The sequence below is a fragment of the Bradyrhizobium sp. LMTR 3 genome (genome assembly GCF_001693485.1).
Classification (GTDB): domain Bacteria; phylum Pseudomonadota; class Alphaproteobacteria; order Rhizobiales; family Xanthobacteraceae; genus Bradyrhizobium.
This window is the reverse complement of record NZ_MAXC01000043.1, coordinates 341,993-455,960: the sequence shown is the minus strand read 5'-3', so window position 1 is coordinate 455,960 and position 113,968 is coordinate 341,993. Positions and strand designations below refer to the sequence as shown.

Below are 113,968 nucleotides of genomic sequence, written 5' to 3'. Positions count from 1 at the left end.
CCTTGGCCATCTGCTCGACGATCGCCGGCGGCGTGTTCTTCGGTGCGAACAGGCCGTACCAGGTCGACACTTCATAGCCGGGAAGGCCTGCTTCCGCGGCGGTCGGAAGGTCGGGGAACGCGGGCACGCGTTTCGGTGCAGCGACGGCCAGTGCCCGCAACTGTCCGGCCCTGATGGGGGCGGCCGACGAGCCGAGCCCGTCGAAGACAACGGGCACGTGGCCGGCGATGAGATCCTGCATCGCGGGGCCCGCCCCGCGATAGGGGACGTGCTGAAGGTTGGTCTTGGTCAGAATCTTGAACAGTTCGCCCGCGAGATGATGCGTGGTGCCGGCGCCTGCGGAGCCATAGTTCAATTTGCCCGGATTGGCTTTGGCGTAGGCGATGAACTCGGCCAGCGTTTTGGCGGCGACCTTGTCCGGATTGACGACCACCACCTGCGGCGGCCGCGCGACCAGGGCCACGGCGATGAAGTCCTTCTCGAAATTGTAGTCGAGGTTGGGATAGAGCGACGGTGCAATGGCGTGATGCGCCGCGCCCATGAAAAAGGTGTAGCCATCCGGAGCGGCCTTTGACGCCAGCGATGCGCCAACGGTGCCGCCCGCGCCGGCGCGGTTTTCGATCAGCACGCGCTTGCCCAACTGGGCGTCGAGCTGCGCAGCCAGCGGGCGGGCAAAGGCGTCGGTGCCGCCGCCAGCCGCGAACGGCACGATGAAGGTGATCGGCTTCTCGGGCCACGACTGGGCTTGGGCCTGACCGGCCACGGCGGATACCGCCGCCAGAACTGTAAACAGGGCGTACCGGACAACTCTTGACTTCACGGCATTCTCCTCCGGGTATTGCAAATTGGCATCCGCCCTCGGCGGCGCATCGTCTTTTTACTTCCCTGATTCCGGCTTTATTCCGGAAACGGCCAGGGCAACGAGCCCGCACCGTATGCAAGATGCCAGGCGCGATCCATCAAAATGAGCGGCCGGCCGGGGGAAAATGGTCGTAGCCCCTTGGGACCTACAGTCGTTCCCACGGGCGTCGGCACCGCTCGTTTCCCGTGCGGCGGCGCCGAACGATACTAAAAAGCCTGGGCCTGCCGCTATCCCGCCGGCACCGGGGCGGTCGAAACTCCTGGGACGAAGCAGAAGCACCATCAGCAGCACGGGAAAGAGCGGGGCAATCCGCTCCCTGAGAGGAAATTTTGGTCCCCTGCGCCAGTCCAAATGGACACTGGTTGCAAAGCAAAATATGCTCGCCCTGGGAATGTGGGGAAATGCGCCTATGGCTGCCGTACTGCTGCGGTTGCCGCTTTGTTGTGGTCGATTCTTGCCAATTCGAACGCGGAGGCGCGCGGGCCCTACGGCTCGATCAGCGTCGGCAACTGGAAGGGCGGGGCCTACACCCACGATCAGACCGGATCGTTCTCGCATTGTGCAGCAGGCGCCCAATACGCCAGCGGCGTCTATTTTGTCGTGATGATCGACGGCAATGGCGGATGGAGCCTCGGCTTCATGCACGAACAATGGAGACTGAGGACCGGGGAAGCCTTTCCGCTGACCCTGACATTCGATGGTCAGCAACCGTTCAACGTTCATGGCGTCCCGGTTGCCGACAAGCTGGTTCGCGTGCCGATGCCGAACAACTCCGCGCTGATCAGTCAGTTTCGGCGGGCCAAGACCATGACTGCCTATACGCAGGGACAGCTCTTCCAGTTCAACCTCGACCAGACCGGCCAGCTATTGCCGGTATTGGCGAATTGCGTCGCCAGGATCAGGCAATCGGGATTGGCCAGTGCCGGCGATTTCTCGCTCCTGCCAGCCGCCAGGCCGGTCGCCGCAGCGGCGGCGCTGGATGCTGGCCCCGCCAAGCCCGACAGGCTGTTTGACCAGACCGGCACCGGCTTTCTGGTGAGCACGAACGGACATCTCGTGACCAATGCGCATGTCGTGCACGGATGCGTCGGCGACATTTTGGGCAATCTGTCCGGGGAGGCGCCCGCCAAATTGCGCCTGGTGTCGAGCGACGAAACCAATGATCTGGCGCTGCTGCAGGTGACGGGCTCGTTCAAGGACGTCGCCAAAATCAGGGACAAGGCGATCCAGTCCGGCGATAGCGTGGTCGCGATCGGCTATCCCTTTCATGGATTGCTGACGTCGGATTTCACGGTGACGACCGGGATCGTGAGCTCGCTCAGCGGCATCCTGAACGATACGCGCTTCCTGCAGATCAGTGCGGCCGTTCAACCCGGCAATAGCGGCGGGCCGCTATTGGCCGCAAGCGGAGACGTGGTCGGCGTCGTCGCGGCAAAATTGAATGCCATCAAGTTCGCGAGGGCCACGGGCAACATTCCCGAGAACATCAATTTCGCCATCAAGACGGGAGCCTTGCGGGATTTTCTCGATAACAGCGTGGTGCCGTATCAGATCTCGGACGCCAAGATCGAGTTGAAGACGGCCGAAATCGCCCGCAATGCGCGAGGGTTTACGTTTCTGATTTCCTGCAAGGCCAAGTCGAAGGCGAAAGAGGCGGCGAAGAATTAGATGCCGCGCCGCTTTTGTCCGCCAGTCGTTGGAGTATTGCGGTTGGACGCCTGACGGCGTTCGGCCCCGAACCGAACGTAGATCTTGGCTACGCCGATATGACGATCCGGGAAATCGGACTAGGCGCAGGATCCGCGGCCGCCCCCACTCCCTTTCAGCGCCTACCGCGAATTGCTGCCGCAGTCTGGGCGTTCCAGGCGCTCCAGCTCACGCTGGCGAGGCTTCGCTGGTCGGTCGCCAGCGGCCGCCGGGTCTGCCGCTCATAGGCGGCGATGATGTGCTGCGACTGCCGGATTTTCTGCTCGAGTTCGGCAATGGTCTTCTGGGTCTTGCCAGTCCTGCTCGATTGTGCGGACTCGCCCACCGTGAATCTGGCGGTCTCGATGCCCCTCAAGGTCTCGCGAAGCTTCTTGAGCTGGGCGCGGTGCCACGCAATGGCGCTGTCACTATCTACCGGCATGCAAACCCTCCTGATTCGTGGCCGAATCTAGCACGCATGGGGCAAGTTGGGCCAAGGGGGCCCCGGGCGGGGCATCAGCCCCCCGTTTTCGCATGGCGGGAGGCGGCCGCTTCCCGATTTCGACCCCTTTTTGCCATCGAAGCGACCGCGGGCGAGCCTTCTAACAACAAACTTGCATGGCGATCTGTGGTCAGCGCGGTCCCTCTTATCGTCCTGGCGGCTGAATGCCGGCCCGGCGCAATGGAGCGTGCGATGAGCGAAGTTGAGTTCGATCGAATTGTCGATGCCGTGCGGAAGGAAATCGCGCTGGCTCCGGCGGCGAATTCGTTGACGGGCTTGCGGGCCTTCGAGGAGCGAGCGAAGGCTATCGGCGACAAGCCGGCGTCCCGGCGTCACGCTTCCTTCGCCAGGATTCGTCGCGTCGGCGAGGGGCGGAAGCGATACAGGTGACGCGTATAGGAGACCTCATGGAGCGATCAGTGTTCGAAGTCGTGAAGGCGCCGCTGGGCTGGTCGGTGTTTGCCGACAACGTCAAGATCGGCGGCGTCTACGATTCGCGGGGTGCCGCCCTCGAGGCCGCCGTGCTGGCCGCCTCCTATACCGTCAGCGACGGCGGCGGCGTTCAGATCAACGTGCCCGGCGCGGAGGAAGAAAAGCCGAGATGGGCGGTCGCGTTTGATATCGCAGCCGCCATTCTGCCGACACGGAGCGGGCGCGAGCGAAGCGGGTCACGGTAAAGTCCGCGTAGTCGCGAGCCATGCGTGGATCGACACTAGCCGCCATCGGCTTTCCGCCGGCGGCCCTTCATTTTACATCGTCGAACGGCGACACCGCGGGCCGGCCAATACGCGTCCGCTTGATGCGGCGCACTGCCATCGGCGCGCCGTCGGACTGATACTGCAGCTCGTATGTCTTGCCGTTCTTGTCGCTCGCGGTGCAGGAAATGCTGGAGACTTCGAGCGTCACGAAGTTTCCGACCTGCTTGCAGAGGCCGGCCGTCAATTCGACCGATGGTATCGGCAGTCCGTCGGCCTTTGGCCTGTCCTTGGATTTCAGCAGCATCCGGTCAATCGGCAGTTCGTACAGGTTGGCCTCCGGCCTTCGGCCGTTGTCACCGGAAAACGTGATGGTGTGACTGCCGTCGCTGGGATCGTCGAGAGCCACGGTAAAATTGGCGCGGCCTTCCTCGGTCTGGAAGAACGCCACGGCCCGGCAGGCAAAGTCCCGCCCGGCAACCTTCAGCGTGCTGCACTTGCCGGACATCAACGCGAAAATGATGGTGTCGGGCTCTTGCGAGGCGAGCGCCGGCGCTGTCGTGAGAAGGATGGCAAGGGCGAAAGCCCGACGGCCAAGGCGCGTGGTCATGTTCGGTTGATACGACATCGAGCGCCGTGTTGGCCAGACCGGCGGAGGTTGCGGACATCGGAAGAGGATAGCGCCGGTTTTGTGATACCTCAGGCCGTCAGAAGTCGAGCGGCGCGTTGTCGACTACCTCCTTCATGACGAAGAAGGTCCGGGTTTGGCGAACGCCCGGGAGCGCGATCAACTGTTCGCCGTGGATGCGGTTGAAATCCTCCATGTCGCCGACGCGGATCTTGAGGAAATAGTCGAAATCGCCCGCCACCAGATGGCAATCGAGCACGAATTTCAATTGCGCGACCGCCCGCTCGAAGGCGGCAAAGCTTTCCGGCGTGGAGCGGTCGAGCACGACGCCGACCATGACGAGCGCGCCCTTGCCGACCTTGCGCGGCGCCACCATCGCCCTGACCCCTGCTATGAACCCCTCGTCGAACAGGCGCTGGGTGCGGCGGTGACAGGTTGCGGCGCTGACACCGGCCGTTTCGGCCAGCTCGGCATTGGTCAGCCGGCCGCTATTTTGCAGCAATCGCAATATCTTAAGATTGATACGGTCGAGCCGGCCCGGCATGGAAGAATGGTTCCGCATTTGTGTCACATGATGGTCGATAATGCATCACATCCCAGAAATGGTGCAATAATAGAGCGGACCGTTCGTCGATTTTGAAAGCACCTATCTGGATCATGATGATAGGCACTCCCCGACATCAGACCATCAACGGGGATGACCATGTTGGAGAAATTCGAACGCTATCCGCTCACCTTCGGGCCTACCCACATCGAAAAGCTGGAGCGGCTGTCGCAGCATCTCGGCGGCCGGGTCGAGCTCTATGCCAAGCGCGAGGATTGCAATTCGGGGCTGGCCTTCGGCGGCAACAAGCTGCGCAAGCTCGAATACATCGTGCCCGACGCGATCGCTTCCAACGCGGACACGCTGGTCTCGATCGGCGGCGTGCAGTCCAACCACACCCGCATGGTTGCGGCAGTGGCGGCCAAGATCGGCATGAAGTGCCGCCTGGTGCAGGAAAGCTGGGTGCCGCATGAGGACGCGGTCTACGACCGCGTCGGCAACATCCTGCTCAGCCGCGTGATGGGCGCGGACGTGCGGCTGGTTGATGAAGGCTTCGACATCGGCATCCGCCAGAGCTGGGAAGAGGCGATCGCGGACGTGAAGGCCAAGGGCGGCAAACCCTATGCGATTCCGGCCGGCGCCTCCGTGCACAAATATGGCGGACTCGGCTATGTCGGCTTTGCCGAAGAGGTGCGAGCGCAGGAGAAAGAGCTTGGCTTTGCCTTCGATTACATCGTGGTCTGCACGGTCACCGGCTCGACCCATGCCGGCATGCTGGTGGGATTTGCCAAGGACGGCCGCGCGCGCAAGGTGATCGGCATCGATGCGTCCTTCACCCCGGCCCAGACCAAGGCCCAGGTGCTCGACATCGCCCGCAACACCGCAAGTCTTGTCGAGCTGGGTAAGGAGCTCGTCGAGGACGATGTCGTCCTGATCGAGGACTACGCCTATCCGGCTTACGGCGTTCCGTCGGAAGAGACCAAGGAGGCCATCCGGCTCTGCGCGCGCCTCGAAGGCATGATCACCGATCCCGTCTACGAGGGAAAATCCATGCAGGGCATGATCGACCTCGTGAACAAGGGCTATTTCCCGAAGGGATCGAAGGTGCTCTACGCCCATCTTGGCGGCGCGCCCGCGATCAACGGATACGCTTACACCTTCCGTAACGGATGAGGCCGAGACTTACGCGTCGGCCCTCCGCACCACCGCGAGCAGTTCGTCGCCGTAATGTTCGAGCTTTTTGTCACCGATGCCGGGAATATCGCGAAGCGCGTTCAGCGTCATCGGCCGCGCGGCGGCGATGCCGTCGAGCGTGGAATCATGCAGCACGACATAGGCCGGCACGCCTCGCTGGCGCGCGATCTCCGAGCGCCACGCGCGAAGCGCGGCCTGAAGAGGGGCGTCGGCGGGCCTCGCCTCGGTACGTGGCGCGAGATCGCCACGCCTTGATTTGGCGCGGCTGGCGCGTATGCGCGTGCCCGGCGCCGCCTCGCGCAGCATGATTTCGGTCTCGCCCCTCAGGACGCCGCGCGCGCTCTCGGTCAGCTTCAGCGCGTTGAAGGCCTCGCTGTCGGCTCGCAGATGGCCCATGGCGACCAACTGGCGGATCACGGCGCGCCATTGCTTCTCGTTGAGCTCACGGCCAATGCCGAACACGGACAGCTTGTCATGCCCGAATTGCGTGACGCGCTCGGTGAGCCGACCCACCAGCACGTCGATCAGGTGCATGGCGCCGAAACGTTGTCCGGTGCGGTAGGCGCAGGACAGCAGTTTTTGCGCGGCGACCTTGCCGTCGCGAAGCTGCGGCGGCGACAGGCAGTTGTCGCAATTGCCGCAATTGCTGCCGGTGACCTCCTCGCCGAAATAGCCGAGCAGGCGGCTGCGCCGGCAGCCCGCGGTTTCCGCCAGTGCAACCAGCGCGTCGAGCTTGCCGATCGACACGCGCTTGAACGTATCGGAGCCGGTGGATTCGTCGATCATGCGGCGCTGCTGCACGATGTCGGTCAGGCCATAGGCCATCCACGCGCTGGACGGCTTGCCGTCGCGCCCGGCGCGGCCGGTTTCCTGATAGTACGCCTCGATGCTTTTCGGCAGGTCGAGATGCGCCACGAACCGCACGTCCGGTTTGTCGATCCCCATGCCGAACGCGATGGTGGCGACGATCACGACGCCGTCCTCGTTGATGAAACGATCCTGGTTGCGGGCACGAACGCTGGCGTCGAGACCGGCGTGATAGGGCAGGGCCGGAATGCCGGCGTTGCTCAGCGCTTCTGCGGTATCCTCGACCTTGGCACGCGACAGGCAGTACACGATGCCGGCGTCACCCGCGTGCCGCTCGCTGATGAAGGCCTTGAGCTGAGCCGGGGCGTTCTGCTTCTCGACGATCTCGTAGCGAATATTCGGGCGATCGAAACTCGAGATGAAGCTCGGTGCGCCTGATAGCCCCAGACGGGTCACGATCTCCTTGCGTGTCATCTCGTCGGCGGTTGCCGTCAGCGCAATGCGCGGAACGTCGGGAAAGCGCTCCGCGATCGCGGACAGGCCGATATATTCGGGACGGAAATCGTGGCCCCATTGCGACACGCAATGCGCCTCGTCGATCGCAAACAGCGCGATATTGGCTTGACCGAGCAGGGAAAGACAGCGCGGCGTCAAGAGCCGTTCCGGCGCGACATAGAGCAGGTCAAGGTCGCCTGCCAATAGCCGCCGCTCGACTTCCGAAGCCTCGTCGAATGACAGCGTCGAGTTCAGCACGGCCGCGTTGACGCCGGCCTCCAGAAGTCCTGCAACCTGGTCGCGCATCAGCGCGATCAGCGGCGACACCACGATGCCGCAGCCCTCGCGCAGCAGCGACGGCAACTGATAGCACAGCGACTTGCCGCCACCGGTCGGCATCAGCACCAGGCAATTGCCGCCCTCGGTCACGTGCCGGACGATTTCTTCCTGCGCGCCGCGGAAGGCGGGCAGGCCGAACACGGAATTCAGGACGGACAGCGCGTCGGGGGCATTGCCAGGTTCAACGTACCGGGCTGCAGGTGCAGGCATGGGAGTGAGGTCGTCCGGTTGAAGGCGTATGGCGCCAGCTTTGGGGGGCAGGCACCGCGGAATTGAGGGATCAATAGGCCAAAAACATCGTGGCAAGTCTATGCCTGATTTTTTTGGCCTGATTTTGATGTTCCCGCGGCGTGCTTCGGCAACGGTACCGAGGGGTCAACTGCCGGTGATCGGCGCGGTCTGGGACGAACGACGCAGGGAGATTTGCGTTAGAAGGCGACCCAAGCAACAAAACCCGAGGCGAGAGCATGCGGGCATCGACGCGGATCTTCGCGAGCATCGTTGCCGCCGTGCTGATCGCTGCCGTGGTCGCAGCCTTTGCCATTGCGTGGCGCCCGACAATCGCGGCAATCGATCCTCCCGACCCGCAATCCTTCGATGCCGCCCTCGTCAAGCGAGGCCGCGACCTGGCGGCGATCGGCAATTGCAGCGATTGCCATACGCCGCGTGGGGCCAGGAACTTTGCCGGCGGTCTGCCGGTGCCGACCCCGTTCGGCACAATTTTTTCCACCAACATCACGCCGGATCCGGAGACAGGAATCGGCCGATGGTCGGAAGCAGCATTCCGCCGCGCGATGCGGTCTGGCGTCAACCGTGAAGCCCAGCACCTTTATCCGACGTTCCCATACGACCACTTCACCAACGTCAGCGATGAGGACGACCGGGCGCTCTATGCGTTCCTGATGACGCGGCAGCCGGTTCGCGCGGCGCCACGCGAAAACCAGCTTTCTTTCCCGTTCGACCAGCGGCTCGCCATCGCGGGATGGAAATTGCTTTTCCTTCGCCACGACACCTATCGGCCTGATCCCAGGCAGAGCGCCGAGTGGAACCGCGGCGCCTATCTGGTCGAAGGGCTCGCCCATTGCGGCGCCTGCCATACGCCGCGAAATGCGCTGGGCGCGGAGCGGGTCAGCGCACGGTTTGCCGGCGGCGATGTCGACGATTGGCACGCCTATGCGATCAACGACCAGTCCCGCTCACCCGTGCCCTGGACCGCCGATGCATTGTTCAACTATTTGCGCGAAGGCTGGCATCCCGATCACGGCACCGCGCGCGGGCCGATGGCGAAGGTGGTCAGCAACCTGTCCTCGGTGCCGGCAAGCGACGTCCGCGCTATCGCAGTCTATATGGCCAGCGTTTCCGGTACGCCAGCGCCTGGCCGCGCGGCACCACGCGAGGATGCCTTGGCGCGCGCCAAGGCGGCTTCGCAGGCAAACCCCGTTGGCGCGTCGATCTACACTGCTGCTTGCTCATCATGCCACGAGGGCAGCAGGCCGCTTCCTTATGGCGGGGTCGATCTCGGCCTCAGCACCGCGATCTCAAGCCCCGATCCGCGCAATCTCGCCAACATCGTCCTTTCAGGCATTGACGCGGTGGAAGGCGAGCGCAGCCCGATCATGCCGGGCTTTGCCGCCAGCATGAACGACGAACAGGCTTCGGCCTTGCTGAACTATTTGCGGGCACGGTTCAGCGACCAGCCGGCATGGACCGATCTCAAGAAGACCATCGTAGAAGCGCGGCGCACACAAACCGTATTTCTCCAGACCTCGCCCGCGCCGCGCAACGCGCCTGCCGACCCTCAGCAGCGAGAAAAGCCATGATGACATTGAAGGTCAACGGCCGCGAGCATCAGGTCGACGTGGAGGCGGATACGCCGCTGCTCTACGTGCTGCGCGACGACCTCAAGCTCAATGCCGCCAAGTACGGCTGCGGACTAGGACAATGCGGCTCGTGCACGGTAATCGTGGACGGCAAGGCGGTGCTGTCCTGCGTCGTGCCGATGGTGCTGCTCGAAGGCAAGCATATAACGACGCTGGAGGGACTCGGCACGATCGCCGAGCCCGCGCCGATCCAGCGGGCGTTCATGGAAGAGCAGGCGGCGCAATGCGGCTATTGCATTCCGGGAATGATGATGCGGGCGCAGGCCTTGCTGCAGAAGAATTCGAAACCGACCGACGAGCAAATTCGCGCCGAGCTCGAACCGCATCTGTGCCGCTGTGGCACCCATATGCGGATTCTGCGTGCGATACATCGGGCGGCGCGGCTGATGGACACGGCGGATGCGTCACCGGCAGCCAGCGGGAGCGCCCGATGAACGCCGCCGTCATTATCGATCGCCGTCGTGTGCTGGCAGGCGGCGGCGCGCTGATCGTCAGCTTCTCGCTCGGCAGTGCCTTGGCGCAGCAACAAGAGGCGCCCGCGGCTGCCGCGCCGAGCCCGCCCGGCAGCTTGAAAACATCGCCCTATCTCGACGCGTGGATTCGCATCGACGCCGATGGCGTCGAGGTGTTCACCGGCAAGGCCGAACTCGGTCAGGGCTTCAAGACGGCGTTTCAGCAGATCGCGGCCGAGGAGCTCGATATTGCCTTTGAATCTCTGAAGGTGACGACGGCGGACACGCGCCTGACCGCGAACGAAGGCTATACGGCCGGCAGCAATTCGATGAAAGACAGCGGCACCGCGATCCAGAACGCGGCAGCGCAGGTCCGTGCGCTGCTGATCGCGGAAGCGGCGCGGCGGCTTGGTCTGTCGGCCGAGAGCCTGCGCACGGCAGACGGCGCGGTGATCGCGCCGGATGGTAACCGCCTGTCGTATGGTGAGCTCGTCGCAGGCGACATGTTGCATGTTCAGGCGCAGCCGACATCCAAACTGAGGGCTCCCGCGACGTTCAAGGTGATCGGCCGGTCTGTGCCGCGCGTCGACATCCCCACAAAAGTGACCGGCGGGGCGGCCTATGTTCAGGACATGCGGCTGCCCGGGATGCTGCATGCCCGCGTCGTGCGGCCGCCGAGCTACGGCGCGCAACTGACCGAATGCGATACCGCTGCCGTCGAGAAGCTGCCCGGCGTCGTCAAGGTCGTGCGTGACGGCAATTTCCTGGCCGTGGTCGCGGAAAAGGAATTCCAGTCGATCAAGGCGATGAACGCGCTTGCCGCTGCCGCGAAGTGGAAGGAATCCGCGAGCCTGCCTAAGCAGGATAATCTGCTTAACGTGTTGACCAGCCTGCCTTCGCAGGACACGACGATCTTCGAGCGCAGCAATCCCGCCGTCGCGGCCCACAAGACCATCGAGGCGACTTACACGAGGCCCTATCAGGCGCACGGATCGATCGGGCCTTCCTGCGCGGTGGCACAATTCATCGACGGCGCGATGATGGTTTGGACGCATACGCAAGGCGTCTTTCCCGATCGCCAGGGCATCGCCGAAATGCTGCGTATGCCGCCGGCCAGCGTTCGCCTGATCCATGTCGAAGGCTCCGGCTGCTATGGCCATAACGGCGCCGACGATGCCGCGGCCGACGCCGCGCTGATCGCCCGTGCGTTACCCGACCGACCCGTTCGCGTGCACTGGACGCGCGAACAGGAACATGCCTGGGAGCCGTTCGGCCCGGCGATGGTGACGAAGCTCAAGGCCTCACTCGACGGCAATGGCAGGATTGCCGACTGGAATTTCGATGTCTGGAGCAATACGCATTCGATGCGGCCGGGCGGTGCCGGATCGATGCTGGCGGCGCAGCACATGGCGCAACCCTTTGCCGTGCCGGCTCCCAGGCCGTTGCCGCTGCCCGAAGGCGGCGGCGACCGCAACGCGATCCCATTCTACAATTTCCCCAATGCGCGTGTGGTGCATCACTTCATTTCCGCGATGCCGCTGCGGATTTCAGCGATGCGGGCGCTCGGCGCCTACCACAACGTGTTCTCGATCGAGAGCTTTATCGATGAGCTCGCCACTCTTGCCGGCGCCGATCCGGTCGAGTTCAGATTGAAACATCTCGACGATCAGCGCGGCCGCGACGTGATCGAGAAGGCCGCGCAAGCCTTCGGATGGGAACCTGATCAGAAGCCGCCGCCAGATCGCGGTTACGGCTTTGCCTTTGCGCGCTACAAGAATCTGGCTGCCTACTGCGCCGTCGCTTCCGAAGTGGAGGTGAACCGCGAGACCGGTCGCCCGCGCTTGGTCCGCGCGGCGGCGGCGGTCGATAGCGGTCAGGTGGTCAATCCGGACGGGTTGATCAACCAGATCGAAGGCGCAATCGTGCAGTCCATGAGCTGGACGCTGTATGAAAGCGTAACGTTTGACGACACCAGGATCACCAGCATCGACTGGCAGACCTATCCGATCCTGCGTTTCAATTCAGTGCCCGAAAGCATCGTGGTTCACATCATCGACCGGCCGGGGCAGCCGTTCCTCGGCAGCGGCGAGACCGGGCAGGGCCCGGCGGCGGCCTCGATTGCAAATGCCATCGCCAACGCCACGGGAAAGCGGCTGCGGAATTTGCCGCTGACGCGCAAGCGCATCAAGGAAGCGATCGATGCGTGAAGGTGGCTAGGCGGCTACTGATAGCTCGCCACGATGTCGGACACCGCGCGTTCAAGCTGCTTGGCGGTAGCGCATTGGCGGACGACCGTGCAAAAGGTCGAATAGCGTGGCATTTCGGAATCGCCCCAACCCCAGGCCATGCGTCCCTCGGGATTGAGCCAGACCAGCCGCTTCGACCGTTCGGCAATTCGACGAACGATATCCGCGCGGGGATCGAGGTTGTTGCTGCGGGCATCGCCGAGCACGATCACGGTGGTCTGTGGCGTGATCGCGCTCATCCATTCGTCTTCAAAGTCGGCGAGGGAGCTGCCGTAGTCCGACGAACCAAAACCCACTTTGGACATGATCTCGGCCATCGCCTCTTCCGGCGATTTGGATTCCAGGATGTCGCTGACTTCGATGAGATGTCCTGAAAATGCGAACGAACGGACGTCATCCACGACCTCGTGCAGGCTATGGATCAGCAGCAGGAAGAAATCCGAAACCCGCGCCACCGAGCCCGAGACGTCGCACAACGCCACGATCTTCGGCTTGTCGCGATGCCGCCGCTTCCACGCGGTGAGAAACGGCACGCCGCCCCAGGCGGCGTTGCGGCGGATGGTGCGGCGGACGTCGAGATGGCCGCGGCGCTGGCGCTTGCGCGGCTTGGAATAGCGCTCGCGCAGGCGGCGCGCGATCTGGCGGATCAGATGCCGCATCTGCTCGACCTGCCGCGGTTCGATCCGCGATAGCGGCGCATTGCGCAGGATCTCGTTGCGCAGGTTTTCCGCTTCCTCGCGCCCGTACAGCATCAGCGCCTGCGAGACGGTGTCGCGCACCGTGCCGCGCAGGCCGTCGAGCGCAGTGGTCAGCCGCTCCGCCAGCGCCGGGTTGGTGGCGGCGAGATTGTCGAGGTCGTCGCGCAGACGCTGAATGCCCATCTGGTCCAGGATGCGACCGGAGAAGATGCCGCGCTGCGTGAAGTAGCGGATGTCGGACAGCGAGGCCGCGCTCGCCGCGTTGGCGATCGCTGCCGAAAGCTGGTTGCGATCCTGGGCCAGCAGCATCTGGGCGAGCTGGCCGAGCCCTTCCGCCTGCTCGTCGCCGCCGCTTGTCTCGCCCGGCGAATCGGATGCTGCGTTGGAGCCCTGCGCATCCTGCTCGTTCGGCTTGCCATCTTCGGGCGGCGATTGCGGCTCGGGCTGATCGAAGAACAGGTCGAAGCAATCGCCGAGCGCCTTCTTCTCATCCTGCGTCTTCGCGAGCGTCAGCAGAAAAGTGTCACGCAAGATTGTGCGGTCGGTGAAGCCGACCTTGGAGACGGCCCGCATCGCGTCGATGCTTTCCGCCGGCGAGAGCCTGACGCCTGCGCCCCGCGCCGCACGAAAGAAGCGATGCAGGTTCTCGCGCATTCGCGCCTCACCCGAAGACGTTTTGACGCGAGGCCTTGGCGATGAAGGTAGAGACCTGCGGCATGGTGGCCTCGATGTCCGCCTCGTATTTCAGGAGAACGTTGAGCGTATCCTTGACCATCTCGTGGCCGAGCTCGGGCGCCTGCAGCAGCACCAGCACGCGCGCCCAGTCGATGGTTTCGCTCACCGACGGCAGCTTCTTCAGGTCCAGCGTGCGGACCTCGTGGATGAAGCTCACCATCTGCCGGCGCAGCGTCTGCGAAATGCCGGGCACCCGGCTCTCGACAATACGCTCCTCCAGCTTCTGCTCGGGAAAGCCGATGTGCAGGTGCAGACAGCGCCGCTTCAGCGCGTCGCCGAGATCGCGCTCGCTGTTCGAGGTCAGGATCACGGTCGGCGGCGCGACCGCGACCACCGTCCCGAGTTCCGGAATCGTGACCTGGAAATCGCTGAGGATTTCCAAGAGCAGCGATTCGAATTCGGCGTCGGATTTATCGATTTCGTCGATCAACAATACGCAGCCCGCGGGCTGCTCCAGCGCCTGCAACAACGGCCGCGGTTCGACGAACTCCTTGGAGAAGAACACGTCGCCGAAATCGTGAAGCTGGTTCAGCGCCGCTTCCAGCGTCGGCGCGCCGCCGAGCACTTCGCCGAGCTTGTCCTTCAGGATCTGCGTGTACAGGAGCTGCTTGGCGTATTTCCACTCGTAGAGCGCCTTGGCCTCGTCGAGCCCCTCATAGCATTGCAGGCGGATCATCTTCATGCCGCGCCAGGCGGCGATCGCTTTTGCGAGCTCGGTCTTGCCGACGCCGGCCGGACCTTCGACCAGAATCGGTTTCTCGATCTGCTGTGCCAGATAGACCGCGGTCGCGATCTGGCGGCTCGCAATATAGCCTTGCGCCGCAAGGCCGCTTTCCACTGCCTCGATCGAGGCCGAAGGCCTGATATCAGCCACCGGGTTTCAACTCCGAATTCGATGATTTCGGAGTGTTCTGCCTGCGTTCACGGCAAAGGACAAGCGCCGTTTCGTCATAACGAGCGCGTAGTTCCGGTATTTTCCGCCTAGCGCAATGCCAGCCCGGTCGCGGCCTCAAGCTCGGTGATCGCCTGCGCCGCACTGACCACCTTGATTGTGGTCATGCCCATCTCGCGCGCCGGCTTCAGATTGACGCCGAGGTCGTCGAGATAGACGCAGTTTTTTGGATCGACCTCCAGCGTCTCGACCATTATCCGGTAGATGCGCGGGTCGGGCTTTCGCAGGCCGATTTTTGCCGACTCGATGACATGGTCGAATAGCGCCATCACTTCGGCGACATAGAGCGTGCGGCCGCTGTGGCTGCCGATGGCGTTGGCGGGCAGGTTGTTGGTGATGCAGCCGGTCTTGAGCTTTGCTTTCACGCGCTTCAGCGCCTCGACCATCTCGGGCCGTAGATCGCCGGACAATAGCGGCAGCACGTCCTTGCCGCGAACCGCCGCGCCCAACGCCAGGGATTCGGCCGCAAACAATTCGTCGAAGGCTTCAATATCGACCTCGGCGCGCTCGAATTTTGCCCAGGCATTTTCCAAATGATTGGCGGCATTGGTGCGCCGGATGATGTCGGCCGGCAGCCCGCGCTCGGTCTCGAACCGCGTGAATGCCTCGAATGGCGAGGTGGTGAGCACCCCGCCGAAATCCCAGATCACTGCCTCGATCATCATGTCCTGCCTGAAGTAACGCTCGGGGGAGCGGCTAACACGGATTGACTGCGCGAACCAGCCCGATCGCCGCGCTTGGCGATGCGCGCCGCACAAGCTATTGCTGCGCCGATGAAGATCCTGCCTCGAATGATTGCCGGCCTGGTGCTGCTGCTCTCCGTTCCCGCCCATGCCATCGTCGGCGGTGGTGCGCCATCTACCGAAGGTGTGGCCCGCTCTATCATCACCATCGTCGGATCGCGCGGTAATTTCTGCACCGGGGCCTTGATTGCGCCAAGACTGGTGTTGACGGCGGCGCACTGCGTGCAGCCCGGCGCGGAATACAAGATCGTCGAGTATGGTGCAGACAGGCAACCTTCGTTGCAGGACGTCAAGAGCATTGCCGTTCATCCTGGCTTCAATATGCAGGCGATATCAGGACATCGCGCGACGGCGGATGTCGCGTTGCTGCACTTGGCGGCGCCGCCCAAGGGAAAAGTGCCGGCGGCGCTCGGATTGCCTGATATCCCGATCAACGTCGGCAGTCGTTTTACGATCGCGGGCATCGGCGTAACCGTCCGCGGCGACGGCAAGAGCGGCGGCACCATTCGCGCCGCCAGCCTGGTCGCGACCGGCAGGCCGGGGACGCTGCAGATCAGGCTGGTCGATCCGGTGGGGCAGGGCACGCGTGACGGGCTCGGCGCCTGCACGGGCGATTCCGGCGCGCCTGTGTTTGAGGACAAGCCAAGCGGTCCTGTCATTGTCGGCGTGGTGAGCTGGTCGACCGGGCCGAACGGCAGCGCAGGTTGCGGCGGCATGACCGGCGTCACGCCGCTGACGCTGTATCGGGACTGGATAGTGCAGACGGCGCAAAAGTGGGGCGTGGGGTTGTAACTTGCTCGGTGCCGTAGGGTGGGCAAAGGCGCGTTAGCGCCGTGCCCACCATTAAGCACTCCGCTCGTTATGGTGGGCACGCGGAGCCTGTCATCGGGCGCGCATTCGCGCGACCCGTTGGCTTTGCCCACCCTACGGATTCCGTGACTCAATGCCGCGCCGCCTTGTCAGCGGCGGCGTTGTTCAGCACGATCAGCCCATCCACAGCCACGCCGACCTTGCTGTTGATCAAAAACGGATTGACGTCGATCGACGCGATGCGGTTGCCGGCATCCGCCATCAGGTTCGACAGGCCGACCAGCGCCTTCACGGCGGAAGGCTCATGCAGCGCCGGCTTGCCGCGATAGCCTTTCATCTTGATGCCGGCCTTGGTCTTGGCGATCAACTGTTTTGCTTCGGCTTCATCCAAGGGTGCGCCGGCCAACGCGACATCCTTCATCAGCTCGATATCAACGCCGCCGGTGCCGAACAGCACTACGGGACCCATCTCTGCGTCGAGCGAGGCGCCGACCACGAGTTCGAGATCGGCCTTGACCTGCTGCGCGATCAGAATGCCCTCGAGCTTCGGCTTGCTCTTGATCTTCTTCACCCGCGCGGTGATGTCGTTGAACGCCTTCTTCACTTCCGCGGCGCTGTTGAGGTTCAACACCACGCCGCCGATGTCGGACTTATGCAGGATGTCGGCGCTGACCACCTTGGCCACCACGGGGAAGCCGATCTTCTTGGCGATCTTGACGGCTTCCGCCGCGGTCTGCACAATCTCTTCCTTCGAAACCGGGATGCCGTAGGCTTTCAGCAGCTTCTTCGACGCGACCTCGTCCAGTGCGGCGGCGCCATTGGCGGCCTTGAGCGTCTTCTCCAGCATTGCGCGCGCGGAAGCTTTCGAGCTCGAGACGATATCCGGCACCTCCTTGCGCAAGGACGCATATTCGATCAGCGACTTGATTGCCCTGACGGCGCGGTCGAGGCCCTGCATCACCGCGACGTTCGGCAGCGACTTGCGCAAGGCCTTGGTGAACTCGGTGAACCCGATCGACATCGCGCTGATGTAGACCACGGGCTTGTTGGCGGCACCCGCCATCTCGTTGACGAGGCGCAGATTGCGCTCGCGCAATTCGTGCGGCGCCTTCGGCAGTTCGGCGTCGATGATGACAATGTCGGTGTCGGGATCGTCGATCATGATCTTGATCGACTTGATGTAGACGGAGGGATCGACCACGGCGGCAAAGCCGGCATCGAGCGGATTGCCGACGATGCTGCCGGGCCCGAGCATCTGCGCCAATTGTGCCGTCGCATTCGGGCTCAGCGGCGCGAAGTTCAGGCCGGCCGAATAGAACGCGTCGATCAACAATCCGCGCTTGCCGCCGGAGAGCGATACCGCGGCGAGCCGGTTGCCCTTCGGCGGATCGGCATGGACGAAACATTCGGTGGTCTCGATCAGTTCGTCCAATCCGCGGACGCGGATCACGCCTTCGCGCGTCGAGATCGCGTCGAAAGTTTCGATCGAGCCGGCGAGCGCGCCGGTATGCGCCATCGCGGCGGCGCGGCCGCCCTCGGAGGCGCCAAGCTTGAGCGCGATGACCGGCTTGCCGGCAGCCCGCGCGGCCTTGCAGGCTTCGCGGAACACTTTCGTGTTCCGGACACCTTCGAGATAGACGACGATGACGCGGATCGAAGGATCGGCGGCGAAATAGGTCATCAGGTCCGGCGTCTCGAGCCCGGTCTCGTTGCCGGTCGTCACCATATAGCCGACGCCGACGCCGCGATCCTCCAGCGTCTGCCGGATCGCCATCACGATCGCGCCGGATTGGCCGACAATTGCCACCGGTCCAGCCTCCATCGTGACGATACGGTCGTCGATGTTGGTGAACAGTTTTTCGCCCGCGCTCAAATTGCCGAGGCAGTTCGGCCCGGTGACCGCAAGGCCGGTCTCCTTCACGGCTTGCTTCAGTTCGACCGCCAGCCGCTGGCTCTCCTCATCCTGCAGCTCGCTGAAGCCTGAGGTGACGATGGTGGCGGAGCGCGCGCCGGCTGCCGCGGCATCGCGGATCACCTGCACCGCAAAACGCGCCGGCACCAGCACCAGCACGTGATCGGGCTTTTCGGGCAGGCTTGCAAAATCCTTGTAGCAGGACACGCCCCAGATTGTTTCGCGCTTGGCATTGACTGGAAACAGTCCGCCTTCGTAACCGTACTTGATCAGATTGTTCCAGATGCGCTCGGCATAGTTGCCGGGCTTGTCGGTAGCGCCGACCAGCACGATATTGCGTGGGTGCAGCATCGCATGGATGCTCTTGACGATGTCGCTGGCGTCAGGCGATGGCGACCATTTTTCGACCGTGTGCGATGCGGTGCTTGCCTGAGCGTCCATGAATATCCCTAACTCTGTTGTTCCTGGCCGCGGCGATCGAGAACGATCGTCTCGCCATGATCTTCTTTTGATTAAGACCTTTTTATTGAGCCTTTTTATTAAGCCTTGGCGAGGGTGGCAACACGCGTTGCGCGATGAGCGCCATTCGCGCCGCGCAAGATTTCCCGGCTTACAGAATTCAGTGCGTATCTGATACGGGTCCGAGCATCGTGGCGTGCACAAGATAGCGCTCCGGCCCCTGAGTCAGCGCGTCGAACGGCCAGCAGGTCGACAGCACCAGCTCATGCCCGCCCGCGAGCGGATCGATGCCGGAGGCATCGAAGCGCACGACCGAGGTCGTATCCACCCGATAGCGGAACGTCCGGCCGTCACGTCTTGTGACCTCGATTTCGTCACCGACAATGACGTTCTTCAGGAAGGCAAAATGCCTATCGCGATGCGCCGAATAAACGGCTACGCCGCGTTCGCCGGCGTCGGGTGTCTGTTCGACGTGACCCGGGCCGAAGGCGAGCGCCTGACCGCTGCTGCCTGCGAGCACGATGGCGCGGGCACCGAGCCGCTTCACCTCGATACGAGCAACCGGCCAGGTGTCGGCCCACGACCACGGCTTTGTCTCGCGCCCGGTTGCGACGGTTTCCTCGAAGGCGCGTTCGAGCAGGACCTGTGCGAGCAGCGCCTTGGCGTGGATGTACGCCCCTTGGCCGAACAGGATCAGGCCGATGAGTGCGAGGCGGAGAGGGAGGATGAAGCGCATCGGTTGTTGTGCCGTCATTGCGAGCGATCTCACGTCGTCATTCCGGGGCGATGCGAAGCATCGAACCCGGAATCTCGAGATTCCGGGTCTGGTCCTGCGGACCATCCCGGAATGACGTTCGTGGTGGAAAAGCGGCGCGCGCGGCTCTGGGGGGACGGGTGGAAGCCGCGCGCGCTCTGGAAAGAGGAGGTCGGGGGTCCCTCCTCCTTTCAGCCGACGTCAACGCAGTGACATCTGACGTCGATTGAACACCAAGACGATCAGGCTGAACGTGAGCAGGATCACGCCCGCAATCATCTTCAGTTCGGCGTCGGTCGCCGTCCTCGGCAGCGTGACCGTGCTGGGCGCTGCGGTGGCGACAGGCTGGGCCCGCTTCAGCGCCGCGATCTGAACCCGTGTCTCCTCCGTATCCGCGCGCCGTTCCATCGGCGTTGCGGGGGCGCGTGGGCGCTCGCCGAACACCTTCTCAAAATCCCAACCCGCCGGCAGGTTGATCGGCAGTTCCGAGACCTTGAGCGGCTCCCCTTGCGGACGGCTCGGCGTCTTGTCGACCGCGACCAGGCTGGTCAGCCGCGTGACGAGCTGGTGCTCGAGCGCCAGCGCGAGGATGGCCTTATCCGCATCTTCCGGGGTCGCCTGCCGCGTGGTGCGCGCAACTTCGGCATCCGCGATCTTGCGGCGTGCCCAGAGTTTCGAGAGCCCCTTGCCTTCAGCGGCATCTGCCAGCGGCAGGGTGACCATCCAGGGGCGGTCGCCGATACGCCCCTTGATCTCGACCGAGCCGGCGAGCTTGTCGAGTCTTGCTGCGAGCACCAGCGGCTCGTCGCGGTAGACGTCGGGAATCGCAGCCGGCGTCATGTCGGCGCTGGCGTCGGAGAATTTTGCGACCAGATTGGTCACCATGGGATTCTCCAGTTTGGCGAACAGCCCGCGCATGCGCTCCTCGACCTGCTCGACCGAGCCGATATGGGTGAAGGTGCCACGGCCGAGTTCGGCGGCGCGTGTCATCAGATAGGTATTCGGCGCCGAGCCGATGCCGACCATGAAGACACGCGAGCGGCCGCGTAACGCGTCGATGGTTTCGAACAATTGCTGCTCGTTGCCGATGGCGCCGTCGGTCAGAAACACGACCTGACGGACGTAGTTGGTAGGACCAGCCTTGTCGGACAGCGCCGCGCGCATTGCCGGCACCAATTCGGTGCCGCCATTGGCCTGCAGCGCGCCGACGAAAGAGGTGGCCCGGCCGATATGCTCGCTGTCGGCCGGCACGGCCGACGGAAACAACATATCCATGGTGTGGTCGAAGCGGATCACGTTGAAGCGGTCGTTCGGCTGCAGGCGGCCGAGCGCGTAGATGAGGCTCGCCTTGGCCTGGACGATCGAGACGCCGCCCATCGAACCGGAATTGTCGATCACGAAAATCACCTCGCGCGGCAGCGGCTTCTGCTGCGCCTGCTCGACCGACGGTGGCGTGACGAAGGCGAGCAGATAGTCGCTGTCGCCGACGCGCTCGCGGAACAATCCGACCGAGGGCGCCGTCTCGGCCAGGGGCTTCCAGGTCAGTTCGAAATCGCGATCCGCCGGCACCGGGCCTTCGGCCAATCGAAGAATGCTCGTATTCGCGTCCGGCTTCTCGGTCTTGATCGCATGATGGTGGCTCTTGATTTCGCCGAGCGGGAAGCCGGCCTGCAGCCGCACGGTGATGCGGGTCGGGTTGACCGGCGCGTTGGTTGCGGGGTCGAGCACTTCGGGCGAGATGCGGTCGCGATCCGGAACGGGATCGGATTTGATCGCCCCCCAGCCGCCGCCGTCCGGCTTGAAATCGACGCTCTGCACGACGGGCGCGGGATTGTAGCGCGGGGCCACCACCATCGGCACCCGCAGCGAGAACGTGTCGCCGGATTGTTGCACCGGCTCCTGATACTCGATCTGTACCAGCACGGTTTCGCCGGGGCCGATATTGGCGACCGAGTTGGTGAAGATGTTCGGCCGCTCCTGTTCGGTCAGCGCGGCCTTCTGCCCGCTCTGCTTCGCCTGTTCGTAGATGGCCTTCGCCTGCTGCCGCTCCTTGATGTCGCCGACCACCACGCGATCACCGATCACCATCTTGAGCGAATCGACCGCGCCGCCGGCCGGCAGCGGGTAGACATAGACCGCCTCGACCCAGTCTTTCGAAGGGTTGCGGAAAATCTGGGTGATGCGGGCGCGGACGGTGGGACCCGACACGGTGAGATCGACGTCGACGCCGAGCCGTGATGCATCGGCGTAACCTTCCTCATTCTTTATGAGCAGCGAACCAGAGCGCGCGTCGCCCGGCTTGAGATAGTTGGCCGACAGGCGCTCCGCCGACCAGACCGACTCAAAACTCAAAAATAATGCCGCAAATCCGACCAGGATTACGGCAACGCCTTGCATCACAAAGAACAGCACCAGCCTGGCCAGGCTGGGCCGTTCGTTGCGTTTGTCGGCCTCGATGTCGTCGCATGTCGTCATGTCGCTCACTCCCGCACGGCGATTTTGCCGGGTGAGAGGGTGCGGAATTCAGTGATTTGGCACGAGCGGAATGATTGGCAATGTTCGGCCGCCGGCCAGCGCGGCACGCCGCGGTCGAGGCGGCTTTGTGCGGGTTTGTGATGGATTGTGCGTCTGGTACACTGAGCATGATCCCGACCCGAAGGGCCGCGTTGGCGCAAAGTGGGTACCGGTTTTCCCTCGCGACAAACGCGGAACGCGTTTGCGCGGAGATCATGCCCAAAGGAGGCGAGCAGAGGTGACGATGCCAGCGCCGGACAAGCAGCTTTCCGCCGAACAAAGCCGGCAGATTGCCGACACGATTCGTGAGGAGATCGCCCGCCGCCGCATTTCCCGGCAGTCTCTGGCAGAACTTGCAAAACTCAGCCTGTCGACGCTGGAGAAAGTGCTGGGTGGCCGCCGCCCGTTCACCCTCGCCACCACCGTGCGGCTCGAGCAGGCGCTCGGCGTTTCCTTGCGCAAGATGCCGGAGGCGCCCGCGCCCGTGGCTGCCATCAACGGCGAGGTCGCACCCGATGGCTTGGGTGCCTATTCGCGCCGCGCGGTGGCCTGGATCGAGGGAACCTATGTCACGGTGCGTCCCTCGTTCGGCGACAAGGACGCGATCTTTGCCTATCGCACCGAAATTTCATGGGACGATGCGGCATCTTCTCTGGTGTTTCACGAGAGCGAACGGCAGGACGCGGCGTTCACCCAGTTCGGCGAAGTGGCGGTGCCGAACCAGTCCGGCCACATCTACCTGGTCACCAACCGGCACGGCCAGCATCGCCTGATCACGGTGGCGCGGCTCGCGATTTCGGGCGAGATGTACGGCATCATCACGACGCTGCTCGCCGGCCGCGGCTCACTGTTGACGCCGATCGCGGCCCCGATCGCCTATTTGCCGATCAAGATGGTCGCGAACCCGACCTTTGGCCGCGTGTCTGCCGATGACCCCAACTACGCGCAATACCGCCAGCATCTGAGGCGAACGACGGAAGAACCGTTCGCGATGTTCCTGCCGGGGTAGCCCCTCTCCTTTTTTTCCGCTGTCATCGTCCGCGAATGCGGATGATCCAGTACGCCGCGGCGCCTAAGATTGATACCGCGGCCAGTGAATACTGGATGCCCCGCCGGAGCCTGTCATCCGGCCGGCCGAAGGCCGGACCGGGTGGCGGGGCATGACAAGTTACGACGCCAGCTTGTCGGTCGCTTTCGGCGCGTTGAACTGCTGTCGCAGCGTCGGCTTGTGAATCTTGCCCGTCGCGTTGCGTGGCAGCGCATCGACGAACTCGATCAACCTGGGACATTTGAACCGCGCCAGATTGGCCGCGCAGTGGGCGTGAATTTCGGCAGGCGTCAGCGTATGGCCCGGCTTGACCGCCACGATCGCCATGCCGACCTCGCCCCACTGCTCATTGGGAATGCCGATGACGGCAGCTTCGGCGATTGCGGTGAGCTGATGCAGCACGCTCTCGACCTCGGCCGGATAGACGTTCTCGCCGCCGGAAATGTACATGTCCTTCCAGCGGTCTACGATGTAATAAAAGCCTTCCTCGTCGACGCGCGTGGCGTCACCGGTGTGCAGCCAGCCGTCGGTGAAGGACGACTGGTTGGCGTCCGGCCGGTTCCAGTAGCCGGGCGTGACGTTCGGTCCCCTGACCCAGAGTTCACCGAGCTCGCCCACATCGGCGTCCGTCCCGTCGGGACGGACGATCTGCACTTCCGTATGCAGCACCGGCTTGCCGGACGAGCCGGCCTTGCGCGCGGCGTCCTCGCGGTCGAGTGCCAGCACGGCCGGCGACGTCTCGGTCATGCCGTAGCCCTGCTGCAGGGCGACGCCGCGTTCTTCCCACACCTTCAGCAGCGGCACCGGCATCGGCGCGCCACCGACGCCGCCGATCACCAGGCGGCTGAAATCCGATGTCGCGAACGAAGGATGCTGCGCCATGAACTGGTAGATCGCCGGCACACCGAAGAATTGCGTAATGCCGTATGATGGGTCGCTGATCAGTTGCAGCGCCTGGCCTGGATCGAACGCGCGCATGATCAGCACGGTGCCGCCGGCATGGAGCACCGGGTTGGTGTAGCAATTGAGCCCGCCGGTATGGAACAGCGGCAGCACCGTGAGCAGAACCGTCGACGGCGAGACATAGGCAGGGCCGCCGAGATTGACGCAGTTCCAGAACGTCATGCCGTGGGTGATGATCGCGCCCTTGGGCTGGCCTGTCGTGCCCGAGGTGTACATGATAGTCGAAATGTCGTCGTGCGTGACGCTTTCGAACCGGTCGAGCGGTTTGGATGCCGCGATCGCCGACTCATAGGAGCCGCCGGGGCCAAGCAGCAGCGCCGATGAAACGTTGCAGAGCTTCGCGACCGTCAGCGCGACTTCCGCGAGATCCGTGTCATGGACCATCACCTTCGGCGAAGAATCGCCGACAATGAACTGCAATTCGGGAACCGTAAGCCGCGTATTCAAGGGCAGGAAGACCGCCCCTAACCGGCCGCAGGCGAACTGCACTTCGAGCGTATCGGTCGTGTTCAGTGCCAGCACGGCAACGCGGTCGCCGCGCTTGACGCCGAGCGCATCGCGCAGATGCGTGGCAAGACGCGAAATGCGGTCGTCGAACTCTGCGTAGGAGAGGCGGCGGTCACTCGCGAGGTCGATGGCCGCGATCTTGCCCGGCGTGCGGCGGCCGAAATGGGCAATCCAGTCGTAATAACGAACCGAGGGCATACTTCCTCCAGGGTAGAAACGGTCTTGCGCCGCTCGATACCGGCAATCTTATCTCGTTTTATCTGATGAGGCCGGCATAACGGTGTAATGTCTTGCGTTGTGTGGCTGGCCGCATCGCCAAATAGGCCGCAGCCGCTCAACGCAAGTTTGCGCGGGCCAAATCGGGGCATCGTAATCCTTGCGGAGGAAAGCATGCTGGAGCGCACAGGGGCGCAGAGCCCGTTCTACACGGCGGATCACGAAGCGTTCCGCGACGTGATGCGCCGCTTCGTGGGGCGCGAGGTTGAGCCCTATGCCCATGAATGGGACGAAGCCGGCGAATTTCCGCGCGAGCTCTATCGCAAGGCGTCCGAGATCGGGCTGCTTGGGCTTGGTTTTCCCGAAGAGTATGGCGGTGTGGCCGCCGACCAGTTCATGAAGATCGTGGCGTCGCAGGAACTGGCGCGTGCCGGTGCGGGCGGGGTCAGCTCCAGCCTGATGAGCCACACCATCGGCTCGCCGCCGATTGCGCGCGCCGCGCGGCCCGAGGTCAAAGCGCGGGTGTTGCCGCAGGTGCTGTCGGGCGAGAAGATTTCGGCGCTAGCGATCACCGAGCCGAGCGGCGGCTCCGACGTCGCCAATCTGCGCACCAAGGCGCGGCGCGATGGTGACTATTACGTCGTCAGCGGGGAGAAGACCTTTATCACGTCGGGCATGCGGGCCGACTATCTGACGGTCGCGGTGCGCACCGGCGGCGAGGGACCGGGCGGCGTCAGCCTGCTGTTGATCGAAGGCGATACGCTGGGCCTGTCGCGGACGAAACTGAAGAAGATGGGCTGGTGGGCCTCGGATACCGCCACGCTGCATTTCGACGAGTGTCGCGTCCCTATCGAGAACCTGATCGGCGAGGAAGGCCAAGGCTTCAAGATCATCATGCACAATTTCAACAGCGAGCGCATGGGCATGGCGGCGAGCTGCACGGCCTATGCCCGTGTCTGCGTCGAGGAGGCGATTGCCTATGCGAAAGAGCGCAAGACCTTCGGCAAGCCGATCGCGCAGCATCAGGTGATCCGTCACAAGATCGTCGACATGGCGCAGAAGGTCGCGGCGTCGCAGGCGATGCTGGAAATGTTGGCGTGGCGGCTCGGACAGGGCGAGAGCCCGGTCGCCGAAATCTGCATGATGAAGAACCAGGCGACCCAGACCATGGCGTTCTGCGCCTCCGAGGCTGTCCAGATTTTCGGCGGCGCCGGCTTCATGCGCGGCGTCAAGGTCGAGCGCATCTACCGCGAGGTCAAGGTCAACGCCATCGGCGGCGGCACCGAGGAGATCATGAAGGATCTCGCCTCGCGGCAGATGGGCCTCTAACCGTCGTTCCGGGGCGCGCGCCAGCGCGAACCCGGAACCTCGATCCATTAGCTCCAGATTCCGGGTTCGCGCTACGCGCGCCCCGGAATGACAGGAAGGAACACATGCTCTTCACCGCCGATCACGACGAACCCCGCCGCATCCTGCAAAAGTTCATCGCCGCCGAGATCAACCCGTTCGTCGACGAATGGGAGAAGAACGATATCTTTCCGGCGCACGAGCTGTTCAAGAAGCTTGGCGATCTCGGCTTTCTCGGCCTCAACAAGCCTACCGAGTTCGGCGGCCAGGGGCTCGATTATTCCTACGCACTGATGATGGCCGAAGAGCTCGGTGCCATCACCTGCGGCGGCGTGCCGATGGCGATCGGGGTGCAGACCGATATGGCGACGCCGGCGCTGGCGCGGTTCGGTTCTGATGAGGTGCGCCGTGAGTTTCTCGCGCCCGCGATTGCCGGTGATGCGGTGGCCTGCGTCGGCGTCTCGGAGCCGGGCGCCGGTTCCGACGTCGCCTCGATCAAGACGCAGGCGCGCTCCGACGGCGACGATTACGTCATCAACGGCGGCAAGATGTGGATCACCAACGGCGTGCAGGCGGACTGGATCTGCCTGCTCGCCAACACCAGCGACGGCCAGGTCCATCGCAACAAGTCGCTGATCTGCGTGCCCATGAAGACCAAGGGCGTGCAGGTCGCGCGCAAGCTCGACAAGATGGGCATGCGCTCGTCCGACACCGCGCAGATCTTCTTCGACAACGTCCGGGTGCCCAAGCGCAACCGGATCGGCGAGGAAGGCAAGGGCTTTACCTATCAGATGGTGCAGTTTCAGGAGGAGCGGCTGTGGGGCGCGGCGGCCTGCCTTAAGGCGCACGAGTTCATCATATCAGAGACGATCGAATACACCCGCAACCGCAAGGCGTTCGGAAAATCGATCCTCGATAACCAGACCGTTCATTTCAAGCTGGCGGAGATGCAGACGGAGGTCGAGCTGTTGCGCGCGCTGGTCTACCGCGCCGCCGAGGCGTTGATCGCGGGCGAGGACGTGACGCGGCTTGCCACCATGGCCAAGCTCAAGGCGGGACGGCTGGGGCGCGAACTCACCGATGCCTGCCTGCAATTCTGGGGTGGCATGGGGTTCATGAACGAGACGCCGGTCAGCCGGGCCTATCGCGACAGCCGCCTGACCTCGATCGGCGGCGGCGCCGACGAGGTGATGCTGATGGTGTTATGCAAGATGATGGGCACGCTGCCGAAAAGCCAATAAGAACAAGTCAGAAAAGTAACGATGAGGAACGGTTGATGATCACGCTCTATCACTGCGACGGCGCCCGCTCGTTCCGCCCGCTCTGGATGCTGGAAGAGATGGGCTTGCCCTACGAGTTGAAGATGCTGCCGTTCCCGCCGCGCGTGCTCGCCAAGGAGTATCTCGCGATCAATCCGCTCGGCACCATTCCGTTCATGATCGACGGCGATACCAAAATGACGGAGTCCTCCGGCATTTGTTATTACCTCGGCACCAAATACGGACCGACCCCGCTGGTGGTAGGGCAGGATGATCCGGCCTATGGCGCCTTCCTGAACTGGATGTACTTCAGCGACGCCACACTGACTTTTCCGCAAACGCTGGTGCTACGATACAGCCAGCTCGAGCCGGAAGAACGGCGGAACCCGCAAGTTGCCGGCGATTACGCGAAATGGTTCCTGGGCCGGCTGCGCGCGGTCGAGGCAGCGACCGCCAATGCCGAAAACCTGTGCGCCGGCCGCTTCACCGCGGCCGATATCGTTAACGGCTACGCGCTGCGGCTGGCCGGCAATATCGGCCTGGACAAGGATTTCGGGCCGAATGTCAGGGCATATTGGGCCCGGTTGCAGGAACGCGAGGGTTACCAGCGCGCGGTTGCGGCGGAGCGCAAGGCCGGCATCGAGCAAAACGTCGCGCCGCGCGTTCGGGCTTGAGGGGTTGCGTCTGGTCAGTCCTCAAATTTCCGCTATGGTTGACCCATCGCAGCGGCCAGAGAGCCGCGCGAGGAGGACGAGCCATGGACGATACTGGCCACAAATCCGGCCATCTGATGCTGATCACCCCGGAACGCGTGTTCTACGCCGGTCTGCTCGGTCGGCCCCGGCAACGCTGCTCGGGCGGGTTCAACATCTATGTTGCGATCGAGGGCGGTCTCTGGCTCACCACTGCCGATGGCCGCGAAACCCATGGCGACATGGTCGCTCTGTTGCCGAACGTCAGGCATACCATCGCCAGCGATCATCGCTCGGTGCTCAGTGTCGTGATCGAACCGGAGAGCGTTCGTCCCGGTGCGCTGGAAGATTTTGCGACGCGCCTCGCGGGGCCCGAGGGCGCGGCTTTCGCCGGCCGCATTCGGGTCGCCTATCGTGAACTGCGCGAGCATCACGCCCGCAATGAGTTTTCCAGCGCCGAATTCGATCGCCTGTGCCTTGGTGAAGTCTTGCCGCAACGTGAGCTCGATCCACGCGTGGCACATGCGATCGTGCAGATCGGAAAATTCTCCGGCGAGCCGGTGACGGCGGCAAGCTGCGGCGCCGAGGCCGGATTATCGCCGTCGCGGTTCCTACATCTCTTCAAAGAGCAGACCGGGATATCCTTCCGCTCGTTCCGCGCCTGGAAGCGCGCGCGGCATTTGCTGCATTTCGCCAACCAGGACATCAACCTTGCGCATCTCGCGCAGGATATCGGCTATCCCGATTCCACGCATTTTAGCCATTCGATCCGCCGCTTCTACGGGCTGAAGCCGCGCGCAATCTTTTCCGGCTCGCGCGATCTCGCGATCTACAGCCACCGCCGTGCCAGCGCCGACAATAGCGGGTGGACGCAAGAAGCCGGCTGATGCGGCACGCATGATCGCGCTGGATGTTCGCGATCTCTCGCGTCCCGTTTTCGAAGGTTGATCGATGGGCGACAAGGCCGTTATTACCTGCGCGCTGAACGGCGTGTTGACCGACCCGAAGCAGCACAACGTGCCGGTGACGCCGGAGCAGATGGCGCGTGAGGCCAGGGCCGCCTTCAACGCCGGCGCCAGCATCATGCACATCCATCTGCGCCAGCAGGAGCCGAACAAGGGGCATCTGCCGTCCTGGGACGTCAACGTCTCCAGGGAGATCCAGCAGGCGATCCGTGAAGCATGCCCCGGCGTCATCATCAATCACACGACAGGCACGTCGGGCCCGAAATATCAGGGTGCGCTCGATTGCGTGCGCGAGACGCGGCCCGAGATCGCGGCCTGCAACGCCGGCTCGCTGAACTATCTCAAGGTCAAATCCGACAACACCTGGGCCTGGCCGCCGATGATGTTCGATAACGCGGTCGAGAAGGTGCAGGACTATCTCGACGCCATGAAGGACACCGGCACGAATCCGGAGTTCGAATGTTTCGACGTCGGCATCGTGCGCTGCGTCGGCATGTACGTGCAGACCGGCATGTATTCCGGACCGCTCGAATATAATTTCGTGATGGGCGTGGCGTCAGGCATGCCGGCGGATCCGGAGTTGCTGCCGATCCTGTTGAAGCTGAAGTTGCCGGAAGCGCATTGGCAGGTCACCGCGATCGGCCGCGCCGAAATCTGGCCGCTGCACCAGCGCTGCGCCGATCTCGGCGGTCATTTGCGCACCGGGCTGGAGGATACATTTTATCTCGCCGACGGCACCAAGGTGACGTCGAATGGACAGTTGATCGAAGCCATCGCCGCCTGCGCACGGCGTGCGGGCCGCGAGATCGCGAGCCCCGCTGAAGCGCGGCAGATATTCGGGACCAGGCATTGAGGTCGTCATTCCGGGGCACGCGAAGCGTGAACTATGGTGCGCAATTGCGCACCTGAGAATCTCGAGATTCCGGGTTCGATGCTTCGCATCGCCCCGGAATGACGGAGCAAATTAGTTTATGGCCATAATCGAATCCACCATCTCCCCCTCCAGCGCCGCCTACAAGGCCAACCGCGACGGCATGCTGGCGCTGATCGCGCGCATGCGCTCGCTGGAAGATCGCACGCGCGCCGCATCGGCCGCAGCCAAGGATCGCTTCCACAAGCGCGGGCAATTGCTGCCGCGGGAGCGTGTGGCGCTGGTGCTCGATCCCGGCTCGCCCTTCATCGAACTGTCGACACTCGCCGGCTACATGTTCGATGTGCCGGACGCCGACAAGAGCGTGCCCGGCGGCGGCGTGATCGCAGGTATCGGCTTCGTCTCCGGCATCCGCTGCATGGTTAGCGCCAATGATGCCGGCATCGACGCCGGCGCGTTGCAGCCGTTCGGCCTCGACAAGACGCTGCGGGTGCAGGAACTGGCGCTGGAAAACAAGCTGCCTTACGTGCAATTGGTCGAAAGCGCCGGCGCCAATCTGCTGCGCTACCGCGTCGAGGACTTTATCCGCGGCGGCAACATCTTTCGCAATCTGGCGCGGCTGTCGGCCGCCGGCCTGCCCGTCGTCACCGTGACGCATGGATCGTCAACGGCGGGCGGCGCCTACCAGACCGGGCTTTCCGATTACATTGTAATGGTCCGCGGCCGCACCCGCGCATTCCTGGCCGGACCGCCACTGCTAAAGGCCGCGACGGGCGAGGTCGCGACCGAGGAGGAACTCGGCGGCGCCGAGATGCACACCTCCATCTCAGGGCTCGGCGACTATCTTGCCGAAGACGACCGCGACGCGCTGCGCATCGCGCGCGACATCATGGCCAACCTGGAATGGGATCGGCCGAAGCCTGCGACATTGTCCTTCAAGCCGCCACGCTATGACGCCGAGGAACTGCTCGGCATCATGCCGATGGACCACAAGCGTCCCGTCGACATGCGCCAGGCCATCGCGCGCTTCGTCGACGGTTCCGATTTCACCGAGTTCGGCGCGAATTACGGCCCCGCCACCGTGTGTGGCCACGCCCGCATCGAAGGACAGGCGATCGGGATCATCACCAACAACGGCCCGCTCGATGTGCCCGGCGCCAACAAGGCGACGCACTTCATCCAGGCCTGCTGCCAGTCGCGCACGCCGCTGCTCTACATGAACAACACCACCGGCTATATGGTCGGCCGTGCCTACGAAGAGGCCGGCATGATCAAGCACGGCTCCAAGATGATCCAGGCAGTGACGTCGGCGACCGTTCCGCAGATCACGATCTACTGCGGCGCGTCCTTCGGCGCCGGCAATTACGGCATGTGCGGGCGCGGTTTCCACCCGCGCTTCTGCTTCTCCTGGCCCAATGCCAAGACCGCCGTGATGGGCGGCGAGCAGGCCGCCGAAACCATGGCGATCGTGACCGAGGCTGCGGCGGCGCGGCGGGGCAAGCCGATCGAGAAGGAAAAGCTGGAGGCGATGAAGGCGCAAATCACGGGCGTGTTCGACGGCCAGATGGATGTGTTCTCAACCAGCGCGCGGGTGCTCGACGACGGCGTGATCGATCCCCGCGATACCCGCAGTGTGCTTGCCGAAGTGCTGGCGATCTGCCGTGAGGCCGAAGCGCGCTCGCCGCAGCGCATGCAATTCTCGGTCGCCCGGCCATGAGCGGGATCGAGATGAAGCGAACGCCATTTTTCAAGATTCTCGTCGCCAATCGCGGCGAGATCGCACTGCGGATCATGCGCACCGCGCGGCGGCTCGGCTATGGCGTGGTTGCCGTCTATTCCGATGCCGATCGTGATGCGCTGCACGTGCGTGAGGCGGACCAGGCCGTGCGGATCGGGGAGGCGCTGCCGGCGCAGTCTTATCTGCGGATCGACGCGATCATCGCAGCGGCCAAAGCCAGCGGGGCCGGCGCGGTGCATCCGGGCTACGGCTTCCTCGCCGAGAACGAGGATTTTGCGCAGGCCTGCCGCGATGCCGGGCTGGTCTTCATCGGGCCTTCGCCAGAGGCGATCCGGGCGATGGGCAACAAGGCCGGCGCCAAGGACATCATGCGAGAGGCTGGCGTGCCCATCGTGCCCGGCTATCAGGGCGCGGACCAGAGCGACGCAGTGATGCTAGCGGAGGCCAGGAAGATCGGCTTCCCCGTGATGATCAAGGCGGTTGCCGGCGGTGGCGGGCGCGGCATGCGGCTGGTCGAAGACGCCGCGGCATTTCCGGATGCGCTGCGCAGCGCAAGGTCGGAGGCGCAGGGCGCGTTCGGTGACGCAAGCGTGATCTTGGAGCGCGCCATCGTCGATCCCCGCCACATCGAGATTCAGGTGTTCGGCGACCGCTACGGCAATGCCATTCATCTCGGCGAGCGCGATTGCTCGGTGCAACGCCGACACCAGAAGCTGATCGAGGAAGCGCCGTCGCCAAAAGTGACGCCGGAACTGCGAGCGCGCATGGGCGCCGTCGCGGTCGCTGCCGTCAAATCGATCGGCTATGAGGGCGCGGGGACGCTGGAGTTCCTGCTCGATCCGTCCGGCGAGTTCTATTTCATGGAAATGAACACGCGCCTGCAGGTCGAGCATCCCGTCACCGAAGCGATTACCGGGCTCGATCTGGTCGAACTGCAGTTGCGCATTGCCGCCGGCCAGCCGCTGGGGCCCAAGCAGGAAGACGTCAAATTCTCCGGCCACGCCATCGAGGTGCGGTTGTGCTCGGAGGACGCGGACCATGACTTCATGCCGCAGTCGGGGCGAATGGAGCTGTGGCAGATGCCCGACGGCATCCGCGTCGAGCACGCGCTGCGATCGGGTTCGGAGATTCCGCCGTTCTACGATTCGATGGTCGCCAAGATCATCAGCCACGGCGTCGACCGCAACGAGGCCCGCGGGCGGCTGATTTGCGGACTGGAGCAGACCGCGGCGTTCGGCGTCACCACCAATCAAGGATTCCTGATTTCCTGCTTGCGCCATCCTGCCTTTGCGAAGGGCGAAGCGACTACGGCCTTCATCGGCAATCACCGCGACGAATTGCTGGCGTCGCGTGCGAACGACAGTACGGAGGCTGCGCTGGCGGCATTGCTGCTTTACGTCACCAACCCGCATGCGCCTCCCTGGCGCAGTGGACGCAGCCTGGCGGCGACGTTCCCGCTGACGATGCGGATCGACCTTGGCCACGGTGCGTTCGAGGTTGATATCGTTCGGAACCGCGACGGGAGTTATGTAGCCGGCCTCGATGACGACGAGCGTCGTTTCGAGATCGACGAGCTCGGCCCAGACACGATCCGCTTCCGCACCGATGGCCTGATGGAGTCAGCGAGATTCCTGCGCGATGACGGTCGTCTGTACATCCTTCATCGCGGAGCCTCGATTGCCGCCCGCGATCTGACGCTGGCCGCACCGGCCTCCGCTGCGGCGGCGGACGGCGACGGCAAGGTGCGCGCGACGATGAACGGCCGCGTGGTGGCGGTGCTGGTCAAGCCTGGCGAGCAGGTTGCCGTCGGCCAGCCGGTGATGACGCTGGAAGCGATGAAGATGGAGCACGTGCACATGGCAGGTGTTGCCGGCACGGTTTCGTCGATCGATGTCACCGAGGGCGAGCAGGTGACGACGGGACGGATCGTCGTGGAGATCGCGGCGGCGTGACATAAATCTCTGTCGTCCCGGGCTTGACCCGGGACCCATAACCACGAATGTTCGATTTGTGCGAAGTTGGGGCGATAACTTTCGTTCATAAGTAACAGCGGTGGTTATGGGTCCGTGCGTTCGCAGGGACGACGATAGACTTACTCCGGTCGCCCCGTGCCGTCGTTCAGCCAGCACGCTACCTGATGTCTTTCGCCGGCTTCCACCAGCGCCGGCCGCTCCACCTTGCAGCGGTCCATGACATAGCGGCAGCGGGTGTGGAAGGCGCAGCCTGAGGGTGGATTGATCGGGCTCGGGACGTCGCCGTCGACCATCGGCGCAAGGCGCTTTGCCTTGGGATCAGCGACCGGGACTGACGCCAGCAGCGCCTGCGTATATGGATGCCGCGGGTTCGCGAACAATTCCGACTTGTCCGCAATCTCGACAATGCGCCCGAGATACATCACGGCGACGCGATGGCTGATATGGGCGACGACGGCGAGATCGTGCGCGATGAACAGGTAGGAAAAATCGTTCTTGCGCTGCAGGTCGATCAACAGGTTGATCACCTGCGCCTGGATCGAGACATCGAGCGCCGAGACCGGCTCGTCGCACACGATCAGGCTCGGCCCAAGCGACAACGCCCGCGCGATGCAGATGCGCTGCCGCTGGCCGCCGGAGAATTGGTGCGGGTAGTTCTTCATCTGATCGGGGCGCAATCCCACCTGCGCGAACAGTTCCGCGACGCGTTCCTGCTGCGCGCGGCCGGTTGCCAGCCCATGCACGGCGAGCGGCTCGCCGACGATATCGCCCGCGGTCATGCGCGGATTGAGCGAGGCGAACGGGTCCTGGAATACGATCTGCATCGAGCGACGGTGCGGCCGCATCTCGGCCTTGCTCAGGCCGGTGATGTCGGTGCCGTTCAGCTTGATGGCGCCGCTGGACGGCTCCACCAGCCGCAGCACGGCGCGTGCGACCGTCGATTTGCCGCAGCCGGATTCGCCGACCAGCCCGAGCGTCTCGCCTTTGGCAACCGAGAAGCTGACGCCGTCGACCGCATGCACGGTGCCGACGCGCCGGCGCAGGACGCCGCCGCGCACCGCGTAATGCTTGACGAGGTCGGTGACTTCAAGGAGGGGGCGTTGGTCGCTCATGGCGCGCCTACCAATTCGGTTGCGCGCCAGCACGCCGCGAGATGATTGGCATCGACTTCCTGCAGCGGTGGATATTCGGCGCGGCATTGGTCCACGGCGAGGCGACAGCGCGGCGCAAAGGCGCAGCCCGGCGGAAGGTTCGTCAGCGACGGCACCATGCCGGGAATCTCGTTCAGTCGCGCATCGGTCTTGGCACCAAACGAGATCACCGCGGGCATCGAGGCCATCAGCCCGCGCGTGTAGGGATGCTTTGGATTTTCGAACAGATCCTCTACGGTCGCTTCCTCGACCTTCTTGCCGGCATACATCACGATAACGCGCTGCGCGGTTTGCGCGACGACGCCGAGATCGTGGGTGATCAGGATCAAGCCGGTGCCGAGCCGCTTTTGCAGGTCGACGATCAGCGCCAGGATCTGCGCCTGGATCGTCACGTCGAGCGCGGTGGTCGGCTCGTCCGCGATCAACAGCGCCGGCCGGCACGCTAGCGCCATCGCGATCATCGCGCGCTGCCGCATGCCGCCGGAGAGCTGGTGCGGATATTCCTGCGCACGGCGTTCCGGTTCGGGAATGCGGACCAGGCGGAGCATCTCGACCGCCTTGGCCCAGGCCTCCTTCGCGGTCATCTCCTGGTGCAGGCGGAGCACTTCGGTGATCTGGTCGCCGATCCGCATCACCGGATTGAGCGAGGTCATCGGCTCCTGAAAGATCATCGAGATCCGGTTGCCGCGGATGTCGCGCATCTCGGCCTCATCAAGGCTGAGCAGATCGGTTCCTTCCAGCGTCACCGAGCCGCCGACCACGCGGCCCGGCGGGTCCGGCACCAGCCGCATTACCGAAAGCGCGGTCACGCTTTTGCCGCAGCCGGATTCGCCGACGATCGCGAGCGTCTCGCCGCGGCGCACGGTGAACGAGACGTCGTCGACCGCGCGGAACAGCCCGGAATTGGTGAAGAACACCGTCTGCAGGTTCTTCACATCGAGAATAGTGTCGTCCTTGCGCGCCTCGCTCATCAGCCGCGCTGCCTCGGATCGAGGATGTCACGGAGCGCGTCGCCGAACAGATTGGTGCCGAATACGGCAAGGGAGATGGCGACGCCCGGGAAAATCACCAGCCACGGCGCGGTGCGGACATATTCGGCCGCCGATTCCGACAGCATGCGGCCCCAGGACGGATAGGGCTCGGGGATGCCGAGGCCGAGGAACGACAGCGAGGCTTCGGTGAGGATGGTGGAGCCGAGCTGCGCGGTCGCCAGCACGATCAAGGGCGCGAGCGTGTTCGGCAGCACGTGGCGGAGCGCGATGCGGGTCTCGCTCATGCCGATCGATTTTGCGGCTTCGACGAAGGGCTGCTCGCGCAGCGCCAGCGTATTGGCGCGGATCACGCGGGCGACCGTCGGGATCAACGGGATCGCAATCGCGATGATCACGTTCGGCAGCGACGGGCCGAGCGCTGCCGTCATCACCAACGCCAGCACCAGCAAGGGCAGGGCCTGCAGAATGTCGGTGATGCGCTGGAATAGCAGATCGACCCAGCCGGACAGATAGCCGGATACGAGGCCGACGATGACGCCGATCGACGATCCGAGCGCGGTGGCGCCGATGCCGACGGCGAGCGAGATGCGCGCGCCGTGAATGATCCGGCTCCAGACGTCACGGCCGAATGAATCGGTTCCCATCCAGTGCGCCGCGCTCGGTGGCGCCAGCCGCTGCGCCGAATCGACACTGAGCGGGTCGTAGCGGGCAATCAGATCGGCCGAGATCGCCATCCAGACGAACATCACCATGATGACAAGGCCGATCGTGCCGAGCAGATAACGTTGCGCCAGGAATGCCAGCCGGCGCCAGCCATGCGTCGAATGAGCGCCGGCCCGCCTCAACTCGCTCTCGAAGTTAATCGTGGTCACGCGGCTAGTCCCCATACCGGATGCGCGGGTCGATCGCGGCGTAGAGCATATCGACGGTGAAGTTCGCAACCACCACGACCACGGCGATCAGCATCACGAGATTCTGCACGATCGGGTAATCGCGCCAGCGCAGCGCCTCGACCAGGAAGCGGGCCACGCCTGGAATATTGAACACGGTTTCGGTGACGATCAGCCCGCCGATCAGGAACGCCGCCTCGATGCCGATCACGGTTATAACAGGGAGAATCGCGTTCTTCAGCGCGTGGCGATAATTGACCGAAGCCTCGGACGCGCCCTTGGCGCGCGCGGTGCGAATATAATCCTGCCGCAGAATCTCCAGCATCGAAGAACGCGTGATCCGCATGGTCAGCGCGGCGCTGCGAAAACCAACCGCCATCGCCGGCACGGCATAGATCGCGAACGCCTCGGTCCAGGTTGCCGGGTTCGGATTGTAGATGGGCATGTGGCCGAACAGGGAAACCGACGCCATCAGGATCAGCAGTCCGAGCCAGAACGAGGGTAGCGACAGCCCGCTCAGGCTGACCACACGCAGGGTATAATCAAGCCGCGAGCCTTGGTGGACTGCGCTGAGAACGCCTAAGGGAATGCCGATCGAGGCCGAGAACAACAGCGCCAGCGCCGCCAGCCGGGCGGTGATCGGAATGCGCGGCAGGATCTCCTGCAGCGCTGGCTTTTCCGAGACGTAGGAATAGCCGAGATCGCCGTGCAGCAGCCCGCCGATCCAGTTCAGATATTGCTGGTAGATCGGCAGGTCGAGGCCGAGTTCCTTTTCCAGGTTGGCCTTGTCGGTGGGATCGACGAAGCCGGCGGCGTCGAACAGGATGTCGACGATGTTGCCGGGGACGACCCGCAGCAACACGAAGATGATGATCGAGATCCCGACCAGGGTCACGAGCATCAACGCGAGGCGTCGCACGATATAAGCAAACACCCGGCTACTCTCCCTGACCCATCGGCTAGCGTCCCCTCGGTTCTGATGAATCAGAACCGAGCTCTCGATTTTTGTTTTGACGCGTTTTCTTCACGCGAACCGGGATCCACTTCGCTCGAAAACGCTATCGCGGCCGGACGCTACTTGTCCATCCAGACGTCTTCGTAACGATAGCCGTTGTAGGAGCTGTTCACCATGATGGTGATGCCCTTGACATAGGGATGCCAGCAGGAACCCGCCCGGCTGTGGAGGATGGTTGGCCGCGCCACGTCTTCCTGCAGTTTCTTGTCGATTTCCCAGACCAGCTTCTTGCGCTTGGCGACATCCTTTTCCATCGACTGCTGGTCGAACAGCTTTTCGATTTCCCTGTTGCAGTAGTTGGTATAGTTCCGCTCCGAGCCACAGGAATAGTTCTCGTAGAACGACTGGTCGGGATCGTCGACGGCATTGCCGGTGAGGTTCAGGCCGAGCGAGTAATCCTTGCGGGCGACCTTCGGAAACCACTGCGCGGTATCGACGACGTCGAGCTCGCCGTCGATATAGATGTTCTTGATCTGGTCGATCAGGATCACGGCAGGATCGCGGTAAATCGGAATGTTGCGCGTCGCGATCTTGACCGCGAGACGCTTGTCCGGACCGTAACCAGCTTTCTGCATCAGCTTGCGCGCCTCTTCCCGGTTGGCGTTGACGTCAGGGCCATAACCCGGAATTGATTCGAGCATTTCCTTCGGCATCGCCCACAGGCCGCCCGGCGCCGGGAGCATAACGCCGCCGATGTCGGCTTGTCCCTCGAACAGGATCGAGACGAAGGCCTTGCGATCCAGCGCCAGCGCCAAAGCGCGGCGAATGTCGAGATTGTCGAACGGTGGAGCGGACGAGTTGATGATGATGTTGGTCGAGACGTTTACCGGCTCAACCACGCACGCTGCGTTCGGTGCCTGCGACTTGACCTCCTTGAGCAGCGGGATCGACACTTCGGTCGGGAACGTCATGTCGAACTTGCCCGAGACAAATCCAAGGATCGCCGTCGAACGGTTGGGGATGATGGTGAATTCGATGCCGTCGAGGTGCGGCAGGCCCTTCTTGAAGTAATCGTGATTCTTGGTGAGTTTGATGGACTCGTTGGCCTTGAACTCGACGAACTTGAACGGGCCGGTGCCGACCGGCTTGGTACGCATGTCGGCCGGGGAGACGTGGCAGGGGTAAACCGGGGTGTAGCCGGAGGCGAGTAACGACAACAACGCCGGCTGCGGCCGCTTCAGGCTGAACGATGCCTCGAAATCGCCGTTTGTCGTCACGTCCTCAACCTGGTTGTACCAGGACTTTCGCGGGTTCTGGCGAAACTTCTGTTGCGACTTGCCCATCAGCATGTCGAACGTGCATTTGACGTCGGCTGCGGTGAACGGCTTGCCGTCATGCCACTTGACGCCCTGCTTCAATTTGAAAGTGAGTTTTTTGCCGTCGTTGCTCCAGGCCCAGCTCTCCGCCAGGTCCGGGACGATGGAGTCTGCGCTGTTCTGTGCGACGTCCTGCTTGAACACGACCAGGTTGTTGAAGACCGACATGAAGGGAATGTTGATCGAGAAGGTCGCGCCTTCGTGGATCGAGGCGCTGCCCGGGCTGTCGCGATGATAGACCCTGAGGATGCCGCCCTGTTTCGGCTCGCCGGCCGATGCAACATCGTGAGCCGGCAGCAACAACAACGCTGCGGCGGCAAGCGCATGAACGCTCCGCATGGTCCCCTCCCACATTTGCTCGGTCTCGAAACGGCCGATTGCATCAGACGATAGCATGACCGCGCGTCCGGGCAACCAGCCAAGACGATGCACAGATCGGCAATTCGAACTAATCGAAAATCCGCGCGGCGGAACATGCGCGCCGCGAAAGCGGCAGATTCGTTGCGGGGTAGCCGTTGTGCTGCGGCTTACGCTGGAATATCTCGCCGGATGATGCACCGCACCACCGGGTGTCGCGACGTCTGCGTTCGAGTTCGCCATCTCACATCGTCGCATGCTCACACGATCCGCGAGGCCTTGTTGCCCCAATAGCGATCGCGCAACAGGCGCTTGTAGAGCTTGCCGGTCGGCAGCCGCGGCAGTTCGGCCTCGAAATCGATCGAGCGCGGCACTTTCTGGCGCGACAGCGATTGGCTGCAGAAGGCGATCAGTTCGTCGGCCAGCTCTTGTCCAGGCGAAACGCCCGGCATCGGCTGCACCACGGCCTTTACTTCCTCGCCGAGATCGGGATTCGGCACGCCGAACACCGCGGCATCGGCGATCTTGGGGTGGGTGATCAGGAGGTTCTCGCATTCCTGCGGATAGATGTTGACGCCACCGGAGATGATCATGAAGGTCGCGCGATCGGTCAGATAGAGATAACCGTCCTCATCGACATAGCCGACGTCGCCGACGGTGCTCATGCTGCCGTCAGGCGAGCGCGCCTCCTGGGTCTTGGCCGGATCGATGAAATATTCAAACGGGGTCGCGGTCTTGAACCATACCGTGCCCGGGGTGCCCACCGGGCAGGGACGCATGTTCTCGTCGAGAATATGGAGGTCGCCGAGCAGCACCCGGCCGACGGTGCCGCGGTGTGCCAGCCATTCCTTGCTGTTGCAGGCGGTGAAGCCGAGCCCTTCGGTGGCGCCGTAATATTCATGGATGATCGGCCCCCACCATTTGATGATGTCGTCCTTCACCGCAGCCGGGCAGGGCGCGGCGGCGTGGATCGCGATCTCGAGCGATGAGAGGTCGTAACGCTTGCGGACATCCTCCGGCAGCTTCAGCATGCGCGAGAACATCGTCGGCACAAGCTGGGTGTGGGTGACGCCGCATCTTTGAACCAGTTCCAGATATCTTTCCGGATCAAAGCTTTCCATGATGATGACGGTGCCGCCGGCGCGGATCGTCAGATTGACCGCCGCCTGCGGCGCCGAATGGTAAAGCGGCGCGGGCGAAAGATAGATCATGCCTTCGCGGTAGTGCCAGACGCCGTGCAGGAAATCGAAGATCGCCAAGTTCTGAAGCGGAGGCTGTTCGGGCAGCGGTCGCAGGATGCCCTTCGGCCGGCCGGTGGTGCCCGACGAATAGAGCATCGCGGTGCCGATGCATTCGTCTGCTATCGGCGTCTTCGGCAGGCCTGACGTCGCCTGCTCAAGCCCGACGATACGCTCGCTCTCGCCGTCGCCGTCTGCGACAATGCATAAGTCGACCTTGGGGCATTCCTTCAGCGCCTCGCGCACGACGTCGAGCTTTGCCTTCGAGGTGACGAGAATGCGCGACTGGCTGTTGGTCAGGATGTAGGCGAGTTCGCCCGCGGTCAGGTAGGAGTTCACGCAGGTATAATAAAGTCCGCTCCGTTCGCCGGCGCCGCACGCCTCGAGGTAGCGGCTGTTGTTCTCCATGAAGATCGAATAGTGATCGAGGCGCTTGAGTCCGCGCTTGCGAAACAAGTGCGCCAGCCGGTTCGTGCGCGCCTCCAGTTCACGATAGGTTACGGCCTCTCCGGTGGAAGCCATGATGAAGGCGGGCTGCAGCGGACGAAGGTGAGCATGCGTGCCGGTGTACATATTGGCTTCGGTCTCCTTACGCGGTCATGTCCAGAATCTCGCGTACCTGCGCCGGTCCCTCGATCTTGCGCGGATTGCGCGGCACCCACGGCGTTGCCATCGCTTGTTGCGCGATGCGGTCGAAATGCTCGGGCCCAACCTTGACCTCGCGCAGGCTGCGCGGCATGCCGAGATTGCGAATGAAGCGGTCGAGCACGTCGCCGGCGTCATCGTTCGGATGGCCCATGGCGGCTGCGACCAGCGCCTGACGTTCGGCATTCGCCGACTTGTTCCAGCGCATCACCGACGGCAGCATCACGCAGGAGGTGTAGCCGTGTGGCACGCCGAATTCGGCGCCGAGCACGTAGCCGATGCCATGGCTGGCGCCCATCGGCACGCCGGAAGCGAGAGGCCCGGTCGAAAGCCAGGTCCCGATCTGGCAATCCATCCGCGCGTCGAGGTCGCCGGCCGCGGCCTTCACCCGCGGCAGCGCCTGCGCCAGCATCGAAAGGCCCTTCAGCGCCTGCGCGTCGCCATATGGGTGAGCCTCGCGCGAGCAGATGCCTTCGACGCAATGGTCGACAGCGCGGATACCGGTCGACAGCCACAGCCATTCCGGCGTGTGCTGGGCAAGCCAGGGGTCGAGAATCACGGCGCGCGGCATCAGTAGCGGATGGCGCAGTGCTTCCTTGACCCTCGTCTTCTCGTTGGTGACGCCGGCCGTGGAAGAGAATTCACCGCCGGCGATCGTCGTCGGCACGCTGATCTGGCGCACCGTCGGCGCGGCAAGTTGGGGTGAGCCGCCGCGACCGGCCTTGATCCGGTCGATGTCATCTGCACGGCGAATATCGTTGGCGAGACAGAGCTGCACTGCCTTGGCGCCGTCGGTGATCGAACCGCCGCCGATCGTGACGATGAGATCGGCATCCGCTGCGCGGGCCTGTTCGCCGGCGGCGATCACGGCTGAGCGCGGCGTATGCGGCGGCATCGCGTCGAACGTGCCGACGCAGCGCGGTCCCAGCGCACGGCGGATGGTATCGATCATATCGGTTTCGCGGTTGAGCGTGCCGCTGACCATCAGGAAGGCGCGGCTCGTGCCGAGCCGATCCAACTGCGCGACGAGCGCCTCGGATGCCGGCCGCCCGAACACGACCTCGTCCATGGTGCCGAATACGACACGCCCTCTGTGCACGCTTGTCCTCCCGGACATTTTCTGGCCCTTGTGGCGGGCCTTGCCGCAAGGTTAGCGGAGGAAATCGGCGACGTCATGCCCCAAGATGATGCCGTTGAGCCGCTTCGTAGGACGGGTGGAGCCAACGGGTCCGGCCCGATGATAAGCTCCGCGATACCCATCAATGCCGATGCACGTGATGATGGGTTTCGCTTCCGCTCTACCCAGGCTGTCATCCCCGCCACCGGGTCTCGCCTCCGGCGAGCCCGATGACAGGCTCCGGCGGGGATCCAGTACGCCGCGGCTTCTCGGTTCGATCACTGCTGCCTCTGGAATACTGGGTCGCCCCGGTCCTAGTGCGCAATTGCGCACAAGGCCGGGCGATGACAACTGAGTATGCATTCGCGATCTCGCGACATGAGCTGGCCGAGTTCTGCCATCAACTTCCCGCCCTCCGTCGTGCGACGTCACGATTTCGTCATCAGGCGACGATTAGCTGACCATTCGTCGCAACGGGTTCCGCTTTCATCGCAGTGCGAAAACGCGGAATCCGCGTTGCGAAGAGCGTTGGCTACGATGATGCATAACGATTGTGCTTGATCCCGGCCGGTTCTTGACGAGACTGGGAACCGATCACATCTGTGGCCTCCGCCACTAAGTTCCACGGCAAGCCTTTTCCATCAATCAGGATGTTGAGAATGCAGGGGGAGATGGGATTGAGCACGACTGAGCCATTGAAAGGTCCGGCTGCGGCGAGCCGTTATGGTCACACACTTCGCGGCCTCAAATGGCTGCCCCCATTGCTTGCGCTTGCGCTGTCTGCTTGCGGCGACAAGCCGCCGCAACAGCCAGCCGCCGCGGCGCCATCGGTCACGGTCTCGCAGCCGGTGAAACGTACCGTCACCGATTGGGACGAATTCACCGGCCGCTTCGAGGCCATCCAGGAGGTCCAGGTTCGCGCCCGCGTCGGCGGGTTCGTGACCAGCGTCGAATTCCGCGACGGCGCGATCGTGCGCTCAGGCGATCTGCTGTACGTGATCGACGCCCGGCCGTTCGAGGCGGTCGCCGAACAGGCCGATGGACAGTTGTCCGATGCGCGCGCGAGAGCGGAGCTCGCCAGACGCGAACTCGATCGCGCGCTGACATTGAATCAAACCCAGGCGGTGTCCGATTCCGTCGTGGACCAGCGCCGCCAGACCCTGCAGGCGGCGCGCGCCGCGGAGATGCAGGCCGAAGGCGCGCTCAAGGCCGCCAAGCTCAATATCGAATTCACCCATGTGATGGCACCGATCACCGGCCGCGTCAGCCGCCATCTCGTGACGCCTGGCAATCTCGTGCAGGGCTCCGAGGGCGGCGCGACGCTACTCACCTCGATCGTCTCGCTCGACCCGATCTACATCTATTTCGATGTCGACGAGGCGACTTACCTGCGGAACAGCCGGCTCTGGTCCGAAGGCAAGCGGCCGAGCTCGCGCGACACGCCGAACCCGGTCCAGGTGACGCTGACCGGCGAAACCAAGCCCTCGCATGAGGGCAAGATGGATTTCCTCGACAACCGCCTGGATGTCTCGACCGGGACGCTGCGCAGCCGCGCCGTGATCCCGAACAAGGATCTCTCGATCCTGCCCGGACAGTTCGGCCGCGTCCGGATCATCGGCAGTGCGCCCTATGAGGCGCTGCTGCTGCCGGATACGGCAGTCGCGACCGACCAGTCGCGCAAGATCGTTTTTGTCGTCAAGGACGACAATACGGTCGAGGCGAAGCCGGTGACGCTTGGACCGCTCGATGAAGGCCTGCGCGTGATCCGCGAGGGCCTGAAGGCGGAAGACCGCGTCATTATCGACGGCCTGCAACGGGCGCGGGTGGGAGCAAAGGTCAGCCCACAGCCGGGCGACATCAAGCCGGCTGGTGCCAAGACATGAATCTCGGCCGCCTCTCCATCAACCAGCCCATCCTGGCGATGGTGCTGTCGATCGTGCTTCTGATCGTCGGCGCGATCGCCTACACCACGCTGCCGGTCTCCGAATATCCGCAAGTGGTGCCGCCGACGGTGACGGTCACCACGCAATATCCCGGCGCCTCCGCACAAACCGTGTCCGACACCGTCGCCGCTCCGATCGAGCAGGAGATCAACGGCGTCGAGGACATGCTGTATCTCTATAGCCAGGCCACCTCGAACGGGCAGTTGACGATCACGGTCACCTTCAAGCTCGGCACCGATCTCGACAAGGCCCAGGTGCTGGTGCAGAACCGCGTCGCGATCGCGCAGCCGCGGTTGCCCGAAGAGGTGCAGCGCAACGGCGTCATCACCCGCAAGAACAGCCCCGACATCCTGATGGTCGTGTTCATGCTGTCGCCGGACGATACGTTCGACCAGCTCTACATCTCCAACTACGCGCTGCTGCAGGTCCGCGACGAGTTGCTCCGGCTCGACGGCGTGGGCGACATTCAGATCTTCGGCGCGCGCGACTACTCGATGCGGCTGTGGCTCGACCCCGACAAGATCTCTACGCTCGGCCTGACCGCGGGCGAAGTGGTGGCGGCGATCCGCTCGCAAAACGTGCAGATCGCAGGCGGCCAGATCGCGGAGCCGCCGATCGCCGACCGCGCCTTTTCGCCGAATCTCACCTTTACCGGCCGTCTGAAAGACCCGAAACAATTCGAGGAGATCGTGGTCAAGGCCGGCGCCGACGGGCGCACGGTCAAGCTGCGCGATGTCGCGCGGATCGAACTCGGTGCTTTGGCCTATTCGACCAACAGTTTTCTGCTGCGCAAATCCGCGGTCGCAATGCTGGTGACGCAGCGGCCGGGCTCGAATGCGCTGGCGACCGCCAAGAGTATTTCCAACACAATGGAGAAACTGAAGGCGAGCTTCCCGAAGGGGCTCGACTACAACATCGGCTACAATCCGACCGAATTCATCGCGCAGTCCGTCAGCGAGCTGATCAAGACGATCTACGAGGCGATGGCGCTGGTCGTGATCGTGGTGCTGGTATTCTTGCAGGGCTGGCGCCCGGCGATCATCCCGATTATCGCGATTCCGGTTTCGCTGGTCGGCACCTTTGCGGTGATGGCGGCGCTCGGGTTCTCGATCAACAATCTGACGCTGTTCGGCCTTGTGCTGGCGGTCGGCATCGTGGTCGACGACGCGATCGTCGTGGTCGAAAACGTCGAGCGTCATCTCGAACATGGCATGAGCCGGCGCGACGCCGCGCTCCGCACCATGCAGGAGGTCGGCAGCGCGCTGGTGTCGATCGCGCTGGTTCTGTGCGCCGTGTTCGTGCCGACCGCCTTCCTCGGCGGCATCTCCGGGCAGTTCTTCCAGCAGTTCGCGGTCACCATTGCGGTCGCGACCGCGATTTCCTGCTTCTGTTCGCTGACGCTGTCGCCGGCGCTGGCCTCGTTGATCCTGCAGCCGCACGAAGACAAGAGGCCGCCGGCACGCTGGAATTTCATCGCCCGCGGCTGGGGCGCCTTTACCGGCTTGTTCAATCGCGGCTTCGACCGGCTCGCGCATGGCTATGCCAGCACCGCCGATTTCGTGATCCGGCACGCGGTGGTGATGCTGGTGCTCTATGCGGCGCTGATCGGCAGCGCCGGATGGTTGTTGATAACGACGCCGCAAGGTTTCATTCCGGCGCAGGACCGTGGCTACGTGATCGTCTCCGTGCAATTGCCGGGTGCGGCCTCGCTGGCGCGAACGACCGAGGTGGTCCGCGAGATCGAGCGGATTGCGCTGGATACGCCAGGCATCATTCGCGTCGCGGCATTTGCCGGCTTCTCCGGCGCAACGCGGACGCAGGCGGGCAATGCCGCCGCGCTATTCCCCGTGTTCGAAGATCCGGCAGAGCGTCACAAGAAGGGGCTTTCCGCAGGCGCTATCGCCAACAATCTGCGCACGCGGCTGGCGAGCATCCAGGGTGCCTTCATCATCGTCATCCCGCCGCCCGCGGTGCCCGGCATCGGCACCGGGGGCGGCTTTACTATGCGCATCCAGGACCGTCAGGGCCGCGGCTCCGAGATGCTGGCGGCGGCGACCGACGAATTGATAGGCGCTGCGCGCAAGGCACCCGGGCTGACCCAGGTGTTCTCCACCTTTGCTGCCAATACGCCGCAACTGTTCGTCGACATCGACCGCGTCAAGGCGCAGAAGCTCGGCGTGCCGATCGCCAATATCAACGATACGATCCAGGCCTATTTCGGCTCGTCCTATGTCAACGACTTCAACCTGTTCGGCCGCACCTACCGCGTCACGGCGCAGGCCGACCTGCCGTTCCGCAAGGAGACGTCCGATCTCGCACGCCTGCGCACCCGCAACGCCGCCGGCGACATGGTGATGCTCGGTAGCGTTGTGAGTTTCAGCGACATCTCCGGCCCCGACCGCGTCGCGCGCTATAATCTCTATCCCGCGTCCGAGCTGCAGGGTGACACGCTGCCGGGGACCAGTTCGGCGACCGCGATCGACACCATGAAGAAGCTGGCCGAGGAAACGCTGCCGAGCGGCTTCTCTTTCGAATGGACCGATCTGTCCTACCAGCAGGTCACCGGCGCCCAAGCCGGCCTCCTCGTGTTCCCGATCTGCGTGCTGTTCGTGTATCTGGTGCTGGCGGCGCAATATGGCTCGTGGAGCCTGCCGTTTGCCGTCATCCTGATCGTGCCGATGTGCCTGCTGGCTGCGACCATCGGCGTGCGGATCATGGGGCAGGACGTCAACATCCTGACCCAGATCGGCTTCGTGGTGCTGGTCGGGCTTGCGGCCAAGAACGCTATTCTGATCGTCGAGTTCGCGCGCGACATCGAGCTTGAGGGCAAGGCGCGGCTGGAGGCCGTGATCGAAGCCTGCCGGTTGCGGTTGCGGCCGATCCTGATGACGTCATTCGCCTTCATCCTCGGCGTGCTGCCGCTGGTGATCTCGTCGGGCTCGGGCTCGGAGATGCGGCAGGCGGTGGGCGTCGCCGTGTTCTTCGGCATGATTGGCGTCACGCTATTCGGCCTGGTGTTTACGCCGATCTTCTACGTCATCGTGCGCAACCTCGCCGAAGGCAAGAGTAAGAAGCCGGCGGCGGTGTGAGTGCGATGGCTTCACCGCCAGCATCGTCATTCCGGGATGCGCCGATAGGCGCAGGCCCGGAATCCATCAGCCCGCATAACTTGTCGTGAGATGGATTCCGGGTTCGCGCTTCGCGCGCCCCGGAATGACGAAGAAGATGGTGACTCGCGTTCCTTCATCGCGAGTTCCCCAATACTTTTGGCTGATCTGAAATGGATGGGCACTCGCGGGGTTATTGAATAGTGTCACCAGGTTCCTCTGACAAAAAATTCCAGGAGAAAAAAATGAAGTCGGGATCGTTGGCCGCCGTTGCGGCCGTTGGTCTTTTGCTCGCTGCGCCGGCATCGGCGCAGGGCGTCAAGATCGGCATTCTGAACGACCAGTCCGGGGTCTACGCCGACTACGGCGGCAAGTGGTCGTTCGAGGCGGCCAAGATGGCGATCGAGGACTTTGGCGGCGAGGTGCTCGGCCACAAGATCGAAATCGTCTCCGCCGACCATCAGAACAAGCCGGACCTCGCCACCGCGATCGCGCGGCGCTGGTATGAGGTCGAGGGCGTCGACATGATCACGGAGCTGACGACCTCCTCGGTTGCGCTCGCGATTCACGATCTCTCCAGGCAGATGAAGAAGATCGACATTGTCGTGGGTGCTGCGACCTCGCGCCTCACCGGCGACGCCTGCCAGCCTTACGGCTTCCACTGGGCCTACGACACCCACGCGCTCGCCTACGGCACCGGCGGTGCGCTGGTGGAATCCGGCGGCGATAGCTGGTTCTTCATGACCGCGGACTACGCCTTCGGCCACGCGTTGGAAAAAGACACCGGCGATTTCGTCAGGGCGAAGGGCGGCAAGGTGCTCGGCGCAGTCCGCATTCCCCTGAACTCGTCGGATTTCTCCTCCTTCCTGCTGCAGGCGCAGAGTTCGAAAGCCAAGATCATCGGCCTCGCCAATGCCGGCCTCGACACCACCAACTCGATCAAGCAGGCGGCGGAATTCGGCATCGTCAAGAGCGGCCAGAAGCTCGCCGGCCTGTTGCTGACGCTCGCCGAGGTCCACGGCCTCGGGCTACAAGCAGCGCAAGGCCTGGTGCTGACCGAAGGCTACTACTGGGACCGCGACGCCAAGAGCCGTAATCTCGCCGAACGCTTCTTCAAACGCACCGGCCGCATGCCGAACATGATCCAGGCCGGCACCTATTCGGCGACGCTGCAATACCTCAAGGCAGTGAAGGCCGCGGGCACCAAGGATACCGAGGCGGTGGCGAAGAAGCTGAAGGAGCTCCCGGTCGACGACGATTTTGCGCAAGGCGGCAAGGTGCTGGAAAACGGCCGCATGGTCCACGATCTCTATCTGTTCGAAGTCAAGAAGCCGTCAGAATCGAAGAAGCCGTGGGATTACTACAAGCAGCTCGCCGTGGTGCCGGGCGACAAGGCGTTCCCGGCGGCAAAGGATTCCGGCTGCCCGCTGGTGAAGTGATTCTGACTGTCGTGTCCCGGACGCGGTGCAGCGTGCAACGCTGCTCCGCAGAGCCGGGACCCACCGCTGCGGCGTGTGGACCCCGGATCAGCAGCGCACCGCTGGCGCGCTGCGCAGCATCCGGGGAACGCCGGATGGGGTATCCTTCACGCCTCACCCCTGCACCAACCGCCACACGATGGCGCCGAATGCGCCGACCCACAGCGCGATCGTCGCCAGCGCCTGAGTCGCAAAGCCGGGGCTGCGCTGTGGGACCGACTTCGCGTAGCCAAATATATAGAGAATGCGGCCTATCACCCAGACCAGCCCCAGCGCAGCAGCGATGTCGTCGCTGATATAAATCGCGAACAGCCATAGCGCCGGCAAAAAGATCGGCAGCCATTCCAGCGTGTTCATCTGCGCGCGAAACACGCGCTCGAAATCGGGATTGCCCGAGATCGCCGGCAGTTTGACGCCGAATTTGCCGCGCGCCTGTGACACACGAACGGACGAATAGAAGTAGACCAGGATCGCCAGCAAGCTGACGAGCGCGGTGAAATGATACATCGCTGAAACTCCCCTTTTCGTGCGCGGGCTTAATAGCCCGTCATTTCCAGATAGCCCACCCCCGTGTGGCTGCCTGCGAAGCGAATCGGGCCTTCCCAATAGGGAAAGCTCGTGCCCATCCAACTCTGGGGATTGAGCGGCGTGCACTCGATCTTGAGCGCCCTGCTCGGAACCTCGACGCGCCATGTGGTCGGAATTTTTCGCGCCCCAATCTCGGTGAACGCGAGCGGCGTCATGGCGATATCCGCGGAGGCGAGTTGCTCGGCCGTGCCGTCGGGCGCGATCCATTTACCCGAGCCATAATGCTGGCCGTCGGTCTGGCGCATCCGGTAGAGCATCAATTTGTCGCCGGCGTTGAAATGCAGCGAGAGCCAGTCCCATCCGCTTTGATCCGCGGCCAGCGGCTGGCTGCTCCACTCGCGATCGAGCCAGGCCATGCCGGTGACGTCGATGGGCCTGTCGTCAATGGTGAGGATGCCCGTCGCCGCGTAGTGCGGCTGGCTGTAATAATAGGAGGCCTGCTCGCGCAGCGATTTGCGGCTGTAGCCACCTTCGCCCTGCAGCACCAGCGGCCGATCCGCGTCCAGGCGCAGCGTATAGCTGAACTCGGCGCCCGATGCTTTCAGTTCCAGCGGTGCGATATTGTCGTCATTCACGGAATCGAGTGCACGCATCTCCCAGGCATCGATCCAGGCGTGAAACGGCTTGGCCTCGACGCCGGCCTGGCCGACACCGCCGCGCGCGAACGTCTGGCTGAAGCGATGGGTATCGTCGCGCGTGACGGCGGCATGGCCCATCCATATCTGCTGGTTGGCCCAGCCCTCTCGCGGCCCGCCTGGCGCGATCGCCTGGCGAAACAGCGTCCATTGGGCGCCGTAGGCTGCTCCGCTGACATCGGTGAGATTGGCCGTCACATACCACCACTCGATGCGGAATTCCGGATGTGGCCCGTGGTCGGCAGGAAAAGCAAATGTCCTGCCCGGCACGACCGGCGCAAATCCATCCGCGCTATCGCCAAGCCCGGCAAAGCCCTGCGCGAGTGCCTCGCCGCCGAATCCGGCCAAGAGCGTGCCGCCAATGAAGCAGCGGCGGGTAATGAGGCCGCTACCGCTCATTGGCAAAGATCCTGATCAGGCTGGTCGGCTGCATGCGCGCCAGCCTGATGACGGGGAGCGCGGAGGCCGCAACCGCTGCCGCCATCGCGACGCCGGTGAGCCACAGCAATTGCAGCGGAAAGACATGAAACGGCAACCGCCAACCGAACGCCTTGACGTTGACGATCGCAAGCAGGCACCAGGCGACCAGCAAACCCAGCGGAAGCGCAAAGATGGTGGTGATCAGCGCCACCGAGGTCGTCTTCAACAGCTCGATGGCCGCGAGCCGCCGCCGCGTGACGCCGATCGCCCATAGTGGGGCCAGTTGCGGCAGGCGGGAATTGGCAAGCGTCAAGAGGCTCGTCAGCAGCGCAACGCCGGCGACGCCGAGCGTGAAGGCGTTCAGCGCCGCCGTGACCGAGAAAGTCCGGTTGAAGATCCGCGTCGATTCCGCCTTCATCGTCGCCTGGTCGGCGACATTGCGATTGTCGAGGCCGAACTTTTCCTGCAGTGCTGAGATCAACGCCGGGATCTTTGGCGGGGCGACCCGCAGTCCCATGCGCGTCAGCGGGATTTCCGGAAAGCGCCGCGTCAGCGCGGCGAAGTTCACTGCGATCTGGCTCTTGGGGTTGCCGTAATCGGCATAGATGCCGACCACGTTGAGCGTCCAGTTTCCGCCTGAAGCGGGCACTTCGATGCGGTCGCCGAGGGAGAGGTGCAGCCGTCGCGCCAGTTGTTCGCTGACAAGGGCCGTATCGCCAGGGCGAAGCTTGACCCAGACATCCGCAGTCGATTGCAGCAGCGGCCAGTTGTCGCGATAGGTGGCGTGATCAGGCAGGCCCAGCACCTCGAGCGGCGCGCCCGCCAATTGCGTATCGGCGCGGCCGCCAGGCAGGATCGCCTCGACCTCGGGGCGTTCGCGCAGCCACGCCTTGATCTCGTGTGCCTGCGCGTCGTTGGCGGCGTTGACATAAACTTCTGCCGCCAGCCGCCCGTCCAGCCAGACCAGAAACGTGCGGGAAAAACTCTCGACCATGGTGGAGACGCCGACATTCACCGCCAATGCGAGCAACAGCGCCATCAAGGCGAGCGACAATCCCGACAATTGCTGGCGGCTGTCGGCCCAGAACCAGATTCCGAGCGGGGCTCGTGCATAGCGCTGGCCAAGCGACAGCACGATTTCCAGAAACATCGGCAGGATCAGCGCTGCACCGAGCATTATTGCGGCGAGCACGGCAAAGCCCGAAATCAGGGAATCGCCAAACCACAAAAAGCCGCCGGCCGCTGCGAACGCCACGAGCGCCAGCGCGCTCTGGTAAGTCAGCCAGCGCCGCTGCGCCTGTTGCCAGGCGAAGGGCTGGGCGGTGGCGAGCAACGGCAGCCGCAGCGCCTTGGTGAGACTGGCAGCGGCCGCTGCGAGTGCGCCTAAAATGCTGATCGCGATGCCCGCGATCCACCATTGCGGCTTGAGCGTGAGATGCCCCGGAATCTGCGCGCCATAGAGCCCGCGCAGCGATGCGGCGACGTCAGGCAGCAGCGCACCGGCGATGAAGTAGCCGCACACGAGTCCGATCAGCCCCGCAACCAGCGCCAGCGACACCAGCTCAAGCACCAGCACGATGTTCAGCATCCGCGCGGAGACGCCGCAGGCGCGCAAGGTGCGCAAGGTCGGCAGCCGTTGCTCGAAGGCGAGCCCGATCGCCGAATTGACGATGAACAGGCCGACAAAGAACGACAGTAACCCGAACGCGGTCAGGTTCAGGTGAAAACTGTCGGTGAGGCGTTCGAGGTCGGTCTCCGCATCGGCTTCGATCAGCCGAAGCTTGTCGCCGGCAACGCTTTCGAGCGGCGGGTGCCTGCCTGTCGCCTTGCCGATCAGGAGCCGCGAAAGCTGGTCCGGCATTTTCAGGAGGCTCTGCGCAATGCCGATGTCGACGACCAGCACGCCGGGCACCAGGTTCGGCTGCATGCGAAGCGGCGGCAGCGGTGCGCCGCCATCGCCCTGTGGGCGCGTGCCCTCCGCGAGCTTGAGGTCGGAAAGCGTTTCCGGCGCCACCAGCATTTCGCCCGGCGGGGTCATGAAGGTTTGCAGGCTGGCTTTGCCGACCGTCGGCGCGTTGCCGACTTCGGCGGGCAGCGTAACGGGTTCGATGCCGAGCAGCCGCAACGACCGTCCCTCGATCTGGATGCGGCCTTCCAGCACCGGCGAGACCGGCCAGCCGGCGCGGCGCAACTCGACAAAAAGTTCTTGCGGGAAGCTTAGGCCGTTGCGGGCGACCAGCATGGCGGTGCGCGTGCCGCCAAACGTAGCGGCGGCGCGATCGTAGGAGGTGCGCGCCTGCTGATTGAGTGCCTGCACGCCGCTCCACAGCGCGGTCGCCGAGATCAACCCGATCAGCAGGGTAGCCAACTGCATCGGGTGCCGCCGCCAATGGCTCAGCAGCACGGCCAGCGTCCACAGTGCGCGTTTCACGCGATCACCCCGGCATGGAGGTTGACCTGGCGGTCGAGCGTTGCTGCGAGCCGCACGCTGTGCGTCACCATCAGAAAACCGCAGCCGCTGCGCGTCACCAGGTCGCGCGCCAGCGCCAGCACTTCGTCCGCCGTGTCCTCGTCGAGATTGCCGGTCGGCTCGTCTGCGAGCAGCAAGAGCGGCTTGACCGCCAATGCCCTGCCGATCGCGACGCGTTGTTGCTGACCGCCGGACAATTGCTCGGGATAACGCTTCAGGAAGCGGCCGAGCCCGAGCCGCTCCACCAGTTCGCGGTGCCAGGCCGCATCGTGACGGCCAGCGATGCGAGACTGAAAAGCGAGGTTGCCTTCCACGGTAAGGCTCGGGACCAGGTTGAATTGCTGAAACACCAGGCCGAGCCGGTCGCGGCGCATTTCCGCCCGATCGGCATCGCTGAGTTCGGCGACTGAGGTATCCGCCAACCTGATCTCGCCGCCGTCGGCCGCATCGAGCCCGGCGATCAGGTGCAAAAGCGTGCTCTTGCCGCTGCCGGATTCGCCGGTGAGTGCGACGCTCTCACCGGCAGCGACCGTCAGGTTCACGCCGCGCAGCACCGCGACCTCTTCGCCGGCGGTGCGGTAGCTCTTGGTCAGGCCGGTCACGTGAAGCACGGGGCCGGTCGCACTGGGAATGCCTTTGGTCATGCGCGATGATGGACCGATCTGACCATGAAAATCCCCCGACGTGATGGCATGCAACATATCAGGGCACGCGTCCCCGATCACGGCCTCAATCGCGCCGCGCCGCGATCGTGATCCGGTTGTGACGTGCGCCTGTCGCGCCAGCCGGCAGTTGCTCGGCGGGCATTTGTAAAAATCGCGGTTGCCTTGCCCGCAAAGCGCCTTGTAGCATTGGAACCGGCCGATCCGACAGAGCCAGCAAAGATATACGGGGAAAGCAGCCATGACCGCGCAAGCGACGCCCAAGGGGACGTCGAAGGGGACGCCCAAGGGCGCCTGGACAATCACCTTCCTGCTGTTTCTGTTCATGTTGGTGAACTTTGCCGACAAGATCGTCGTCGGGCTCGCGGGCGCCCCGATCATGGATGAGCTGAAGCTCTCGCCGGAACAATTCGGTTTTCTCGGCTCCTCGTTCTTTTTCCTGTTTTCCATCTCGGCCATCGTCGTCGGCTTCATCGTCAACCGCGTCGATACGCGCTGGGTGCTGCTCGCAATGGCGGTGATCTGGTCGGTGGCGCAGTTTCCGATGGTCGGCACCGTCGGTTTCACGACGCTGGTGATCTGCCGCATCATCCTCGGTGCAGGGGAGGGACCCGCGTTCGCGGTAGCGGCGCACGCGGTCTACAAGTGGTTTCCCGACGAGAAGCGGACGCTACCCACCGCGATCCTCTCGCAGGGCTCGGCATTCGGGGTGATCCTCGCGGTGCCCGCACTGAACTGGATCATCGTCAATCATAGCTGGCACTATGCGTTCGGCGCGCTCGGCATCGTCGGCCTGATGTGGGTAGCGGCGTGGCTGGTCATGGGCAAGGAGGGACCGCTGGTTCAGACCGTTACAACGGCTGCAACCGATCCGCGCGTTCCTTATCTCCAGCTTCTGACTTCGCGAACCTTTATCGGCTGCTGCGCCGCGACTTTCGGCGCCTATTGGGCGCTGTCGCTCGGCCTCACCTGGTTCACGCCATTCATCGTCAAGGGGCTGGGCTTCTCGCAAAAGGACGCAGGCTGGATTTCGGTTCTGCCCTGGGTGTTCGGCGCGGCCATCGTGCTGCTGACGGGCTGGGTTTCGCAGGTGATGCTGACGCGCGGCTACACGACGCGCGGCGCTCGGGGTGTACTCGGCTCTGTGCCGCTGATCGTCGGCGGGCTGATTCTTGCGGTGCTGCCCTATGTCAACGGCGCTGGATGGCAGATCGCGTTCCTCGTCGTCGGCTCCGGGCTCTGCGGCTCGATCTATGTGGTCTGTCCGCCGATGCTGGGCGAATTCACCCCGGTGCAGCAGCGCGGCGCCGTGATCGCGATCTATGGCGCGATCTATACGCTGGCGGGAATGATCGCGCCGTTCGTGATGGGCGCCGTGATTCAGAATGCGGCGGTGCCGCTTGACGGCTACATGACCGGCTTCACCATCAACGCCGTGATCATGGCGGCGTCAGGGTTACTCGGCCTGCTGCTGTTGTGGCCGAACACGGAACGCAAGCGGTTGATGGCCCAGGCGGTCGCGCAGCCGAAGTTCGCTTGAAGCACAAATCCTTCCGTCGTCCCTGCGAACGCAGGGACCCATACGCCGCGGCCTATCGTCTATGGCGATGTGGCAGACGTCTTGGTCAAGCAATTCACATCGGTGGTTATGGGTCCCTGCGTTCGCAGGGACGACACCGAGTATATTGAAGCAGCGCCCGCTTAACTCGCCGCCGCGTCGAACTGCGGCTTGCTTCCCTGCGTGCCGCGCACCAGTTTGCCCGGGCGCGCGCCGGTGGCGTTGCCGGCGCGCTGCGTCACCACGCCGGAGACGATGGTGGCGTCATAGCCGTCGACCTGCTGCATCAGGCGGCGGCCGCCGACCGGCAGGTCGTAATGCACTTTCGGCGGATGCAGATGCAGGCGGTCGTAGTCGATCACGTTGACGTCGGCCTTGAAGCCCGGTGCGATCACGCCGCGGTCGTAGAGGCCGACCGAGAGCGCGGTCTTGCGCGATTGCGCGGCGACGACGAACGGGATCGACAGTTTTTCGCCGCGGGTGCGGTCGCGCGTCCAGTGCGTCAGGAGATAGGTTGGGAAACTGGCGTCGCAGATGATGCCGCAATGGGCGCCGCCATCTGATAGCCCCGGCACGGCATTGGGATCGCGCAGCATTTCGCTGACAGCATCGAGATTGCCGTCGGCATAATTGAGGAACGGCACGTAGAGCATGCCGCGGCCGTCATCTGTCAGCATCGCATCATAGGCGAGTTCTTCCGGCTGTTTGCCCTCGCGCTTCGCCTGCGCACCCAGCGTATTCTCCGGCGGCTGCTCGTAGTCCGGCGGGTTTCCAAGCAGGTACATCTTGTCGTAGTTCGGCCGGAAGAACAGTGGATCGTCGGTCGCGGTGGCGTGCTCGCTCAGGATCGACTTGCGCACTTCGGGCTGGCGCAGGCGGGCGAGCCGCTCGGCGAGCGGCAGATGCGCGATGGCCTGGTAGCTCGGATGGGTCTGGAACGGGTTGCGCGACAGTTCTAGCCCGAGCATCAGTCCGACCGGGCGGGCGGCGATCTGCGCCGTGATAGAGAGGCCGCGCACCGAGGCCTCTCTGATGGTGTCGAGCGTCTGGCGCCAGCGCTGCGGCGCCTTGTCGTTCTGGGTGATCGAGAACGACACCGGGATTTTGGTGTTCTCGGCGACCCGCAGCATCATCGGCAGGTCTTCGTCGATGGTGGAGAGATCGAGCACGAATTGCAGGACGCTGCGACCCTGCGCATGCATCGCCGCCGCGATCGCGGTCAGTTCGTCCTCGCCGGCCTTCAGCGTCGGCGTAAAATCGCCGGTCGAGGTACGGTGGTTGAGCGTGCGCGAGGTCGAGAAGCCGAGCGCGCCTGCCCGCACGGCGTCGGCAGCCAATGCTGCCATCGCCTTGTTGTCGTCTGATGTCGAGGGATCGCGGCGCGCGCCGCGCTCGCCCATCACATAGACGCGCAGAGCCGCATGCGGCAGTTGCGCGCCGATGTCCATATCGAAGCTTCTTTTCGACAGCCACTCCATGTAATCCGGAAAGCTCTCCCAGGCCCATGGGATGCCGGCGCTCAGCACCGGCTCGGGAATATCCTCGACGCCTTCCATCAATTGAATTAGCCGGACATGGTCGGCCGGACGGCACGGCGCGAAACCGACGCCGCAATTTCCCATGATCGCCGTCGTTACGCCGTTCTGCGAGGAGGGCGTGATGTCCTGGCTCCAGGTGACCTGGCCGTCATAATGGGTGTGGACGTCGACGAAGCCCGGCGTGACCAGCTTGCCGCGGGCGTCGATTTCTTCCTTGCCCTTTGCCGCGACCTTGCCGACTTCGGTGATGCGGCCGCCTGCAATCGCAACATCGGCTTCGAATAGGTCGCCACCCTTGCCATCGGCAACAGTGCCGCCGCGGATCACGAGGTCGGGGGTCGAGGTCATGGCTTCCATCCCGGTTCTGGTTTTTGTTGGCGCATCATCTGACGTCCCCTCGTACAGTCAACCGCCGGGGACGAGGCTCAGGAATGCATCACCGAGCAGCTACGCGTTCGCGGGTTCCGCAGGCTTGCGGTCGGTCACCAGCGCCAGCAGGACCGTCAGCACCATGAAGGCGACGGAGGCGCCGAACACCCAATGCGGCAGGTTCTGATCCATGATCCAGCCGAACAATAACGGGGAGAGTATGCCGCTGAAATTGAAGCCGGTGGAGACGATGCCGAAGGCGCGGCCCGCGGCGCCCGCAGGAGCCGCGTTGCGCACCAGCATGTCGCGTGAGGGGGCGATGACGCCGCCGAGGAATCCGGCCAGCCCCAGGGTGGCGGTCAGCACCACCGACGGCAAATTGATCGTCGCAATGATGGTAATGATGACGGCGTTGATGGCAAAGCACGCAGCGGCGACATTGCCATGCCGCTTGGTGCGGTCGGCGAGATAGCCGCCGGCGAGCACGCCGGCCGCGCTGGCGCCGAGATAGGCGGTCAGCGCGATGTTGGCGGCCGAGAATGTCACGCCATAGCCGCTCATCAGAGCAACGACGCCGAAATTGCTGATGCCGGCACTGGACAGGCCGAGCAGCATGAAGAAGATCGTCAGCACGATGATCGCAGGCGTCACGATGCTCTGCTGCGGCGCTGCAGCGTCATCGGTCTTGCGATCGGCTGAACTGGCATCGGGAATTCTGACTGCGATCAATAGCAGCGCTGCCGCAGGGCCGACCGCGCCGGCCACGATCAGCGCGCCGAGCCCGCCGACGGCTGTCACCAGCATGAGCATGATCGTGGGCGCCACCGCACCGCCAAGGAAACCCGCAAAGGTATGGACCGAAAACGCCCGGCCCATCCGCGCTTCGTCCATATGTGTCGACAGGATCGCATAGTCGCAGGGGTGATAGACGCTGTTGGCAAGGCCGAGCAGCGCGGCCGAGATGATCAGCGAGACGTAGCTCAGATGCAGGCCGAGCATGATCAGCGCGAGGCCGCCGACCGTCAGGCCGATCAGCAGCACTTTTCGCGCGCCAATGTGGTCGGCGAGATAGCCGATCGGGGCCTGAGTCAGGCCGGAGACGACGCCGAACACGGTGAGCGCGAAGCCGAGTTCGATGTAGCCGACACCTAACTGCACCTTCAGGAATGGAAACAGCATCGGCAACACGAACAGATGGAAATGGCTGACCCAATGGGCGATCGAAATCGCCGCGAGCGTGCGCAGCGAAGTGTCCGCTTTGGCTTGTTGCGGTGCGGCCAGAATGTCGACCATGTCAGCTCAAAAATCCCGTGTAACTTGCGGCCCGGTTGGGCGCGGCTGAAAATATAGGCAGGTTGTTATTTGTCCATGAATGCCGCTGCATGGCTGCCCCGGCGCAGGGCAGGGCGTACGCATGCCGCCAATAAATCGGGAGACAAAGGCGGGTCCACGCGGCAATGATCCGGCATGCCTGATCCCTCAAAACCGCTCCGGGTACTGGTCTCCGAAGGTTCCTCGACCTCGGCCCGGGAGGCCATTACGATTCTCGGTCTTTCGGGCCATCACGTCGAGGTCTGCGATCCTTCGCCCTGGTGCCTGTCGCGGTTCTCGCGCTATGTCCGCAAATTTCACCACTGCCCTGGACTGCGGCACGATCCCGCCGGTTACCTGGCCTTCGTCGAGCGGCGGCTGGCCGGCGGAAAATTCGACGTGCTGCTGCCGACGCACGAGCAGGGATTTTTGTTTGCGCGGGTCGCTCAGCGCATCGAAGGCCGCGCCGGGATTGCGCTGCCGGACTTCGAGAGTTATCGCGAGGCGCATAGCAAGGCCGGCTTCAGCCGGCTGCTCGATCGGTTGGGATTGCCGCAGCCGCCGACGCGCATCGTGCAATCCGCGCAAGGGGTGCGCGATGCGGTTCGCCTTCCGGCCGTCGTGAAAACTTCTGTCGGCACCGCCAGCCGCGGCATCTGGTTCGTGCGCAGTGCGGACGACCTGATGCGCGCGCTGCACGATCTCGGCGGCGGCGATGCGTTCGCCGGGGAGGTGCTGGTGCAAGACCTCGTCGCAGGCACTACCGAGAAGGCGCAATCGGTATTCTGCCGTGGCCGGATGCTCGGCTTTCATGCCTATCGGCAGATCACGGCGGGCATTGGCGGCGGCGAGGCGATCAAGCAGAGCGTGAGCCGGCCGGTCGTTCGCGCTTACGTCGAGCAGATCGGCCGGGCGCTCGATTGGCACGGCGCGCTGTCGGTCGATTACATCATGCCGGACGTCGATACCGCGCCATTGCTGATCGATTGCAATCCGCGGCTGGTCGAGCCGATGAATGCCTATCGCTCCGGCGTCGACCTCGTCGGACTTTTGCTTCTGATCTCGCTGGGCGAGACGCCGGCTCCATTGCTCGCAAGCCGTGAGGGCGTGCTGACGCACCTGGCGATGCAGGCGTTGCTCGGATGTGCGGCGCGCGGCGGAACGCGGCCTGACATCTTTAGGGAATGCCTGCATCTCGCTGCGGCGCGCGGGCCTTATGCCGGCAGCAGCGAAGAACTCACCCCGGTGCAATCGGACTGGATCAGCGCCGTGCCGCTGGCGATGACGGCAGCCGTGATGCTGGTTTCGCCGAAGCTGGCGATCAAACTAGCGCTCGGCGGCTTTGGCGCGCATCTGCTCGATGCAGCGAGTATTCGGGTGATTGAAGGCGAAGGGTTTGCCGAGGATAACACTCATTAACCCTCATGGTGAGGAGGCGCGCAAGCGCCGTCTCGAACCACAAGGCCACGCTGGTGCCATTCATCCTTCGAGACGCCGCTGCGCGGCTCCTCAGGATGAGGTCTAACACACGGCGTTCGGGCGATAACAACTTCATGCGCTACAACGGCTCATCATCGGGGCCATAACGGTCCCGCTTCGGCGTAGCGATGTCGCCGTCCTCGTAGTCCTCCTCCTCCTCAACCGGCGGGGTCGGCGGCTTCTTCGGTTTGGCATCGCCTTGTTTCGGAGGCTCGCTGTTCTTCCTGCCTGTTCCGCCCATATGATTTCACCAAAGTGACGCTTCTTCGCCGGATCAATCGGCGTTTGCGCTGCATGCCGACTCAGGGTAACGGCATGACCGCAATCTGACCGTCCGGATGGCATCTTAGCGCCGGTCAAACGATTATTCCCGCCCTTTTTCGCCTCGTCCGAAGGGCATCACATGGAGTCGGTATGAAGAAGCCCCGCATTGCGCTCGATGAACCGCAGCAGCGCAAGATCCTCCGCGCCGACAAGGCTCCGAGCACCGGTTACTCGCTGGTCGTGGATGGCCACTTCAAGTCGCATCACGATACGGTGGAGGCGGCTGAGGAAGCGGGTATGGCGTTGAAGAACCGCTTCCAGATGCTTCAGGTGCAGGTTTACGATGCCGAGAACAAGACGCGATCGATGATCGATTGGCCGGGCCCGGCGTAACGCCGGGTCTTCGAGCTCGATCGGCCGATCTCAGGTTCGCCGTCCGCCGTTCTGCTGGCTCGCCAGCCACTCGGACAGGGCAACTGGCTTCTCGTCGGGCCGCTTTGTGCTGCTGCGCGCCTTCTTTGCGGCCTTTGCGGCGGGCGCGCGTTGCGGCTCGGCTGCTTCGCGCGCAAGCCGCAACGCCTTCAGCTTCGCCATATTGTCGAGCACGGCTTTCGCCGCTGCATCGCGTTCGGCCTTGCCGGACTTTGCGTCCTGAACTGCCTTGGCGGCCTTGTCGAAGCGCGCCTGGGCGCGATCGCGATCCTCTTTCGTCATTTCAGGTCAGCCTCTCTTCGCAATCCTGGCTTTGGTCTTGCCCTTGACCTTCGATTCCGGCGGATTTGCACGGTCGGCCGCTTCCTTTGCCAGACGCAGCGCGCGCAGCTTCTCGGTTCGCTGGCGGATCGCAATATCGGCAGCCGCGATCTCGGCCATCGCCTTGATGCCGTCGACTTCCTGGGCGCGCTTGCGGTTGAGCCTCATTTCTTTCAGCTCGGCGGCGCTCTTCGGTTCATCATCCATGTCATACCTCTGAAATCACGACTGATATCGTCGAGCGGTCTGTGGCCCATTTACCACGGATCGGCGCGCAGAGGATGTTATTTTCGGTCGAAAATAGCGCGGTTTCTGACAGAATCTGCGCTTGATATGAGGGTTGGTAGGGAACACGGCAGGTCGAGCCGGTCCGGCAGCAAGCCGCCGAACCGGTTGTACCGGTCAGAACGTCGCGCCGACTTTCAGCATATAGGTCCGGCCGGGCAGCGGATAGGCAGAGAAGCGCCCGGGCGTGAAGGAACTGGCGATGGCGTAGTCGTAGTACAGCGCATCAAACAGGTTGTTCACGCTAAACGACCAGAAGAAGCGATCATAAGCGCCGCTCAGTTTCAAATCGACGGTGGCGTCGGCCGGGATGCGGCGCTGGGTGTTCGCCTGGTCATTGTCCATGAAGCGTTCGCTCCAGGCGCGCAGCGTGGCGTCGAATACCAGGTAGTTCTGCCAGATGTTCCAGGTCACGCCGCCCATGGCTGTATAGCGGGAAACCAGCGGCACGTCGTTGCCGGCGAACGGTCCCTCGCGAAAGACAGCGCGCGTATAGGCCGCGCCCGCCCGCAGCGACAGGCTGTCACTGACGCGCAGCGACGCGCTGGTCTCCGAGCCGTAGCGGCGGGTTGGATCGAGATTGACGTTGAAGAACAGCGCAGGATTGAAATGGATCTCGTTCTCGAGATCCATGTTGTAGATGCTCGACTGCATCTGGAAGCCGCCGGACTTGATGCGGAAACCGCCTTCGATGTCGTGCGAGGTCTGGGTCTTCAGGTTGAAGTCGCCGGGAAGCGGGATGAAGAAGGGGTCGAAGGCCGGTCCCGACGCAACGCGTTCATCCACGGTGGGAGTTCGGAACGCACGTGCGGCGCGGCCGAATACCGAGAACACGCTATTGAAACGATGCTCGAGGCCGACATGCAGCGCGTATTGCGTTTCGTTGCTGTCCAGCGGGAAGGCTTGAGCGCTGCAGTTAAAAAACATGGCGCAACCGGGCGCGTTGGGGTCATACCGATCCCGGGCACTCAGGCTGGTGTTTTGAATCCGGGCGCCATAGGAGAAATCCGTCGTCGGCAACAGGCCGACGGTGTGCTGCCAATAGCCGGCCACTGTCTGTTGCGACAGATCGTAGATGTGGGTGGGCGCAAGGCCTTTGAACGCCCCGCGTTCCTGGTTGAACGTCGCATCGTAATAGTCGATGCCGGTCAGGATCTGTGAGGGCATGCCGAGGATCACGTTCTTGACACTTAGTCTCGGCGTGATCGACCAGGTTTGCAATGATGCGTCGTTATAGGTCGAGGAGAAGCTCGGCAGTGGCGAGGCAAACGGTACCGCGCCGAAGAAACCGCTTTGCGTGTCCTTCTTCCGAACGCCGCCGTCGACGATCAGGTCGACGCCGTTCATGATTGTCTTGGTAAAGCCGGTGGTTGCGCTGGCGCCCTGCTGGTTGCCGTAATCGAACGGCGTATTAGTGCCCCTGCGATCAGTGACAAGTTGATTTAGTCCGATTGAGGGATCGACGGTACGTCCGCCCGGGAAACCGAGCTTCTGGTCGTCACCGGTCACCGTAAGGAAGGCCTTGAGGTCCGGTGTGGTATAATTGAGATTGCCGACGCCGTTGCGCTGGTCGAGGGCGTTGTTGACCCGGTAGCCATCGGACTTGATGGCGTTGCCATAGAAGGACGTCGACCACGGCCCGTAATTGGTCGTGGCCGAGAGATTCGCAAGCCGTTGATTGAACGAACCGACGCCGGCTTCGCTGCGAATCGCGACTGGTGGTCCGCCGACGCCGTTCTTCAGTACGATGTTGATGACACCGCCGACCGCGTTATCGCCATACAGTACCGCGCCGCTATTGCCGCGGGTGATTTCAATGCGCTCGATCGAATCGCGCGGAATGGTCGAAAAATCGACGCCGGCCATGTCGATGTCGTTGAGCCTTCGGCCGTTGATGAGCACCAGGGTATTTGAGGTCGCGAACGCGCCGAAGCCGCGGAGGTCGACGGAGGTTTTGGCGCCGTTCACACCGCCATAAAGGCTGGTCAATTGCACGCCGGGCGTTTGCGCGATGATTTCCTGCAGCGTTTGCGCTGGCGAATGCGCGATCTCTTCGGCAGTAATAACGGTCGACGCTGTGCCGACGATGCCGGAGAACTGCCGTCTGCCGCCTGCGCCCGTACCTTGCGAAGCGCTTTGCGATGCGACGTCCGAGCCGGTCCCGGATGCGGGCCGCCTGCCGGTCGACGGCGCAGCCGCAGGCACGACGCGGCGCGAGGTCGACCCTTCATCGTAGGTCGGTTTGGCGCGGGTCCGGTTCGGGTCAGTAGGCGAAGTTATCTCGATCGGCGGCAATTGCTCGGATGGTGTCTGCTGCGCCGCTGCGCCGGAAACACCTAGCGATACGATCGGCAGCAGGAAACTGGAGGCGAGCCAAAGGCGGCGCCGCCGCGTGGCTGTGTTGGTGAAAGACATAAGCTTGGACCTCGGTATGACGTCAGTGGCACGTCACAGCGAACCAAGTCTCACCATGTGCTATCAGCAACTCAGGTGAAGCTAATGTCTGTACTCCCCGACCGACATCTTCGCGTGTGACCACGGCTGACGGCAGGTCTCCTGGCTCGCGGGTCGTTACCCATCGTCGCCTTCCCAGGACCGAGATGCCCAGTGGCCTATGACGAAGGATTCGCCGCTTACAGTTGCGGGGGCAGCCGCGGAATTGGGGAATTTCCCCGCACCGCATTCCCTTTTGATCCCCAAAACGGGAACCGTCGGGAACTATGGTAGAAGTTTGTCAAAGTCCGAGTCAATGCGCCCGGGGCGTCCGGCGATCCTCACTGGACGAGTGCGCTATTTTTGCCGCATGAGCTCGCCTGCCCGCCGCCTGTACCGGGGCGGGTAAACCTGCTTTAGGACGATCGATGAGTGTTGAGGCCGTAACCCTGACCAATGAGGAAGCCGCGCGCCGGCGGATCGGCACGACGGCAGCGCTTGCTGCCCTCGTTGTGCTCTTGATGCTGATCTCGCTCGGCATCGGTCCGGTGCGGTTGTCGCCGCTTGCGGTGGCGGAAGCGCTGTTCGGCGGCGGCAGCGAGATATCGCAGGTGATCGTGCGGGAGATCCGCCTGCCGCGCACGCTGCTGGCGCTGGCGATCGGCGCCATTCTCGGGCTGTCGGGCGCGTCGCTGCAGGGCTTGCTCCGCAATCCGCTGGCCTCGCCCTCGCTGTTCGGCGCGCCGCAATCGGCCGCCTTCGGCGCGGTGTTGGTGATTGCGCTCGGGCTGGCCGACGTGCGGTCCTATGCGCTGCCGGTCGCGGCGATTATCGCGGCATTCGCATCGGTGTTCGTGCTGCTCTCGATCGCCGGCCGCAATGCCGGGCTGTTGATCCTCATTCTGTCGGGACTGGCGATTTCGAGCTTTGCGGGCGCTGCCACCGCCCTGGTGATGAACCTCTCCAGCAATCCATTCCTGGTGCTGGAGATCGCATTCTGGCTGCTCGGCTCGCTGGAGGACCGCAGCTTTCAGCATGTGATGCTGGCGTTTCCCTTCATCATTGCCGGCGCGCTGATGCTGCTCAGCCAGCGCCATGCCTTTCGCGCGCTCAGTCTCGGCGAGGAAACCGCGCAGAGTCTCGGCGTCGATGTGGGACGTCTGCGGCTGTTCGTGATTTCGGGAGTCGCGCTCGGTGTCGGCGGCGCGGTCGCGGTTACCGGCACCATCGGTTTCATCGGCCTGGTCGCGCCGCATCTGATGCGGCCCCTGATCGGCCACGATCCCGGGCGTCTGTTGGTGCCGAGCGCGCTCACGGGCTCGGCGCTGCTGCTGGCGGCTGATATCGCGGTGCGCATCATTCCCTCGACATCAGACATCAAGGTCGGCGTGCTGACCTCGATCATCGGCGTACCGTTCTTCCTCTATCTGATTATGCGCGAACGCCGCGCGCTCGGCGGAGGCGTCGCATGAGCGACGCGGCGCTACTGACCGCAAAGGGGATCGGCGTGCGGCTCGCCGGCCGCGTCGTGCTGAAGGACGTTTCGCTGGCGCTGTCGGCGAGACACCTGGTGGCGCTGGTCGGCCCGAACGGCGCCGGCAAGACGACGCTGTTGCGAGCGCTGGCCGGGCTAATCCCCTCCGAAGGCGAGATCGCGGTCGGCGGCGATGCGCTGGCCTCGCTGCCGCTGCGCGAGCGCGCCAAACGCTTCGGTTATCTGCCGCAAGGGCATCTCGTGCATTGGCCGCTGCCGGCGCGCGATATCGTGGCGCTCGGCCGCTACCCGCATGGTGCAACCGATCCGGCGCGGCTGTCGCCGAAGGACGCGGAGGCCGTGCTGCGCGCGATGCAGGCGGTCGACGTGATGGAGTTCAGCGATCGCCGCGTCACGGAGTTGTCCGGCGGCGAGCGCAGCCGCGTGGCGTTGGCGCGTGCGCTGGCGGTCGAGGCTCCGATCATCCTGGCCGACGAGCCGACCGCCTCGCTCGATCCGCGGCACCAGATCGACGTCATGAAGAACTTGCGCGCGACCGCCGACACGGGCGTGCTGGTCATCGTGGTGACGCACGATCTCGGGCTTGCTGCGCGGTTTGCCGACCATGTGCTGGTGCTGAAGGAAGGCAATCTGGTGTCGTGGGGCACGCCGAGCGAGGGGCTATCGGAGCAGGTGATGGCGGACGTGTTTCGGATCAGCGCCTACCGCGCGGAATATCAGCGCGAGGCGGTCATCGTGCCCTGGGCGGACATCTGATGCGACGGTTCGGCGTTCTTGTCGCGATCGCCGCGTTGGCGATGTCAGGCGGCGCGCTATTCGCGGCCAGCCCTCCGCGCATGGTGTCGATGAATGTCTGCAGCGATCAGTTGCTGCTGACGCTGGCCGACCCCGAGCAGATTTTGGGCCTCAGCCGCTTCGCGCGCGACGGCTGGCAATCGCAGGCGGGCGACATCAGCCGCTATCCGGTATTATCAGGCGCGGCCGAGGACGTGCTCTTGCTCAAGCCGGACCTGGTCATCGCCAGCGCGTTTGACAAGCGCTCGACGCGCGAGCTGCTGAAGGCGAAGGGTCTTCATCTTGCCGAGCTCGCCGTGCCGCGAAACCTCGACGAAGCCCGCGCGCAGATCCGCGAGGTCGGCGACATGACCGGGCACCCCGATCGCGCGGCCGCCGAAATCGCGCGGCTCGACGCCGCGCTGGCGCGCGCCCGCGTTGCCGCCGCCGCGCGGCATTATCGCGTGCTGCCGCTGTCGCGGCGCGGCTGGGTGGCGGGCAGCGACAGCTTTCTCGGTTCGCTGCTGAGCGAAGTCGGGCTGCGCAGCGCCGCCGGCGATCTCGGCTTTGCCTTCGGCGGATTCGCCTCGCTGGAGGCGCTCGTGTCCTTGAGGCCCGACTTCATCGTGGTTTCGCAAGCCGGCGATTATGCGCGAGACGACGGCCAGGCGTTTCTGGTCCATCCGGCGCTGGAGCGCTTCTATCCGCCGGAGCGGCGCATCGTGATTCCGGAGCGGCTGACCGAATGCGGCGGCGTGATGCTGGCCGATGCGCTCGATGCGCTGACGGCGGAGTTGAAGCGGGTGGGGCGGTAGAGATCGTTGTAGGGTGGGCAAAGCGAAGCGTGCCCACCATCCAGAGCCGATATGTTGATAGATGGTGGGCACGGCGCTGCGCGCCTTTGCCCACCCTACGGCCGCTCCGAGCTACTACTCGTGCACCACCGGCCCGCCGACCTTCTTCCACGCGTCCAGCCCGCCTTCGATATGCGCGGTGTTGGCCAGCCCCGCGTTCTTCGCCGCGGCCACCGCCATCGCCGAGCGTTCGCCGAACGCGCAGAAGAATACGACCCGGCGACCGGTCGCGGCGGCGACTTCGCGCAGCATGCCGCCGGGCTTGAGGCTCTCGGCGATGCCGGGGTAGGGCGCATGCAGCGCGCCCGAGATGGTGCCATGCTTGGCGCGCTCGCTGGTTTCGCGCAAATCCACCAGCAGGATATCAGGCCGGCCAAGGCTCGCAATCGCGTCGCGCGCACAGAGTGCGAGTCCCTGCTTGGCAAGCTCCTCCTGGTGCAGGCCGACATGCATGTTGGCGGGCACCGCGACGTCCATCATCTTGGGGTTCGGCAGCTTCAGGTTCGCCATCAGCTCGATATATTCGTCGACGCTGCGTACCTGCAGCCGCGGATTATAGCGGCGCTCCTCGCCGATGGTGGAAACCGTGTCGCCCTTGTAGTCATGGGCGGGGAATACCAGCGTCTCGTCCGGCAGTTTCAGAAGCCGGTTGAAGATCGATTCATATTGCGCCCGGGAAGAGCCGTTCTGGAAATCGGTGCGGCCGGTGCCGCGGATCAACAGCGTGTCGCCGGTGAAGACGCGGTCGCCCATCAAATAACTATAGGAATCGTCGGTGTGGCCGGGCGTGTACATGACATCCAGGCACAGCCCCTCGATCGTCACCTTGTCGCCGTCGGCGACGCGCATCGAGACCACGTCGGCCTTGCTCTGCTCGCCCATGATGGTGATGCACTGGGTGCGGTCGCGCAATTCGCCGAGACCGGTGACGTGGTCGGCATGCAGATGGGTGTCGACCGCCTTCACCAGCCGCAGATCGAGCTCGCGCAGAAGCTGGCAGTAGCGGTCGGCCTTTTCCAGCACGGGATCGAGGATCAACGCCTCGCCGCCGGCGCGGCTCGCCAGCAGATAACTGTAGGTGCCGGACACGCTGTCGAAGAGTTGACGAAAGATCATGGCTACACGTCCGCGTTAACTCAGGTTGAATCAGGGCCGGACGTAGCTCCAGCCCGCTCCTGCAATCCCATCAACTCTACCATACCTGACGGCGACGGCGGAGGCGGTCACGGCCGCACCAGCGTGTACCCGTTCTCCGTCAGAAACAGGATCTGCGCGACGCCGACCTGCACCGGCGTTGCCGCGGCGATGAACTCCGGCCGTTTGCCGTGCTCGCGTTCGAGCGTATCGACGGTATTGAGGCAGACGTCGAAACGCGCGCCCTGCGCGACCAGGCTCTCGACCATCTTACGGTTGGGGTTTTCCGGGCGCAGCAGGTCGATGCCGGGGCCGAACGCGACGACCTCGATCGCGACCTTGTCGGGGTCGTAATGCTTCATCAGGTTGTTGGCGACGCTGAGCACGAGGCCCTGCTTGCGTGGATCGTTGTCGGAGAGCTGCAGCACGATTTTGTGTTCGGCGAACGGCTTGTCCTGGAGCGGTGCCTGCTGGGCGCGGGCGTGTGGCGCGGCGGTCATGATCAGAAGCGCCACGGCGGTCGCGCGAAGCATGGTCGAAAAGCCCGTCATGCCTGTTCCGCAATGCCCGGATTGCCTTCAACGCCTTTCAGCGTCACGCCCGGCGTCGAGCGGTTCGGCGGTTTGCCCGACTTCAGATGCCTTGCGACCACATCCCAGACCGGTGCGCCGGTCTGCTCGTTGACCGAGGCCCAGCCCGCCACCCTGTAGTGCTTGTCGGCTTCCAGCGCGCGGCCGTTGTCGAGCTTGAGCTCGGAAATCCGTCCGCCCACGGTTTCGGTCGGCGTGCAGGTGTAGGCGAGCCCGCCGACGCGGACCATGTCGCCGCCCTGCTGGTAATAGGGGTCGGTGTTGAAGAGATTGTCGCAGATGTCTTCCAGTACGTCCTTGATCTGGCCGCCGGTCATGGTCTGGACATAGGTTTCCGGATAGGTGACGGCGGTCTGCGCCATCACGTCCTCCATCGTCAGCGGTTGGCCGGCCAGCGCCGTGGTGCCCCAGCGAAAACCCGGCGACAGCGCGATCTCGGCATTCAGTTCGCCGAGCAGCGCGTCGCAGATCAGTTGATCCATGCTGCCGCTGAAATTGCCGCGGCGATACAGCAGGCGGTCGGCCACACCGACCTTCTCGCTGAGCACAACTGCCTGCGGCTCGCGGATCTCGTCGATCAGCGCCTGCATCGCCGGGTCGGGCTTCAGCAATTCGGAAAACACCGGCAGCAGCCGGTAGCGCACATCCTTGATTTTGCCCTTGCCGATGTCGAGATCGAGCACCGCCAGAAACTTGCCGTTCGAGCCGGCATTGGTGACGAGCGTGGTGCCGCCTGCGTTGGTGACGGCAATCGGCTGCGGCACGGCGTCATGGGTATGGCCGCCGAGAATGACGTCGATGCCGGTGACGCGGCTGGCGAGCTTGAGATCGACATCCATGCCGTTGTGCGAGAGCAGAATGACGGCGTCGACCTTGTCGGTGTTACGGTGCGTATCGACGAGTTTCTGCAACTCCTCGTCGCGGATGCCGAACTTCCAGTCCGGCGTAAAGCGCTTCGGATGGGCGATCGGCACGTAGGGGAACGCCTGTCCGATCACGGCAACGCGATAGCCACCGATTTCCTTGATGATGGACGGCTTGAACACGCGCCCCGATGCCGGGTCGAACGCCTTGGCGTCGTTGAAGGCGGCTTCCTCGGTGAGGAAGACGTTCTGCGCCAGGAACTCGCCCTTGAAGCGTTCGAGGTTCGCGCGTAGCGCCTTCTCGCCATAGGTGAATTCCCAATGGCCCGTCATCGCCTCGATGCCGAGCAGGTTGGCGGCCTCCACCATGTCGACGCCACGCATGGTATTGGCGAGACCGGTGCCCTGCCAGAGATCGCCGCCGTCGAGCAGCAGCGAGCGGCCGGAGCCGGCTTCGCTCCGCATGCGATCGATCAACGTCTTCAGATGCGCGAAGCCGCCGAGCTTGCCGAACCGGCCGGCGGCCTTCTCGAACTCGACGCAGGTGAAAGCATAGGCATCGGCACTGTCGGGGCGGATGCCGAAGCGATCGAGAAAGGCCCGTCCGACCAGATGCGGCGGGTTGCCCTGCATCGGTCCAACGCCGAGATTGACGCTAGGCTCGCGGAAGAACACCGGCCGAAGCTGCGCGTGCGTATCCGTGATGTGCAGGATACGTGCATTGCCGAACCGCTCGAGGTCGTAAACGCCTGCGTTATCGGCGCCGCGCGCTAGCCGTGGCAGGCTGCCGGACAGGGTGGCAGCGCCCGCTAGCGTCAGAAAATCGCGGCGGCGGATGGTCATGCGGGTCTCCGCGCGTCGTGGTGGCGCTTATCTCTTGAGCATGATCTCGTCGGAAAACCGGATTCCACTTTTCCGGATCATGCTCTAGCGTATTTCCAAATCCTTCCAGCGGGTCTTCTCGCTGGTGGCCTGGAAGATCGAAGCCTTGGCCAGCGCCTCCGCTTCCTTGGCCGACGCGGTGGCCTTGTCGAAATCACCGGCGTCCGCTGCCTTCTTCGCCGCCGTCAGCGTGTTCGCCGTGGTGGTCCATTGGTTGCGTAGCTTGCCGGCCTCCTTGTTGGCGGCTTCAGCCGCGGCGTAGGCCGCCTTGAATTCGTCCTCGGAGCCCGCGGCGAGCGCGGGCACAGCACCCGCGGCAAATAGCGCCAGAACTAATGCGGATTTCTGCATCAAGTTCCTCATGGCCGCGCTCCCGGACCTGAAATCGGCAGTCCGTTGCTGACATAGGACAGGTAATATTCGACGTTGCGATATTCGTCGTCCTGCGGGCCGAGCGGCACGGCGCGGATCTGGCTGTTGCAGGTGGTGAAGCGACGGCTGGTGGTGCCCATGCCGCTCCATTCCGAGCGGTAGATCGGCATTGCGTTGACGATGCCAAGCGCGGGCGCCAGGATTTCGGCGCGGATGCGCTCGCCCGGGCTCTGCACATGGCAGGTGGCGCAGGAGAAGTTGAGCTGCCCGCGCCGGGTGTAGAAATATTCCTTGCCGTTTTCGTAAGCCGCGAGCGCGCGCGGATCGTTCGGGATCTTGATGTCCATCGGCTTGCCGCGCGAGGTGAAGGCCATGTAGGCGGTCAGCGCCGCCATTTCGTCCTTCACATAGGAGAACGGCGGTTCGCCATTGGCCTCGCGGCAGCGATTCAAGGCCAATTCAAGCGTGATGACCTTGCCTTCCTTCTCGTCGAAGTAAGGGTAGTTCTGGCGGATGCCGATGCCACCGTTCGGGAAGCAGTCGGCATAGGTCTTGCCGTTCTTGAAAGGCTTGGAGAACATCTCCTTGCCCATTTCGAGCGAGAACTCGTAGGGCGGGAACTGTTCCTTGTCCTGCCACTGCCGATAAAGGTCCTCGTTCATCGAATAGGGGCCGTTGACGAAGTCCTCGAACTTTACCTTGGGAAATTTGTCTCTGAAGAACTTCTGGAACGCCTTGGCGTCGGCGACGGGATCGATCTTGTCGTCGGCTGCCAACAGCGGCGCGCCCGTCAGCGTCAGCGCGGCCAGCGCAATCGCGGCGGATGCCAGAAAGATCGCGGATCGCAGCTTCATTGGATTTTCGCCGTGGTGGTGTCGGTCGCGCCCTTGTTGTCGACCCAACTGATCTTCAGTTCGTCACCCTTCTTGGCGCCCTTGAATGCGAACTTGACATAGGGATCCTTGGAGATGCCGCCGCCCCAGTCGGCCGTGAACACGTTCTTGCCGTCATGCTCGAAGGTGAGTTGCTGGATGAAGTGCGCTGGAATGATCTCGCCCTTGGCGTTCTTGACGAAGCCGGAATCCATCGGGTGCTGGATCAGCGCCTGCACCTCGGTAATGTCGCCGTTCGAAGAAGCGCGCACGCGAATGGTGGATGCCATGTGAGTTCTCCCTCGATGCCTTAACCGCCGCAGCCGCCGACGGTTACTTTGACTTCCTTGGAGGCGCTGTAGAGCTTGCCGCCGGCTTCCACCAGCACGGTCACGTTACTGGTCTTGGCCATCTTGATACGGTTGGCGACGTTCGGCAGCGTGCCGGCCGGAACGTTGTACTTTGCGATCAGCACGTTCGGATTCTCGCTGACGAGAAATGCGATCGAGGTTACGTCGGCAAGCGTCGTAGAGACCGAAACCGGCACCACGGCGCCGTTCTCGGCTATTTCAGGCGCGTCCATCCGCACTTTGTCCGAGGGCTCAGCGGTCTTGCCGTAGAGCGTCTTAATGACGTCGGCGTCGCTCTTCTGCTTGAATGCCTCTTCCGGATATTTGTCGTTGGCCGCGGCGAGCGCCGGCGTCAGGCCAAAGGGAAGATTGCCGAGGCCGATGAGTGCGACCGCGCCTGCCCCCTGCAGGATCAGCCGCCGCGTGGCCAAAAACCCAACATCAATCTTGTTCATCGAAAATCTCCTAAAGCGTGCGTCAGCACGTCTCAAACTTGCGTCACAGCGTCTGCAGGAAATCCACCACCGCGTCGATTTCCTTCTCGGTCAGAATCCGGTTCCGTCCGAAGGGCGGCATCACGGTGAGCGGATTGCGCAGGGTCTCGTCGTTGAGGATGGCGACGAGATCCTCGCGCTTCGGATATTTGCTCTTGATGTCGACCAATTCGGGCCCGATCGTGCCGGGAAGGTTGCCGCCCTTGATGACATGGCAGGTCAGGCAATTGCCCTTGCTGCGGTCGAAGGCCAGCTTGCGGCCTTCATCCACCGCGGACTGCGCCTGCGCGGCGCCCGGGGACGCCAGAGCGACGAGCAGCGCCAACGCCGGAAGCTTTGCGGATTTCGTCGGGAAATGATCGGTCACAGGCGTTTCCGTAATTTCTACTTCTGTTGCATCGTGTCGAGCGGCCCGGTCGTGCGCGGCGTCAGATTCCTGCCCTCGGCCGTCGACGATATCCTGACATCGGCGGCGTTAGCGCAATCGTTCATGCAGGGCTTGGTCATCGTATCGGGGCGCGGATCGGTCCAGATGAAATTGTCGCGATTGCGCATTTTGACTTTCGGCAAACTGTTGCGATCGGCAACGAATTCATTGGGAACGAGGTCATTCAAGTTCAGAATATAGGCGGTCAAAGCATAAACGTCATCCGCTGACAATGTGTGAGGCGCCTGCATCGGCATCGCGCGGTTAATATAGTCCCATAGGGTCGGGGCGAACGGCCAGTAGCTGCCGACCGTCGGCTCCGGGCGCTCGTCCCGGAGCGATCCGACGCCGCCCACCAGCTTCGGAAACCGGCCTTCGCCTTCGCCGAAGGTTCCATGGCACGCCGCGCATTGCTCGGCGTAGACGTCGGCGCCGCGGTCGACCGTGCCCTTGCCCGGCGGCAGACCTGCGCCGTCCTCGCCGCGTGCGTCGATATCCCATCCGGCGATCTGCGCCGGCGTCGCCACGCTGCCGTAGCCGAACGAGCCGGGCTCGGCCGCGCCCGCGAGGCTTCCGGCCGCCAGCAGGACGGCGACGATCGGCAGGCAAATCTTACGCGAGCTGTACATTGAAGACGCTTCCGTCGGGCTTGACCTGCCAAGTCTGGATCGAATTGTTGTGGTAGACCGAGTTTGAGCCGCGCTGTGCGCGCAGTTGTGCAATTGTCGGCTGCACATAGCCGGTCTCGTCGATAACGCGGGATGCGACCAGCGCGGGCCGGCCGTCCCAGCGCCAGGGCAGGGTGAATTTCGTCAGCGCCTTCGACAGCACCGGCTCGTGCAGCCGGGCGCTCTGCCAGTTGACGCCGCCGTCCATGGTGACATCGACGCGCTTGACCTTGCCGTTGCCGGTCCAGGCCAGTCCCCGGATTTCATAGAGGCCGGGCCCATCGAGCGGCTTCTCGGGGCAGGGAAAGGTGACGACCGATTTGGCGTCGATCAGCCAGGTGAAGCCGCGCGAGGTGCCGTCCGGCATCAGGTCGGTATATTTCGAGGTCTCCTCGCGGGTGTGCCACGGCTTCTCGCCGAGCTTGATGCGGCGTAGCCACTTGATGTTGACGTTGCCTTCCCAGCCCGGCACCACCAGCCGCAGCGGGTAGCCCTGTTCGGGCCGCAGCGCCTCGCCGTTCTGCGCATAGACCACGAGGCAATCGTCGAGACATTTGTCCAGCGGCAGGCTGCGGTTCATATGCGCGCCGTCGGCGCCTTCGACCATCGCCCACTTCGCCTGATTTTTGATGCCGGTTTCCTCCAGAAGCGTCGACAGTTTGACCCCGGTCCATTCCGCACAACTGACCATGCCGTGGCTGAACTGCAGCGAATTCATCTGCGCGGCGCGCCAGTTCATGCCGCCATTGGCCGGGCATTCGATGAAATGGATGCGCGACACGGACGGGAAGCGCATGATGTCCTTCATGGTGAGAAGCAGCGGACGCTCGACCAGCCCGTGGATCATGAGCTTGTGCTGCGCCGGATCGACATCGGGCCGTCCCGCATGGTGGCGCTCGAAGAACAATCCGTTCGGCGTGATGATGCCGTGCAGATCCTGCAGTGGAGAAAAGCTCACTGACGATTCCGCGCTCGCGGTCAACCAGGGCACGTTGCGGCGGATGACGGAGGCTTCGGTATCGGCGGGGCGGCCATAGGGCCGGTCGACCACGCCGGCGCCGATCGATTGCGACCAGGGCGCGTCTGCGGGGGGAGACTCCTGCGCGGGGTGCGCCATGGCCTGTTTGCCGCCAACGGCGAGGCTGCCGGTCAGGACTGCGCCGAGGCCAAGGAAGCGGCGAAGGAAGCGGCGGCGGCCCATCGGGGTATCCGGGGCGGCAGGATCAGAGAGAACAGCTTTGCTGCGTAACGGGTCTGGCCGCACGTTTTCTTCCCCTCGCGGCCGCATCGCCGCATCTTTTCTTGCTTTTTTGAACCGGTATCCACATTTGCTAATTTAGTCAATGCTAAAGAAAGGCCGGCGAGCTAGTATGGTATGTGCTTCGCAGGCGCGGAAAACGATAACGGATTTGCAGTGATGAGAGCAGCCGCCCCGGCAGCCCAGGAAACTGAACAAGAGACTATGCAAGAAGCCGCCTTCGCCCCGGGTGCCGACGACGCGGCAGCGCTGAAGAAGCTGGCGAAGCAGGCCGGTGACGCCGCGCAGCTCCTGAAAATGCTCGCCAATGAAAAGCGTCTGCTGATCCTCTGCTTTCTTGCCGTGCGCGGAGAGATGACGGTGGGCGAACTGGTAGCTGTCGTGAATCTCAGTCAGTCCGCACTGTCGCAGCATCTGGCGAAATTGCGCGCCGATGGGCTGGTGGAATTCCGCCGGACCTCGCAGACGCTGCATTATCGCGTCGCCGACCGGCGTACACTGCGTCTGCTTGGGGCGTTGAAGGAGATATTCTGCGGCGATCTGAAGTGACGCTGTGCCACTGATTTTTTCGGGACCGAACTGCGATGGCTGAGCATGTGGGGGAATTCGGCAAGGATGGCCGGCCGGTCGAGCCCGACGGCCGGCTCGACGCGGCGGCATTCCACCGCAACCACGAACCGATCTGGGCGGCGCTGCAAAAACTCCTCGCCGGCAACTCCGGTGACGCGCTGGAGGCCGGCAGCGGCACCGGCCAGCATGTGGTGCATTTCGCAAAGCACACGCCCGACATCACCTGGTGGCCGAGCGATCTCAATGAACGACATCTCAGGAGCATCGAAGCGTGGCGCACGCATGCCGGTCTGCCGAACATTCGTTCGCCGCTGCGGGTCAATCTCGCCGACCCGGCGTGGTGCCCGGCGATGCATGACGGCAGTGGGCCGGGCAAACTGCTGGCAGTGTTCTGCGCCAACGTGATCCACATCGCGCCTTGGCGCGTCGCCGAGGGCTTGTTCGCCGGCGCTGCGCGCTATCTCCGTGGTGACGGGCGGCTGTTTCTCTATGGCCCGTTCAAGCGCGAAGGCAAGCACACCGCGATGAGCAACGCTGTGTTCGACACCAGCCTTCGCGAGCAGGACGCCGAATGGGGCGTGCGCGATATCGCCGACCTCGAGAAGCTCGCCGCAAGCGTAGGCCTCACGCTGGTCGAAACCGACCAGATGCCCGCCAACAACATGATTCTGACGTTTCGGCGATTGCACGGCACAGCGTAGGCGCTCTCCGCACGTCAATGATAGGCGAGGCACCACCCCGGTCCGCGAAGCCAGCAGCGCTCGTCGGGAATGTCCTGATCGCGGTACAGCCGTGTGACCTTTCGCCAGCCACCGCGGGTAAAGGCTTCGGCAAGCGCTCGTTCGGACGCCTCGTCGCGGCTGCCGGCGCAGGGAAAGATCGCAACGGGCGAGATCCAGTATGCAAGATAGTCCGCGCCTCTTCGCTCAATTCGGAACACCGCGCCGGCGCTCGCCGTGCGGTCCGGCGCGATACCGCCAAATCCCTCATCCGATGTTATCGGCATGATCAGGCGGCCGCCATCGGCGAGCTCGTCGAGCCAGCGTGTGGCAGGCCGCGTGCAGCCGGCATTGACATAGATGACGTCGGCGGCATCGAACGGCACCTGCGTGCCGTCGCCCTCGATCACGGCGACATTTGCGTATGGAGCGAGGTTGGCTTTGGCTCGCGCGGCGAGAGCCCCGTCATACTCGATTCCCGTCACCCGTCCCGACGGCCCGACGAGATGCGCCAGGATCGCGGTGTAATAGCCGGTGCCCGTTCCAACATGCACCACGTGTTCGCCTGCGGCGGGTGAGGCCTGGTGAATGAGATGGGCGTGCAACGACGGTTGCCCGTTGTTGAGGCCACGCTCGGGCACCAGCGCGACCAGATCGTCGGTATAGAGATAGAGGGGATCGGCGTCGGGTGTCGAAACATAATCACGGCGCCAGCGCCGCACGAGCCACGGACCGGGGCCCAGAAAATCCTCGCGGGGAATGGCCGCAAACGCTTGCGTGACGCGCACATCGAGCACGTTGGCAGCGGCAAGGATCTGCTTGGCGTAGGCCGCACGGATGATGCGGAGTTCGGCTTGCGCGTCCATTTTGCCTCTCCTCCTGATCATGTTAACGTTGATGTGTGATTTGACACAACGTCGTGTGTTAAATAGCATAACCACCATGGGGAGGCCAGAGTGAAGAGGCGGCTCTATCCTGCAGTGCTGGAACGCGGTCCGCGCGCAGCCCTCGGCGCGTGGTTTCCGGATTTTCCGGGTTGCGTCGCCGGCGGGCGATCGCAAGAAGAGGCGATCGAGAAAGCGGAGGCCGCGCTGGCGCGCGCGGTGGACGAAATGGCGGAGCAGGGCAGGTCGCTACCGGAGCCAACGCCGATCGACCAGATCGCGCTGCCCAGGGGTGCTGACGTCGTCGCTTACTTCATTGTCGGGGTCGATCCGCCCGATCCGTCCGAACGCGTGAACGTCTATCTGCCGAAGAGCCTGATTACGCGGATCGACAAGCGCGCCACGGAGCTTGGCATGAGCCGTTCCAGCTTCTTCGGCTTCGCTGCCGCGATTGCACTTGATTGGAGGGGCTTTCCGCATGCCGGCCTTGGGGATCCTCGCTCGAAGGTCCACAAGACGGGCGCGGTGCAAGCCGGCAAACGAGCAGGCAAGAAGCGGTCGTGATACGACAGTTGCTTGCGCCCCTCGCATAGCGCGCGCCCGTTTGCGTCGGTTGATCGGGCCGCCCCGTGTCTTCATAGTGCCGCGGAATCAATCAATGCGGCTCCCGGCCCGGGGCCTGCCGGGCGGGAATGCCGATGCTGGATACGACAGCCACCGAAGAGATATCAAACGATGCACGCGCGCGCGCCAACGTGCTGCGGCTCGCCGCGGCGCAGGCGCTGACCGGCGCCAATTCGGCGGTGATTTTCGCCACCGGCTCGATCGTCGGCGCGACGCTGGCGCCTGATATCTCGCTCGCCACCGTGCCGCTGTCGATGTACGTGCTGGGGCTCGCCGCCGGCACGCTGCCGACGGGTGCGATCTCGCGCGCCTATGGCCGCCGTGTTGCTTTCATCATTGGTACCTTCTGCGGAATCCTCACCGGTGCACTTGCTGCCGCCGCCGTTCTCTACGGCTCGTTCTGGCTGTTCTGCTTCGCGACTTTTCTCGGCGGCCTCTACGGCGCAGTCGCGCAATCCTATCGCTTTGCCGCCGCTGACGGCGCCAGCACAGCGTTCCGGCCGAAAGCCGTGTCCTGGGTGATGGCCGGCGGCGTGTTCGCCGGCGTGCTCGGTCCGCAGCTCGTGCAGTGGACCATGGATATCTGGCCGCCTTATCTGTTTGCGTTCAGCTTCGTGGTGCAGGCGTTCGTCGCGCTGGTGGCGACGGCGGTGCTGTGGGGCGTCGACGCGCCGAAGCTGGCACCGTCGGACATGCATGGCGGGCGGCCGCTGTTCGAGATTGCACGGCAACCGCGCTTCATTGCCGCGGCGCTGTGCGGCGTGATTGCTTACCCCATGATGAATCTCGTCATGACTTCTGCGCCGCTCGCCATGAAGATGTGCGGGCTCACGGTGAGCGATTCCAATTTCGGCATCCAGTGGCACATCGTGGCGATGTACGGCCCGAGCTTCTTCACGGGCTCGCTGATCGCGCGTTTCGGGGCGCCCACCATTGTTGCGCTCGGTCTGCTGCTGGAAGCTGCCGCGGCGGGAATCGGCCTTTCCGGCATCACCGCGCTGCATTTCTGGGCGACGCTGATCGTGCTCGGCGTCGGCTGGAACTTTGCCTTTATCGGCGCCTCGGCATTGGTGCTGGAGACGCACCGGCCGCAGGAGCGCAACAAGGTGCAGGCGTTCAACGATTTCCTGATCTTCGGGATGATGGCGCTGGGTTCTTTCTCGTCCGGCCAGTTGCTGGCGCATTACGGCTGGTCGATGGTAAACATGGTGGTGTTCCCGCCGGTGCTGCTCGGCCTTGCAGTGCTGTCGTTTGCATCATTTGCCAAGCGTCGCGCGAAGCTGCAGGCGGTCGACCAGATTCCCGATCCGAGCGTCTAATTACCGGAGGTCCCATGCCGTCGCGCGCCCGTCTCGATGAATTCATCGCCGCCGTCGTCTCCGGCGATCATGCCGGCGCGATCGAGCGCTTCTACACCGAGGACGCCAGCATGCAGGAGAACGCCGCCCCGCCACGGGTCGGCCGCGACGTGCTGGTGGCGCATGAGCGCGCGGTGTTGGAGCGGGTCAAAAGCGTGACCTCGACCTGCGTGACCTCGATCGTCGAGGGCGATCAGGTCGCGATCCACTGGGTGTTCGAGTTTGTGTTCCAGTCCGGCAAGACCGGCCGGTTCGACGAAGTCGCGCTGCAGGAGTGGCGCGGCGACAAGGTTTGGCGCGAGCGGTTCTTCTACGATCCGTCGAAGCCCGCCTAGTTGCCATCTGCTGACATTTCGGCCGGCGCCGAAGCAATTTTCGCGGCGACCTGCTACTATCACCGTCATGGCCGGGCTTGTCCCGGCCATCCACGTCTTTAGTTCCTTGAAGCGTGAAGGGCGTGGATGCGCGGGGCAAGCCCGCGCGGTGAGCAAGAAGCAAGAAAAAGTGGACGCATCCAATTTCACCGCGATCGACGAGACCTCCATCCGCTATGACGGCTGGCGCATCGTCGTCGTGTGTTTCCTGCTGGCAACCTTCGGCTGGGGGCTCGGCTTCTACGGCCAGAGCGTCTATGTCGCGGAGCTGCAGCGGCTTCACGGCTGGCCGGCGTCGTTGATTTCGTCCGGCACCACGTTCTTCTATCTGTTCGGCGCAGCCCTGGTCGCCTTCGTCAGCGAAGCCATCAAGGCGTTCGGCCCGCGCAACTGCCTGATCGCAGGCACGTTGGCGATGGCCGCGGCGGCCGTCTCGATCGGTCAGGTGCGCGAGCCCTGGCAGCTTTACCTTGCGAACGCCGTGCTGGCGTTCGGCTGGGCCGGAACCAGCCTCGGCATCATCACCAATACGCTCGGCCTCTGGTTCGACAGAAAGCGGGGCATGGCGATCAGCCTGGCGCTGAATGGCGCGAGCTTTGGCGGGATCGTCGGCGTGCCGCTGCTGGTGACCGCGATCGGCTATTTCGGCTTCTCTGGCGCGATGATGGCGTCGGCCGTCGTAATGGTTGCGTTGATGGTGCCGGTGATCCTGCTGCTGGTCGGACGGCCGCCGCTTCACCTGAGTGCGGGCGGGTTAGAGGCTGCCGATGCGCCGTCGCCTACGCAAATTCGCGCACGCGCCTTTCGCGACATCGGCTTTCTCTCTGTGTCGTCGGCGTTCGCACTGGTGCTGTTCGCGCAGGTCGGCTTCATCGTCCACCTGATCGCGTTTCTGGATTCGGTGATCGGGCGGCAGCGCGCGGCGATTGCGGTGGCGCTGTTGACGGCGATGGCGGTGGTCGGTCGTGTGCTGTTCTCCTTCGTGATCGACCGGATGAACCAGCGGCTGGCGTCCTCGCTTTCGTTCGTCAGCCAGGCGGTGGCGCTGCTCATTGTCATCAATGTGCATAATGATTACGTGCTGATCGCAGCCTGCGCGCTGTTCGGCTTTTCGGTCGGCAACCTCATCACGCTGCCGGCCCTGATCGTGCAGCGCGAATTCGATCCGCGTTCGTTCGGCGTACTGGTCAGTTTGATCACGGCGATCAACCAGATCACGTATGCGTTCGGTCCCGGCGTGGTGGGATTGTTGCGGGATCTGTCGGGTAGTTACGTGCTGCCGTTCTACGGGTGCATCGGAGTCGAGCTGACGGCGGCGGTGCTGATCATGATCCGCGGGCGCGGCCCTGCTCGCGTCCGGTAGCGGCAAACGATTTGCGCGGCGGCCGCCGCGCCTTCCTTTCGCCAATAGCGCCTGACGCCGCGGCCCGCAGCAGGCGGCGGAAGGTGGGACACTCCATGTGGCTCGGGGCGGGGCAGGCGGCGGCGTGGCGCAGGCCGTCGCGCATGGCGTTGAGCTTGCGGATCGTCCGCTCCAGCTCCTCGGCCTTGGCCGCCAGCATCCGCCGGTCGATGCGCGGCCGGCCGTCGGGTGCGAACATCCTGGCGATCTCGTCGAGCGAGAAGCCGGCGGCACGCCCGAGCGCGATCAGCGCCAGCCGGTCCAACACGGCCGGATCGAACAGCCGGCGAAGGCCCCGCCGTCCGTGAGAGGCGATCAGCCCCTTCTCCTCGTAGAAGCGCAGGGTCGAGGCGCGAACGCCCGACAATCGAGCCGCCTCCGCGATGTCGATGTCCCTCATGGCCCTTGACCTCAAGTTGACTTGAACTGGCAGGGTGCAGCCATCCGCGCCCATTTGGCAAGCCAGGAAGCAGCTCTAACAAAAGGAAGAGATCATGAATGTCGCGCAGCAGCCAGATGACGAGCAGGCAAGACTATGGAACGGCCCCGCCGCACGTGGTTGGGTCGAGGCACGGGACGTGCTCGAGGAGATGTTCAAGCCCTTCGAGGATTTGCTGGTCCAGGTGGTGTCCGAAGCCGCAGCGAGCTGCGTGCTCGACGTCGGCTGCGGCACGGGTTCCACGACGCTCGCCGTCGCCCGGGCACTCGGCACCAAGGGATCCTGCACCGGCATCGACCTCTCGGAACCGATGATCGCCGTGGCACGCGCCCGAGCGGCGCGGGACGGCCAGCCTGCAAGTTTCATCTGCGCCGACGCCCAAACACACGCCTTCGCGCCCGCAAGTTTCGACATGATCATTTCGCGCCTCGGCGTCATGTTCTTTGCCGACCCCGTGCAGGCGTTCGCCAATCTGCGCCAGGCGGCACGGCCTGATGCGAGGCTGCGCTGCATCGCCTGGCGGGGTGCGGCGGAAAATCCATTCATGACGACGGCCGAGCAGGCGGCAAAGCCGCTGCTGCCCGACCTTCCCGCGCGTCGACCCGAAGGGCCGGGGCAGTTCGCCTTCGCCGACCAGCGCCGGACCGAGACCATTTTGGAGGCGAGTGGCTGGACAGCGATCGACATCCGGCCGATCGATATCGTCTGCAGCTTTCAAAAGACGGAACTCGCCCGCTACGTCGGCTGGCTTGGACCGGTCGGCCTGTTCCTTCAGGGGGCGGATGAAGGCACCCGTGCACGGGTGATCGAAGCCGTCAGCACCGCCTTCGAGCCCTATATACGCGGGCCAGCGGTCTCCTTCACCGCGGCGTGCTGGATGGTGGCTGCGCAGGCTCCAACGGAGGCCATGCGTGAGTGAAGCGGCAGATTATCTGACATCAGCGGTGCTGATCGGGGCAGGTGCAACCGTCGTGATGGACATCTGGACGATGATCCGGCAGCGGCTGCTTGGCATTCCGTCGCTGGACTATGGTCTGGTGGGCCGCTGGCTCGGCCACCTTGCACGCGGGCGCCTGCACCACGACCGGATTGCGGCGTCGCCGCCGCTGCGGGGCGAGCGACTGATCGGCTGGTCGGCGCATTACCTGATCGGGATTGTGTTTGCCGGCGTGCTGCTTGCGTTCTTCGGCCTCGATTGGGCGCGCGATCCGACGATCGGCCCGGCACTCTTGGTCGGGATCGGCAGCGTGGCCGCGCCGTTCCTGGTGATGCAGCCCGCCATGGGTTTCGGCATTGCCGCGAGCCGCACGCCGCATCCGGCAGCCGCCCGACTGCACAGTCTCGTCACGCATGCGGTGTTTGGCGGCGGTCTCTATGCCGGCGGCTGGCTTACGCACCTGGTGCTACGGTGAATCGCATTGGCCTACGCTTCCCGCTGTCGCAGCAAATCCTCCAGATCCAGCCGCTTGGTGAACATCGCGAGCGAGCCGTCGGGTGCGCGGGGCCATTCTTCTTTCGGCCGGTCGCGATAGAGTTCGACGCCGTTCTGATCGGGATCGCGCAAATAGAGCGCCTCGCTGACGCCGTGGTCGCTGGCGCCGTCCAGTTCGATGCCGGCCTGGATCACGCGGTACAGCGCATCCGCCAGCGCCGGGCGGGTGGGATAGAGAATGGCGGTGTGAAACAGGCCGGTGGTGCCTGGCGGCGGCGGATGGCCGCCTTTGCTTTCCCAGGTGTTGAGGCCGATGTGATGGTGATATCCGCCGGCCGAAATGAATGCCGCGCCAGAACCCATCCGCTGCATCACCTCGAAGCCGAGCACGCCGCAATAGAAGCCGAGCGCGCGTTCGAGGTCGGCGACCTTGAGATGGACATGCCCGATCCGCGTGCCGGCGACGATGGGTGGGGATTGGGGCATGTTGTGACTCCGTTTGGAAGCTGGTGTGCCCCGGATGCTGCGCAGCGCGTTCGGGATCGCGCTTCGTGCGACTCCGGCGGTGCGCTGCTAAGCCGGGGCCTATGTGCACCGCATGCGCGCTGCACCGCGTCGGGGACACGTAGGCGCGGATATTCATCACGCAAGATCGGACACTTCTCCATCGGGCAGCCCGAACTCAAACGTGTTCAGCGTCATCGATACCATCGTGTAGTAGCCGCACAACCCGATCACCTCGACAATCCCGCGTTCGGTGAGCACTTTTACCGCTTCGTCATACAGCGCTTGCGACACGCCGTGGCCCTCATGCAGCGACTTGGCGAGATCATAGATCATCTGGCCCTTCGGATCATCGAAGACGGGCGTGCGACGGTCGCGGATGTCCTCGATGATTTTCGGGTCTATGCCGCCCTTCAGCGCCAGGCGCTTGTGCGCATACCATTCGTAATGCGACGTCCAGTGCCGCGCGGTGACGAGAATGGCAATTTCGGAAAGCTTTGCCGGAAAGATCGTGTTGAAACGAAGCTGCTCGCCAAGCCGCGTGGCGTGCCGCGCCATCTCCGGACTGTTGAGCCAGGCCATCATCGGCGCCGGCGGGGCGCCGCGCTTGCCGGCAATGGCCTCGTCGTAGGTTTCTTTCTGGTCGGCGCTCATTTCGCCAGGCGAAAGCAACTTCAGCCGCATGCCGGTTTCCTCTTGTTTTTCAATCGTTATCGCCTAGCGCATACACCCGATCGGGCAGCGTGACCACCGCCAGAGCGGCATGGGCTGATGTCAGACATATATTGAATTCCGCAACGCGAGGGCTAAGGTCGCTTCCAAACATTCCCACATGGAAACGCCTGACATGTCCGATCTGGAAACGTTCCGCCGTGAAACCCGCGCCTGGCTGGAGGCCAATTGTCCGCCGGAAATGCGACGGCCGATGACCTCCGAAAGCGATACCTACTGGGGCGGCCGCAACGCCAAATTCTCCTCCGAGCCGCAGCGCGTCTGGTTTGAGCGGATGCGCGACAGGGGCTGGACCGTGCCGGATTGGCCGAAGGAATATGGTGGCGGAGGGCTGGAGCCCGCCGAGCACAAGGTGCTCCGTGAAGAAATGGCGGCGATGGGCGCGCGCTCGCCGCTCTCGAGCTTCGGCATCTGGATGCTTGGGCCGGCGTTGCTGAAATACGGCACCGAGGCGCAGAAGAAAGAGCACCTGCCAAAGATTGCTGCCGGTCTTATCCGCTGGTGCCAGGGTTATTCCGAGCCGAATGCCGGCTCGGACCTCGCCTCGCTGCAAACCCGCGCCGAGAGCGACGGCGACGATTACATCATCAACGGCCAGAAGATCTGGACGTCGTATGCGAACTACGCCGACTGGATTTTCTGTCTGGTGCGCACCGATCCTACCGCGAAGAAGCATGACGGCATCAGCTTCATCCTGTTCGACATGGCCTCGAAGGGCGTGTCGACCAAGCCCATTCTTCTGATCTCCGGCTACTCGCCGTTCTGCGAGACCTTCTTCGACAATGTGCGGGTGCCGAAATCGCATGTGGTGGGCCAGGTCAACCGCGGCTGGGATGTTGCAAAATATCTGCTGCAGCATGAGCGCGCGATGATCTCGGGCACGGGAGAGCGCGGCATTGGCCGTCCGCTCGGGCAGGTCGCCGCCGACTCTGTCGGTAGCGATGATTTCGGCCGGCTCGACGACGCCATCCTGCGCGGCCAGATCGCGGCGTTCGACATCGACGAGGCGGCGTTTGCGGCGGTGGCCGAACGCGCCGTTGATCTGGCGAAAGCTGGGCAGTCGCATCCGGCGTTCTCCTCGGCGATGAAATATTACGGCACCGAGCTCAACAAGCGCCGCCACGAGATCCTGATGTCGGCCGGCGGCATCGATGCGCTGGAATGGGAAAGCGAGCGCTCCAGAGGCGGCGCCCGCCCGCGCGCCTGGCTGCGCACCAAGGCCAACTCGATCGAGGGCGGCACCAGCGAGGTGATGCTCGGCATCGTCGCCAAGCGCATCCTCGATCTGCCGGGGGCGTGAGTTTCGCTTACCGTCGTTCCGGGTTCGATGCTTTCGCATCGCCCCGGAATGACGACCTCAAACAATGCACATTCGATAGTTTCTGAAACGGAATTCCTCAATGCCCCTCGTCCTCACCGAAGAACAGTCCATGCTGCGCGACAGCGCGCGCGGCCTCATCAGCGACAAGGCGCCGGTGTCGCATCTGCGTCACCTGCGCGACAGCAAGGACGAAACGGGCTTTTCCCGCGACCTCTGGAAGGCGTTTGCCGAGATGGGTTTTTCCGGGTTGCTGGTGCCGGAGAATTTCGGCGGCAGCGGGCTCGGCTGCGTCGAGGCCGGCGTGGTGATGGAGGAAATCGGCCGCACTTTGATGCCGTCGCCGTTCCTGTCGACTGCGGTGCTGGCGGCGTCGGCGCTGTCGCGCGGTGGAAGTGACGCGCAAAAGTCCGCGCACCTGCCGAAGATTGCCGACGGATCGCTTCTGGCGGCGCTCGCGATCGATGAAGGCGCAAAACATCGCCCGCTGCAGATCAATTTGCAGGCGGTGCGCTCCGGCAACGGCTTCAAGCTGAACGGCGCCAAGTCGCTCGTGGTCGACGGCCACACCGCCGATCTCCTGATCGTCGCGGCACGTACCGGCGGCGCGGCCGGCGAACGCGATGGGCTGACGCTGTTCCTGGTCGATCCCAAGGCCAAGGGAATTGCGATCGAACGCACGGTGATGGTCGATGCACATAACGCGGCACGGATCGAATTCAGCAATGTCGAGGTCAATGCCGATCAGGTGCTCGGCGAGGTCGACCAGGGCGGCGCGTTATTGGAGGGCGTGCTCAATATCGGCCGCGGCGCGGTAGCTTCCGAAATGGTGGGCTTAAGCGAAGAGGTGTTCGGCCGCACTGTCACGTATCTGAAGGAGCGCAAGCAGTTCGGCAAATTGATCGGGGAATTCCAGGCGCTGCAGCACCGCGCCTCCCAGCTCTATATCGATATCGAGATCACCCGCGCCGCGGTGCTGAAGGCGTTGCAGGCCCTGGACGGCGATTTCGAGCACGCCGGCGCGGCAGTCGCGGTCGCCAAGGCACGCGCCGGCACCACGGCGACGCTTGCGGTGCAAGAGGGCGTGCAGATGCACGGCGGTATGGGCATGACCGACCAGTTCGACATCGGCTTCTTCATGAAGCGCGCCCGTGTCTGCCAGGAATTGTTCGGCGACAGCAACCACCACGCCGATCAGTTGGCGCGGATGAAGGGGTATTGATCGCCATTTCGGGGGCGGTGCGCGGCGCCCCGCACACGGCTGTCATCACCCGCGAAGGCGGGTGATCCAGTACGCCGCGGCCTCTCGTTAGTCACTGACGTCTCTGGAATACTGGATCGCCCGGTCCCAGTGCGCAATTGCGCACAAGGCTGGGCGACGACAGCGGTGGGTGTGGTTAGCGAAGGAAGTCACCGTATTGGCGGCGCATACTGAATCCCGCCGTTGCTCCACAGCGAATTCAGGCCGCGCGGGATCTTCAGCTTCGATCCTTCGCCGACATTGCGCTCGTAAACCTCGCCGTAATTGCCGACATGGCGGATGATGCGGGCGGCCCAGTCCTTGGGCAGGCCGAGGTCTTCGCCATAGGCGCCTTCGGTGCCGACCAGCCGCATCACGTCGGGCTTCTTCGACTTCAGCGCCTCGTCGATATTCTTCGACGTGATGCCGAGTTCCTCGGCGTTGATCATCGCATACAGCGTCCACTTCACGAGCATCATCCAGTCGTCGTCGCGCTGGCGCACCACGGGAGCGAGCGGCTCCTTGGAAATCACGTCGGGCAGGATGACATGGTCGCTCGGCTGAATGAGGTTCAAGCGGAGTGCGTAGAGCTGGGAAACGTCGGCGGTGAAGGTGTCGCACTTGCCCCCCTCATAGGCTTTGAGCACGTCTTCCAGCTTGGAAAACTTGACCTCGGTATACTTCATGTTGTTGGCGCGGAAATGGTCGGCGGCATTGAGCACCGTCGTCGTCCCTTCCTGCACGCAAACCTTGCTGTTGTTGAGGTCCAGCGCGGAATCGATGTTGCGCGAGCGCGGCAGCATGAAGCCCTGGCCGTCATAATAGGCGACCGCCGGGAAATAGAGGGCGTAGTTGCTCTCGCGGGACATGCTCCAGGTCGTGTTGCGCGAGAGGATGTCGACCTTGCGGCTCTGCAGCTCCTTGAAGCGCTCGTTGGCATCCAGCGCCACGAATTTCGCCTTCTTGGGATCGTCGAAGATCGCCGCGGCCACGGCGCGGCAGAAATCGACGTCGAAGCCGGTCCAGTCGCCCTTGTCGTCGGGGATCGAGAAGCCGGGCAGGCCCTTGTTGACGCCGCACAGCACTTCGCCGCGGCGGATGGTCCGCTTCAGCGTCTTGGTGTCGTAACGCTCATAGGTGATCGCGCCAGCCGCAATCGCGATTGCGACCGCCAGCCCAATCAGGAGGCCGCCTCGAAATGTCCGTAGCATTTTCTGAACTCGCTAAGTCGGGGGAATGGATCGGCCAGAGCGGCCACGTCGCAATTACAGTTCCGGCTTCTGCCGGATAATGACCTTGGTGCCGACAGGCACGCGCTCATAGAGATCGGTGACGTCGGCGTTGACTAGCCGGAAGCAGCCGGAGGAGACGGCGGTGCCGATGGTGTCGGGCCGGTTGGTGCCGTGGATACGGTAGACGGTGGTGCCGAGATACATCGCGCGCGCACCGAGCGGGTTGCCGGGGCCGCCAGCCATGAAACGCGGCAGATAGGGCTGGCGCGCGATCATCTCCGGCGGCGGCGTCCAGTCCGGCCATTCCGCCTTGCGGGTGATGTTCACCAGTCCCTGCCATTGAAATCCTTCGCGGCCGACACCGATGCCGTAGCGCAGGGCACGGCCGTTGCCCTGGATCAGGTAGAGGTGGCGCTCGGCCGTGACGACGATGATGGTGCCCGGCGGTTCGTTGGTGCGATAGAGCACCGCGGTCTTCCTGAACTGCGGATCGAGTTCGACGGATTCATCGGGGAGAAGACCGGGCTGGTCGCCGACGTCGGGCTGCCGCATCTGCGCCTGGCTCTGAGAGGCTGAAAGGATCAGACCGCCGGCGGCAATCACCATCCAGATCAGGTGCCGAAATTTTGTCATCGCAGAAATTCTCCTTGTTGGCGCGGCGGCCAAATGGTTGGCGCTTTGGCAAATCAGCGGAACCATCAAATCTCAGGGCTGGCTTGATGGCAAGTTTAGGGCGAATGCGGCGGATACGTGACTGAAATGTCGTCCATTTTCGTCGTCCACCAAATTCATGGGATGTCCCGCCCGCCTTATTTCGGCGCGATCCAGAGCCGCAGGCAAAACGAAATCAGCGCGACGGTGCCGACGCCGCCGAGCCAGAGCGCGACGAACCACAGCAGGCGCTGCATGAGAGGACGAGGGGACCGCTCGTTGGGCTTCAATGGTATCCACTCTCGGGTTTGACCTTGCCGCGGAACACCCAATAGGCCCAGGCGGTATAGCCGAGGATCAGCGGGATTAACCCGGCGACGCCGACCAGCATGAAGAGCTGGGCGTTCTCCGGCGCCGCCGCCTGCCAGATCGTGATGCTCTGCGGCACGATGTAGGGATACATGCTGATGCCGAGGCCGGCATAGGACAGCGCAAACAACGCCAGCGTCAGGAAGAACGGCTGGTAGTCGTATTTGTTGGCGAGGCTGCGCAGCAAGAGCGCGGTGATGGCGGCCACCGCGATCGGCACCTGCGCGGTCAGGAGGACGTTCGGCCAGTCAAACCAGCGCTGCGTGTACTGCACGTGCAGGAACGGCGTCGCGATGCTGACCGCGCCGATCGCGCCCAGCATCGCCAGCAAAAATATCCAGCTCAGATGATAGGCGCGGTCGCGCAACTCGCCTTCGGTTTTCATGACCAGCCATGTCGCGCCGAGCAGCGAGTAGCCGATCACCAGCGACACGCCGGTCAGAATGCTGAACGGCGTCAGCCAGTCCCACCAGCCGCCGGCATAGCTGCGGCCCGCGACATGCACGCCTTGCAGGATGGCGCCGAGCGCAATGCCTTGCGCCAGCGTCGCCAGTAGCGATCCGCCGAAAAAGGCGATGTCCCACCTGTTTCGCGCCTTGGTCGTGCGCCAACGGAATTCGAAGGCGACGCCGCGGAATACCAGGCCGAGCAGCATCGCAATCATCGGCGTGTACAACGCCGGCATCAGCACGGCATAGGCCAGCGGGAAGGCCGCCATCAGGCCGCCGCCACCGAGCACCAGCCAGGTTTCGTTGCCGTCCCACACCGGGGCGACGCTGTTCATGATGACGTCGCGATCGCGTTTCTCCGGAAACAGCGGAAACAGGATGCCGAGGCCGAGATCGAAGCCGTCCATCACGACATAGACGAACACGGCAAAGGCGATGATAAAGGCCCAGATGATGGGAAGGTCGACCGGGATCATCGGGCGGCTCCCTCGGCGGTCACGCCTGCGGCCGGCGTGATGCCGGCCGTGCGGATCGGGACCTCGTGCGACGGTCCCTCTTCGCCCGGATGCGGTGGCGCCGCCATCAGGCGCAGCAAATAGATCACGCCGGCGGCGAACACCGCGAAATAGACGATGATGAAGGCGATCAGCGAGGAGGCGACGGCCGGGGCCGCCAGCGGCGAGGCCGATTCAGCCGTGCGCAGCAGTCCATAGACCGTGAACGGCTGCCGTCCGACTTCGGTGGTGATCCAGCCCGCGAGCACGGCGATGAAGCCCGCGGGGGCCATTGCGACCGCGAACAAATGCAACAGCCGGGAATCGTAGAGCTTGCCCAGAATACGCATCAACAGGCTGAACATGCCAAGCGCCAGCATGAGCAATCCCATGCCGACCATAATCCGGAACGACCAGAACGTGATCGCCACCGGCGGCCAGTTTTCGCGCGGTACGGTATTGAGGCCAGCCATCGGCGCGTCGGTCGAGTGCTTGAGAATCAGCGAACCGAGCTTCGGCACTTCGACCGCGTAGTCGACCCTGCCGGCGCTCTGATTGGGCAGGCCGAACAGGATCAGGGGCGCACCGTCCTTGTGGCTCTCGAAGTGGCCTTCCATCGCCATGATCTTCACCGGCTGGTGCTCCAGCGTGTTGAGCCCGTGCTGATCGCCGGCGAGGATCTGTATCGGCGCCACCAGCGTCGCCATCCACATCGCCATTGAAAACATCACGCGCGGGCCGGCGAGGTGCCGATCACGCAACAGGTGCCAGGCACCGACCGCGCCGACCACCAGCGCCGTGGTCAGATACGCCGCCAGTACCATGTGCACGAGACGGTATGGGAACGACGGATTGAAGATCACTTTCAGCCAGTCGGCGGCGATGAATTGACCGGCCTCATTGACGGTGTGGCCGGTCGGCGTCTGCATCCAGGAATTGGCCGACAGAATCCAGAACGCCGAAATCAGCGTGCCGATCGCGACCATCAGCGTCGCCAGAAAATGCAGTTTTGGACCGACGCGGTTCAGGCCGAACAGCATCACGCCGAGGAAACCCGCTTCGAGGAAGAATGCGGTGAGCACCTCATAGGCCATCAGCGGACCGATCACCGGTCCGGTCTTGTCGGAAAAGGCCGACCAGTTGGTGCCGAACTGGTAGGACATCACGATGCCCGACACCACGCCCATCGCGAAGGCGACGGCGAAGATCTTCAGCCAATAATTGAACAGGTTGATGTAAACTTCGCGCCCGGTCGCGAGCCACAGCGCTTCGAGCACGGCGAGATAGCTGGCGAGCCCGATCGAGAAGGCGGGAAATATGATGTGGAACGACATCGTGAATGCGAACTGCGCCCGGGCCAATACGACCGCATCCCAGCCTTCGAACATCGACACCACCTGTAGCAAGTTTCGTCGGGCACGATACTTTCAAAAACGGAACTAGAGTTTTCGAAAATTGCGTCCGAACCAGGCATGTACCCTACCACGCCCGATGCGACGATTGTACCTGCGTGCCGCGCGGGACAGTCGTGCAAGCCTATTCGGCTCCCCTTGGATTCAATCCCAGTCGCCTGATAATCTCGGCCCGCACGGCGCGGGTCTGATCCTTGCCGGCCAGCGGCGGGCTTCGCACTCTCTTCCCGGAGCGAAGCCGGATCGTGATCACGTAAAGGCTATCCTTGCGACCGCCACTCTCGACGTCGACGGCCTCGACATCGTCACCGCGGATCGTTTCCACCTCAATCCTGCCCTTTAATGACAGCCGTTCAATCCTGATTCCGCCATCGTGGATGATCCAGCATGTGCCGCTCATTCGATGGACATATCTGAACAGCACGAAGACCACGATCGCGCCGAGCGACCAGACGGCAACCCCGGGGGCGGACAATGTGCCGTTCCAGAGCGCGTGGATGAACGGAAAGCTCAGCACACAGGCGAGCAGCACGATGAGGGCCGTGTATCCTAGCACTCGTTTGGGGTTGACCGGCTTGCCCAGTCGTATCCCGGCATTGACGGCGTCGAGCGGGTTCTCGACCGGTTCGGGATCAGGAAGCTGAAGCAGCCGGGCAATCCGGACGGTGGTTTCGTGCACCCGGGTGATATCAGGCAGCGGCGGCGAGGTGAGCAAAGTCCCCGATTTGGTCTCGAATGCGAGGCTGAACTCGATTGACTTGCCGCTGCTCTTTCGGAGGTGCATCCCCGATATTTCGTCGTACCTGATGAGTCTTCGGTGCAACTTACCGAATGGACGTTGTTCGCCGATCAGGATTTCGCCTGGCGTAATGATCCAGACGACGTTGCGATCGAGTAGGGCTGCGCCCAGCAGAAGGCATCCAAATAGCAGCGCGAAGAGAGCGGCGATGCCAAGCCAATGACCGTTCGCCAGGTGATTAAGGCCGGGCAAGGCAACCAAACAAAGAAGTGCAGCAAGGCCCGCGAGAACGAGCCGCTCGTTGAGCGACGTGCCCTTGCGTAGCCGGACTTCATTTTCGTTTGCCGCAGCGTCCATCGCCGGCGGCAAACATCACGACCGGTATGGATACGTCAAGCGGCAACGTGGGCGAATGAAACACGGTTGCGCCAGCCAATCGCGATCGAATTTCGTTGTCAGACACGAGTCTGTCGCGTCCACGAAATTGGAGTCCAAACGCAGAGCGACCCGGCTGGGGGGCATCCCGGCCGGGTCGTTGGAGGTCGCTTGGGAGTCTGGAGCTGGAGGAAATTCAGCGGGGGGTCTCGCTGTCGTAGGAGATCACACAGACCTCCTTGGAACTCTTGGTGCCGCAATCGACCACCTGTTCGCGCACGAACGTCGAACCGGCGTCGCGCTGAGCGCGGGGTTGGACGTTCTGGGCGGACAGGGTAGCCAGCGTTGCGACGGCGCCGAGCGGGACGATGAAAAAGCGGAAGGACGGCTTCAGCATGTTCGCTCTCCTGTTCGGCGTTGGCGTCTAAGTCGGTGATGATCGGTATAGGGGGTGAGTTTTTCCGGGTAATGTCGTGAAATGTTTCATTTGTTTCGCCGGAAGTAATCTTTGTCCGTCGAAACCGCCCCGTTTTGCTGCCCTATCTCCGAACTAATTGTTTGAAATCGCTTGTCTTTAGGCAGCGATACTGTCCACGCCGGCGCCCTTAAGCAACTCGGCCAATTGTTTGCGGGCATAGAACATGCGGGTCTTCACCGTGCTCTGGGGAATACCGATGATCGCGCCGGCCTCTTCCACCGACTTCTCGTGGTAGTAGACCAGGTTGATGATCTCGCGATGCGCCGGCGACAGCTTGGCGACGCAGGCGCGCAGGATGGCGCGGGTGTTGCTGCGGTCGAGCGAGGCTTCCGGCGTGTCGGCCTCGTCGGCGATCTCCAGCACGTCTTCCTGCTCGATGTCCTCATGCTTGCGCTGGCGCAGCGCGGTCAGCGCCTTGAAGCGGGCGATCGACAGCAGCCAGGTCGAAACCTGCGAGCGGCCCTCGAACTGGGCGGCGGTCCGCCACACGTCGAGGAACACCTGGCTGACGAGGTCTTCGGCCATCGTGGTGTCGCGCACCATGCGCAGTACAAAGCGGTAAACCCGGACGTTATGACGGGAGTAAAGCACATGCATCGCCGTGCGGTCGCCCTTGGCAATACTCTGCAACAGCATTTCGTCGGATGTCGCGCGGGCGGCGGCAATCGACTTCTTGGCTGCGGCGTTGATGGCGATGACGTTCGACATGACAGGCTCCCATTGCGCCACGAGGTGCGGCGTTCCGTTGGGAGAATTGTTAATGAGCCTCCGTTTCGGGATGTCTGCTCGAAAAGGGGAAAATGGTTTCGTGCGGGAGAGAATTGTTTCGTCGCAGGGCCCGCGACGAAACATTCGGGGACAAAAGGCCAGTAATTTCAATATGCGGAAAATTGGAAGGGATGAGATTTTGGTCCCCGGAACAAATCCCGTCGTCCCGGACAAGCGAGCATCGCGAGCGCGATCCGGGACCCAACCACCGATTTTGATTGTCGAAAGTCGCTGGAGCCCCAGCCAGGCGAAACTACGAGCGCCTGTGGTTATGGGTCCCTGCGTTCCGCAGGGACGACGGAGAAAGCTAACCCTTCTCGCCGGTCGGCGAGAACAAATAGCCACCACCCCGGATGGTGCGGATCACGGCGGGCTTGGTGGGATCGATTTCGATCTTGCGGCGGATACGCATGATGCGCAGATCGACGGCGCGGTCGAAGGCTTCAGCGTCGCGCGCATTGGCCAGCTCCAACAGCCGCTCCCGCGACAACACCCGCTTCGGATTCGCCGCGAACACTTTCAAGAGGCCGAATTCGGAGGCCGTCAGCGGATGCTCGTTGCCTTCGTCGTCGCGCAGCGCCTGGGCCTCGAGGTCGAGCCATTTGGTGCCAAACCGCACCAGTTGTTCCTTCTCCGCCTTGGCCGCCGCGGGCTCGGGCGTCGCCGCCTTGGGCGGCGCGCTGCGGCGAAGCACGGAGCGGATACGCGCCATCAGTTCGCGCAGCTCGCAGGGCTTTGCGATGTAGTCGTCGGCACCGAGTTCGAGGCCGACGACACGGTCGATCGGGCTCGCGGTCGCCGTCAGCATGATGACGGGGACGTTGATGCGGCTCTTGAGGTCGCGAATGATCGAAAGCCCGTCTTCCTCGGGCATGTTGAGGTCGAGCACGACGAGGTCGGGCACGGCGTTCTCGATCTCCTTGCGCAGGCTCTTTCCCCCGTCGCACAAGGTGACGCCGAAGCCGTGCATCTTGAGGTAATCGCCGACCATCTCGCGGGCCGGCGCCTCGTCGTCGACGATGAAGATATGCGGGCTCTGGGTCATGTCGTCTCTGTCGCAGGCAGTGTAACCGTAAATGTCGATCCCTGCCCGGGTCCGGCACTTTCCGCAGTCACATGGCCGCCATGCATGTCGATAATACGTTTGACGATCGACAGGCCGAGGCCGGTCGAGCTTTCGCCGGCGGTCGGCTTGGCCGAGAGCCGCTGGAAGCGGCCGAACAGCCGGCCGAGATCCTCCGGCGAAAGGCCGGCGCCCTGGTCGGCGATGCGGATCACCGTGTCGCTGCCTTCATGGCTCACAGTGACCGTGATCTTGCCGCCGATCGGCGAATATTTGATGGCGTTGCTGACGAGGTTGTCGATCGCCTCGCGGATCCGGTCGGCGTCGCACATGGTAACGATGTTCGGCGGGGCTGATACCGTGACGGCCTGCTGCTTGTTCACGGCCGAGGGCAGGTTGGAATCGGCGACCTCGGTCACGAGCGCGGCGACATCGACCGGTTCGCGGCGGATCGTTATGTCGAAGGCATCCGCCATCGCATCCGAAATCAGGTGATCGACCATCGAGGTCAGGCGCTTGGTGGCATCCCTGATGTGCTCGACCTGCGCGGTGACGTTCTCCTTCGGCGAGCCCGCGCCGATCAGTTCGGTCAACATCTCGGTGCGGCCGAGGATCACGCCGAGCGGGTTCTTCAAATCGTGCGCCACGGTGCCGAGAATTTCGTTCTTGAAGCCGTTGGCGCGCTGCAGCCGCAGCCACTGCGCCGAAAGGCGGCGGTTGGCCTGCATCAGCGCGCGGGTGCGCTGGGCGACGCGGTCCTCGAGCTGGGTGTTGGCCTCGTGCAGTTGGCGGTAGAGGATGACGTTGTCGAACGCGATCGACAGCCGGCTGGAAAAAATCTCGACCAGCGCGCGGTCGGTGTCGGAAAGCTGGCGTTCGGCCTGCAACAGCACGACCACTTCGCGACCGCTGCCGGTGCGCAAATAAAGCACGCTGCGGTGATCGGCGAATTCGTTCTTGCGGCGCTGGAAGGCGGCCTCCACCATTTGCCGCAAATCCGGATCGAGTGCCTTGGAGCTGGTCGTGCCGATGAACCGGCTGTAACAGCCCGAGCCCGCCAGCACCGAGAATTCGCTCCCCGAGGCGCCGTCGTCGCGCAGTACCAAGATGCCGGCGCAATCGACATTGAGCAGCGAGGCGAGCTGCGTCAGCACGCCTTCCGCCAGCCGCTGCATCGATTTGAAATCGTACAGCGTCGAGGCGGCGTCGATGATGATTTCAAGCCCGCGCCTTGTCTGCACCATGCGCTCGAGCTGCTGGTAGCTGCGCAGCGCCGCGGTCAGCGAGGTGAACAGCTTGTCGGCCGTCAGCTCGGTCTTGGCCTTGTAGTCGTTGATGTCGTACTGGACGATGACGCGGCGCTCGGGCGCCTGCCCGGGCTGGCCGGTGCGCAGGATGATGCGGACGGTTTCGTTCTTGATCTCGTTGCGGATGTATTCGACCAGCTCCAGGCCCGCGACGTCGGTCTCCATGATGACGTCGAGCAGCACGGCCGCGACGTCCGGATTGTCGCGCATCAAGATGCGGCCTTCGGCCGCGGAATAGGCCGACAGGATTTCCAGGGTCGCGCCGTTGAGACTGTAGTCGCTGAGCGCAAAGCGCGTGCCCTCGTGCACGGCGGCATCGTCGTCGATGACGGCGATCTTCCACTTGCGCGCGGACGAGTCCTCCGGAGCCATTCCGGTATCGTCGATCAGGTGGAGGACATCGTCCTGTTCGGCCATTGCGAAGTTCCGTCGGCTGCTGTCTGGTCTGTACTCGTGGATCCGCCTGTCGATCCGCCCTTGGCGACTCTTGGCATGATAATGCGGAATGTGGTGCCTTGTCCCAGCCTTGACTCCAGCATCATCCGGCCGCCGAGCTGTTGAGTGACAAGATTATAGACGATATGCAAGCCCAGTCCGGTGCCGCCCTCGTTGCGGCGCGTCGTAAAGAACGGGTCGAATGCCTGCCGTTGCACGTCCGGCGTCATTCCGGCCCCGTTGTCGGCAAAGATGATCTCGACATCGTCGCTGCCGCGCGCCCGGGCCGAGATCGTGATCGCGCCGGAGCGGCCATCGGCAAAGGCATGATTGGCGGCATTGAGGAAAAGATTGGTTAATATCTGGCCGTAGGAGCCGGGATAGCCGTCGATGACGAGCCCTTCCGGCACCTCGACCGACAGCGTGATCGCCGCTTTCTTCAATACCGGCCTTAAGCTCGCGACGATCTGGTCGGTGGCCTCGCTCAGGTTGAATTGCCGGCGCTCGGCGTGCGAGCGGTCGACCGCCACCTGCTTGAACGACTGGATCAGCTCGCCGGCGCGGTGCAGGTTCGCCACCAGTTGCTGCGCAGCATCGCGCGAGCTCTTGACGAACTCGTCGAGCTTGGAGCGCCGCAGCGGCCCACTACGCAACTCGGCCTCGAACGTATCAGCCCGCCGCGCAAAGCTCGACGCCACCGTCAGGCTGATGCCGATCGGGTTGTTCACCTCATGGGCAACACCGGCAACCAGTCCACCCAACGCCGCCAGCCGCTCGGCGTCGATCAGGTTCTGCTGCGCGGTGTTGAGCTCGAGCAATGCGCTCTCCGCTCTTTCCTTCGAGGTGCGCAGCTCGTCCTCGGTCTTGCGCTTCGCGATGGCGTTCTCGCGGAAGACGTCCACCGCACGCGCCATGGCGCCGACCTCGTCTCTCGCGGTGGTGCCCTGTACGTGGCGATCGTAATTGCCCGACGTGATTGCATGCATCGCCGCCAGGATCTGCTGCAGCGGCAGACGGATCGAGAGCGCGATCAAGACGCCGGCGGAAAGGATGATGCCGAGGAACATCACGGCGATCGACAGCACCCGGCGCGAGATGCCTGACAGCGTCTTGTCAAAAGTCTCCTGCGCCTTTTGCTCGCGCTGGCGCATCTTGTCCGATAGCTCGTCGATGACCGCAATGGCCTCGGCCTGGCTGGCATCGATGGTGTTGCGCAACAGTTCGGTCCGGACCGTGAGTTGTTCGGTCAGTTTGGCCATGCCCTCGCGCAGTGCCACCGTCCGCGCCTGCAGCCGCGTCAGCGCCATGCGCTGCAGATCGTTGTCGGCCAGATCGGTCATCACGGGGATCGTCTTCTCGATCGTCTCGGTATTCCTGCGGGCGTCCTCGGCGGAGCCTGAGGCGGGCGACAGGTAATAGGCGTTGGCGGCGACCAGCATGGCCGTAAACGCCTCGCGCGATCTGCCGAGCGCGGGCCAGATCTGCGCGTCGCGATGCCCGGTGGCGCCCTCGATGATCGAATACAGCCCGGCCATTTCGCGGGCCGGCCCCAGCACCTGCTGCTCATAGGTCTTGGTGATGGTGGCTTGCACGGCGCGCAATTCGCCGAAACCGTTGAGGAAGCGGTCGGTGACCTGTTCGAGCCGCTCGACTGACCCTGATAGCATCGGGTCGTTCGAGGCGCGCGTTGTGAGCGTGCCCAGTACGGCCTCTCGCAGCAGCATGATCTCGGCGAACAGGTCAGGGCTTGGCTGGTTGATGTACCGATGAATCAGGTTCTGCAGCCGGCTGGTTTCGCTCTCGAGGTGCGCCAGGATCTTGTCTGATTCCCGCACCTGCCGGACGTCGTCCCATGCAGAGCCCAGCACGTTGGCGCCGTTCCAGATCAAGACGGCGAGCACCATGACGACGGCGGAGTTCAATCCCGCGATCGACAGAATGCGCCATCGGATCGGCACCGCGCGGAGCCATTGGACGACGCGAAAGCGCCCGCGCGCGGCGAAGCTCGCCGGCCGTTCCGCTGGTCGCTGCTGTTGCGGCGCGACGGTCAAATCCACTCCACTCTGCGAAGGCGCCCGACCAATAACGGCGCCACCGTCCCGATCAATGCAACGTTGGTACGGTGGAGATCGATCGCACCGGTCCAGGTCTGTCCGGGACGGTCCTGTTCCGCGCCGAACTGGCGGGAATGGAACATTTCGATCCAATGCCCGGCGTTTCGGGGATCGGCGGCAGGAAATCCGCGCGCAAAAACGCCCGTTGAGACCGCCGCAAGCAACAGCCCGACAACAAGCACCAAGATCCGCGAAAGGTTGGCGCGGCGATACACAGGCGACAAATCCCCTTAGAGATGGAGTCTGCAGCAGGGAGAAAAGGTTCAACGCAATTTTAGCAGAATTTGCCGATGCTTGGCTATTGGTAGCATGGCGGTGCGGGGTTTATCCTGGGGTTATCCTGATGCGCCGGCTGCAATCTTCAATTGTGCATTGCAGTGATGTCGGCGGATTGAAACCGCGGCCGCGGGGATTTATGAGGGCGCGGCGAACGGATACATCGCTCGCGCGGCAGAGCAGGGTGATCACCGGTGAAATCGGCCTTGAGGTTCTTGCAATTCGCAGCGCTCGCCGCCATGGCGCTTGCGTCCCCCGCCCACGCCGCCACGGAGATCATGTGGTGGCACGCGATGTCGGGGGAACTCGGCAAGCAGCTCGAAAAGCTGGCGGCCGATTTCAATGCGTCGCAGTCCGACTACCGGATCGTGCCGACCTACAAGGGCAACTACACCGCGACGGTGACGGCGGCGATCTTCGCGTTCCGATCGCGAAGCCAGCCGGCCATCGTTCAAGTCAACGAGATCGCCACCGCAACCATGATGGCGGCAAAAGGCGCGATCTATCCGGTGTTCGAATTGATGCGCGACCAGTCGGAGCCATTCTCGCCGGAGGCGTATCTGCCGGCCGTGACCGGCTACTATTCCGACGTCGCCGGCAACATGCTCTCGTTCCCGTTTAATGTCTCGACCCCGATCCTCTACTACAACAAGGATCTGTTCCGCGCCGCCGGCCTCGACGCCGAGGCAGCGCCGAAGACCTGGACCGAGGTCGGCACTGCTGCGAAGCGCCTGCGTGCGGCCGGCTCGCCCTGTGGGCTCACCACATCCTGGCCGTCCTGGGTTCATGTCGAGAATTTTTCCGCATTCCACAATCTGGCGCTGGCAACCCGGGGCAATGGTTTTGGCGGTCTCGATGCAGAGCTGACCTTCAACGATCCGGACGTGGTTCGGCACGTCGCGCAACTCGCGGAATGGCAGGCGACGAAGGTTTTCGACTATGGCGGCCGCGGAGAATCGGCCGAGCCGCGCTTCCAAAAGGGCGAATGCGCCATTTTCATCGGCTCTTCCGGGACACGCGCCGACATCAAGGCCAATTCCAAATTCGAAGTCGGCTACGGCATGATCCCGTACCGGCCCGACATCGCCGGCGCCCCGCAAAACTCGGTCATCGGCGGCGCCACGCTATGGGTGCTGCGCGACCGGCCGCGCGCCGAATACACCGGTGTTGCGCGGTTCTTCGCCTATCTCTCCAAACCCGAGGTTCAGGCCGCCTGGCACCAGAACACCGGCTATCTCCCGATCACCCGCGCCGCGTTCGATCTCACCCGCGCGCAGGGGTTCTACGATCGCAATCCGGGTGCTGCGATCGGAATCGAGCAGATGACCCTGAAGCCGCCGACCGAGAATTCCAAGGGAATCCGGCTCGGCTCCTTTGTGCTGATCCGCGACGCCATCGAGGATGAGCTGGAGCACGTCTTCAGCGGCAAGCGCACTGCGCAGGCGGCACTCGACGCCGCCGTCGAGCGCGGCAACCGCCTGCTGCGCCAGTTCGAACGGGCCAATCCGGATCGGTAATTATCACGTAGCCCGGGTGAAGCGCAGCGCAACCCGGGTTCAACGCGGCCCCGGATTTCGCTTGCGCTCCATCCGGGCTACATGCTCGCAATGGCGGCAAACAAAAGTTCATCGTCACCGTGACCGCATCACTACCTGCATTCGTCGACTACGAAGCCTTCACCGCCTTTCGCGCCGATCCCGCGCAATGGCTGCCGATTGCGCGCGACATCGCCGGCAGCCACGGCCTGACATGCACAGCGCCGCACGTCTTCTCCACCGGCACCAATCTCGTTCTTGCCCTCGACGAACAACGCATCCTGAAAATCTTCCCGCCATTTCTTCGTGCCCAATTCGTCCCGGAGCGTGGCGCGCTGGCGCAGCTTCATGGACGGCTTCGTGTCGCGATCCCCGAAATCGTCGCCGAAGGGGAGCGCGACGGATGGCCATATCTCGTCATCACGCGGCTGTCAGGCGTGTTGGGCGCCGATGCCTGGCCATCGCTGCCGGAAGCGGACAAGGAGCGCGTGCTTGCCGAAGTCGGCGAGACCATCGCCGAGGTGCAGCGCGTTCCCGTTGGACCGCTCGGGCAGATCGAGCCGGGCTGGGACGTCTTCACGCGCGGACAGATCGAGGGATGCCGCGCCCGGCACGCGCGTCTCGGATTGCCGCAGAAATTTCTGAATGGCCTGGACGAATTGCTGCGCGATGCGGCCTCGCTGGTCGAGCTGGACGGGCCAGCGGTGATCCTGACCGGCGAATACATCCCGGAAAACTTCCTGCTGATCCGCAGCGGTCCGGGTTGGCGGCTCGCGGGGCTGATCGATTTCGGCGACGTGATGACGGGCAGGCGCGAGTACGACCTGCTTGGCCCCAGCGCCTTCATGACCGCCGGCATGCCGCGGCGGGTGCGAAGCCTGTTCGAGGGGTTTGGATATTCACCCGCTGATATCACCCCCGAGCTGAAGCGGCGGCTGATGGTGCTGATGCTGCTGCACCGGGCCAGCGATCCGGTCAGGAAATTCTGCATAGAGGGATGGCAGGAGAAGGCCGCGGACCTCCGCGAATTGCAGGACTTGCTCTGGCCAATCTGAGTGCCGCCCGGCAACGGAGCGCACAGAATTTCTGCATATTTTATGGGCAAATATGCATCTTTGTATGCAATCCGTCAGCATGCCGCGTCCCTGGACGCCATTCGCTTCGGACGCATTCGCCAGCAGCATCAATGAGTTGGCGTGAAAGAAAGCTTTCCTTAAGGGTTGGCACGAACCTTGCGATTCCAGTTCCAAAGCCGTTTCCCCTCGGGCGTTGGAGCATCACCCATGAAGCGTCGCGATTTCCTCAAATCCGTGTCGGGGCTGGCGGCTGCCGGCGCGCTTACGCCGGCGCCGGCGATCTGGTCCTCCGCCAAGGCGCAAGCGCGGTCGGAAACGCTGCTGATCGTCTCCGAAAGCGGGCCCAACAATCTCGACATTCACGGCGTCGGCACCAACGTGCCCGGCTATGAGGTGTCGTGGAATTGCTACGACCGCCTGATCAGCCACGAGATGAAGAGCGGTCCGGGCGGCGTGCCGTATTACGACCGCGACAAGTTCAAGCCCGAGCTCGCCGAGGACATGAAGGTCGGCGATATGTCGGTGACCTTCAAATTGAAGAAGAACGCGAAATTCCATGACGGCGCGCCGGTCACGGCGAAGGACGTCAAATGGTCGCTGGATCGCGCCGTCAGCGTCGGCGGCTTTCCGACATTCCAGATGGGCGCGGGCTCGCTGACCAAGACCGAGCAGTTCGTCGTCGTCGACGACAACACGGTGCGGATCGATTTTGCCAAGAAGGACCGCCTCACCATCCCCGATCTCGCCGTCATCGTGCCCTGCATCGTCAATTCCGAACTGGTGAAGAAGAGCGCCACCGAGAAGGATCCGTGGGGGCTCGAATACACCAAGCAGCAGACCGCGGGCTCCGGCGCCTACAAGGTGGTGAAGTGGACGGCCGGCACCGAAGTCATCATGGAGCGCAACGACGCGTGGGCCGGCGGTCCGTTGCCGAAGGTCAAGCGCGTGATCTGGCGCATGGTGCCGCAGGCCGGCAACCGCCGCGCGTTGCTGGAGCGCGGCGATGCCGACATCTCCTACGATCTGCCGAACAAGGATTTCGTCGAGCTGAAGGACAGCGGCAAGCTCAACATCGTCTCGGTGCCGTATTCCAACGGCGTCCAGTATATCGGCATGAACGTCAAGATCGCGCCGTTCGACAACGTCAAGGTCCGCGAGGCCGTCGCCTGCGCGATTCCCTACCAGAAGATCATGGATGCGGTGCTGTTCGGCCTCGCCAAGCCGATGTTCGGCGCCGCAGCCGACAAGCCGACCGAGGTGGCCTGGCCGCAGCCAACCAAATACGTCACCGATATCGCAAAAGCCAAGGCATTGCTGGCGGAAGCCGGCTATCCCAACGGCTTTGAGACCACGCTGTCGTTTGACCTCGGCTTTGCTGGTGTCAACGAGCCGCTCTGCATTCTGGTGCAGGAGAGCCTGGCGCAAATCGGCATCAGGACCACGATCAACAAGATCCCCGGCGCCAACTGGCGCACCGAACTGAACAAGAAGGTGCTGCCGCTCTACACCAACGTTTTCTCCGGCTGGCTCGACTATCCCGAATATTTCTTCATCTGGTGCTACGACGGCAAGAATTCGATCTTCAACACCATGAGCTACCAGTCGAAGCCGATGGACGAATTCATCCACGGCGCCGTCGACGCCGCGGCAATCGGCAACACCGCGAAGTACGATGCCGACGTCAAAGGCTTCGTCGACCTCGCCTTCAAGGACATCCCGCGTATCCCGCTGTATCAGCCCTACGTCAACGTCGCGATGCAGAAGAACGTGTCCGGTTATCAATACTGGTTCCACCGCAGGCTGGATTATCGCGCGCTGGTGAAGGCGTGATGCACCATGCTGCGTGCGGGCGAAATATTGGCTTGCTCCGCTCTCTCGCCGTTCAGTGAGGGACGCATTGCTCTCTCATTCCCTCCCCCCTTGCGGGGTCCAAGGCGAGCGAAGCTCGCTCTCGAGGGCAGGGAGAGGGGTAAGCCACACGCGCTGCCGTTGCCGCCACCCCTCTCCCCAGCCCTCCCCCGCAAGGGGGGAGGGAGCGCAGCGGAGTTTGCGGCGCTCTTTCAGCCGATTACGGAGCGCGCGCTATGCTGACCATGATCGGCAAGCGGTTGATGTTTGCGATTCCTTCCCTGATCGGGGTCGTGATCGTCACGTTCCTGCTGACGCGCGCGCTGCCGGGCGACCCGGCGGCCTATTTCGCCGGGCCCGCAGCGAGCAAGGAGGCGATCGAGCAGATCCGCAAGAAACTCGGCTTCGACAAGCCGCTGATCGAGCAGTTCTTCCGCTACACCAACGATCTCGCGCATGGCGATTTCGGCACTTCGCTGACGACGGGCCAGCCCGTCGCCACCGAAATCCGCAACCGCCTGCCGGCGTCCGCCGAACTGACCCTGCTTGGTCTCATGGTTTCGATCGGAATCGCGATTCCACTGGGCGTGCTGGCGGCGACACGGCCGGGCTCGTGGATCGATCATCTGTGCCGCGTCACCACGACGGCTGGCGTGTCGCTGCCGGTGTTCTTTACCGGGTTGGTGCTGGTCTACATGTTCTATTTCAGGCTCGGCTGGTCGCCGGCGCCGCTCGGCCGGCTCGACGTGTTCTACAGCGCGCCGCCGACCGTGACCGGTCTCTATCTCATCGACGCCCTGATCGCGCGCGAGTTCGAGACGTTTCGTTCGGCGCTGAGCCAGCTCATCCTGCCGGCGGCGACACTGGCGATCTTCTCGCTGGCTCCGATCGCTCGCATGACGCGCGCTTCGATGCTCGCTGTGCTGGCGTCGGACTTCGTCCGCACCGCCCGCGCCAGCGGGTTGTCGCCGTCGACCGTGATCGTCACCTACGCGTTCCGCAACGCGATGCTGCCGGTCGTCACTACGCTCAGCATGGTGTTCTCGTTTCTGCTCGGGGCCAACGTGCTGGTCGAAAAAGTCTTCGCCTGGCCGGGCATTGGCTCCTACGCGGTGGAAGCGCTGATCTCGTCGGACTTCGCGCCGGTGCAGGGTTTCGTGCTGACCATGGCGGTCATGTACGTGCTGCTCAATCTGGTCATCGACATTCTCTACGGCGTGATCGATCCACGCGTGCGGCTTGAAGGGTGAGGTGGGAACATGAGTAGCATCGCGCCTGCCGCTGAACCCGTTGGACCCGCGCGCACCTCGGGCCTTGCAGCGATGTTCGAGCATACCCGCTATGTGCTCGGCGAGAACCGCGTCACCGCCTTTGCTTTCGGCCTGCTCGTCATCATCCTGTTTGCCGCGATCTTCGGTCCCCACATCGTTCCCTACGATCCGCTCGCCAGCGATACCGCATCAGCCTTGAAGCCGCCGTCGGCGGCGCACTGGTTCGGCACGGACCAATTGGGCCGCGATATCTTCAGCCGCGTCATCGTCGCCACAAGGCTCGATACCTTCATCGCGGTCGCTTCGGTGGCGCTGGTGTTCCTGATGGGCGGACTGGCCGGCATCGCCGCCGGCTATTTCGGTGGCTGGACCGACCGCATCGTCGGGCGCATCGCCGACACCATCATGGCGTTTCCGCTGTTCGTGCTGGCAATGGGCATCGTGGCGGCACTCGGCAATGCCGTGCAGAACATCATTATCGCCACCGCGATCGTGAACTTTCCGCTCTATGCCCGCGTCGCCCGCGCCGAGGCCAATGTCCGCCGCAACGCCGGCTTCGTGCAGGCGGCGCGGCTGTCGGGCAATGGCGAGATGCGGATTCTCCTGGTCCACATCCTGCCCAATATCATGCCGATCATGATCGTGCAGATGTCGCTGACCATGGGCTACGCGATCCTCAACGCCGCCGGCCTCTCGTTCATCGGCCTCGGCGTGCGGCCGCCGACGGCGGAATGGGGCATCATGGTCGCCGAAGGCGCCACCTTCATGGTGTCGGGCGAATGGTGGATCGCGCTGTTTCCGGGCCTTGCGCTGATGCTCGCGGTGTTCTGCTTCAATTTGCTCGGCGACGGCCTGCGCGACATCGTCGATCCGCAGCGGAGGACGTGATGACTGTCTCCACGCTCGCTGCTGCGCTCCCTCCCCCCTTGCGGGAGAGGGTTGGGGAGAGGGGTGGCCGCGGGAGAGATGGGAGTTTGTGGCTACCCCTCTCCCTGCCCTCGAGAGCGAGCTTCGCTCGCCTCGGACCCCGCAAGGGGGGAGGGAATGAGAGAGTTGTGCCCAACTTACGCACGAATCTCTCTCGAAAATTATCCAATGAATCCAGCCTCGTTCTACTTTGCATGGGGTTGTTTTCGAGATTTTTGCGGAGGTCGTCATGACGGCCCAGCCTCTGCTCGATGTCCACGACCTCACCGTCGAATTCACGACCCGCCGCGGCATCGTCAAGGCGGTGCAGCATGTCAACATTTCTGTCGCCAAGGGTGAGACGCTCGGCATCGTCGGCGAGTCCGGCTCCGGCAAGTCGGTGACGTCCTATGCCGTGATGCGGATCCTCGACCGGGCGGGGCGGATCGCCGAGGGCTCGGTGATGTTCTCCGGCATCGACGTCAAGGCTGCCAGCGAGAACGAGATGCGCGATCTGCGCGGCCGGGAAATCTCGATGATCTTCCAGAACCCGCGCGCGGCGCTCAATCCGATCCGCAAGGTCGGCGACCAGATCGAGGACGTGCTGCGCCAGCACGTGCAGAGCGCAGCCAGCGATCGCGGCGAGAAGGCGATCGAGGCGCTGGAACAGGTCAAGATTGCCCGGCCCCGCGAGCGTTATCATGCCTATCCGTTCGAACTGTCGGGCGGCATGTGCCAGCGCGTCGTGATCGCGCTGGCGCTGGCCTGCAATCCGCAGCTCCTGATCGCGGACGAGCCGACGACGGGACTCGACGTCACCACGCAGAAGGCGGTGATGGATCTGATCGTGGAACTGACAAAGCGTCGGCACATGTCGACGATCCTGATCACGCACGATCTAGGCCTCGCCGCCGCCTACTGCGACCGCGTGGTCGTGATGGAGAAGGGCCGGGTGGTCGAGACCGCCAAGTCGGCGGATATCTTTGCAAAGCCCGAGCACGCCTACACCAGGAAGCTGATGCGCGCGACGCCGCGGCTCGGCGTGTCGTTGCGGGATTTGTTGCCGGAGGAGGAGGCTCCAGCCTCGCCCCGCACGCCTGCTGTCATGGCCGGGCTTGACCCGGCCATCCATCACTCTTCGGAAGATTCTTCAAAAGCGATGGACCCCCGGGTCAAGCCCGGGGGTGACGACCTTCCAAAGCCCCTTCTCCTCGTCGAAAAGCTGGTCAAGGAGTACCCGCGCCAGGGCGCCACTGCCGTGCTCGGCAAGTTGTTCTCCCGCAAGCCGCCGGTGGAGGCGGAAGTCTTCCGCGCCGTTGACGGCATCAGCTTCACCGTCGGCCACGGCGAGAGCGTTGGCCTCGTCGGCGAATCCGGCTGCGGCAAATCGACGACGTCGATGATGGTGATGCGGCTATTGGACCAGACCTCCGGCCGCATTGTCTTCGATGGCGGGGAGATCGGCGCTATCCTGCCGCAGGCCTTTGCGCGGCTGCCGCTGCGCAAGAGCATTCAGATGGTGTTCCAGGATCCGACCGACAGCCTCAACCCGCGCTTCACCGCGGCACGCGCCATTGCCGATCCGCTTCTGCAGCTCGGCGACATCAAGGGGCGCGACGCGCTGCGCGCCCGCTGCGAGAAGCTCGCCGGTCTGGTCGGCCTGCCCGTCGACCTGCTCGATCGTTTCCCGCATCAATTGTCCGGCGGCCAGAAGGCGCGCGTCGGCATCGCGCGCGCGATCGCGCTGCATCCCAAACTGGTGATCCTCGACGAGCCGACGGCGGCGCTCGACGTCTCCGTGCAGGCCGTGGTGCTCAATCTGCTGCAGGATCTGAAAGCGTCGATGGGCATGAGCTATTTGTTCGTGTCGCATGATCTGAATGTGGTGCGTCTGCTCTGCGATCGTGTCATCGTGATGCGCGCGGGGCGAATCGTCGAGCAGGGTCCATCCGAACGCGTGCTCGGCGATCCGCAGGACGCCTATACAAAGGAATTGCTGACGGCGATCCCGCATCCGCCGTTGCCGGTCCAGTTTGTCATGCCCCGCGAAGGCGGGGCATCCAGTACTCACTAACGTTGGTGTTTACTGGATCGCCCGGTCAAGCCGGGCGATGACGGAGAAGGAGATGAAGGTGGCAGAAAAGAGTACCGATCCCCTGGATAATTACATCGATGCCGTCGCCAAGGCGCTGGCGCTGCCGGTCGACGACGCCTGGCGTCCTGCAGTACGAGCGAACCTCGAAGTGTCGCTGAGGCTGGCGCGGTTGGTCGATGAATTCCCGCTGCCGGACGAGACCGAACCGGCCAGCGTCTACACAGCGTGATAAGGCCATGACCGTGAACACTGACGGGCCATCGGCCCAACAAATCGCGCAGGCCGTCGCAGGCGGCAAGCTGTCCGCCATCGACGCGACCGAAGCCGCACTGGCGCGAATCGCCAAATGTGATTCCGTGCTGAACTCGTTTACCGACATCACCGCCGATCGCGCGCGCGCGAAAGCCCGCGCGGTCGATGCCGCCATCGCCGCCGGTCAGAAGGTCGGACCGCTCGCTGGCGTTCCCTTCGCGGTGAAGAACCTGTTCGACGTGAAGGGTCTCGCCACCCGCGCCGGATCGAAGATCAACCGCGATCTCGCTCCGTCACCGCGGGACGCCACGCTGATCGAGCGCATGGAAGCGGCCGGCGCCGTGCTGGTCGGCGCGCTCAACATGGGCGAATACGCCTATGACTTCACCGGCGAGAACGTGCATGATGGCCCGTCGCGCAATCCGCACGATCCGACGCGGATGACCGGCGGCTCCTCCGGCGGCTCCGGCAGCGCGGTCGGCAGCGCTCTTGTTCCGATCGCCCTGGGATCCGATACCAACGGCTCGATCCGCGTGCCCTCGTCGTTCTGCGGCGTCTTCGGCCTGAAGCCGACCTATGGCCGGCTGTCGCGCGCCCGCTCGTTTCCCTTTGTCGCAAGCCTCGATCATCTGGGTCCCTTGGCGCGCAATGTCGGCGACCTCGCGCTGGCCTATGACGCGATGCAGGGGCCGGATGCCGATGACGCAGCCTGCACAACGCGACCGGTCGAACCGGTTGCGCCGCTGTTGGCGAAAGGCGTCGACGGCCTGCGGGTCGCGGTAGCCGGCGGGTACTTTCAGAAGAACGTCTTTCCGGAAGCGGTCGAGGCCGTGGCGCGCATCGCCAAGGCGTTGAACGCGACCAGGACGGTCGAAATTCCGGAAGCCGCGCGCGCCCGCGCCGCGGCTTACGTCATCACCACGACCGAGGGCGCGTCGCTGCATCTCGATCGCCTGCGCCGGCGTCCGAACGATTTCGATCCCGCGGTGCGTGACCGCCTGATTGCGGGCGCGATGGTCCCGGCGCCGCTGGTCGACCGCGCGCAAAAATTCCGCCGCTGGTATCGGGCAAGGGTGTTGGAGCTGTTCCAATCGGTGGACGTAATCATCGCACCGGCGACGCCCTGCATTGCGCCCAAGCTCGGCCAAGTAACCTTTACGCTCGACGGCGTCGAATTGCCGGTGCGCGCCAATATCGGCATCCACACCCAGCCGATTTCGTTCATCGGCCTTCCGGTGGTGGCGGTGCCGGTACCGCTGGAGCCGATGCCGATCGGCGTGCAGATCATCGCCGCGCCGTGGCGGGAAGATATCGCGCTGCGGGTTGCGCATGCGCTGGAGCGGATGGGCGCCGCTGCGGCACCTGCGCCGAGAGGATTGTAGCCATGGAGATCGATCTTCCCAACGTGCTGGCCGAAGTCACCTTGCAATTCCAGCGCTACGAAAAGGCGCTGGTGTCGAACGACGTGGCGGTGCTGGACGAATTGTTCCACGACGATCCCCGCACGCTGCGCTATGGCATCGGCGAAAATCTCTACGGCTACGACGCCATCATGGCGTTCCGCGCCGCGCGCTCGCCGGTCGGGCTGATGCGCCGGACCGACAAGACCGTGATCACGACCTATGGCCGCGATACCGCCGTGGCCTCCACGCTGTTCTATCGCGACGGCGCACCCGGAAAGGTCGGGCGGCAGATGCAAACCTGGATCCGGTTTCCCGAAGGTTGGAAGATCGTCGCGGCCCATGTCAGCATCATCGACGAGCCCAAATCTTCCAAGCAAATGGATCAGAAGGCATGAGTCTGGAAGATCTGCCAGAAGCCACGGTTCGCCGCGTCGATCGCCCTTCGTCGCAGCGGGACAAGGTCACGCGCGCAGAGGAATTGCGGCTGCAACTGGCCGACGAGATCGTGCGCGGCGTGCTGCCGCCGGGTTCCGCGCTCGACGAGACCGATATCGCCCGGCGCTTTGCCGTGTCGCGCACGCCGGTGCGCGAGGCGCTGCGCCAACTGGTGGCGAGCGGCCTGGTGGAGGCGCGGGCCCATCGCGGCGCGGTGGTGGCACAGCCGTCGCTGGACCGGCTGACCGAAATGTTCGAAGCGATGGCGGAGCTGGAAGCGTTGTGCGCGGGGCTCGCGGCCGAACGCATGCCGCCGGGGGACCGTCAGAAGCTTGAAGCGATCCATGAAGAATTGCGGGTGCTGAGCCATGCCGGCAATCCCGAACGCTTTCACGCCGTCAACGAGCGTTTCCACAATGCGATCTATGCCGGCTCGCAGAACAGCTACATCGCCGAGATGACGCTGGCCACAAGGGTGCGCGTACAGCCATTCCGCCGCGCCCAGTTCCGCAATCTCGGGCGGCTGGCAAAGTCGCACGCCGAGCACGACCGCGTCGTGGTCGCGATCATGCGCGGCGACAAGAGCGGTGCGGCGGCCGCGATGCGCGCGCATATCGAACTGGTGCGCGGGGAGTACGAGATTTACGCGGTGTCGGTGTAGGCTTTCTCCGCTTGCGCAAGACCGTAGGGTGGGCAAAGGCGCGAAAGCGCCGTGCCCACCACCTTTCCGCTGTTGCATGTGACGGTGGGCACGCTTCGCTTTGCCCACCCTACGAAATGACGGCTTACACCGCCGCCTTCTCCGCCATGAACGCGCGCCAGCCGCCGAATGCGGAGATATCGCGCGCGCCGTTGATGGCGGCAGGCTCGACCAGAAACCCCTTTACGCTTCTTCCGTTGGCGAGCCGTATCGTGCCGATGCCGAGCGGCGGCGGGATCGCGGCGACGAATTTGCCGAACGCTGTCGCCGACAGTGCCCATAGCTCCAGCTTGATCGAACTGCCTGCGCCTTGCCCCACGCGCAGCATGCCGGGTTTCGGCGGCACCGTGTCGAGCGCGTAGAGCTTGTAGTCCGGTGCGGTCGTGGTCGTCTCAATCAGGCGGGCGCCGAGCGCCTGGAGTTCGCCATTGAGCGCCATGCCGGAAAGATGCGCGCCGACCACTGCGAGGGTGATTTCATCGCCACTCGCGGCTGCTGGCAACGAAGCGAGCGGCGGCTGCATCAGCCCCTTGGCTCCCATCTTCAGTTGAGTATCGGCATGAAACACCCGCCCGATGCCGGCGAGTTGCGCGTCGCGTCCCGCGGGCGCCAATAGCGTGATGCCGAACGGAATGCCGTCCGCGCGCATCGCGGCCGGCAGCGCAAGTCCGCAGAGGTCGAGCAAATTCACAAAATTGGTGTAAGTGCCGAGCCGGCTGTTGAGCTCGATCGGATTGGCCAGCACCTGCGCTGTCGAATAGGCGGTCGGCGCCGTCGGCAGCACCATCGCGTCGAAATGGGCAAAGCTGCGCTCGGCCGTGCGCCGCAGCGCCTGCAGCCGATAGAGTGAGGCAAAGGTGTCAGCGGCGGTCAGCCGCGCGCCGGCGGCGGTGATCTCGCGCGTCACCGGATGAATCGAATCTGGCGAGGATGCCAGGAGGTCGCGGATGACAAGGTATCGCTCGGCGACCCACGGTCCCTCATAGAGCAGCCGCGCGGTCTCATAAAACGGTTCGAGGTCGAATTCGACCAGCGTGGCGCCGAGCGCCGTCCAGCCCTTGAGCGCCTCGCCATAGGCTTTCTCGGCAGCCGCGTCGCCAAAGAAGATCAATTGGCCATTGCGCGGCACGCCAAGCCGGAGTTTTTCGGGAAACGCGGACATCGGGCCCAGCGGCCGGTCGAGCGAATATGGATCGGCGCCATCAGGGCCGGCCATGACCGTCAGTGCAGTCATTGCATCGTCGACCGTGAGCGAGAACATCGAAATGCAGTCCAGCGTGCGGCAGGCCGGGACCAGCCCGGCGTTGGAGATCAGTCCAAGGCTCGGCTTCAGTCCTACGATGTTGTTGAGCATCGCCGGCACGCGGCCGCTGCCTGCGGTGTCGGTGCCGAGCGCCAGCGGCACGAGGCCTGCGGAAACCGCGACTGCCGAGCCCGAACTCGACCCGCCCGGCACGAGATCGGCGCGGATCGGATTGACAGGAATGCCGTAGGGCGAGCGGACGCCGACCAGGCCGGTCGCGAACTGGTCGAGATTGGTCTTGCCGATAACGATGGCGCCGGCCGCCCGCAGCTTTGCGACCGCCGTCGAGTCCTGCGCGGGCGAATAGGAAAAGGCCGGGCAGGCCGCTGTGGTCGCTAAGCCCAGCGCGTCGATATTGTCCTTCACAGCAACGGGGACGCCGAGCAGCGGAAGCAATGCCGCATCTTTCGAGGCCAGCGCTTCGGCCTCCGCCACCGCATTCTTCTCCTCGCGCAGGCTGATGAACACGGCGGGGTCGTTATGGTCACGGATGCGCTGATAGCTGCGGGCGACGGTTTGCGCCGGGGTGATCGCGCCGGCGCGGTGCGCGGCGACGATGGCGGCAACGGTTTCAGGCGCGTCGGACCCCATGGCAGCAAAACTCCAGCGAGCAAAAGGTTACCCGGACTGAAGCAAGCGATGTGCCATTGTGTACAATCGCCTAGTCGAGCCAACGATCAAATATAGATTTGTAATTTCATGTGCTTGCGGGACGATTGCGCACGCCATGAGCGCCGGCCGTTACCGGCGGATGCCTAAAATTTAGGCGAACCAGCCCAAGGCGCGGCGCCGGCCGCGATCAGGTGAAGTCCGAAAGTATCTGCAGCAGCTTCTCCCGGTTCTCCTTGCCGATCTTCTCGGCCACATGGCGCTCATGTTCGGCGGCAAGCCGCTTGAACTGCGCCAGCGCCGTCCGGCCGCGCGCGGTCAGGTGCAGCGCGTGGGAGCGGCGGTCGGTGGCGGATTTGACGCGGCTGACGAGATCGCGCTGTTCGAGACTATCCAGGAGGTGCACCAGCCGGGCGCGCTCGATGCCGAGCCGTTTTGCAACTGCCATCTGGCTCAGGCCCGGGTTGGCGCCGATCACCGTCATCACGGAATACTGCGTGGGCCGGATATCGACCGCGCCGAGCGTGCGAATGAAATCCTGGAAAATCCAGATCTGAAAGCGCCGCACCGCATAGCCGGCGTGGCCCGCCAGCGCGTCAAGGCCGATTTCGCCGTTCATCAGATCGCTGTGGGTGTTGCCGTTTTCGCTTCGAATGCGGCCGCCGGAGCGCGGCCGGATACCAGCGCGTGACTTGGCAATTCGTGACTTGGCAATTCCGGGTGCCTGACTGTTCCTCGCCATCGTTCCCTTCTAGCGCTTCGCGCGACCGAGGGGAAGATTGTTGTTGACGACAACAATTGTTGTGCTCAACATTGACGTCAAGCCAGCCCTTCCGAGGCGGCAGGAGGAAGCCCATGACCATCGCCGCCATCAGCGGTGCCGATTCCCAAAATCTTTTCGCGACGCCCGCGATCGTTGCCGATCGCCGGACCGATGGCAGTATCCTGGTGAGGTCGACCACGCCGCTGCGGCCGAGTGCGCGCTGTATCGGCGATTGGCTGGAGCATTGGGCGCGGCAGGCGCCGGGCCGGATCTTTCTCGCCGATCGCGCCAGCGTTGATACGCCGTGGACCACCGTCACCTACAAGGATGCGTTGAAGCAGGTGCGCTCGGCCGCCGCCTGGATCCTGGCGCGAGGCTTGAGCGCCGAGCGGCCATTGGTGATCCTGTCCGACAACAGCGTCGAGCACGCGCTGTTCGCGCTCGCCGCCCAGCATGTCGGCGTGCCATCGGCCGCGATCTCGCCAGCCTATTCGCTGATGTCCAAGGATTTCGACAAGCTCAAGAGCATGATCACGCTGCTCGGACCGGGCGCCATCTATGTTTCCGGCACAAAGCCGTTTGCCGCGGCGCTGGCGGCGATCAAGCCGCTGCATTCGGCTATCATCGTCAGCGGCAGTGCGGACGCGGGCAATGCGAGCTCCTTCCGCGCCATCACGGCAACGCTGGAAACGCCCGATGTCGAAAAGACCTTTGCAGCGATCACGCCGGACACGATCGCAAAATTCCTGTTCACCTCGGGCTCGACCGGCACGCCGAAGGCCGTGATCAACACCCAGCGCATGCTTACCTCGAGTCAGCAGGCCAAGGCGCAGACCTGGACGTTCCTCGAAGATGGCGGCGAGGATCTCGTGATCCTCGACTGGCTGCCGTGGAGCCACACCTTCGGCGCCAACCACAATTTCAATCTGGTGCTGCGCAACGGCGGTACGCTCTATGTCGACGGCGGCAAGCCGGCGCCGGGGCTGTTCGCGACCTCGCTCGCCAATCTGCGCAGCGTGATGCCATCGGTCTATTTCAACGTGCCGCGCGGTTTTGACATGTTGATCGCGGCGCTGCGCGGCGACGACGAGTTGCGGAAAAAGTTTTTCAGCGAGGTGAAGTTCGCCTTCTACGCCGGCGCAGCCTTGCCGCAGAATCTCTGGAACGCGCTGGAAGAACTCTCGATCAAGACGGTGGGGCGTGCGCTGCCGATGGTGTCGGCCTGGGGCTCGACCGAAACCTCGCCGCTCGCCACCGATTGCCATTTCCAGGCGAAACGTTCCGGCAATATCGGCGTGCCGATCCCGGGGACCGAACTGAAGCTGGTGCCATCGGGCGACAAGCTGGAGGTGCGGGTGCGCGGCCCGAATGTCACGCCCGGTTACTGGAAGGCGCCGGAATTGACCGCGCAGGCGTTCGACGAAGAGGGTTTCTATCTCATCGGCGATGCCGTGACCTTTGCCGATCCGGACCATCCCGAA

At 63.7% G+C, this 113,968-nt stretch carries 103 protein-coding genes and 1 riboswitch (2 of these 104 cut by a window edge); of the genes, 46 read left to right on the top strand and 57 right to left on the bottom strand.

The features are described from left to right. On the bottom strand, nt 1-820 hold the 5' portion of the coding sequence (locus tag LMTR3_RS25660) for a Bug family tripartite tricarboxylate transporter substrate binding protein (RefSeq protein ID WP_065747745.1). It extends 161 nt beyond the left edge of the window; only the first 820 of its 981 coding nucleotides appear in the window; its start codon is at nt 818-820; the stop codon falls past the left edge of the window. 483 nt (nt 821-1,303) lie between these two features. Between LMTR3_RS25660 and LMTR3_RS25655 the strand changes: the two genes are divergently transcribed. After that, entirely contained in the window at nt 1,304-2,530 is a 1,227-nt protein-coding gene (locus LMTR3_RS25655; RefSeq protein WP_245319990.1) for a S1C family serine protease, read from the top strand. 154 nt (nt 2,531-2,684) lie between these two features. Here the strand turns inward: LMTR3_RS25655 and LMTR3_RS25650 are convergent, their stop codons facing one another. Beyond that, a complete protein-coding gene (locus LMTR3_RS25650) occupies nt 2,685-2,990 on the bottom strand; it encodes a hypothetical protein (RefSeq protein WP_028351971.1) in 306 nt (101 codons plus the stop codon). Between the two features lie 252 nt (nt 2,991-3,242). Between LMTR3_RS25650 and LMTR3_RS25645 the strand changes: the two genes are divergently transcribed. Then, complete coding sequence (locus tag LMTR3_RS25645; RefSeq protein WP_141686797.1) at nt 3,243-3,440, top strand: hypothetical protein; 198 nt, start codon at nt 3,243-3,245, stop codon at nt 3,438-3,440. Between the two features lie 17 nt (nt 3,441-3,457). Then, nucleotides 3,458-3,727, top strand: coding sequence for a hypothetical protein (locus LMTR3_RS25640; RefSeq protein WP_141686796.1), 270 nt, complete (start codon nt 3,458-3,460; stop codon nt 3,725-3,727). Between the two features lie 67 nt (nt 3,728-3,794). On the opposite strand, the gene LMTR3_RS25635 is transcribed toward LMTR3_RS25640, so the two are convergent. Together LMTR3_RS25635 and LMTR3_RS25630 are read right to left on the bottom strand one after the other, a co-directional pair. After that, the gene (locus tag LMTR3_RS25635; protein WP_065747877.1) at nt 3,795-4,355 is read right to left on the bottom strand and encodes a hypothetical protein; all 561 of its coding nucleotides are present in this window, start codon (nt 4,353-4,355) and stop codon (nt 3,795-3,797) included. Nucleotides 4,356-4,452: 97 nt separating this feature from the next. Further along, nucleotides 4,453-4,917, bottom strand: coding sequence for an Lrp/AsnC family transcriptional regulator (locus LMTR3_RS25630; protein WP_065747741.1), 465 nt, complete (start codon nt 4,915-4,917; stop codon nt 4,453-4,455). Nucleotides 4,918-5,076: 159 nt separating this feature from the next. Here LMTR3_RS25630 and LMTR3_RS25625 point away from each other — a divergent pair, with 159 nt between their 5' ends. After that, complete coding sequence (locus LMTR3_RS25625; protein ID WP_065747876.1) at nt 5,077-6,090, top strand: 1-aminocyclopropane-1-carboxylate deaminase; 1,014 nt, start codon at nt 5,077-5,079, stop codon at nt 6,088-6,090. A gap of 9 nt (nt 6,091-6,099) precedes the next feature. Here LMTR3_RS25625 and recQ read toward each other — a convergent pair whose 3' ends face one another. Further along, on the bottom strand, nt 6,100-7,962 hold the full coding sequence (gene recQ / locus LMTR3_RS25620) for a DNA helicase RecQ (RefSeq protein ID WP_065747740.1): 1,863 nt from the start codon (nt 7,960-7,962) through the stop codon (nt 6,100-6,102). A gap of 257 nt (nt 7,963-8,219) precedes the next feature. Between recQ and LMTR3_RS25615 the strand changes: the two genes are divergently transcribed. From LMTR3_RS25615 to LMTR3_RS25605, 3 genes are read left to right on the top strand one after another with little or no spacing between them, the layout of a single operon-like run. Next, the gene (locus LMTR3_RS25615) at nt 8,220-9,572 is read left to right on the top strand and encodes a cytochrome c (RefSeq protein WP_065747739.1); all 1,353 of its coding nucleotides are present in this window, start codon (nt 8,220-8,222) and stop codon (nt 9,570-9,572) included. Beyond that, nucleotides 9,569-10,066: a (2Fe-2S)-binding protein gene (locus LMTR3_RS25610; RefSeq protein WP_065747738.1), complete on the top strand. Its 498-nt coding sequence runs from the start codon at nt 9,569-9,571 to the stop codon at nt 10,064-10,066. The genes LMTR3_RS25615 and LMTR3_RS25610 overlap by 4 nt, the downstream gene beginning before the upstream one ends. Further along, complete coding sequence (locus LMTR3_RS25605) at nt 10,063-12,291, top strand: xanthine dehydrogenase family protein molybdopterin-binding subunit (protein ID WP_065747737.1); 2,229 nt, start codon at nt 10,063-10,065, stop codon at nt 12,289-12,291. Before LMTR3_RS25610 ends, LMTR3_RS25605 begins: the two co-directional genes overlap by 4 nt. Nucleotides 12,292-12,305: 14 nt before the next feature. On the opposite strand, the gene LMTR3_RS25600 is transcribed toward LMTR3_RS25605, so the two are convergent. The 3 genes from LMTR3_RS25600 to LMTR3_RS25590 all read right to left on the bottom strand — a co-directional run bounded on the left by LMTR3_RS25600 (nt 12,306) and on the right by LMTR3_RS25590 (nt 15,380). Beyond that, nucleotides 12,306-13,682, bottom strand: coding sequence for a vWA domain-containing protein (locus tag LMTR3_RS25600; RefSeq protein ID WP_065747736.1), 1,377 nt, complete (start codon nt 13,680-13,682; stop codon nt 12,306-12,308). A gap of 7 nt (nt 13,683-13,689) precedes the next feature. Continuing rightward, nucleotides 13,690-14,637: an AAA family ATPase gene (locus tag LMTR3_RS25595; RefSeq protein ID WP_065747735.1), complete on the bottom strand. Its 948-nt coding sequence runs from the start codon at nt 14,635-14,637 to the stop codon at nt 13,690-13,692. 107 nt (nt 14,638-14,744) lie between these two features. Further along, a complete protein-coding gene (locus LMTR3_RS25590; protein ID WP_065747734.1) occupies nt 14,745-15,380 on the bottom strand; it encodes an HAD-IA family hydrolase in 636 nt (211 codons plus the stop codon). 108 nt (nt 15,381-15,488) lie between these two features. Here LMTR3_RS25590 and LMTR3_RS25585 point away from each other — a divergent pair, with 108 nt between their 5' ends. Beyond that, nucleotides 15,489-16,250 carry a S1 family peptidase gene (locus tag LMTR3_RS25585; RefSeq protein ID WP_065747875.1) on the top strand — a complete coding sequence of 254 codons (762 nt, stop codon included), beginning with the start codon at nt 15,489-15,491 and terminating at the stop codon, nt 16,248-16,250. Between the two features lie 148 nt (nt 16,251-16,398). On the opposite strand, the gene LMTR3_RS25580 is transcribed toward LMTR3_RS25585, so the two are convergent. The 3 genes from LMTR3_RS25580 to LMTR3_RS25570 form a co-directional block, all read right to left on the bottom strand. After that, a complete protein-coding gene (locus tag LMTR3_RS25580) occupies nt 16,399-18,621 on the bottom strand; it encodes an acetate--CoA ligase family protein (RefSeq protein ID WP_065747733.1) in 2,223 nt (740 codons plus the stop codon). A gap of 178 nt (nt 18,622-18,799) precedes the next feature. Then, entirely contained in the window at nt 18,800-19,375 is a 576-nt protein-coding gene (locus LMTR3_RS25575) for a class GN sortase (RefSeq protein WP_065747732.1), read from the bottom strand. 219 nt (nt 19,376-19,594) lie between these two features. Beyond that, on the bottom strand, nt 19,595-21,868 hold the full coding sequence (locus tag LMTR3_RS25570) for a marine proteobacterial sortase target protein (protein WP_141686793.1): 2,274 nt from the start codon (nt 21,866-21,868) through the stop codon (nt 19,595-19,597). 283 nt (nt 21,869-22,151) lie between these two features. Here LMTR3_RS25570 and LMTR3_RS25560 point away from each other — a divergent pair, with 283 nt between their 5' ends. Then, complete coding sequence (locus LMTR3_RS25560; RefSeq protein WP_065747729.1) at nt 22,152-22,916, top strand: helix-turn-helix domain-containing protein; 765 nt, start codon at nt 22,152-22,154, stop codon at nt 22,914-22,916. 159 nt (nt 22,917-23,075) lie between these two features. Here the strand turns inward: LMTR3_RS25560 and LMTR3_RS25555 are convergent, their stop codons facing one another. Continuing rightward, nucleotides 23,076-24,623, bottom strand: coding sequence for an acyl-CoA synthetase (locus tag LMTR3_RS25555; RefSeq protein ID WP_065747728.1), 1,548 nt, complete (start codon nt 24,621-24,623; stop codon nt 23,076-23,078). Between the two features lie 192 nt (nt 24,624-24,815). On the opposite strand from LMTR3_RS25555, the gene LMTR3_RS25550 reads away from it, so the two are divergent. From LMTR3_RS25550 to LMTR3_RS25520, 7 genes are all read left to right on the top strand, one after another. Beyond that, the gene (locus LMTR3_RS25550) at nt 24,816-25,970 is read left to right on the top strand and encodes an acyl-CoA dehydrogenase family protein (protein ID WP_065747727.1); all 1,155 of its coding nucleotides are present in this window, start codon (nt 24,816-24,818) and stop codon (nt 25,968-25,970) included. A gap of 104 nt (nt 25,971-26,074) precedes the next feature. Continuing rightward, nucleotides 26,075-27,229 (top strand): acyl-CoA dehydrogenase family protein, encoded by a 1,155-nt coding sequence (locus LMTR3_RS25545; protein ID WP_065747726.1) that lies wholly within the window; start codon nt 26,075-26,077, stop codon nt 27,227-27,229. A gap of 35 nt (nt 27,230-27,264) precedes the next feature. Further along, nucleotides 27,265-27,921, top strand: a complete 657-nt coding sequence (locus LMTR3_RS25540; RefSeq protein WP_065747725.1) for a glutathione S-transferase family protein — start codon at nt 27,265-27,267, stop codon at nt 27,919-27,921. A gap of 83 nt (nt 27,922-28,004) precedes the next feature. Then, a complete protein-coding gene (locus LMTR3_RS25535) occupies nt 28,005-28,826 on the top strand; it encodes a helix-turn-helix domain-containing protein (RefSeq protein ID WP_065747724.1) in 822 nt (273 codons plus the stop codon). A 64-nt stretch (nt 28,827-28,890) separates the two neighbouring features. After that, the gene (locus tag LMTR3_RS25530) at nt 28,891-29,757 is read left to right on the top strand and encodes a beta-keto acid cleavage family enzyme (RefSeq protein WP_065747723.1); all 867 of its coding nucleotides are present in this window, start codon (nt 28,891-28,893) and stop codon (nt 29,755-29,757) included. A gap of 118 nt (nt 29,758-29,875) precedes the next feature. Next, nucleotides 29,876-31,492: an acyl-CoA carboxylase subunit beta gene (locus LMTR3_RS25525; RefSeq protein ID WP_065747722.1), complete on the top strand. Its 1,617-nt coding sequence runs from the start codon at nt 29,876-29,878 to the stop codon at nt 31,490-31,492. An 11-nt stretch (nt 31,493-31,503) separates the two neighbouring features. Continuing rightward, nucleotides 31,504-33,465: an acetyl/propionyl/methylcrotonyl-CoA carboxylase subunit alpha gene (locus tag LMTR3_RS25520; protein WP_176721989.1), complete on the top strand. Its 1,962-nt coding sequence runs from the start codon at nt 31,504-31,506 to the stop codon at nt 33,463-33,465. Nucleotides 33,466-33,605: 140 nt separating this feature from the next. Here the strand turns inward: LMTR3_RS25520 and LMTR3_RS25515 are convergent, their stop codons facing one another. The 7 genes from LMTR3_RS25515 to LMTR3_RS25485 all read right to left on the bottom strand — a co-directional run bounded on the left by LMTR3_RS25515 (nt 33,606) and on the right by LMTR3_RS25485 (nt 42,189). Then, nucleotides 33,606-34,598, bottom strand: coding sequence for an ABC transporter ATP-binding protein (locus tag LMTR3_RS25515; protein WP_065747720.1), 993 nt, complete (start codon nt 34,596-34,598; stop codon nt 33,606-33,608). Then, entirely contained in the window at nt 34,595-35,608 is a 1,014-nt protein-coding gene (locus LMTR3_RS25510; protein WP_065747719.1) for an ABC transporter ATP-binding protein, read from the bottom strand. The genes LMTR3_RS25515 and LMTR3_RS25510 overlap by 4 nt, the downstream gene beginning before the upstream one ends. Then, entirely contained in the window at nt 35,608-36,501 is an 894-nt protein-coding gene (locus tag LMTR3_RS25505) for an ABC transporter permease (protein WP_176721988.1), read from the bottom strand. Before LMTR3_RS25505 ends, LMTR3_RS25510 begins: the two co-directional genes overlap by 1 nt. A 4-nt stretch (nt 36,502-36,505) precedes the next feature. Beyond that, a complete protein-coding gene (locus LMTR3_RS25500; RefSeq protein ID WP_065747717.1) occupies nt 36,506-37,453 on the bottom strand; it encodes an ABC transporter permease in 948 nt (315 codons plus the stop codon). A 140-nt stretch (nt 37,454-37,593) separates the two neighbouring features. Further along, nucleotides 37,594-39,189, bottom strand: coding sequence for an ABC transporter substrate-binding protein (locus LMTR3_RS25495; protein WP_065747874.1), 1,596 nt, complete (start codon nt 39,187-39,189; stop codon nt 37,594-37,596). Nucleotides 39,190-39,467: 278 nt separating this feature from the next. Beyond that, nucleotides 39,468-41,018: an AMP-binding protein gene (locus LMTR3_RS25490; RefSeq protein ID WP_065747716.1), complete on the bottom strand. Its 1,551-nt coding sequence runs from the start codon at nt 41,016-41,018 to the stop codon at nt 39,468-39,470. Between the two features lie 16 nt (nt 41,019-41,034). After that, complete coding sequence (locus tag LMTR3_RS25485) at nt 41,035-42,189, bottom strand: iron-containing alcohol dehydrogenase (protein WP_065747715.1); 1,155 nt, start codon at nt 42,187-42,189, stop codon at nt 41,035-41,037. A gap of 770 nt (nt 42,190-42,959) precedes the next feature. Between LMTR3_RS25485 and LMTR3_RS25480 the strand changes: the two genes are divergently transcribed. From LMTR3_RS25480 to LMTR3_RS25470, 3 genes are all read left to right on the top strand, one after another. Next, the gene (locus LMTR3_RS25480) at nt 42,960-44,090 is read left to right on the top strand and encodes an efflux RND transporter periplasmic adaptor subunit (RefSeq protein ID WP_245319995.1); all 1,131 of its coding nucleotides are present in this window, start codon (nt 42,960-42,962) and stop codon (nt 44,088-44,090) included. Continuing rightward, a complete protein-coding gene (locus LMTR3_RS25475) occupies nt 44,087-47,239 on the top strand; it encodes an efflux RND transporter permease subunit (RefSeq protein WP_065747714.1) in 3,153 nt (1,050 codons plus the stop codon). Before LMTR3_RS25480 ends, LMTR3_RS25475 begins: the two co-directional genes overlap by 4 nt. Before the next feature lie 263 nt (nt 47,240-47,502). Continuing rightward, nucleotides 47,503-48,696, top strand: coding sequence for an ABC transporter substrate-binding protein (locus LMTR3_RS25470; RefSeq protein ID WP_065747713.1), 1,194 nt, complete (start codon nt 47,503-47,505; stop codon nt 48,694-48,696). Between the two features lie 153 nt (nt 48,697-48,849). Here LMTR3_RS25470 and LMTR3_RS25465 read toward each other — a convergent pair whose 3' ends face one another. From LMTR3_RS25465 to LMTR3_RS25450, 4 genes are read right to left on the bottom strand one after another with little or no spacing between them, the layout of a single operon-like run. Then, nucleotides 48,850-49,242, bottom strand: coding sequence for an MAPEG family protein (locus tag LMTR3_RS25465; protein ID WP_065747712.1), 393 nt, complete (start codon nt 49,240-49,242; stop codon nt 48,850-48,852). A gap of 29 nt (nt 49,243-49,271) precedes the next feature. Then, the gene (locus tag LMTR3_RS25460) at nt 49,272-50,357 is read right to left on the bottom strand and encodes a lipocalin-like domain-containing protein (RefSeq protein WP_065747711.1); all 1,086 of its coding nucleotides are present in this window, start codon (nt 50,355-50,357) and stop codon (nt 49,272-49,274) included. Beyond that, nucleotides 50,347-52,809 carry an ABC transporter permease gene (locus LMTR3_RS25455; protein WP_065747710.1) on the bottom strand — a complete coding sequence of 821 codons (2,463 nt, stop codon included), beginning with the start codon at nt 52,807-52,809 and terminating at the stop codon, nt 50,347-50,349. The genes LMTR3_RS25460 and LMTR3_RS25455 overlap by 11 nt, the downstream gene beginning before the upstream one ends. Further along, nucleotides 52,806-53,492 (bottom strand): ABC transporter ATP-binding protein, encoded by a 687-nt coding sequence (locus LMTR3_RS25450; RefSeq protein ID WP_176721987.1) that lies wholly within the window; start codon nt 53,490-53,492, stop codon nt 52,806-52,808. Before LMTR3_RS25450 ends, LMTR3_RS25455 begins: the two co-directional genes overlap by 4 nt. A gap of 259 nt (nt 53,493-53,751) precedes the next feature. On the opposite strand from LMTR3_RS25450, the gene LMTR3_RS25445 reads away from it, so the two are divergent. Next, nucleotides 53,752-55,050: an MFS transporter gene (locus LMTR3_RS25445; RefSeq protein WP_065747709.1), complete on the top strand. Its 1,299-nt coding sequence runs from the start codon at nt 53,752-53,754 to the stop codon at nt 55,048-55,050. 161 nt (nt 55,051-55,211) lie between these two features. Here LMTR3_RS25445 and LMTR3_RS25440 read toward each other — a convergent pair whose 3' ends face one another. Both LMTR3_RS25440 and LMTR3_RS25435 read right to left on the bottom strand, forming a co-directional pair. Then, on the bottom strand, nt 55,212-56,954 hold the full coding sequence (locus LMTR3_RS25440; RefSeq protein WP_065747871.1) for an N-acyl-D-amino-acid deacylase family protein: 1,743 nt from the start codon (nt 56,952-56,954) through the stop codon (nt 55,212-55,214). Between the two features lie 99 nt (nt 56,955-57,053). Further along, nucleotides 57,054-58,268 (bottom strand): MFS transporter, encoded by a 1,215-nt coding sequence (locus LMTR3_RS25435; RefSeq protein ID WP_065747708.1) that lies wholly within the window; start codon nt 58,266-58,268, stop codon nt 57,054-57,056. 174 nt (nt 58,269-58,442) lie between these two features. Between LMTR3_RS25435 and LMTR3_RS25430 the strand changes: the two genes are divergently transcribed. After that, a complete protein-coding gene (locus LMTR3_RS25430; RefSeq protein ID WP_065747707.1) occupies nt 58,443-59,705 on the top strand; it encodes an ATP-grasp domain-containing protein in 1,263 nt (420 codons plus the stop codon). Nucleotides 59,706-59,844: 139 nt separating this feature from the next. Here the strand turns inward: LMTR3_RS25430 and LMTR3_RS38670 are convergent, their stop codons facing one another. Next, nucleotides 59,845-60,006 carry a hypothetical protein gene (locus LMTR3_RS38670; protein WP_176721986.1) on the bottom strand — a complete coding sequence of 54 codons (162 nt, stop codon included), beginning with the start codon at nt 60,004-60,006 and terminating at the stop codon, nt 59,845-59,847. Nucleotides 60,007-60,179: 173 nt separating this feature from the next. Here LMTR3_RS38670 and LMTR3_RS25425 point away from each other — a divergent pair, with 173 nt between their 5' ends. Continuing rightward, nucleotides 60,180-60,422 (top strand): hypothetical protein, encoded by a 243-nt coding sequence (locus LMTR3_RS25425; RefSeq protein WP_065731995.1) that lies wholly within the window; start codon nt 60,180-60,182, stop codon nt 60,420-60,422. A 30-nt stretch (nt 60,423-60,452) separates the two neighbouring features. On the opposite strand, the gene LMTR3_RS25420 is transcribed toward LMTR3_RS25425, so the two are convergent. The 3 genes from LMTR3_RS25420 to LMTR3_RS25410 all read right to left on the bottom strand — a co-directional run bounded on the left by LMTR3_RS25420 (nt 60,453) and on the right by LMTR3_RS25410 (nt 63,482). Next, entirely contained in the window at nt 60,453-60,743 is a 291-nt protein-coding gene (locus LMTR3_RS25420) for a hypothetical protein (protein WP_065747706.1), read from the bottom strand. A 6-nt stretch (nt 60,744-60,749) separates the two neighbouring features. Continuing rightward, nucleotides 60,750-60,989: a hypothetical protein gene (locus LMTR3_RS25415; RefSeq protein ID WP_065747705.1), complete on the bottom strand. Its 240-nt coding sequence runs from the start codon at nt 60,987-60,989 to the stop codon at nt 60,750-60,752. Between the two features lie 195 nt (nt 60,990-61,184). Continuing rightward, nucleotides 61,185-63,482, bottom strand: a complete 2,298-nt coding sequence (locus LMTR3_RS25410) for a TonB-dependent receptor (protein WP_065747704.1) — start codon at nt 63,480-63,482, stop codon at nt 61,185-61,187. A 114-nt stretch (nt 63,483-63,596) separates the two neighbouring features. Further along, nucleotides 63,597-63,795, bottom strand: a riboswitch (cobalamin riboswitch). A 133-nt stretch (nt 63,796-63,928) separates the two neighbouring features. Between LMTR3_RS25410 and LMTR3_RS25405 the strand changes: the two genes are divergently transcribed. The 3 genes from LMTR3_RS25405 to LMTR3_RS25395 are packed head-to-tail and all read left to right on the top strand — an operon-like array spanning nt 63,929 to nt 66,584. Then, complete coding sequence (locus LMTR3_RS25405; protein WP_065747703.1) at nt 63,929-64,972, top strand: FecCD family ABC transporter permease; 1,044 nt, start codon at nt 63,929-63,931, stop codon at nt 64,970-64,972. Further along, nucleotides 64,969-65,751, top strand: a complete 783-nt coding sequence (locus tag LMTR3_RS25400) for an ABC transporter ATP-binding protein (RefSeq protein ID WP_065747702.1) — start codon at nt 64,969-64,971, stop codon at nt 65,749-65,751. The genes LMTR3_RS25405 and LMTR3_RS25400 overlap by 4 nt, the downstream gene beginning before the upstream one ends. Next, entirely contained in the window at nt 65,751-66,584 is an 834-nt protein-coding gene (locus LMTR3_RS25395; RefSeq protein ID WP_065747701.1) for an ABC transporter substrate-binding protein, read from the top strand. The genes LMTR3_RS25400 and LMTR3_RS25395 overlap by 1 nt, the downstream gene beginning before the upstream one ends. 114 nt (nt 66,585-66,698) lie before the next feature. Here the strand turns inward: LMTR3_RS25395 and LMTR3_RS25390 are convergent, their stop codons facing one another. From LMTR3_RS25390 to soxC, 10 genes are all read right to left on the bottom strand, one after another. After that, nucleotides 66,699-67,739 (bottom strand): MBL fold metallo-hydrolase, encoded by a 1,041-nt coding sequence (locus tag LMTR3_RS25390; protein WP_065747700.1) that lies wholly within the window; start codon nt 67,737-67,739, stop codon nt 66,699-66,701. Between the two features lie 107 nt (nt 67,740-67,846). Continuing rightward, complete coding sequence (locus LMTR3_RS25385; protein ID WP_065747699.1) at nt 67,847-68,308, bottom strand: DsrE family protein; 462 nt, start codon at nt 68,306-68,308, stop codon at nt 67,847-67,849. Continuing rightward, nucleotides 68,305-70,053, bottom strand: coding sequence for a thiosulfohydrolase SoxB (soxB, locus tag LMTR3_RS25380; protein WP_065747698.1), 1,749 nt, complete (start codon nt 70,051-70,053; stop codon nt 68,305-68,307). The genes LMTR3_RS25385 and soxB overlap by 4 nt, the downstream gene beginning before the upstream one ends. 84 nt (nt 70,054-70,137) lie before the next feature. After that, nucleotides 70,138-70,443, bottom strand: coding sequence for a hypothetical protein (locus LMTR3_RS25375; protein ID WP_065747870.1), 306 nt, complete (start codon nt 70,441-70,443; stop codon nt 70,138-70,140). 8 nt (nt 70,444-70,451) lie between these two features. Then, a complete protein-coding gene (gene soxA, locus LMTR3_RS25370; protein WP_065747697.1) occupies nt 70,452-71,318 on the bottom strand; it encodes a sulfur oxidation c-type cytochrome SoxA in 867 nt (288 codons plus the stop codon). Further along, nucleotides 71,315-71,626, bottom strand: a complete 312-nt coding sequence (gene soxZ / locus LMTR3_RS25365; RefSeq protein WP_065747696.1) for a thiosulfate oxidation carrier complex protein SoxZ — start codon at nt 71,624-71,626, stop codon at nt 71,315-71,317. Before soxZ ends, soxA begins: the two co-directional genes overlap by 4 nt. A gap of 20 nt (nt 71,627-71,646) precedes the next feature. Continuing rightward, nucleotides 71,647-72,141, bottom strand: coding sequence for a thiosulfate oxidation carrier protein SoxY (gene soxY / locus LMTR3_RS25360; protein WP_065747695.1), 495 nt, complete (start codon nt 72,139-72,141; stop codon nt 71,647-71,649). A 43-nt stretch (nt 72,142-72,184) separates the two neighbouring features. After that, entirely contained in the window at nt 72,185-72,505 is a 321-nt protein-coding gene (gene soxX, locus LMTR3_RS25355; protein ID WP_065747869.1) for a sulfur oxidation c-type cytochrome SoxX, read from the bottom strand. A 59-nt stretch (nt 72,506-72,564) separates the two neighbouring features. Beyond that, the gene (locus tag LMTR3_RS25350) at nt 72,565-73,236 is read right to left on the bottom strand and encodes a c-type cytochrome (protein WP_065747694.1); all 672 of its coding nucleotides are present in this window, start codon (nt 73,234-73,236) and stop codon (nt 72,565-72,567) included. Beyond that, entirely contained in the window at nt 73,220-74,476 is a 1,257-nt protein-coding gene (gene soxC / locus LMTR3_RS25345) for a sulfite dehydrogenase (protein WP_065747693.1), read from the bottom strand. The genes LMTR3_RS25350 and soxC overlap by 17 nt, the downstream gene beginning before the upstream one ends. Before the next feature lie 261 nt (nt 74,477-74,737). On the opposite strand from soxC, the gene LMTR3_RS25340 reads away from it, so the two are divergent. Then, complete coding sequence (locus LMTR3_RS25340; protein ID WP_065747692.1) at nt 74,738-75,082, top strand: ArsR/SmtB family transcription factor; 345 nt, start codon at nt 74,738-74,740, stop codon at nt 75,080-75,082. A gap of 35 nt (nt 75,083-75,117) precedes the next feature. Continuing rightward, on the top strand, nt 75,118-75,804 hold the full coding sequence (locus LMTR3_RS25335; RefSeq protein ID WP_065747691.1) for a DUF938 domain-containing protein: 687 nt from the start codon (nt 75,118-75,120) through the stop codon (nt 75,802-75,804). A 14-nt stretch (nt 75,805-75,818) separates the two neighbouring features. Here the strand turns inward: LMTR3_RS25335 and LMTR3_RS25330 are convergent, their stop codons facing one another. After that, complete coding sequence (locus LMTR3_RS25330; protein ID WP_065747690.1) at nt 75,819-76,688, bottom strand: protein-L-isoaspartate O-methyltransferase family protein; 870 nt, start codon at nt 76,686-76,688, stop codon at nt 75,819-75,821. Nucleotides 76,689-76,778: 90 nt separating this feature from the next. Here LMTR3_RS25330 and LMTR3_RS25325 point away from each other — a divergent pair, with 90 nt between their 5' ends. The 4 genes from LMTR3_RS25325 to LMTR3_RS25310 all read left to right on the top strand — a co-directional run bounded on the left by LMTR3_RS25325 (nt 76,779) and on the right by LMTR3_RS25310 (nt 80,425). Beyond that, a complete protein-coding gene (locus LMTR3_RS25325) occupies nt 76,779-77,270 on the top strand; it encodes a type II toxin-antitoxin system HicB family antitoxin (protein WP_065747689.1) in 492 nt (163 codons plus the stop codon). Between the two features lie 134 nt (nt 77,271-77,404). Further along, on the top strand, nt 77,405-78,649 hold the full coding sequence (locus LMTR3_RS25320; RefSeq protein WP_065747688.1) for an MFS transporter: 1,245 nt from the start codon (nt 77,405-77,407) through the stop codon (nt 78,647-78,649). A 14-nt stretch (nt 78,650-78,663) separates the two neighbouring features. Beyond that, the gene (locus LMTR3_RS25315; protein ID WP_065747687.1) at nt 78,664-79,023 is read left to right on the top strand and encodes a nuclear transport factor 2 family protein; all 360 of its coding nucleotides are present in this window, start codon (nt 78,664-78,666) and stop codon (nt 79,021-79,023) included. 169 nt (nt 79,024-79,192) lie between these two features. Continuing rightward, nucleotides 79,193-80,425, top strand: coding sequence for an MFS transporter (locus LMTR3_RS25310; protein ID WP_065747868.1), 1,233 nt, complete (start codon nt 79,193-79,195; stop codon nt 80,423-80,425). On the opposite strand, the gene LMTR3_RS25305 is transcribed toward LMTR3_RS25310, so the two are convergent. Then, entirely contained in the window at nt 80,388-80,864 is a 477-nt protein-coding gene (locus LMTR3_RS25305) for a helix-turn-helix domain-containing protein (protein WP_065747686.1), read from the bottom strand. The genes LMTR3_RS25310 and LMTR3_RS25305 overlap by 38 nt on opposite strands. A 94-nt stretch (nt 80,865-80,958) precedes the next feature. On the opposite strand from LMTR3_RS25305, the gene LMTR3_RS25300 reads away from it, so the two are divergent. Further along, nucleotides 80,959-81,822, top strand: a complete 864-nt coding sequence (locus LMTR3_RS25300) for a class I SAM-dependent methyltransferase (protein ID WP_065747685.1) — start codon at nt 80,959-80,961, stop codon at nt 81,820-81,822. After that, nucleotides 81,815-82,315: a DUF2938 domain-containing protein gene (locus tag LMTR3_RS25295; RefSeq protein ID WP_065747684.1), complete on the top strand. Its 501-nt coding sequence runs from the start codon at nt 81,815-81,817 to the stop codon at nt 82,313-82,315. The genes LMTR3_RS25300 and LMTR3_RS25295 overlap by 8 nt, the downstream gene beginning before the upstream one ends. An 11-nt stretch (nt 82,316-82,326) precedes the next feature. Here the strand turns inward: LMTR3_RS25295 and LMTR3_RS25290 are convergent, their stop codons facing one another. Then, the gene (locus LMTR3_RS25290; RefSeq protein WP_065747683.1) at nt 82,327-82,821 is read right to left on the bottom strand and encodes a VOC family protein; all 495 of its coding nucleotides are present in this window, start codon (nt 82,819-82,821) and stop codon (nt 82,327-82,329) included. A gap of 156 nt (nt 82,822-82,977) precedes the next feature. After that, nucleotides 82,978-83,523, bottom strand: a complete 546-nt coding sequence (locus LMTR3_RS25285; protein ID WP_065747682.1) for a carboxymuconolactone decarboxylase family protein — start codon at nt 83,521-83,523, stop codon at nt 82,978-82,980. 163 nt (nt 83,524-83,686) lie between these two features. On the opposite strand from LMTR3_RS25285, the gene LMTR3_RS25280 reads away from it, so the two are divergent. Further along, complete coding sequence (locus tag LMTR3_RS25280) at nt 83,687-84,871, top strand: acyl-CoA dehydrogenase family protein (RefSeq protein WP_065747867.1); 1,185 nt, start codon at nt 83,687-83,689, stop codon at nt 84,869-84,871. A 100-nt stretch (nt 84,872-84,971) separates the two neighbouring features. After that, a complete protein-coding gene (locus LMTR3_RS25275) occupies nt 84,972-86,111 on the top strand; it encodes an acyl-CoA dehydrogenase family protein (protein ID WP_065747681.1) in 1,140 nt (379 codons plus the stop codon). A 188-nt stretch (nt 86,112-86,299) separates the two neighbouring features. On the opposite strand, the gene LMTR3_RS25270 is transcribed toward LMTR3_RS25275, so the two are convergent. From LMTR3_RS25270 to LMTR3_RS25220, 12 genes are all read right to left on the bottom strand, one after another. Beyond that, nucleotides 86,300-87,340, bottom strand: a complete 1,041-nt coding sequence (locus LMTR3_RS25270; protein WP_065747680.1) for an amino acid ABC transporter substrate-binding protein — start codon at nt 87,338-87,340, stop codon at nt 86,300-86,302. 54 nt (nt 87,341-87,394) lie between these two features. Then, nucleotides 87,395-87,994 carry a L,D-transpeptidase gene (locus tag LMTR3_RS25265; protein WP_065747679.1) on the bottom strand — a complete coding sequence of 200 codons (600 nt, stop codon included), beginning with the start codon at nt 87,992-87,994 and terminating at the stop codon, nt 87,395-87,397. Nucleotides 87,995-88,170: 176 nt separating this feature from the next. After that, nucleotides 88,171-88,269 (bottom strand): DUF2474 domain-containing protein, encoded by a 99-nt coding sequence (locus LMTR3_RS37950; protein ID WP_176721985.1) that lies wholly within the window; start codon nt 88,267-88,269, stop codon nt 88,171-88,173. Between the two features lie 29 nt (nt 88,270-88,298). Next, complete coding sequence (gene cydB, locus LMTR3_RS25260; protein ID WP_065747678.1) at nt 88,299-89,306, bottom strand: cytochrome d ubiquinol oxidase subunit II; 1,008 nt, start codon at nt 89,304-89,306, stop codon at nt 88,299-88,301. Further along, on the bottom strand, nt 89,303-90,712 hold the full coding sequence (locus tag LMTR3_RS25255) for a cytochrome ubiquinol oxidase subunit I (RefSeq protein WP_065747677.1): 1,410 nt from the start codon (nt 90,710-90,712) through the stop codon (nt 89,303-89,305). Before LMTR3_RS25255 ends, cydB begins: the two co-directional genes overlap by 4 nt. A 148-nt stretch (nt 90,713-90,860) precedes the next feature. Beyond that, on the bottom strand, nt 90,861-91,844 hold the full coding sequence (locus tag LMTR3_RS25250) for a hypothetical protein (RefSeq protein ID WP_141686789.1): 984 nt from the start codon (nt 91,842-91,844) through the stop codon (nt 90,861-90,863). A gap of 202 nt (nt 91,845-92,046) precedes the next feature. After that, nucleotides 92,047-92,247 carry a hypothetical protein gene (locus LMTR3_RS25245; RefSeq protein ID WP_065747675.1) on the bottom strand — a complete coding sequence of 67 codons (201 nt, stop codon included), beginning with the start codon at nt 92,245-92,247 and terminating at the stop codon, nt 92,047-92,049. 177 nt (nt 92,248-92,424) lie between these two features. Next, the gene (locus LMTR3_RS25240; protein WP_065747674.1) at nt 92,425-93,036 is read right to left on the bottom strand and encodes a sigma-70 family RNA polymerase sigma factor; all 612 of its coding nucleotides are present in this window, start codon (nt 93,034-93,036) and stop codon (nt 92,425-92,427) included. Nucleotides 93,037-93,403: 367 nt separating this feature from the next. Beyond that, complete coding sequence (locus LMTR3_RS25235; RefSeq protein ID WP_065747673.1) at nt 93,404-94,141, bottom strand: response regulator; 738 nt, start codon at nt 94,139-94,141, stop codon at nt 93,404-93,406. After that, a complete protein-coding gene (locus tag LMTR3_RS25230; protein WP_065747672.1) occupies nt 94,138-95,883 on the bottom strand; it encodes an ATP-binding response regulator in 1,746 nt (581 codons plus the stop codon). The genes LMTR3_RS25235 and LMTR3_RS25230 overlap by 4 nt, the downstream gene beginning before the upstream one ends. After that, nucleotides 95,853-97,859, bottom strand: coding sequence for a sensor histidine kinase (locus LMTR3_RS25225; protein WP_141686811.1), 2,007 nt, complete (start codon nt 97,857-97,859; stop codon nt 95,853-95,855). The genes LMTR3_RS25230 and LMTR3_RS25225 overlap by 31 nt, the downstream gene beginning before the upstream one ends. Before the next feature lie 89 nt (nt 97,860-97,948). After that, nucleotides 97,949-98,230: a hypothetical protein gene (locus tag LMTR3_RS25220; protein ID WP_065747671.1), complete on the bottom strand. Its 282-nt coding sequence runs from the start codon at nt 98,228-98,230 to the stop codon at nt 97,949-97,951. Between the two features lie 267 nt (nt 98,231-98,497). Here LMTR3_RS25220 and ugpB point away from each other — a divergent pair, with 267 nt between their 5' ends. From ugpB to LMTR3_RS25170, 10 genes are all read left to right on the top strand, one after another. Continuing rightward, a complete protein-coding gene (ugpB, locus tag LMTR3_RS25215; protein WP_283809322.1) occupies nt 98,498-99,808 on the top strand; it encodes a sn-glycerol-3-phosphate ABC transporter substrate-binding protein UgpB in 1,311 nt (436 codons plus the stop codon). Between the two features lie 119 nt (nt 99,809-99,927). Continuing rightward, entirely contained in the window at nt 99,928-100,881 is a 954-nt protein-coding gene (locus LMTR3_RS25210; RefSeq protein ID WP_065747670.1) for an aminoglycoside phosphotransferase family protein, read from the top strand. Nucleotides 100,882-101,109: 228 nt separating this feature from the next. After that, on the top strand, nt 101,110-102,732 hold the full coding sequence (locus tag LMTR3_RS25205; RefSeq protein WP_065747669.1) for an ABC transporter substrate-binding protein: 1,623 nt from the start codon (nt 101,110-101,112) through the stop codon (nt 102,730-102,732). A gap of 254 nt (nt 102,733-102,986) precedes the next feature. Further along, nucleotides 102,987-104,000 (top strand): ABC transporter permease, encoded by a 1,014-nt coding sequence (locus tag LMTR3_RS25200; protein WP_065747668.1) that lies wholly within the window; start codon nt 102,987-102,989, stop codon nt 103,998-104,000. 9 nt (nt 104,001-104,009) lie between these two features. Beyond that, complete coding sequence (locus tag LMTR3_RS25195) at nt 104,010-104,909, top strand: ABC transporter permease (RefSeq protein ID WP_065747667.1); 900 nt, start codon at nt 104,010-104,012, stop codon at nt 104,907-104,909. A 268-nt stretch (nt 104,910-105,177) separates the two neighbouring features. Then, the gene (locus LMTR3_RS25190; protein WP_065747864.1) at nt 105,178-107,001 is read left to right on the top strand and encodes a dipeptide ABC transporter ATP-binding protein; all 1,824 of its coding nucleotides are present in this window, start codon (nt 105,178-105,180) and stop codon (nt 106,999-107,001) included. A gap of 58 nt (nt 107,002-107,059) precedes the next feature. Beyond that, nucleotides 107,060-107,251, top strand: a complete 192-nt coding sequence (locus LMTR3_RS25185; RefSeq protein ID WP_245319989.1) for a DUF4089 domain-containing protein — start codon at nt 107,060-107,062, stop codon at nt 107,249-107,251. Nucleotides 107,252-107,258: 7 nt separating this feature from the next. Continuing rightward, complete coding sequence (locus tag LMTR3_RS25180; RefSeq protein WP_065747666.1) at nt 107,259-108,656, top strand: AtzE family amidohydrolase; 1,398 nt, start codon at nt 107,259-107,261, stop codon at nt 108,654-108,656. A 2-nt stretch (nt 108,657-108,658) separates the two neighbouring features. After that, on the top strand, nt 108,659-109,072 hold the full coding sequence (gene hpxZ, locus LMTR3_RS25175; protein WP_065747665.1) for an oxalurate catabolism protein HpxZ: 414 nt from the start codon (nt 108,659-108,661) through the stop codon (nt 109,070-109,072). Next, nucleotides 109,069-109,773: a GntR family transcriptional regulator gene (locus LMTR3_RS25170; RefSeq protein ID WP_057841251.1), complete on the top strand. Its 705-nt coding sequence runs from the start codon at nt 109,069-109,071 to the stop codon at nt 109,771-109,773. Before hpxZ ends, LMTR3_RS25170 begins: the two co-directional genes overlap by 4 nt. Nucleotides 109,774-109,897: 124 nt before the next feature. On the opposite strand, the gene atzF is transcribed toward LMTR3_RS25170, so the two are convergent. After that, the gene (gene atzF / locus LMTR3_RS25165; protein ID WP_065747664.1) at nt 109,898-111,706 is read right to left on the bottom strand and encodes an allophanate hydrolase; all 1,809 of its coding nucleotides are present in this window, start codon (nt 111,704-111,706) and stop codon (nt 109,898-109,900) included. Nucleotides 111,707-111,914: 208 nt separating this feature from the next. Then, nucleotides 111,915-112,466 (bottom strand): MarR family winged helix-turn-helix transcriptional regulator, encoded by a 552-nt coding sequence (locus tag LMTR3_RS25160; protein ID WP_084029795.1) that lies wholly within the window; start codon nt 112,464-112,466, stop codon nt 111,915-111,917. Nucleotides 112,467-112,579: 113 nt separating this feature from the next. Here LMTR3_RS25160 and LMTR3_RS25155 point away from each other — a divergent pair, with 113 nt between their 5' ends. Further along, nucleotides 112,580-113,968 carry the 5' portion of a feruloyl-CoA synthase gene (locus LMTR3_RS25155; RefSeq protein ID WP_065747663.1) on the top strand. The gene runs 474 nt beyond the window's last position, so the window shows 1,389 of its 1,863 coding nt (coding positions 1-1,389); the start codon lies at nt 112,580-112,582; its stop codon lies beyond the right edge, outside the window.

Bases quoted from the DNA above. Each gene is read 5' to 3' on its own strand.
- LMTR3_RS25230 (WP_065747672.1), bottom strand. From the start codon at position 95,883: ATGGCCGAACAGGACGATGTCCTCCACCTGATCGACGATACCGGAATG.
- LMTR3_RS25425 (WP_065731995.1), top strand. From the start codon at position 60,180: ATGAAGAAGCCCCGCATTGCGCTCGATGAACCGCAGCAGCGCAAGATC.
- LMTR3_RS25440 (WP_065747871.1), bottom strand. From the start codon at position 56,954: ATGACCTCGACCCCCGACCTCGTGATCCGCGGCGGCACTGTTGCCGAT.
- soxC (WP_065747693.1), bottom strand. From the start codon at position 74,476: ATGGGCCGCCGCCGCTTCCTTCGCCGCTTCCTTGGCCTCGGCGCAGTC.
- LMTR3_RS25385 (WP_065747699.1), bottom strand. From the start codon at position 68,308: ATGACGGGCTTTTCGACCATGCTTCGCGCGACCGCCGTGGCGCTTCTG.
- LMTR3_RS25350 (WP_065747694.1), bottom strand. From the start codon at position 73,236: ATGTACAGCTCGCGTAAGATTTGCCTGCCGATCGTCGCCGTCCTGCTG.
- LMTR3_RS25615 (WP_065747739.1), top strand. From the start codon at position 8,220: ATGCGGGCATCGACGCGGATCTTCGCGAGCATCGTTGCCGCCGTGCTG.
- LMTR3_RS25495 (WP_065747874.1), bottom strand. From the start codon at position 39,189: ATGCGGAGCGTTCATGCGCTTGCCGCCGCAGCGTTGTTGTTGCTGCCG.
- cydB (WP_065747678.1), bottom strand. From the start codon at position 89,306: ATGATCCCGGTCGACCTTCCCATCATCTGGGCCTTTATCATCGCCTTT.
- LMTR3_RS25195 (WP_065747667.1), top strand. From the start codon at position 104,010: ATGAGTAGCATCGCGCCTGCCGCTGAACCCGTTGGACCCGCGCGCACC.
- LMTR3_RS25190 (WP_065747864.1), top strand. From the start codon at position 105,178: ATGACGGCCCAGCCTCTGCTCGATGTCCACGACCTCACCGTCGAATTC.
- LMTR3_RS25530 (WP_065747723.1), top strand. From the start codon at position 28,891: ATGGGCGACAAGGCCGTTATTACCTGCGCGCTGAACGGCGTGTTGACC.
- LMTR3_RS38670 (WP_176721986.1), bottom strand. From the start codon at position 60,006: ATGGGCGGAACAGGCAGGAAGAACAGCGAGCCTCCGAAACAAGGCGAT.
- LMTR3_RS25280 (WP_065747867.1), top strand. From the start codon at position 83,687: ATGTCCGATCTGGAAACGTTCCGCCGTGAAACCCGCGCCTGGCTGGAG.
- LMTR3_RS25590 (WP_065747734.1), bottom strand. From the start codon at position 15,380: ATGATGATCGAGGCAGTGATCTGGGATTTCGGCGGGGTGCTCACCACC.
- LMTR3_RS25200 (WP_065747668.1), top strand. From the start codon at position 102,987: ATGCTGACCATGATCGGCAAGCGGTTGATGTTTGCGATTCCTTCCCTG.
- LMTR3_RS25235 (WP_065747673.1), bottom strand. From the start codon at position 94,141: ATGACCCAGAGCCCGCATATCTTCATCGTCGACGACGAGGCGCCGGCC.
- LMTR3_RS25320 (WP_065747688.1), top strand. From the start codon at position 77,405: ATGCTGGATACGACAGCCACCGAAGAGATATCAAACGATGCACGCGCG.
- LMTR3_RS25305 (WP_065747686.1), bottom strand. From the start codon at position 80,864: ATGAGGGACATCGACATCGCGGAGGCGGCTCGATTGTCGGGCGTTCGC.
- LMTR3_RS25335 (WP_065747691.1), top strand. From the start codon at position 75,118: ATGGCTGAGCATGTGGGGGAATTCGGCAAGGATGGCCGGCCGGTCGAG.
- LMTR3_RS25510 (WP_065747719.1), bottom strand. From the start codon at position 35,608: ATGAGCGAGGCGCGCAAGGACGACACTATTCTCGATGTGAAGAACCTG.
- soxB (WP_065747698.1), bottom strand. From the start codon at position 70,053: ATGACCATCCGCCGCCGCGATTTTCTGACGCTAGCGGGCGCTGCCACC.
- soxY (WP_065747695.1), bottom strand. From the start codon at position 72,141: ATGAACAAGATTGATGTTGGGTTTTTGGCCACGCGGCGGCTGATCCTG.
- LMTR3_RS25580 (WP_065747733.1), bottom strand. From the start codon at position 18,621: ATGGACGCTCAGGCAAGCACCGCATCGCACACGGTCGAAAAATGGTCG.
- LMTR3_RS25430 (WP_065747707.1), top strand. From the start codon at position 58,443: ATGCCTGATCCCTCAAAACCGCTCCGGGTACTGGTCTCCGAAGGTTCC.
- LMTR3_RS25390 (WP_065747700.1), bottom strand. From the start codon at position 67,739: ATGATCTTTCGTCAACTCTTCGACAGCGTGTCCGGCACCTACAGTTAT.
- LMTR3_RS25160 (WP_084029795.1), bottom strand. From the start codon at position 112,466: ATGGCGAGGAACAGTCAGGCACCCGGAATTGCCAAGTCACGAATTGCC.
- soxA (WP_065747697.1), bottom strand. From the start codon at position 71,318: ATGAAGCTGCGATCCGCGATCTTTCTGGCATCCGCCGCGATTGCGCTG.
- LMTR3_RS25330 (WP_065747690.1), bottom strand. From the start codon at position 76,688: ATGGACGCGCAAGCCGAACTCCGCATCATCCGTGCGGCCTACGCCAAG.
- LMTR3_RS25470 (WP_065747713.1), top strand. From the start codon at position 47,503: ATGAAGTCGGGATCGTTGGCCGCCGTTGCGGCCGTTGGTCTTTTGCTC.
- LMTR3_RS25290 (WP_065747683.1), bottom strand. From the start codon at position 82,821: ATGCCCCAATCCCCACCCATCGTCGCCGGCACGCGGATCGGGCATGTC.
- LMTR3_RS25535 (WP_065747724.1), top strand. From the start codon at position 28,005: ATGGACGATACTGGCCACAAATCCGGCCATCTGATGCTGATCACCCCG.
- LMTR3_RS25575 (WP_065747732.1), bottom strand. From the start codon at position 19,375: ATGCGCTTCATCCTCCCTCTCCGCCTCGCACTCATCGGCCTGATCCTG.
- LMTR3_RS25630 (WP_065747741.1), bottom strand. From the start codon at position 4,917: ATGCCGGGCCGGCTCGACCGTATCAATCTTAAGATATTGCGATTGCTG.
- LMTR3_RS25205 (WP_065747669.1), top strand. From the start codon at position 101,110: ATGAAGCGTCGCGATTTCCTCAAATCCGTGTCGGGGCTGGCGGCTGCC.
- recQ (WP_065747740.1), bottom strand. From the start codon at position 7,962: ATGCCTGCACCTGCAGCCCGGTACGTTGAACCTGGCAATGCCCCCGAC.
- LMTR3_RS25520 (WP_176721989.1), top strand. From the start codon at position 31,504: ATGAAGCGAACGCCATTTTTCAAGATTCTCGTCGCCAATCGCGGCGAG.
- LMTR3_RS25625 (WP_065747876.1), top strand. From the start codon at position 5,077: ATGTTGGAGAAATTCGAACGCTATCCGCTCACCTTCGGGCCTACCCAC.
- LMTR3_RS25315 (WP_065747687.1), top strand. From the start codon at position 78,664: ATGCCGTCGCGCGCCCGTCTCGATGAATTCATCGCCGCCGTCGTCTCC.
- LMTR3_RS25410 (WP_065747704.1), bottom strand. From the start codon at position 63,482: ATGTCTTTCACCAACACAGCCACGCGGCGGCGCCGCCTTTGGCTCGCC.
- LMTR3_RS25610 (WP_065747738.1), top strand. From the start codon at position 9,569: ATGATGACATTGAAGGTCAACGGCCGCGAGCATCAGGTCGACGTGGAG.
- LMTR3_RS25300 (WP_065747685.1), top strand. From the start codon at position 80,959: ATGAATGTCGCGCAGCAGCCAGATGACGAGCAGGCAAGACTATGGAAC.
- LMTR3_RS25545 (WP_065747726.1), top strand. From the start codon at position 26,075: ATGCTCTTCACCGCCGATCACGACGAACCCCGCCGCATCCTGCAAAAG.
- LMTR3_RS25375 (WP_065747870.1), bottom strand. From the start codon at position 70,443: ATGCAGAAATCCGCATTAGTTCTGGCGCTATTTGCCGCGGGTGCTGTG.
- LMTR3_RS25460 (WP_065747711.1), bottom strand. From the start codon at position 50,357: ATGAGCGGTAGCGGCCTCATTACCCGCCGCTGCTTCATTGGCGGCACG.
- LMTR3_RS25245 (WP_065747675.1), bottom strand. From the start codon at position 92,247: ATGCTGAAGCCGTCCTTCCGCTTTTTCATCGTCCCGCTCGGCGCCGTC.
- LMTR3_RS25555 (WP_065747728.1), bottom strand. From the start codon at position 24,623: ATGCCCTCGGTTCGTTATTACGACTGGATTGCCCATTTCGGCCGCCGC.
- LMTR3_RS25340 (WP_065747692.1), top strand. From the start codon at position 74,738: ATGCAAGAAGCCGCCTTCGCCCCGGGTGCCGACGACGCGGCAGCGCTG.
- LMTR3_RS25435 (WP_065747708.1), bottom strand. From the start codon at position 58,268: ATGGTCGACATTCTGGCCGCACCGCAACAAGCCAAAGCGGACACTTCG.
- LMTR3_RS25475 (WP_065747714.1), top strand. From the start codon at position 44,087: ATGAATCTCGGCCGCCTCTCCATCAACCAGCCCATCCTGGCGATGGTG.
- LMTR3_RS25585 (WP_065747875.1), top strand. From the start codon at position 15,489: ATGAAGATCCTGCCTCGAATGATTGCCGGCCTGGTGCTGCTGCTCTCC.
- LMTR3_RS25490 (WP_065747716.1), bottom strand. From the start codon at position 41,018: ATGTACACCGGCACGCATGCTCACCTTCGTCCGCTGCAGCCCGCCTTC.
- LMTR3_RS25515 (WP_065747720.1), bottom strand. From the start codon at position 34,598: ATGAGCGACCAACGCCCCCTCCTTGAAGTCACCGACCTCGTCAAGCAT.
- LMTR3_RS37950 (WP_176721985.1), bottom strand. From the start codon at position 88,269: ATGCAGCGCCTGCTGTGGTTCGTCGCGCTCTGGCTCGGCGGCGTCGGC.
- hpxZ (WP_065747665.1), top strand. From the start codon at position 108,659: ATGGAGATCGATCTTCCCAACGTGCTGGCCGAAGTCACCTTGCAATTC.
- LMTR3_RS25270 (WP_065747680.1), bottom strand. From the start codon at position 87,340: ATGCTACGGACATTTCGAGGCGGCCTCCTGATTGGGCTGGCGGTCGCA.
- LMTR3_RS25550 (WP_065747727.1), top strand. From the start codon at position 24,816: ATGCTGGAGCGCACAGGGGCGCAGAGCCCGTTCTACACGGCGGATCAC.
- soxZ (WP_065747696.1), bottom strand. From the start codon at position 71,626: ATGGCATCCACCATTCGCGTGCGCGCTTCTTCGAACGGCGACATTACC.
- LMTR3_RS25265 (WP_065747679.1), bottom strand. From the start codon at position 87,994: ATGACAAAATTTCGGCACCTGATCTGGATGGTGATTGCCGCCGGCGGT.
- LMTR3_RS25570 (WP_141686793.1), bottom strand. From the start codon at position 21,868: ATGACGACATGCGACGACATCGAGGCCGACAAACGCAACGAACGGCCC.
- LMTR3_RS25395 (WP_065747701.1), top strand. From the start codon at position 65,751: ATGCGACGGTTCGGCGTTCTTGTCGCGATCGCCGCGTTGGCGATGTCA.
- LMTR3_RS25275 (WP_065747681.1), top strand. From the start codon at position 84,972: ATGCCCCTCGTCCTCACCGAAGAACAGTCCATGCTGCGCGACAGCGCG.
- LMTR3_RS25415 (WP_065747705.1), bottom strand. From the start codon at position 60,989: ATGGATGATGAACCGAAGAGCGCCGCCGAGCTGAAAGAAATGAGGCTC.
- LMTR3_RS25650 (WP_028351971.1), bottom strand. From the start codon at position 2,990: ATGCCGGTAGATAGTGACAGCGCCATTGCGTGGCACCGCGCCCAGCTC.
- LMTR3_RS25605 (WP_065747737.1), top strand. From the start codon at position 10,063: ATGAACGCCGCCGTCATTATCGATCGCCGTCGTGTGCTGGCAGGCGGC.
- atzF (WP_065747664.1), bottom strand. From the start codon at position 111,706: ATGGGGTCCGACGCGCCTGAAACCGTTGCCGCCATCGTCGCCGCGCAC.
- LMTR3_RS25240 (WP_065747674.1), bottom strand. From the start codon at position 93,036: ATGTCGAACGTCATCGCCATCAACGCCGCAGCCAAGAAGTCGATTGCC.
- LMTR3_RS25645 (WP_141686797.1), top strand. From the start codon at position 3,243: ATGAGCGAAGTTGAGTTCGATCGAATTGTCGATGCCGTGCGGAAGGAA.
- LMTR3_RS25255 (WP_065747677.1), bottom strand. From the start codon at position 90,712: ATGTTCGAAGGCTGGGATGCGGTCGTATTGGCCCGGGCGCAGTTCGCA.
- LMTR3_RS25525 (WP_065747722.1), top strand. From the start codon at position 29,876: ATGGCCATAATCGAATCCACCATCTCCCCCTCCAGCGCCGCCTACAAG.
- LMTR3_RS25405 (WP_065747703.1), top strand. From the start codon at position 63,929: ATGAGTGTTGAGGCCGTAACCCTGACCAATGAGGAAGCCGCGCGCCGG.
- LMTR3_RS25445 (WP_065747709.1), top strand. From the start codon at position 53,752: ATGACCGCGCAAGCGACGCCCAAGGGGACGTCGAAGGGGACGCCCAAG.
- LMTR3_RS25420 (WP_065747706.1), bottom strand. From the start codon at position 60,743: ATGACGAAAGAGGATCGCGATCGCGCCCAGGCGCGCTTCGACAAGGCC.
- LMTR3_RS25465 (WP_065747712.1), bottom strand. From the start codon at position 49,242: ATGTATCATTTCACCGCGCTCGTCAGCTTGCTGGCGATCCTGGTCTAC.
- LMTR3_RS25600 (WP_065747736.1), bottom strand. From the start codon at position 13,682: ATGCGCGAGAACCTGCATCGCTTCTTTCGTGCGGCGCGGGGCGCAGGC.
- LMTR3_RS25170 (WP_057841251.1), top strand. From the start codon at position 109,069: ATGAGTCTGGAAGATCTGCCAGAAGCCACGGTTCGCCGCGTCGATCGC.
- LMTR3_RS25285 (WP_065747682.1), bottom strand. From the start codon at position 83,523: ATGCGGCTGAAGTTGCTTTCGCCTGGCGAAATGAGCGCCGACCAGAAA.
- LMTR3_RS25180 (WP_065747666.1), top strand. From the start codon at position 107,259: ATGACCGTGAACACTGACGGGCCATCGGCCCAACAAATCGCGCAGGCC.
- LMTR3_RS25540 (WP_065747725.1), top strand. From the start codon at position 27,265: ATGATCACGCTCTATCACTGCGACGGCGCCCGCTCGTTCCGCCCGCTC.
- LMTR3_RS25640 (WP_141686796.1), top strand. From the start codon at position 3,458: ATGGAGCGATCAGTGTTCGAAGTCGTGAAGGCGCCGCTGGGCTGGTCG.
- LMTR3_RS25560 (WP_065747729.1), top strand. From the start codon at position 22,152: ATGCCAGCGCCGGACAAGCAGCTTTCCGCCGAACAAAGCCGGCAGATT.
- LMTR3_RS25450 (WP_176721987.1), bottom strand. From the start codon at position 53,492: ATGACCAAAGGCATTCCCAGTGCGACCGGCCCCGTGCTTCACGTGACC.
- LMTR3_RS25635 (WP_065747877.1), bottom strand. From the start codon at position 4,355: ATGACCACGCGCCTTGGCCGTCGGGCTTTCGCCCTTGCCATCCTTCTC.
- LMTR3_RS25400 (WP_065747702.1), top strand. From the start codon at position 64,969: ATGAGCGACGCGGCGCTACTGACCGCAAAGGGGATCGGCGTGCGGCTC.